Raw genomic sequence first — 112,723 nt, 5'->3', positions numbered from 1 at the left:
ATCGTCGAGCTCGTGCTCGTTCTCGCTCAGCTCCTCGAGCAGGCGCGCCACATCAGCGGTGAGCGTCTTCACGATGTCGCGCACCTCGGCGACCTTCCAGGCCTCCTCGTTGTCGCGCACCGGCATGGTCTTCACGTCCGACGCCTTGACGTCGGCCGGGTCGACCTCGATCAGCGTCACGTCCGTGCTCGTCATGGCACACCTCTTCTCGGTAGTGACGCGAGACTAGTCCGTATTCGCATCTGCGGCAAAGTGCGACGCGCGGGCTCAGCCGAGGGCGTACAGCGCGCGACGAGCCCACGCCGGACATGCCACGGGGGCGGGCGGACCGTCAGGCCCGACCGCCCCCGTGGGCGATGTCTCAGCGATCCGTGTCGCGGGGATTGACCTCGCCGAAGATCGCGCGGATGTCGTAGATGTCCGGGCTCGCCTGACCCTCCGACTCCTCAGCCTTCTCCTCCGGCTCCTCGACCGCCGGCTGGGCAGCCGTGGGCGTCACACCCGTGGTCGGGGCCCACGACGGGGTCACGGGCGTCGGGGCGGTGTACGTGGGCGGCTCCGCCGGTGCGGCGGGCTCCTGTGCGGCCGGCGCGCCGAACCCCTGCAGGCTCTGGCGCACAGGCGCCTGAGGAGCCTGGGGCGCCTGCGGAGCCTCGAAGGACTGCGGCTGGTACCCGCCCGACGCCGGGGTCTCCGGCGCAGCCTCCTGCTGCGGCTCCGGCTCGGGCTCGGCGGCCATGGGCTGCGGCGTGAAGCCCGCGAAGGGCTGCGGCGCGGGCGCTGGCTGCTCCTCGGCCGGGGCCTCGGGCTCGGACTCCTCCGCGACCGGGGCGAACGCGCGCGGCTGATAGCCCTGCCATGCGGGCTGCTCGGGCGCGGCGGACTCCTCGACGGCCTCGCCCTCAGCTCCGGCCTCGGCACTCTCGTCGAACGACGGCTCCTCGTCCGCGGGAACGGCCGGCACCGCGGTCGCCCACGGGGTCGAGGGCGTGGCGGGAGCGGGCTCGTCGACAGCCTCCTCGGTCGCCTCCTGGGTTGCCTCCTCGGACGGGGCGTCCCACGACGCGGCGGGCGCGTCGTAGCCCTCGCCGACGGGCTCGTCGACCGACTCGTCCTCGGCCTCGTCCGTCACGGGCTCCGAAGCAGCCACCGCGTCATCGCCGGACTCGACGACGGCTGCGGCGAAGGCGGGCCCTGACGCCGCGACGCCCGTGGGCACCGTGCCGTGATCGAGGTCGCCCAGGAGGTTCTCAAGGTACGTCTTCAGGCGCGCACGGTAGTCACGCTCGAAGCGGCGCAGGTCGTCGATCTTGCGCTCCACCTCGGACCGCTCCGACGCGAGCGCATCGATGCGAGCCTGCGCATCGCCCTCGGCGCGCGCGACGATCTCGTCGGCCTTGGCGCGCGCCTGCTCGAGGATGCGCTCCTTCTCCTCCTCGCCCGCGGTGACGTACTCCGCCTGGAGCTTCTGCGCCATGGCGATCATGTCCGTCGCGGCCGGCGGGTTCGGGTCCGTCGCGGCCTCGAGCAGCGACGACGCCTCGGTGCCCGCGGGGGCGGGAGCCGCAGCAGCGACAGGCGCTGCGGCGGCGGGCCCGGCGGCCTGCGCCGCAGCAAGTCGCTGCGCGAGGTCGTCGCGCTCCGCGGTCAGCACGGAGATCGTGTGCGCGACCTCATCGAGGAAGTCGTCCACCTCGTCCTGGTCGAAGCCCTCGCGGTACTTCGTCTTGGAGAAAGCCTTGTTCAGGACATCCTCGGCGGTCAGCAGTGCCATGGGTTACCCCCTTGCGGTGCCCGGTGATGCCGGACGAGTCATATCGGTCACTCTACTCACTTACGTATCGGCCTGCACTTGAGTTCCGTGCGGGCCAGGCGAGGCGCGGGCGCCCCGCCGAGGCGGCTCACACCTGGATGAGCGCCAGCGCGATGTTCACGAAGTAGCAGGCGAAGAACAGCACGATGATCGCGACGTCGAAGCGGATCTGCCCGATCGTGAGCGGCGGGATGATCCTGCGCACGAACTTCACGGGCGGGTCGGTCACGGTGTAGATCGCCTCCACGACGAAGAGAGACGCGCCCGAGGGCCGCCAGTCGCGCGCGAGCATCGTCACCCAGCTGAGCACCACGCGCCCCAAAAGGAACAGGACGAACAGGAACACCAGGGTCTGCAGGACTTGGACGATCACATTCACGCGATGAGCCTAACTGACGCACGACGACGCCCCCGCCGCGGGCGGGGGCGTCGTGACGTGTGCGTCAGGCCTGGTTGTAGAACGCCTGGTCGTTCTGGTGCGACTCAGTGTCGTAGCCGATCTCCACGTGCGCCGGCGACAGCAGGAACACCGACGTGGTGACGCGCTCGATCGAGCCGTGCAGGCCGAAGGACAGACCCGCAGAGAAGTCGACGAGGCGCTTGGCATCCGCGTCGGACATCTCGGTGAGGTTCATGATCACCGGCACGCCCTCGCGGAAGGCCTCGCCGATGAGTCGCGCGTCGTTGTAGGTGCGCGGCTTGATGGTCTGGATGCGGCGCAGGTCCGTCGGCGCGACGGGTGCGACGTGCTGACGCTCGGCGCGATGCGCCTTGACGGCGCTGGTCGCGCCGGTGCGGGCGTGCTGCTCGCGGGCGGCGGAGACGTCGTGAAGGTTGGTGACCGGCGCGAGCTCGTCCTCGGCGTAGTCGTAGTCCTCGTGGTCGGAGACGTCGAAGCCGAGGTACTGAATCGCCTTGCGCATTGCGCCCATGGCCATCCCCTTCTCCTTAGATAGTGCAGGGCCTGTGTGCTTCACGGTAGTTCGCGCATCGGGCGCGCACCGGGACCGACACGCCGCTAGCGAGCCTCGCAGACGATGACGCCTGCATGCCTTCCCGTCACGCCGTCGCGGCGGTGCGAGAACAGGTCCGGCGTCTCGAGCGTGCACGCCCGCTGGCGCGCGATCTGCGCCGCTCCCAGCTCGGCGAGTCGCGTCTCTGTCGCGCGCGGGAGGTCGAGCGACGGGGTGCCTGCGCGCGTGCTCGCGCGCGCCGCCGGGTGCCGCTCCGCCACGCGCTCGCGCATCTCGAGCGGGACCTCGTAGCAGGCACCACAGATCGCGGGGCCGATGGCGGCCGAGATCTCGCCGCTCACGCCTGCCGCACGCAGGTCGAGCAGCGCGGCCACGGCCGAGTCGACAGCCCCGAGGTACAGTCCCTCGCGGCCCACGTGCGCCGCGGCGACGGCGCCCGTCGCGGAGTCGTGAAGCAGCAGCGGCACGCAGTCCGCGGCGATGGCTGCGAGCGCCACCCCCGGCGTGTCAGTGACGAGCACGTCCGCTGCGGGTGCGCGGTCGAGGGGCTCGGTGAGGCGCGCGACCGCGATGCCGTGCTCCGCGGTCAGGAACGTGATCGGGGCTCCGGCCCGCTCCGCGACGAGGTCACGGTTGCGGGCCACCGCATCGGGCGTGTCGCCCACGTGGGTCGCGAGATTCAGCGCGCCATACGGGCCCACGGAGACGCCGCCGTGGCGCGTCGTGAAGAACGCCGTGACGGGCAGTCCGGCGTCGATTGTCTCGCCGGAGCCCATCGCGCTGCCTCGCGGCGTGTGCGCTATCGGAGGAACTCCGGCACGTCGAGCTCGTCCGAGGATGCGACGGTGGGGCGCACGTGGATGGTGTCGGTGACGGGAGCGGGCTCGTCGTCATCGGCCTCGATGGGCGTGGGGATCGCCGACTTCTCGACGGGCGCATCGACTGGCTCGAGCGCCTCGGCGGCGGGCGCGGGGGCCACGCCGTCGACTGCGCCGAGCGCGCCCTCGTGCGCACGGTACGGCGGCGCGCCGCCGTCGAAGCCCGCCGCGATCACGGTGATGCGCAGCTCGTCGCCGAGCGAGTCATCGATGACGGTGCCGAAGATGATGTTCGCCTCGGGGTGTGCCGCCTCGCGCACGAGCCGCGCGGCGGACTCGACCTCGCGGATGCCGAGGTTCGATCCGCCCGAGATCGACAGCAGCACGCCATGCGCGCCCTCGATCGAGGCCTCGAGCAGCGGCGACGAGATCGCGCCCTCGGCGGCCTCGAGCGCGCGCGCCTCGCCGCGTGCCGAGCTGACTCCCATGAGCGCGGTGCCCGCGCCCTGCATGACGGACTTGACGTCGTTGAAGTCGACGTTGATGAGACCGGGTGTGGTGATCAGGTCGGTGATGCCCTGCACGCCGCCCTGCAGCACCTGGTCGGCGGCGGCGAACGCGCCGAGCACCGACAGCTGCGAGTCGTTGATGTCCAGCAGGCGGTCGTTCGGGATGACGATGAGAGTGTCGACCTCGTTGCGCAGGGACGTGATGCCCGTCTCGGCCTGGTCCGCGCGGCGTCGGCCCTCGAAGCCGAAGGGTCGCGTCACGACGCCGACGGTGAGGGCGCCGAGCGAGCGCGCGACGCGAGCGACGACGGGCGCGCCGCCCGTGCCGGTGCCGCCACCCTCGCCTGCGGTGACGAAGACCATGTCGGCGCCGCGCAGGGCCTCAGCGATCTCGTCCTCGTGGTCCTCGGCGGCCTTGCGACCCACCTCGGGGTCGGCGCCCGCGCCGAGTCCGCGCGTGAGCTCGCGGCCGATGTCGAGCTTCACGTCCGCGTCGGACATGAGCAGCGCCTGGGCGTCGGTGTTGATCGCGATGAACTCGGCGCCCTTGAGGCCGACGTCGATCATGCGGTTGACCGCATTGACGCCACCGCCGCCGACGCCGACGACCTTGATATTGGTGATGTAGTTCTGCGGTGCGGCCATGGTCGCCTCCCCTAGAGCCCTGAACCTTAACCTTCAACATGAGGGTTATAGTTATGTCAACTTCTTCCACCACGACGGTAAGGGCGCATCGGCCCGATGCGCGTCAGGCGCGCGCGTGTCGCCGAATAATCTCGGATCGGCGCGGCAGCGCCCGCCTCACGACGTGGTGATCGGCAGCGTCGGAGCGGACACATCGATCACCTTCGCGCCCGCGGCAGCCTCCGACGCGAGCAGGATCTCGAGCACCTGCGCCTTGGTGGCCGACTCGTCCACCCCGCCCCACTCGACCTGGGGTCCATCGCGCAGCGTGAAGCGCACCGAGTCCTCGGTCGGCGCCTCGATGTTCTCCACCCGCGCGCGCAGATCCACAGGCAGCTCGTCGATCACGCCGAGCACCGCCGCGAGCACGCGGGCGCCGTCAGCCACGGGCACCTGCACCACCGGCAGGTCCGCCGGGGGTGCCTCCTCTCGGAACACCGTCTCAGCCTCGTCGTCCACCAACAGGAACGTGCCGTCCTCCTGCGGGATCGCCGCCACCGGCTCGCGCGCCGTGAGCGTCACGAGCAGGCCCTTGGGCCACACCTTCTCCACCTGCGCGTCGGCGACCGCAGGCACCTCGCGCAGCTGGTCCTCGAGATGCCCGCCGTCGAGCAGCACGAGCGACTCGCCGTCGTGGGCCGCGATGGCCGCGTCGACGATCGTCATGTCCACGAACGTTCCCGCGCCCGTCACCTCGGCCGCGCGCTGCTCGAACCGGAACACCGGCGAGAGCGCCACCACCCACGCGACCGCCACCACTGCCGCGACGATTGCGAGGCGCTTGCCCCACACCTGCGCGAGCCGGCGGCGGTCCGCCTTCGTGCGCTCCTTCAGCCGCTCCTGCAGCCTCAGCGTCACCGCACCCGCGGGCTGCACGACGCGCTGCCATGGCGACGGCTCGTCCCGGATCACGGGCCGCCCTGCCGACGCGGTCGTCACCGTCGTGGACCTGCCCGACGCGGGGGCGCGGCCCGAGGACTCACGGCTGGAACTGGGTGCGGTTCGCCGCTGCGGGGCCACGGCCGGCGGTCGCGCGCCTGCACGCCCCACCGTCCCGCGGGGAGCGGGCGGCGGCGTGGGACGGTCAGTCATCCGCGCGCATCCTCAGGGCGTCGAGGATCCAGTCGGCGGCCTGCGTGACGGTGCCCGAGCCCACGGTTAGGACCGTATCGCCTGGCTTCGCGAGCCGTGCCGCCTCCTGAGCCGCGTCCTCGAGGGCGGGGACAAGCGCGATCGTAGAACCCTCCGGCATGGCCGCGGCATCCACGATGAGATGCGAATCGACGCCAGGAATGGGATCCTCGCGGTCGCCGTGCACGGCCGAGACCACCACGTCCGCGTCGCCGATCGACAGCGCCTCGGCGAACGCGCCGGCATGCAGCTGCGTGCGGCTGAACAGCGCCGGCTGGAACAGCACCACGAGGTGACCGGTCCCCGCCTCGCGCGCGCCCGCCAGCAACGCCGCCACCTCGGTGGGGTGATGCGCGTAGTCGTCGATCACGCGGATCCCGTCGACCTCGCCGCGCAGCTGGTACCGCCGCCCGGTGCCCCCGAAGGTGCCCACCGCGTCGGCCGCTTCCCCGGGGTCGGCGCCCAGGTGCACCGCGGCCGCCCACGCGGCGGCGGCGTTGAGGCGCTGATGCGTACCGGGCAGCGCAGGCGTCATCGGCACGGCGACGCCCGAGACGAGCACACCCGTCTTGGTGACGCGCACGTCGGCGTCCTTGCTCTTGCCGTACGTGACCACTCGATGGCCCGCAGCGCTGAGCCGCTCCCCCATCGCGCGCACCACAGGGTCGTCGAGGCACGCCACCACGAGCTCTGCGGCCGACGCGAACTCCTCGAAGGCCGCGTGCAGCGCCTCGACCGTGCCGTGGTGGTCCAGGTGATCGGGCTCGATGTTGAGCAGGATCGCGACCTCGCGGTCATAGCGCAGGAACGAGCCGTCGGACTCGTCGGCCTCGACCACGCCGATGCCAGCCGTGCCCGCGTAGCCGCCCGCGACAGCGCCCTCGATGCCGAGCACACGCGCGCCCACCGCGTAGCTCGCGTCGATGCCGCACGCGTGCAGCAGGTGCGCGGTGAGCGCCGAGGTGGTGGTCTTGCCGTGAGACCCGGCGACAGCGATCAGCCGTTGGCCAGCGAGCGCGTTCGCGAGGGCGACGGAGCGATGCAGCACCGGGATGCCGAGCTCTCGCGCGCGGGCGAGTTCCGGGTTGGTCTCGCGCACCGCGGTCGAGATGACCACGGCGGAGGCGCCGTCGACGAGCGCGGGATCGTGGCCCACCCGCACGTCCATGCCGGCGTCCTTGAGGGCGAGGAAGTACGCACTCTCGCGCGCGTCGGAGCCCGAGACGTCCACGCCCGTCGCTGCCGTGAGGCGCGCCACGGCGGACATGCCGGACCCCCCGACGCCGATGAAGTGGATGCGGTCGGTCACAGCTGCTCCTCGATCAGATCCGCCAGGCGCGCCGCGCCATCCGCGATGCCGATGCGCGCGGCGGCGCTGCGCATGCGTGCGGGCGCCTCGCGGTCCAGCAGCATGCGCTCGGCGGCCATCTCGATCGCCGCAGGCGTGAGGTCCGCGTCCTGGATGAGCGTCGCCGCTCCCGCCTCCACGGCGGGGAGCGCGTTGAGGCCCTGCTCGCCGTTGCCGTGCGGCAGCGGCACGTACAGCGCAGGGATGCCGAGTGCACTGAGCTCGCACACCATGCCCGCGCCTGCTCGCGCGACGACGGCGCCGGCGGCGGACAGCACGGTGGACATGTCGTGCGCATACTCTTCGACGCGGTACATCTCGCGATGCGCGGCGCTCAGGTCGCCCCGCGCACGCAGCGCCTCGTCCGACTTGCCGCGCCCCGTGAGGTGGATGATATGCACGCCGTGCGCCACAAGGCGCGCCGCGGCCTGGGCCGTGGCTGTATTGAGGCTCGCCGCGCCGAGCGAGCCGCCCGTGACCACGAGCACCGGCGCATCGGCCGACCATCCCAGGGACATGCGGGCGAGCGCCTGGATCTCGCCGCGTGCACCCGCGTCGGTGAGCGACAACGCGAGATCGCGCAGCTCCGCGCGCAGCGGCAGGCCCGTCACCACGGCTCCCTTCAGCGGCGTTCCGGGGAACGTCGCTGCGACGGCGGCGGCCCAGCGGGCGCCAAGTCGGTTCGCGAGCCCAGGCTTCGCGTTGCCCTCGTGCACGATCACCGGGAGCCGTCGCCTGCGGGCCGCCAGGTATGCGGGTGTGGAGACATAGCCTCCGAAACCGACGACAGCCTTCGCGTCGATCGCGTCGATCGCGTCGCCCGCGGCGCGGATGGCAGCGCGCAGACGCCCCGGCAAGCGCAGCAGATCGCCGGAGGGGCGGCGAGGCATCGGCACCTTGGGAACCGTGAACAGCTCGACGCCAGCGCGCGGCACCAGATCGGTCTCGAGGCCTTCGGCGGTGCCGAGGGCGGCGACCCTGTGCCCGCGCTCGGACAGCTCGGCCGCGGTGGACAGCAGCGGATTCACGTGGCCGGCGGTGCCACCGCCCGCCAACAGGATGGGCTCAGCCACGGCGGCTCCTGGACACGACGGCGATCGAGCGACGGATGACGGACGGGCGCGCGGCGAACGCCTCCTGGGCGCCTGGCTCGCGTCTCGCGAAGGCCATGAGCACGCCGATCGCCGCGAGCGAGGCGATCATGGACGACCCCCCCGAGGACAGCAGCGGCAGAGGCACGCCGAGCACGGGGAGCAGCTCCAGCACCACCGCGATGTTGACGAACGCCTGGCCGACGATCCACACGCCGATGGCGCCGGCGGTGATCTGAACGAACGGGTCGCGGTGGCGGTGCACCAGGCGCATCACCGCGACGATGATCATGACGAACGCGACGATGACCAGCAGCGCGCCGATGAGCCCGTACTCCTCGCCGATGATCGCGAAGATGAAGTCGTTGTCCGCTGCGGGCAGGTAGCCCCACTTCTCGCGGCTCATGCCCGGTCCGAGACCCCACAGTCCGCCCGACGCGAGCGCCCACGTGCCGTGCGTCTGCTGGTAGCACGCGTCGTTGGCGTCGCACTCGGTGCTCGCCCAGTCCAGGATGCGCTTGGTGCGCGAATCGGCCGCGAACACGAGGAACGTGACCAGGATGCCGCCCGCGACCGCGCCGAGGCCGAAGAAGCGCGCGGGAAGGCCCGCCACCCAGTACGCCGCGGCAGTGATGGCCATGAGCACCATCGCGGTTCCCATGTCCTTGCCTGACAGCACGAGCCCGATGACGACGGCGGCGGCGATGCCGCCCGGCACCGCGATCGCCTTGAGCGACGTCAGCTCGTGGCGCATCCGCGACAGCACGAGGCCCAGGTACAGCGCGAGTCCCAGCTTCGCGAACTCGGAGGGCTGCACCGAGAAGCCCGCGATGCGGATCCAGTTCTGGTTTCCGCCGAACGCCTCACCTGCGACAGCGACCACGACGAGCAGGCCGATCGACCCGTAGAACACGAGCGGTGTCATGCCCTTCCACCACTTGATCGGCATGCGCGACCCGAGGATGAGCGCTGCCAGGCCGAGCGCGAGCGCCGCGAGCTGGACGAGGAACAGCGAGAAGGGGCTCCCCTCCGTGTCCTTTCCCGACGCGAGGGACGCGATCGAGGAGCTCGACAGGACCACGGCGAGGCCGATCAGGACCAGGATGCTCGTCGCCGCGGCCAGCAGGTAGTAGGTCGCCACAGGCGAGCCGCTCGGGGGCGCGCCGCGGTCGGTGCGGCGGTTCGCCGTCGTCGTCATGGCACCACCCCCGGCGCCGCCGACGCCTAGTCCAGGGCCTGCGCCGCCGTGGCGAAGGCCGTTCCTCGATCCGCGTAGCTGCGGAACTGGTCGAACGACGCGCAGGCCGGAGACAGCAGCACCGTGTCGCCTGACTGCGCGAGCACGCGGGCCGCATGCACGGCCCTCGCCATCACATCCTCCCCCGGCTCGACGCGCGTCACGGGGATATCCGGCGCGTGTCCCGCGAGCGCGGCGGCGAGCGGTGCCGGGTCCGCGCCGATCAGCACGACTGCGCGCACACGGTCGGCGACGGCCTCGACGAGGTCGTCGAACACCTGCCCCTTGGGCTGACCTCCTGCGATCCACACGACCGAGCCGGGCGCCATCCCGCCGAACGCGGCGATCGCGGCGTGCGCGTTCGTGGCCTTCGAGTCGTCCACGTAGTCCACGCCGTCGAGCGAGCGCACGAATGCCGTCCGATGCGCGTCGAGGCTGAAGCCGCGCAGTCCCTCGCCCACCGCGTCGGGCGCGACCCCTACGGCGCGCGCGAGCGCGGCGGCCGCGAGCGCGTTGGTGACGAGGTACGGCGGCACGGCACCCGCGACGAGGTGTGCCAGGTCTTCGACGTGGCCCAGTTCGAGCGCGGCACGGCGCCGATCATCGCCGAACGCGCGATCCACGAGAATGCCCTCGACGACGCCCAGCTGGCTGAGCCCTGGGGACCCGAGCGTGATGCCGATCGCGCGGCAGCCGTCCACCACGTCAGCGTCGGCGACCATCGACTCGACGAGCGCGTCGGCGGCGGGATACACGCACGCGACCTGCGTGTGCCGGTACACGCGAGCCTTCGCCGCGCGGTAGGCCTCGAGTGAGCCGTGCCAGTCGGTGTGATCATCGTCCGCGTTGAGGCACACGGCCGCGTGCGGCGAGACGGTCTCGGTGAAGTGCAGCTGCAGGCTCGCGATCTCGACCGCCACGAGGTCATGGTTCTCACGCGCGGCGGTGATCACGGGGATGCCCATGTTGCCGCACACGGCAACATCGAGGCCGCCGGCCGCAGCGATCGCGCCGACCATCTGCGTCGTGGTGGTCTTGCCGTTGGTGCCGGTGACGAGCACCCACGGCACGCCCTCGCGGCGCACGCGCCACGCGAACTCCATCTCCGACCAGATCGGCAGCCCTGCCTCCTGACACGCCCGGATCGCCGGGGAGTGCGGCGCGAAGGCCGCCGACGCCATCACGACGTCGAAGGACGCGAGGTCCACCTCGCTCACGTCGCGATGGTCAGCCTCGCCGTTCGCGTCGACCGTCACCGCGACGGCGCCGTCCTCGCGGCATGCGCGCAGGGCCGACGTGCCCGCGACGCCGACGCCGAGGATCAGCACCCTCAGGCCGGCGATGCTCACAGGTTCGCCACCCACTCGGCGTAGAAGATGCCCACGCCGATGGCGCCGCACAGGCCTGCGATGATCCAGAAGCGGACCACGATCGTGACCTCGTTCCAGCCGAGCAGCTCGAAGTGGTGATGCAGCGGCGCCATCTTGAACAGGCGCTTGCCACCCGAGAGCTTGAACCAGCCGATCTGCAGCACCGACGAGGCGACCACGAGAACGAAGAGCCCGCCGATGACGAGGCCGAGGAACTCGGTGCGGGTCACGATGGTGAGTCCCGCGATCGCGCCGCCCAGCGCGAGCGAGCCCGTATCGCCCATGAAGATGCGTGCGGGCGAGGTGTTCCACCACAGGAAGCCGAAGCACGCGCCCGCGATCGCCGCGGCGAGCACGGCCAGATCCAGCGGGTCGCGCACCTCGTAGCAGAGCGCGTCATTGCTCGATCCGAGCTGGCAGTTCTGGTTGAGCTGCCAGATCGCGATGATCGTGTACGCGCCGAAGAAGATGAGCGAGGCGCCCGTGGCGAGTCCGTCCAGGCCGTCGGTGAGGTTGACGGCGTTCGACCACGCGGTGATGAGGAAGTTCGCCCACAGGACGAACAGCACGATGCCCACGGCGGGCCCCAGGATCGCGAGGTCCAGTCGTGTATCCCTCAGGAACGAGATCGCGGTGGAGGCGGGCGTGATGCCGTCGCCGTTGGGGAACTGCAGCACCAGCACCGCGAACGTGATGCCCACGACCGCCTGGCCCAGGATCTTCCAGCGCGCCTTCAACCCGAGCGAGCGCTCGCGCGAGATCTTGATCGCGTCGTCGAGGAAGCCCACGAAGCCCAGCCCGACGAAAAGGAACACCACGAGCATCGACGACGCGCTGGGCGTGCGGCCGATGAACAGGTTGCCGCCGATCCAGCCGATCACCGCGGCGAGGATGATGACGACGCCACCCATGGTGGGAGTACCGCGCTTGACGTGGTGCGAGGCGGGGCCGTCCTGACGGATGAACTGCCCGAACTGCCTGCGCGTGAGGTACCGGATCAGGAGCGGGGTCCCCAGCAGGGACACCAGCAGCGCGAATCCGCCCGCGGCGACTACCGCCTTCATGCACCGTCCCCCACGAGGTCGTCGGCCAGCTTCCACAGCCCCGACCCGTGGGACGCCTTGATCAGGATGGTGTCCCCGGGCGCTGCGCGTGCCTCAAGCACCTCGCGGGCCTCGCCTATCGTATCGACGTATGCGGCCTCGTCGCCCCATGAGCCCTCGCGGACGGCGGCGACGTAGGCGGGCCGGGCGCCCTCGCCGACGACGAGCAGCAGGTCGAGTCGCAGCCTCACGGCATCGAGCCCGATCTCCTCGTGCCCGGCCAGCGAGGCGTCGCCCATCTCGAGCATCTCCCCCACGACGGCGATCGACCTGCCACCTTGAGCGACGTCCTTGAGCGCGCGGAGCGCGGCCCGCATCGACTCGGGCGAGGCGTTGTAGCTGTCGTCGAGGATCCGGATGCCGTCGGCGCGCTCGGTCAGTGCCATGCGGTGCGCCGATAGCGGCCGGGCGGCGGCGAGCGCGTCCCAGGCCGACGCCGGCTCGAGCCCGCACTGCAGCGCGACGGAGTACGCGGCGAGCGCGTTCGTCACGTGGTGCTCCCCGACCAGGGAGAGCGTGCGCCTGCCGAGGCCCTCGAGCTCGAACGACGCACGGCCGCGGTCCGTCCTGAGCCCCAGCGCGCGCGTGTCGCCGCCGGTGACGCCGAAGGTGAGGACCGCGTCGGCGCGGCCCGACATGGCCGCGACCCGCGGGTCGTCGGCGTTGAGGATCGCGGTGCCACCTGGCGCGAGGCCGCCCAGCAGCGAGGCCTTCTCCTCCGCGAGCGCCTCGGGAGAGCCGTAGCCGCCCAGGTGCGCGGTGCCGACGGTCAGCACCACCGCGATGTCCAGCGGCGCGATGCGCGTCAGGTACGCGATGTCGCCGGGCGCGCTCGCGCCCATCTCGAGCACCAGGTGCCGCGTCGAGGAGTCGGCGCGCAGCACCGTCAGCGGCAGGCCGATCTCGTTGTTGTAGCTGCCGACCGGCGCGACCGCATCGGGCAGGAGCTGCGCGAGCAGGTCCTTGGTGGTGGTCTTGCCGTTCGAGCCCGTGATGCCGATGACGGTGATCTCGCCTTCGGTGCGCAACACCGCCAGGTAGGCCTGCGCGAGGGCGCCGAGAGCGACCGCGACGTCGTCCACCAGGATGTGCGGAGCGTCGACCGGCTGCGACACGAGGCACAGTGCGGCACCCGCCTCGAGCGCGTCTGGGACTAGGTCGTGGCCGTCCACACGCTCGCCGATGAACGCCGCGTACAGCGCCCCCGGAGCGATCTCGCGCGTGTCCTTCTCGACCGAGGTCACGGTGATGTCGACGGGAGCGACGAGCTCCCCGCCGACGGCGTTGGCCACCCACTGGGCGGCGAGCGGCCTCACGCCCTTCCGCCGTCCGACGCGTCGGCCGCGTCCCGCTCGGCCACAAGGGCAGCGTGCGCGGCGAGGTAGGCGTCGCGATCGTTGTAGCGATGGAACACGCCTGCGATCTCCTGAGTCGGCTCGTGGCCCTTGCCGGTGACGATGACGGTGTCTCCAGGGCGTCCGAGGCGCAGGCCGTACGCCACGGCCTCGACGCGCGGCTCAACCTCGTGGACGTCGGTCAGGTCGGGACGCACCCTCTCGATCCCCTCGCGAATGGCCGCGCGGATCGCGGCGGGCTCCTCCGAGCGGGGATTCTCGTCGGTCAGCACGATGACGTCCGCGAGACGAGCCGCGATCTCACCCATCACCGGGCGCTTGCCCTGGTCGCGGTCCCCGTCCGAGCCGAAGATGAGGATGAGCCTGCCAGGGGTGATGGGACGCACGCCCTCGAGCGCCAGCGTCAGCGCGTCGGGCGTATGCGCATAGTCGACGATCGCGAGCGGATCCACGTCGCTGCGCTCGATCACGCGCTCCATGCGGCCGGGCACCTCGTGACCGCCCGCGACTCCCGCGATCGCCTCGTCGAGCGGCACACCTGCGGCATGCGCGGCGACGATCGCGACCATGGCGTTGCTCACGTTGACCAGCCCCGGCAGCGGGCTCTCGGCGCGGTGCTCCGTGCCGTCGGGCCCCGTGAACACGAAATGCGAGCCGACGCCGTCAAGGCCGATGTCCGCCTCGGTGACCGTCCATTCCGCCTCGTGCACGGACTCGGGTCGCGTGGAGACCCGCTCGACGGGGATGGTCACGTGCTCGACGAGCCTGCGCCCCCACTCGTCGTCCACGTTGATCACGCCCCGACGCGCACGACCGGGCTCGAACAGACGCGCCTTCGCCGCGAGGTAGTTCTCCATGGTCCCGTGGAAGTCCAGGTGGTCCCACTGCAGATTCGTGAAGACGGCGACAGAGAAGTCGACGCCCGCGATGCGGTCGAGCGCCGCCGCGTGCGAGCTGACCTCGGTCACCGCAGCGGTCACGCCTTCCTCGCGCATGCGTGCGAGGAGTCCGTGCAGCACGGGCGACTCGACGGTGGTGCGCGGGCTCTCGATCGTCTCGTCGCCCAGCCGCAGCTCGACCGTGCCCATGATGCCCGTGTGCTCATGCACGCGCGCCAGCGCGGACTCGATGAAGTAGCTCGTCGTGGTCTTGCCGTTGGTGCCGGTCACGCCCACGAAGGCCAGCTCGCGCGACGGGTCGCCGTAGATCAGCGCGGCCGCCTCCCCCATCGCGGCGCGCGGCGCGCCGGTGACGAGCACGGGCACCGCAACCCCGGCGTCGGCCATCTGCGACGCGCCTTCCGCGTCGGTGAGGACCGCGACCGCACCCGCCGCCACCGCGTCGGCCGCGAACGTCGCGCCGTGCACCGTGAACCCTGGGAAGGCGCCAAACAGGTCGCCAGGACGCACCCCGCGCGAGTCCACCGTCGCTCCCGTGACCTCGAGCGCCGCCGCGGCGGCGTCCTCGATCTCCACGCCGATGCGCTCGGCCACGCGGCCCAGCGCTGCCGGCCGCGCATGCGCGGGCCGGAGCTCCATCTCCTGCAACGTCACTCCCAGCTGGTCGGGTACGGGTTCGCCTCGCCGGTCGATGGCGGGACACCCAGCGACTGCAGGGTGAATGTTGCCACGTCGCGGAACACCGGCGCCGCCACCGTGCCGCCCCAGATGGACGTGCTGGGGTTGAGCATGATGACCGATACGACGATACGCGGGTCGTCGGCAGGAGCCACGCCCACGAAGGACGCGACCACGCCGTTCTGGGTGCCGTCGTGCGCGAACGACTGCGCGGTTCCCGTCTTGCCTGCGACGCGGTAGCCCTCGATCCGGGCGAGCGTTCCCGTGCCGTCCTCGGTCACGTCCTCAAGCATGCGCATGAGCGAGTCCGCCGTGTCCTCAGAGATGACGCGCACGGGCTCCGCGGTCTCGCGCGGCGTGTAGGTGCCGTCGGGGCTCTCGTAACCGGCCACGACCGTGGGCTGCACCCGCACGCCACCGTTGGCGACAGTCTGGTAGACCTGCGCGGTCTGGAGCGCCGTCACGGAGACCGCCTGGCCGAACAGCACGGCGTACTTGGAGCGGCCGTCCCAGTCCTCCCACCACCGCAGGATGCCTGACGACTCGGAGGGCAGGCCGACGTCGGTGCTGGTCCCGAGCCCGAACCTCTGGAGGTACTCGTAGCGCGTCTCCTGAGGGATCTCCTGGCCGACCATCACGGTGCCGGTGTTGGACGACGCGACGAGGATCCCCGCCAGCGTCATCTTCTGGTCCGCGTGCTCGTGCGAGTCCTTGAAGGTCTGGTTGTTCTCCGTCGTGTACTCGTAGGGCACCGTGTACCGCGAGGTGGGCACGGCGATGCCCTCCTCGAGCGCGGCCGCCATGGTGATGATCTTGGCGGTCGAGCCGGGCTCGAACACGTTGGAGACCGCCTTGGAGCCGCGGTCGGCCGCAGGGGTCGCGCCGGGGTCGGACGAGTCGACGGAGTTCGAGTCGGCGAGCGCGTAGATCTCGCCCGTCTTCGCGTCCTCGACGATCACGATGCCGCTCGCCGATCCGGTGTTCGCCACCGCGGTGTCGAGCAGCTGCTGCGTCATGTATTGGATGTCGCGGTCGATCGTGAGCACGACGGTGTCGCCGTCCTTCGCGGCCTGCTCGTCGAGGATGCCCGTGGGGATGACGGTGCCGCCCGCGCTGTTGATGCCGCGCTCGTAGGTGATCGAGCCGTCCTCGCCCTCGAGCGTGTCCTCGAGCGCGAGCTCGATGCCCGCGAGGCCGAACACGCCGGGCTCGTCGGCGCGCCCGCCCATGAAGCCGATCACGTTGCCCGCGACCGCGCCGTTGGGGTAGATCCGCTGGGACACCGGCTCCCGGTCGATGCCCGAGATCCCCTCATCGTCGATGAGGGCCCACACCTCTGGAGTCACGTACTTCGCGATGTACTGGAAGGTCTTGTCCCCCACCAGGTCTGCGGCGAGCTCCGACTCGCTCATGCCGAGCAGCGGGGCCAGGATGCGCGCCGCATCGATCGGGCCCTCGGCCACCAGTGTGCCCTCGTCGTAGCGCTTCCACTCGGCGAGCGTCTGCTGGTTGACGAACACGTGATAGCGCTGCACCGACTGCGCGAGCACCACTCCGTTGCGGTCCACGATGTCCGCGCGCTCGGAGTCGACGGTCGCGGTCGTGAGACGCGTGTCGAGCGCCAGTTCGGACAGCTCCGCCGCGTTGACGGCCTGAACCGACACGAGGCGCACCACGAACACGACCACCACGGCGAGCAGCGCGAGGGAGACCAGCCGCTGCCGGCGCAGCGGACTCGCGACGACCGGCGCGAGAGAACGAGCCATCAGCCGAGCCTCGACTCGAGGACCCGGGAATCCCTCAGCGACACGACGCCGAGCGTATCCGCGGGCACCATGCCCAGCTCGGAGGCGCGCGCAGTCAGCGCACTGGGCGCGGCGTTCGCCTCGAGCTGCGTCACGAGCGTCGAGCGCTCCTTCGCGAGCTGATCGATCTCGATCTTCAGGTCGCGCCGCTCGTAGGCACCCTCGGTCATCGCGATGTTGATCATCAGCACCGTGCCGAGCGCGGCGACGATGATCGCGAGGCACAGCGCGACGAACGGCACGAGCGAGCGCGCCTGCTCGGGCGCGGACACGGCGCGCAGGTGCTCGCCGCGGCGGGGCGCCTGCTCGCGGCGCGGCGCCTCCTGCGCACGCCCGACGCCGTGGCGGGCCGGCGCGGCAGCCGTCGCCGCACGCGCGGTGGCGGCACGGCCCGTGGCGGTCCGCGTGCCGGGAGCGGCGGGGCGTGCAGGGGTGGCGGGCTGACGGCGGAGCGGTGCGGCGCTCATGCGGCTCTCCTTGCGCGAGACGCGGGGGTGGGGCGCACGCGCTCGGCGGCGCGCAGGCGTACGGGCTTGGACCTGGGGTTGGCGAGAGCCTCGTCCTCCGAGGCCTTCTCCGCCCCGCGGGTGAGCAGGCGCAGGTAGGGCTGCGCGTCGTCGGGGATCACGGGCAGGCCAGGAGGCGCGTCGACCTCGGCGCCCTCGGCGAACGCGTGCTTGACGAGACGGTCCTCGAGCGAGTGGTAGCTCATGACGACGATGCGTCCGCCCACCGCGGTCGCGTCGATCGCCGCGGGGATCGCGCGCTCGAGCACCTCGAGCTCACGGTTGACGGCGATGCGCAGCGCCTGGAATGTCCTCTTGGCCGGGTGACCGCCGGGCGCGTGACGCGCGGCTGCGGGCATGGCCTCGAGCACCAGCTCGGCGAGCTCGGTGGAGCGGCTGAGCGGCTCACTATCGCGCCGGCGCACGATCGCGCGGGCGATGCGCGGCGCGAACCGCTCCTCGCCGTACACGCGCAGGATGCGCGCGAGCTCGCGCTCGTCGGCGTCACGCAGCAGGTCGGCGGCCGTGACGGGCTCGGACCGGTCCATGCGCATGTCGAGCGGGGCGTCCTGCGCGTACGAGAAGCCGCGCTCCGCCTCGTCGATCTGAAGCGAGCTGACGCCCAGGTCCAGGAGGATGCCGTCGGCAGCCTCCGCGTCGACCTCGGCGAGCGCGCCCGCGATGTCGTCGTAGGTGGCGTGGTGCGCGACGAACCTGTCCCCGAAGCGCGCGAGGCGCTCCGAGGCGAGAGCGATCGCCTGCGCATCCCGATCGATGCCGACCACGCGCGCCTCAGGGCAACGCTCGAGGAGGGCCTCGGTGTGCCCTCCCATGCCGAGCGTGCCGTCGATTGCGACCGCGCCAGGGCGGGTGAGGGCGGGCGCGAGGAGGTCCACGCAGCGGTCCAGCATCACCGGCCGGTGGCGGCTCGCTGTGTCCTTCTCCATTGTCCCTCCCTTCTTCTTTCGGCTCTCGCCCTGTCTCGTGCCGTGCCCCCTGGTCTCCCTCCGGGCCCTCTGGCGGGGGGAAGTCCGTCAGAGCTGCGCGGGAGGAGGCCACGGGGCGCGGCTGGCCTGCTACATGTCGTCGAACACCTCGGCCGCCGTCTGCGCGTACGCCTCCTCGCCCGCCTCCAGGTAGGCCTCCCAGGCCTCGACGTCCCAGATCTCGACGCGCGAGCCCATGCCGACGACCGCGACCTCGCGGTCGATGCCCGCGTACTTGCGCAGGGGCTGCGACAGCAGCACGCGGCCCTGCTTGTCAGGGATGTCGTCCTGCGCGTACGCGAGGAAGCTGCGCAGATAGTCGCGCGCGCCCTTGTTCTCGAGCGGCGCCTTGCGCAGACGGTTGTGCACCTCGGTGAACTCGTCGATGGGGAACACGAAGATGCAGCGGTCCAGGCCGCGCGTGGCGACGAGGCCGGACGCGAGACGCCCGCGGAACTTCGCCGGGAGGATCAGCCGCCCCTTGTCGTCGAGGCGCGGCATGAACGTGCCCAGGAGCACCCCCGTGGGGCCCAGGCCATGCGCCGCAGCCTCAGTCACGTCCGTCACCTCCCCCGTGCCACGAATCGAGCGTTGGCCCCACTTTACTCCACTTCCCTCCACGAAGAGGGAGATTCTGGCGAAATTCGTCCCGAATCAAGCCATCAATCCTGGTAAGACGCGTGAAATGAAGTGGAGGGACCTGCGATGCACCACAGCATCGTCTAGGCTCGGACGCGGAAGTCATGAGGAGGAGTCCATGGGTCACGCCATCCCCACGGGGGCAGAGCTCGACGAAGTCGCCGAGACGACATCCCAGGTGCGCGAGTCCGTCGGCACTGCACTGTCTGGCCTCGGCGCCGCAGTCGACGCCGCTCTCGCGACCGTGCTGGCGCGGGGACACCTGCTCATGGAGGACGTGCCCGGAGTCGGCAAGACCACCCTCGCGCGTGCGCTGGCAGCCTCCATCGACTCGACCGTGGGCCGGATCCAGTTCACGCCAGACCTGCTGCCCTCGGACGTCACCGGGGTCAGCGTCTACCGCACGGACGAGCACCGCTTCGACTTCCGGCCGGGCCCGATCTTCGCCCAGGTGGTCATCGCCGACGAGATCAACCGCGCCTCCCCCAAGACGCAGGCCGCGCTGCTCGAGTCGATGCAGGAGCGCCGCGTCACCGTCGACGGCACCACGCACCGCCTGCCGGAGCCGTTCATCGTCGTCGCGACCCAGAACCCCGTGGAGATGGAAGGCACCTACCCTCTCCCCGAGGCGCAGCGCGATCGCTTCATGACGCAGCTGTCAGTCGGGTATCCGGCCCCTCACGACGAGATCGCGATGCTCGACACGCACGACGGCGCCGACCCGCTCGAGGACGTGCGCCCCGTCACCGACACTGCGACACTCCTGCGCCACGTGAATGTGGCCCGCCGCGTCTACGCGGCGCCTGCGATCAAGCAGTACATCGTCGACCTCGCGAACGCCACGCGCACCGACCCGGGGCTGCGCCTGGGCGCCTCGCCGCGCGCCTCGCTGCAGCTGCTCGAGGCGACCAAGGCACGTGCCGCCATGGCCGGACGCAACCACGTGCTGCCCGACGACGTGAAGGCGCTCGCACTTCCCGTCCTCGCGCACCGGCTCGTGTCCTCGGCAGAGGCGCGGCTCGCGGGCCAGGACTCCTCGCGGATCCTGAACGCGATCGTCGCCCGCACCGCAGTGCCGACCGAGGCCAGGAACGCGGCCCCCAGCCGCGCGGAGGGCCGCCGCTGAGCATGACCCGCACCCACGCGGCCCCCACCGCGCCGCAGGCTTCGCGCCCAGGCAGGACCGAGACCGTGCTCACCGCGCGCGGCATCGGCATGATCGCCGGCGGGCTCGTCATCACGGCGCTCGGCATCGGGATGGCGTCGCTCACGGTCGTAGTCGTCGGGCTCGTGCTGGTCGTCGGCGTCGCCGCAGGCGCCCTGTGGCTGCAGGCGAGCATCGCAGTGATGCGTCGCCGCTACCGCTCCGCCTCGCGCACGATCTCGCCCCACCCGCTCACAGCAGGTGCCGACGGCCGGGTCGAGGTGGTCGTGATGTCGCGACGCTCGCAGCGCCACGTACCCCGTCTCGATGTGCGCGAGCAGGCGGCCTCCGAGCTCACCGGCGACGGCTCGACGAGCGCGACCGTGCTGCGCGAGCCCGGCAGGGTCACCCTGACCTACTCGCTCTCCCCCGTCGCGCGCGGCACGTGGCCGCTCGGGCCCGCCGTCGCCAGGGTCGCGGATCCGCTCGGCACGCTGTGGGCCGACACCCCGATCGGCGCCGAGCAGGACGCAGTCGTATGGCCACGCATCGTGGATCTGTCGCGCGACCGCGGCGCGGCTCTCGCGGGCTCCGACCGATCGCTGCGCGGCGCCACCAGCCCCGCGACCGATGACGCGGCGCTCCGCGAGTACCGCCACGGCGACGACCCCCGCCGCGTGCATTGGAAGTCGTCCGCGCGACGCGGCGAGCTCGTGGTGCGCGCAGACGAGCACGCGTCGCGCCCCTCCGTCACTGTCATCCTGGACGCCGCCGGCGAGCCCGATGCCGCCGAGGACGCGATCGGGATCGCCGGATCCGTGGCCCTCGCGTCGCTCGCCTCCGGGCACGCCGTTCGCCTGCTCGGCGCAGGCCTGGACGAGTCACGCGAGTACGGCGCGCGGGCGCCGGAGTCGCGCAGCGCGCTGCTCACGGCGCTCGCGCTGGTCACGGCGAGCACGCCTGACGGACCTGCGCGCCTCGCCGACGCCGCCCGCACCGCCGCTCACGAGGTCTCGCGCGGCGGCATCGCGATCGCCGTCGTGAACCCGCGCACCCTGGACGATTCCGACGCGTCCGACGCGATGGCCGGCCTGGGCGGAGCGGGCACCACGACCGCCCTGCTCGTGGGCGAGGACGCCGCGCTCGTCTCGCGTCTCGCACGGGCCGGATGGCGCGTCGGCGTCACGCCCACGCTCGCCGACCTCCCCGCAGCCTGGTCGGCCGCGCTGAGAGGAATCGCGTCGTGAGCGAGCGTCGCAGGCCCTCCTGGCAGGCCACGCCCGCGGTCGCGCTCGCGAGCGCCGGACCGCTCGCCGCGTACTCGACTCCGATCGACATGACGGACGTGTGGCTGGGCGCCGCGCTCGCGCTCGCCGCCGTCGCGGCCGCGGTCACCGTCGCGCGCGCCATGACCCGGTCTCGCGTGATCCCGACGCTCGTCGGACTCGTCGTGGCCGTACTGCTCGTCGTCTCGACCTATGCGCAGACGAGCGGTCTCGGGAGCGTCCTGCCCACGCCCGCCGCGTTGCGCTCCGTGTGGCGCGTGCTCGACAACGGCATCCAGGATGTGCTGTTCGCCCCGGTGCCCCTCGACGCGACCGACGGCGTGCGCGCCGTGGTCACCGTGCTGGTACTGATCGTGTTCCTCGTCGCGGAGCATCTCGCCGTGGCGTGGCGCGCTGCAGGCATGGCGGGCGCGCCCTTGCTGCTCCCGTGGCTCCCTGCGGCGCTCATCCCGTTCGACGCGCCCGTCGCCGCGTTGCTCGGCGTGCTGGCGATCTGGCTGGCGATCATGGCGCTGACCTCGGATCATGCCGACGTGTCGCGAGTCCCGCCCGCCACCGCATGGTTGCCGGCCGCGGCGGCGATCGTCGGCCTGGCCGCCCTCGTCGCGCCGCTCGCCCCGCACATGCCGGGATGGGGCGCCCTGCCCCGCGCCCAAGGGCCGTCGGACGGCAGCGCGACGAGGCTCAACCTCAACTTGGACCTGCGTGACGCGCTGACCTCGCAGTCGTCCTCGCGCGTGCTCACTTACACGACCACCGGCGAGCACGTCGACGTGCTGCGGCTCTACACCGCCACCGAGTTCACCGGCGCCGAGTGGAACCGCGACCGCGGCGATGTCGCCGGCGGACCGGCGGACCTCGGCGTGCTGTGGCCCTCGGTCGCCGAAGGGTGGGACACCGCGACGCTCGACTCGGTCGAGATCTCGATCGACACCCTCGCGGAGACCGCGCTTCCGATCACGACCGTGCCACGCACGGTCGACGTCGACGACACGTGGCGCTACGACGGCACGTACGACGAGGTGCGCAGCGCGAACTCGAGCACCGCAGGGCTGTCCTACTCGCTCGTCTACGCCGCCGACTGGATCTCCGCCGAGCGCCTCGCCGCCGCGTCGGGCGAGGACCCGGGCGACGAGTACCTCCGGGTGCCCGACGCGCTCGATTCCGACCGCGTCGGAGCCCTCGCACGCCAGATCGCTGCGGACGCGTCTGCGACGTCGCGGTATGAGATCGCCGTGGCGCTGCAGCAGTACCTGCGCGACCCGACCGAGTTCGTGTACGACACCTCCGCGGTCCTCACCGGAGGCGACGCAGTCAGCGCCTTCCTCGACAGCCGGCGCGGCTACTGCCAGCAGTTCGCGACCACCATGGTCATGATGGCGCGCCTCATGGACATCCCGGCGCGCATCGGCGTCGGCTTCCTGGGCGGCTCGCGCGACCCCGACGGCCTGTACACCGTGGTTGGCGGCAACGCCCACGCGTGGCCCGAGCTGTACTTCCCCGGCACCGGCTGGGTGCGCTTCGAACCGACGCCCGCCGTGCAGACCGGCGCGCCGCCGGAGTACTCCGCCGGCAGCGGCGACGACGGCTCCGAGCCGTCCCCCACCGCGACGGCCGAGCCATCCTCCGAGCCCAGTGCGAGCGCGACCCCCTCCGCGACCGTGAGCGCACCGGCGACGCCCACCCCCACCGCGACCACGCCGACGGGTGAGGCAGGGGGCGCATCGGGAGGCTCGCCGTTCGTCTGGGTCCTCCTGCTCGGCGGGCTCGCCGGCGCTGCCGCGCTCGTCGTGTGGCTCACCGTGCGGCGCGACCGACGCGCTGGGACTGCCCACGTCACGCCGGTCGAGGGCGCCTGGTCACGCCTGCGAGCGGGACTGCCAGAGCCGTGGCGATGGCCCGACGCGATGACGCCGTACGAAGCGGCGACGCACGTGCGCATGAGCGCTGCGGAGGCGGGGTCGCCCCTCACTGACGGAGCGGATGCGAGCCTCATGGCGCTCGTCACGGCGATCGTCGAGGAGCGCTACCTGCCCGAGGGGTTCCGTGGAGACGTCACAGCGCTCGAGGGCGATGTGGATGCGGTGCTCAGCGACGTGCGCCAGCGCCCGCAGCGTTGAGTCGCGCGCTCAGCGAAGCGCAGTGGAGTGAAGTGACGTGAAAGGGTCCGCGCGACGCGGAAGGGTCAGAGATCGCCCTGCTCGCGGCGGCGCTCGTAGCGCTCCTCGAGCCTCTGCATGAAGGACCGCTCGTCCTTGCGGCGCGCGGACTTGCCTCCGCGCGGGCCGTCGCCCTTCGAGGAGCCCTTCGCGGCTCCCTGGGTGGGCGCGGGAGCGAGGAGCGCCCACAGCGCCACGCCGATCATGACGGCGAAGCCGAGCACACCGAGCCACAGCATCTGCGAGACGGCGCCGATGACCACCACGCCCAGACCAACCAGCACGCCCAGGGCGCCGACGGCGATGCGCGCCCGCGGACGCGGACCGCGCTTCATCGCACGGCCGAGCTGAGGGTCGCTGCCGAGATCGCGCTCGAGCTGCTCGAGAACGCGCTGCTCGTACTCCGACAGCGGCATGTCGCCACCTCCTTCGACCTCGACCGGTTGGTCGTAGTGTCAGTCTAGTTCCTCGCCTGGTTCTGTACCAGCCCTTTACCCTGGGGCCATGGCACGTGCGCAGCGACCCCGAGGAGGCGTCGCTCCCCACGTCCCCCGCGGTGTTCCTTTCACCATCTCGACCGGGTCGGCCGAGCTCCGTGACGAGTCTGATGGAACAACGACTCTGTGGGTCAACAATGTTCCCAGCTCTCCCCTGCGCGAGGATCCCGCGACACTCGACTTCGAGTACATGAGGCATGCGGCCGCCGCGATCGCGGCCTGGCGTCCGCCCGCGCGCATGCTCGCGCTGCACGTTGGCGCCGCTGCCTGCGCGCTGCCGCGCCACCTGGCGCACGTGTACCCCGACTCCGGGCACATCGCCGTCGACGTCGACACGACGCTGCCCGAACTCGTGCGGACGTGGTGGGACCTGCCGCGGGCTCCGCGCCTGCGCATCCGCGCCCAGGATGGCCTGGAGGCCCTGGCGGGGCGCACTGATGACAGCCTGGACCTGGTAGTGCGGGACGCGTTCGCGGGAGCCTGGACGCCAGAGCATCTCGCCGGCGACGCATGGTGGAGCGAAGCCCGCCGGACCCTGCGGCCTCGCGGGCTCGTCGTCGCGAATGTGGGGGCACGTCCAGGGTCGCCGTCCGCAGCCTCGCGCGAAGACGTCGCCTCCGCGAGGCGCGCGTTCGGGGACGTGATCGCGATCGCCGAGCACGCCGTGCTCAAGGGCCGCCGGCGCGGGAACGTGATCCTCGTCGCGGGGCCGGTCGACGCCCCGTCGCTGCGTCGCTACGCGGCGTCGGCACCGTTGCCGACGGGCGTCCAGGAGGACTGGAACGGCTGAGGGGCGGGGCCTCACGGCCCCGCCCCTCAGCGAAGTTCCAGCGTTGCGTCCCTAGGGACGCACGTCATCCGATCAGAGCGGACGAACGTTCGACGCCTGCGGGCCCTTGGGGCCCTGCGTCACCTCGAACTCGACGCGCTGCTGCTCGTCGAGCGAGCGGTAGCCATCGGTCTCGATCGCGGAGTAGTGGACGAAGACGTCGGCACCGCCGCCGTCCTGGGCGATGAACCCAAAGCCCTTCTCTGCGTTGAACCACTTCACGGAACCCTGCGCCATGCGGGTGTCTCCCTTTGTTTGTCGTGCCCTGGGAGGGAAGCGCGACACCGTGCCGCGCTTGTCGCCGCAATGACTTCTCCCACTCATCGGAGCGGGTTCCTGCACACTACGTTCTTGCAACCAGGATCAAGTGTGTCATGCATGCGCCCCGAAAAGCGACGTGCGACCGCGATTCCCTCGGCGTGTCGCGCGCGACACGCCGAGAATGGCTGCTCAGTCGCGGCGCTGCTGGCGCAGGTACTTCTCGAACTCCTCGCCCAGTTCGTCCGCCGACGGAAGCATCCCGTCACGCAGCATCTGGTCGTCGCGCGACTCCTGGTACTCGTCATACTGCTCCTCGAGCGCCTTCACGACGGCGACGACCTCCTCCGACTCACCGAGCTGTCGCTCGATCTCGTCGTCGGCCTCCGCCGCCACGGCGTCCAGACCATGCGGCTGCAGCGCGAGCCCCGAGAGGTCCTCGAGGGACAACAGGGCGCGCTGGGCGGCCTGCGGGTAAGACGACTGGCCGAGGTAGTGCGGGACGTGCACCGCGACGTTCACCACGTCCCGGTCCCACTGGCCGAACCTGTACTCGAGCAGGTTCTGCGCGCTCGCAGGCACCGTGATGGTGCCGAAGGGGCTCGGCTGGTCGGGCAGCAGCTCCTGCCGCGTGCCGTGCACGGTCACTCCGAGCGGCCGCGTGTGAGGCGCGGCCATGGGGATCCCGTGGGTGCCCAGCGTGAGCCCCACCCGCAGCCGGTCGGCGATGTCGCGCACGGCACGGATGTAGCCCTCCCACTGGATGTCCGGCTCGAAGCCGTGCAGCAGCAGGTAGGGCGAGCCCTCCGCGTCGTGCACCATGTCGAGCACCAGATGCGGCTCGTCATACGACGTCCACTCGTTGACGGAGAACGTCATCTCGGGGCGCCGAGAGCGGTAGTCGAGCAGCTGGTCGATGTCGAACGTCGCCAGCCGCACGGGCTCGCCGATCTCCAGCAGATGCTCGGCGACCAGCAGCCCGGTCTTGCCCGCGTCGATGAAGCCGCGCAGCGAATGCACCATCACAGCACTGTCGGAGGGCGCCTCGCGCGCCCACCGCTCGACCCCGTCCGGGTCCCAGGTCACCATCGGTCGTTCCATGATCCCTCCATCATTCCACGCAGCTCCGACGCGACCGGCTGCGTTCGCGACCGGCGAGATGCCCCCGCCGTCCGACATCGCGCACATGGTCGTGCGCGGGCGTCGCGCCTGCGATAATGGATGACTGCCTTCGCCGGACAACGCACAGCACCCGAGGTGTATGCCATGCAGGATGACGCCACCGCCACCACGCACGGACTCGAGATCGAGCAGCGCGTGGTCGACACGCTGTATGGGCGCCTCGACGCGCTCCGCGCCGAAGCGGAGGCGCGCCTGGGCGAGGTCAGGCGCGAGGGCCCCTCGGGCTCGCCACAGAACCGCTCCGAGCGCGACGCGTTCGCCACGCTCTACGAGGACCGCATCGCGCAGCTCGACGCCGTCGAGGATCGGCTGTGCTTCGGACGCCTGGACATGACCGCGGGCGACACGCTCTATGTGGGCCGCATCGGACTGTCGGACGAAGAGCATGTGCCGCTCCTGACCGACTGGCGCGCGCCAGCGGCGCGGGCTTTCTACTCCGCGACCGCCGCGAACCCCGGCGGCGTCATGAACCGCCGCCACCTCACCACGCGCGGGCGCACCGTCACGGCAGTCGAGGACGACGTGCTGGACGTCGAGGCCCTGCGCGCCTCCGGCCGCGAGGGCACCCTCGCGGGCGAAGGAGCGCTGCTCGCCGCGCTCGACGCCCGACGCACGGGCCGCATGGGCGACATCGTCGCCACGATCCAGGCCGAGCAGGACGCCGTCATCCGCGCACCCATCGAGGGCGCGCTCGTGGTCCAGGGCGGCCCCGGCACCGGCAAGACCGCCGTGGCCCTGCACCGTGCCGCCTACCTGCTGTACCACCACCGCGAACAGCTCGAGCGACGCGGCGTGCTCCTCATCGGACCGTCGCGCCAGTTCCTGCGGTACATCGACCACGTGCTCCCGTCGCTCGGTGAGACGGGGGCCGTCTCGACTACCCTCGCCGGGCTCGTCAAGGGAGTCGCGATCACCGCCGTCGAGTCCGACGAGGTCGCCTCGATCAAGGGCCGCACCGACATGGCCACCGTCATCAAGAAAGCCGTGCGCGAGCGGCAGCGAGTGCCGCGAGGCGACCAGAAGGTGCGGATCGACGGGCGCACCGTCGTCATCCGTCGATCAGACATCCGCGATGCGCAGGCTCGCGCCCGACGCGACGGCCGGCCTCACAACGAGGCGCGCGCGACGTTCGCGAAGGACATGATCTCGCGGCTCACCACGCAGCTCGTCGAGCAGCTCGAGCAGACCCTCGACGCCGAGGACAGGGTCGAGGTCGAGCGCGAGATCCGCGACAACAAGAACATCCGCATCGCGATCAACCTGTGCTGGCTGCCCCTCACTCCCGCGCAGCTGCTGCGGGATCTCTTCTCCAAGGCTCACCTGCTCGACAACGCCGCGCCCGGCCTGTCCGAGGCCGAGCGCGCACTGCTGCTCAGGCCCGCATCGGCGCCGTTCACGGACGCCGACGTGCCGCTGCTCGACGAAGCTGCGGAGCTGCTCGGCGACATGCCGGGCGGCGGGCCGCGCGCCGATCAGTCGGACCTCACCGCGGAGGAGCTGCAGTACGCGAAGGACGTGATCGAGAGCTTCGGCGCCCACACCATGATCAAGGTGGACGCCGAGACGCTCGCGTCACGCATGCGCGGCACCGAGTCGAGGCTCAGCGTCGCGGAGCGCGCCGCCGCTGACCGCTCGTGGACGTACGGACACGTGGTCGTGGACGAGGCGCAGGAGCTGAGCCCCATGGCCTGGCGCATGCTCGTGCGCCGCTGCCCCACCCGCTCGTTCACGATCGTCGGCGATGTCGCACAGACTGCGTCCGCCGCTGGCGCACGCTGGTGGCCCGAGGCGATGGACCCTGTCTTCGGGGCGCATTGGAACCTGCGCGAGCTCACCGTCTCGTATCGCATCCCCTCCGCAGTGGCAGAGGCCGCGCAGTCCTTCGCACGCGCCGCAGGCCTGCCCGTGAGCGACATGAGCGCGGCGCGCGACGTGGACGACGCGGTCGCCTACCACCGAGCCGACGACGCGGTGAGCCGCGCGACGGCGCAGGCGCTCGAGCGCCAGGCCTGGCTCGACCAGGGCGACGGCGGACTCGTCGCGGTGATCGCGCCCGAGAGCCTCGCACCCCAGGTGCGCGAGCGGCTCGGCGACGGCTCCCCCATCGAGGTCATCGGCGCGGTCGCCGCCAAGGGCCTCGAGTTCGACGTCGCCGTGGTCCTCGAGCCAACCCTCATCGCCACCCGCCCAGGCGACCTGTACGTGTCGCTCACGCGACCCACGCGCCACCTCGACGTCGTGCACACAGGAGCGCTGCCCGTCGGACTCGGCTGACAGCAGCAGAGAGCGCCTGCACGAGTCCTCTCCACGCTCCCCGGCGCACCGAGTTGGGAAATCTCCTGATTGTGCGAGACGATAACGCCCGTGCGAGCACTACTACTTGAGTCCCTCCACCCCCGCGCCCACGAGATCCTCCACGGCGCAGGCATCGAGGTCGAAGCCCACGACGGCGCCATGGACGAGGACGAGCTGATCGAGGCCCTGAAGGGCGTCGAACTGCTCGGCATCCGCTCCAAGACGCATCTGACCGAGCGCGTCATCGAGGCCTCGCCCTCGCTGCTCGCGGTCGGCGCCTACTCGATCGGCACCAACCAGATCGACCTGTCGGCCGCAGCGCGCCACGGCATCGCCGCGTTCAACGCGCCGTACTCGAACACGCGCTCCGTAGTCGAGATGGCTGTGGCCGAGATGGTCTCGCTGACGCGTCGCCTCGCCGAGCACAACCGCGCGATGCACGACGGCGTCTGGTCCAAGAGCGCCATCGGCGCGCACGAGATCCGCGGGCGCACGCTTGGCATCGTCGGCTACGGCAACATCGGATCGCAGCTGTCAGTCATCGCCGAGGCGCTGGGCATGAACGTCATCTTCTTCGACATGGCCGAGAAGCTTGCGCTCGGCAACGCCACTCCCATGCCGTCGCTCCACGCCCTGCTCGCCGAGGCCGATATCGTCACGCTGCACGTGGACGGACGCCAGGGGAACTCGGGGTTCTTCGGCCGCGAGCAGTTCGAGGCCATGAAGCCAGGCGCGATGTTCCTCAACCTCTCGCGCGGCTTCATCGTGGACGTCGAGGCGCTCAAGGACGGACTCGAGTCCGGCCACATCGGCGGCGCGGCGATCGACGTGTTCCCGGTCGAGCCCAAGAAGAAGGGCGACCCGTTCGTCTCCGAGCTGCAGCACGTGCCGAACGTGATCCTCACGCCACACATCGGCGGCTCGACCGAAGAGGCGCAGCGCGACATCGGCCAGTTCGTGTCCTCGCGCCTGCGGGACTACGTCGCGCACGGCTCCACTTCGCTGTCGGTCAACCTGCCGAACCTGTCGCTCGATCAGGTGCAGGGCTCGCACCGCGTCGCTCACCTGCACGAGAACGTGCCCGGTGTGCTCGCGGCGGTCAACCAGGTGTTCGCGGAGCACGGCGTCAACATCGATGCGCAGCTGCTCGCCACGCGCGGCGAGCTCGGATACGTGGTGACGGACGTCGCCTCTGGGCTGAGCCGCGAGGCCGTCGAGGTCCTGCGGAACATGACTGGAACGGTCCAGGTGCGAGTGCTGTCCTAGCAGTGAGCACTCGGCCCACCTGGGCCACGCGGTGACACGAGCCGCTCAGGGTCTCAGCCCTGGGCGGCTCGTCTCATGTCAGCCGTCCGCGCGGGCGGCGTCCTCTTCGCGGAGCCGATCGATCGCCGCCTGGAAGTCGTCGAGGCTGTTGAAGTCCTGGTACACGCTCGCGAACCTCAGGTAGGCGATCTCATCGAGCTCCCGCAGAGGGGGCAGAATGGCGCGCCCGACCTGGAGTGCGTCCACCTCAGCCTGGCCTCCTTCGCGGAGCGTGTCCTCGACCCGGTAGGCGAGTTTCGCGAGGTCGTCGTCACTCACTGGCCTGCCCTGGCATGCCTTGCGTACGCCCGTCACCACCTTGTCGCGGCTGAATGGCTCGGCAACGCCGGACCGCTTGACGACCATCAGCGTGGCGGTCTCCACGGTAGAGAAGCGCTTCCCGCAATGGGGGCACTCGCGCCTGCGGCGAATCGACGTGCCGTCATCGGCGACACGCGAGTCGACCACGCGGGAGTCGGAGTGCCTGCAGAAGGGGCAGTACATGCCCCTACTCTCCCACGAATCACACGCGTCACGCACGCCACACCTGGTGCGACGCGCATCCACGTGCCACCCGACCGGCGGCGCGCCCGCGCGCGACCCGCCCTCCGCCGAGACTCAGCCCCGGACCGGCACCAGGATCTGCTCCCCCGCGATCAGGCCGGAGCCCTCCATGCGGTTCAGCTGGATGATGTCAGCAACCGTCACCGACACATCGCCACCGGCGGGCGTGAGCGAGGAGGCAATGTCCCACAGCGTGTCACCTGACGACACGGTGTAGGTCGACACCGAGGACTGCACGGGCTCATCCGTGCCGGCGAAGGCCTGCGGCGCGACGAGCAGCCCGACGGCGAGCAGCACGACCACCACGAGCGCGCGGCGCAGGCGCGCCACCGGGGTACGGGGTGCAGTCACGGTCACGGTTCCGATGGTCATCTCTCGCTCCTTCGAACGTATGTTCTATCGAACGTATGTTCTAGTTGTAGCACGCCGGACGCTCCGGCACAAGACACGCTCGAACATGTGTTTGATTTCGTGGTCCTGCTGCTCTACGGTCGAGACAAGACCACCACCGGGGTCTGACATCGCGAGGAGGAGCGGCCATGGCGCAGGAGCCGAACGAGCAGGGAGCGACCGTCCACGAGTTCCCGGACGTCGAGGCGAACGGCGCGCTCACGGAGCGCCAGCGCCGCATCCTCGAGCACATCCGTGACTCGGTCGCGAGCCGCGGCTACCCGCCGTCGATGCGCGAGATCGGCGAGGCGGTAGGCCTCACGTCGACGTCGTCCGTCAAGCACCAGCTCAGCGCTCTCGAGTCCAAGGGCATGCTCCGGCGCGACCCTCACCGTCCCCGCGCCATCGAGGTGGTCCTTCCCGAGGAGGTCGAGTCCACCCCCCAGACGACGGCGGCCGTGTACGCCGTGGCGGACGAAGGCGCCGGCGCGAGCGTCTCGGTTCCCCTCGTGGGCCGCATCGCGGCAGGTGGCCCGATCCTGGCGGATCAGGCGGTGGAGGACGTCTTCGCGCTCCCGCGTCAGCTGACCGGCGAGGGTGAGCTGTTCATGCTCAAGGTCTCCGGCGACTCGATGGTGGACGCCGCGATCTGCGACGGCGACTGGGTCGTCGTGCGCCGGCAGGCCTCGTGCGACAACGGGGACATCGTCGCGGCACTCCTCGACGACGAGGCGACGGTGAAGACCTTCCGACGCAAGGACGGCCAGGTGTGGCTCGTGCCGCACAACCCCGCGTACACGCCCATCGACGGCACGCACGCGCAGATCATGGGCAAGGTCGTCTCTGTGATGCGAAGGCTCTGACGAGCCGGGCGATCAGCGCCCGTCAGCGGCGGCGGTGGCATCCAGGCGGCGCAGCGCCGCCAGTACCGCGTCCCGGTCCTTCGTGGGCCATAGCGGAGGCATGGAGCGCGCGAGGAACCCGCCGTAGCGCGCGGTCGCCAGGCGCGAGTCCAGCACCGCGACGACTCCCCTGTCCTCGCGCGAGCGGATGAGCCGCCCCGCGCCCTGCGCCATGAGCAGCGCCGCATGCGTCGCACTGACCGCCATGAAGCCGTTACCTCCTCGCTGAGCCACCGCCTCGGTCCGCGCCTGTGCCACGGGATCGTCGGGTCGCGGGAACGGGATGCGGTCGATGACGACCAGTGACGCCGTCGCGCCCGGCACATCGATGCCCTGCCACAGCGAGGTCGACCCGAGCAAGCACGCGCGCGGCTCAGCCTTGAACGTCTCTACGAGGGTCGAGACCTGGTCGTCCAACTGGTTGAGCACGGGCACGTCGAGTCGCTCGCGCAGCGCCTCAGTCGCCGCCTGCGCGGCTCGATGCGAGCTGAACAGACCCAGCGTGCGACCTCCTGCGGCCTCTACGAGAGCGACGAGTTCGTCGAGTGCCTCGTCGGAGATGCCGCCGGCGGTCGGTCGCGGCAGATGCGAGGCGACGTACAGGATTCCCTGCTTCGCGTAGTCGAACGGGCTCCCCGCGTCCAGCGTCACGGGATCCTCGATGCCAAGGTGGCGGGCGATCGCCTCGAACCCGCCTCCCAGCGCGAGCGTCGCTGAGGTCATGACGGTGGCCTTCTCGGAGGCGAGCCTGCCTCCGATCAGCCCGGCGACGTCGAGCGGCGCGGCGAGAATGCGCGACGGTCGCGTCGCGTCGTAGTCGCCGTCGGGAGGCGCGAGCCAGATGACATAGCGTCCGTGCTCACCCTGGAGCTCCTCGCACACGTCGACGATCTCCGTCAGCTGCGCTGTCGCAACCTTGGCCGCGGCTCCCGCCTTCTCGGCGACCTTGGACACCTCGCTCACCAGCGTGCGGGCCGCCGCCCTCGCGAGCTCTACCGAGGCGGCGAGCGCCTCGGGCAGTCCGAGGCGCAGCCGCCCGACGTTCTCGTCACCGAGCGCCGAGTCGACGGCTCGCGCCGCACGGTCCAGGTCGTCGGTGGTGAGGCCGCAGCGCCGGGCTGCGGTCGCGGCACGGTCGAGTCCGCGGACCGTGAGCTCATGCGTCGCTGACGACGTGATTCGCTGCACGAGCTCGTGCGCCTCGTCGATGATCAGGGCATCGTGATCGCCCAGCAGGTCGTGACTCGTGGCCTGCACTCCGAGCACGGCGTGGTTCGTCACGACGATGCTCGCGCGTGCGGCATCGGCACGCGCCTTCATCGAGAAGCACTCCTGCGCCAGCGGGCACTTCGACTCGAGACACTCGCGGCCCGAGACGGAGACCTGCGCCCAGGCCCGGTGCGGCACACCCGGGACCAGGTCGTCTCGATCGCCCGTGTCGGTTTCCTCGGCCCACTCGTGCAGACGTGCGACCTGGCGGCCCAGCTCGCTCGTGGGCCCTACCTCGAACAGCTGCTCATCCTCGGGCTCGGGATAACCGCCGGCCATCTTGTGCTTGCACAGGTAGTTGGAGCGCCCCTTGAACAGCGCGACCTCGGGCCGCGAGCCGATCAGCGGCTCGAGCGCGTCGAGGACCAGCGGCAGGTCCTTCGCGTACACCTGACGCTGCAGTGCGAGCGTCGCGGTCGACACCACGACGCGCTCGTGCGCGGCGACGGCGTGAGCGACCGCAGGGACCAGGTAGCCGAGCGACTTTCCCGTGCCCGTGCCTGCCTGGACCAGCGCATGCTCGCCGCCCTGCAGAGCGTCCGCGACGACGCGCGCCATGCGCGCCTGGCCCTCACGTGGATGGCCTCCGAGGCTCTCGACCGCGCGTGCGAGGAGCGCATCGACCTCGTGGCTCGTCGCTGCGTCGGGCGCATTCAAGGCATCGTCGACCGACTCGTGCGTGGTCACCTCGCCGCACCGCGCATCCGCGGCCCACGGCGGGCCCGTCGCTCATCGCTCAACGGACGGCAGCCTCCTCGAGCCGCGCGGCGAGAGGTGCATCGACGAGCGCGACGAGGTGGGTGCCGTCGGCTTCGTGCGCTTCGTCGAGGACCTCCCCGTGCGTGTGCGCCTCGCTGACGAGGTCGCCGCGCGTGTAGGGCACGACGAGCTCGACGCGCACGGCGGGCCGCGGCAGCAGCTCGCCGATGCGCTCCAGCAGCTCGGGGATGCCCTCGCCCGTCAGGGCTGACACCTCGATGGTGGGTTCGCGCCGAGACCGCAGTTGCAGCACGGTCGCGTGGTCTGCGACATCGCACTTGTTGAGCACGAGCAGCTCGGTGACGTCGCTCGCGCCGGGCACATCGGCGAGCACCTCGTGGACCGCACGGATCTGACCCTCGGGGTCGGGATGCGAGGCGTCCACCACGTGCAGGATGAGGTCGGCGTTCGCCGCCTCCTCGAGCGTCGAGGCGAAGGCCGCCACCAGCTGGTGGGGCAGGTCCTTCACAAAGCCGACCGTGTCGGAGACGGTGAAGGCGCGCCCGTCGGGGGTCTGCGAGCGGCGCACGGTGGGGTCGAGCGTCGCGAACAGCGCGTTCTCCACGAGCACGCCCGCACCCGTGACGCGGTTGAGGATCGAGGACTTGCCCGCGTTCGTGTAGCCGACGATCGCGACGTTCGCCATGCCAAGACGACGCTCTCGCCGCACGGCGCGCGCAGGTTCCATCGCCTTGATCTGGCGGCGCAGCTGAGCCATCCGCGTGCGGATGCGGCGGCGGTCGAGCTCGATCTTCGTCTCGCCGGGTCCGCGCGAGCCGATGCCCTCACCGCCTGCGACGCGTCCGCCGGCCTGGCGGGACATCGACTCGCCCCAGCCGCGCAGTCGCGGCAGGAGGTACTCGAGCTGCGCGAGCTCGACCTGGGCCTTGCCCTCCTTGGACTTCGCATGCTGCGCGAAGATGTCCAGGATGAGCGCCGTGCGGTCGATGACCTTGATCTTGATGACATCCTCGAGCGCGCGCCGCTGGCTGGGCGCGAGGTCGTCGTTGACGATGACGGTGTCGGCTCCGAGGGCTTTGACGAGCTCGCCCACCTCGGCGGCCTTGCCCGAGCCGATGTAGGTCGCCGGGTCAGGGTTCGGGCGCCTCTGAAGCACGCCGTCGAGCACCTCGGAGCCCGCGGTCTCGGCGAGCGCGGCGAGCTCGCGCAGCGACACCTCGGCGTCCTCGAGAGTGCCGCGCGACCACTGGCCCACGAGCACGACCTTCTCGAGGCGCAGCTGGCGGTACTCGACCTCGGTGATGTCCTCAAGCTCGGTCGACAGTCCGGACACACGGCGCAGTGCGGCACGTTCCTCGCGATCGAGTTGGTCACCGTCGTAGTCGGTGGCGGCGGTCGAGCCCTGCGCGACGGCGGTGCCGGCGCGCGACAGGACCCGCTCTAGCATCGCATCGGCGCGGGAGCGGGCGGTTGGGTCGGCGGCCGCGTCGAGATCGGTGTCGATCTCGTCGGCCTCGTCGACAGGGTGCAGTCGGTCAGTCATAGATCGTCCATTGTCTCACCCCGGTGCGCCGCCGACGAGGGTCTGGGGACAGTTACGCTTCAGGCGTGAGCGAGGACCATTACTTCAGCGCGCAGCCCGCGTCGGCAGACGAGCGACGCACGATCTCCGTCTCTCTGGCGGGCCGCGAGCTCGAGCTCGAGACCGCCGGGGGCGTGTTCTCCCCTGGCCACGTGGATCTCGGCACCCAGGTGCTGCTGCGGACCGTACCCGAGCCGCGTGGCCGCGTGCTCGACCTGGGCTGCGGCTGGGGTCCCCTCGCGCTCACCGCCGCGCTGCGCGCGCCTGATGCCGTGGTCACCGCCGTGGACGTCAACCAGCGCGCGCTCGACCTCCTGCGGCGCAACGTCGCGCGCGTCGGTGCACGCCATCCGCTCGCGCCGATCGAGGCTGTCGCCGCCGACGAGGTGGATCCGCATGCGCGCTACGACACGATCTGGTCCAACCCGCCCATCCGCGTCGGGAAGGATGCGCTGCACGCGCTGCTGCGGACCTGGCTCCCCCGGCTCGCCCCTGGAGGAGAGGCCTACCTCGTGATCCAGAAGAACCTCGGCGCGGACTCCCTCGCGAAGTGGCTCTCAGCCCAGGCGCCCGACGCAGGGTGGGGGGCCGTGGAGAAGATCGCCTCGGCCAAGGGGTTCCGGGTGCTGAGGGTCGACGCCGCGTAGCGCTCGCCCGCTCCACCCAGCGAAGGGCCCCGCCGCGCGTCCGGTGATGGCGCGCGGCGAGGCCGATTCGGGTCAGACGCGCCGTCGCGAGCCGATGACCGCGGCCACGCCAAGGGAGGCAAGGATCGCCGCGGCGGTGAAGGACACCGACGCCTCCACCCCGGTCGCGGCGAGCTCGTCGCCGTCGGCACCGGCGTCGGCGCCCGCACCGTCATCGCCGGACTGCGGGTCGGTCGGCGCCGCTCCCGCGACGTTGACGGGGATCTCCCACAGGCCGGGTAGGGACGGACCTTCGACCTCCATCCGCTCGCTGCCTCCGCTCGTCTCGAGGTAGCCGATCTCGCTCGTGTCGAGATCGAAGAACGTGCCGAACCGCAGCGTCGTCGCCCCGGGGTTCGCGATCACGCCACTCAGGTGCAGGGTCCACTCGCCCGTGTTCAGGTCATGGAGCGCCTCGGCCGAGACACCCTCGGGAACGTCGAGCGGGACCACCACGACGGGCGCATCGACGACGGCAAGGCTGTCAGAGAGCATCGCGACGATCTCGTCGGAGAAGGTCAATGGCAACTCGACGTCGAAGGGCTCGCCCGCGCTCACCTGCGGCATCGTGCCGGGGATCCAGCAGTTTGGCGTGAGGATCGTCTCGAGGTTCTCGCCGAAGGTGGCGTCCAGCGTGGGGGCGGCTGCGCGCTGAGCGGCGACGGCCTCGTCGATCGAGCACGCGTCATAGCTCTGGAGAGAGAGCATGAACGTCACCTCACCCGCCTCGCCGAGAGTGGCGAAGAAGGCCGCGACGTCGTCACCGTCCTCGACATCGGCGACGGCGGCCTCGCCCAGCATCTTCCACGCGATGACGTGGTCGAAAGAGTTATCGCTGGCGAACTCGAACTCATCGTGCGAGATGAACGAGTCGGGACCGGTCTGCTCCCACACGGTGCCGCCGTCGGAACCGAGGTTGCCCTCCACGTCCACCACGATGTCGCTCACCATCGCCGCCGCGACGTCGTCCTCGGTGACGCTGGGCTCCACCTCGACGTTCCAGGCGGCGTAGCTTCCCTCGATGGTGAGCGTCACAGTGACGGTGAAGTCGTGATCAGCGGGCTCGACGGGGTCCTCGTCTGACAACGAGACCTGCGCCGTCCCGCTCAGCACCGTGGTGCCGAAGTCGACGTAGTCCGTGCTCACCGGGGTCAGGTCCCCGTCGAGGCCGAGCCTGACACTGTCCGAGCCATAGGAGACAGTCGCGATGTCGAACAACGCGTCGAACGCGTCCGTGTTGAACCAGCCGTACACGTCCACGCCGGAGCCCCACAGGTCGTGACTCAGCGCGATCGCGTCGGTGATCTCGCCGGTGTCGTCGTCGACGCCGTCCCACAGGACGGTGTCCGTCTGCACGTCGTCGGACGCCGCAAATGCCGGCGCCGCCACGAGGGCGCCTACCGCCGCCAGCGCCGACGCCGCGCCGGCGCGCGCGATCCAGGTGTATCGCATTCTCTGCTCCCCTTGCCGCGACAGCCGGGGAACGACTCTCGGTCCCGCGCGCGGCTCGACGGCCAGTCAACCGTCCCGGAAGGGCAGATACGAGGCCCGACGCGGCATCGTCAGGGCTTCCTCAGGAACTGCTCAGAAGTGTCAGCGGACGCTCTCCACCGTGCCGTCGGCGACCAGCACCGCCGGGCCCTCGAGGGTGGTCGTGTCGTCGTCAACACGCACCGTCACGACGCCGCCGGGCACCTCGACATCCCACACGTCCGGAGCCCCGGGACCTGCCCACGCACGCACCGCCAGGGCTGCGGCGCACGCGCCCGTGCCGCACGAGCGCGTCTCCCCCACTCCACGCTCGTGCACGCGCATCCGCACGCGTCCGCGCTCGACCCCGTCCACCTCGGACGTGCCCAGTGCGACCACGAACTCGACGTTGGTGCCTTCGGTCGGCACCGGCTCCACTGCGGGCGCCACGTGGAGGTCAAGAGCTGCGAGCTCCTCGACGGAGGCGAGGGCGACGACGTGGTGCGGATTGCCCATGTCCACCTGCTGGGCCGGACGAGGCGGCGTCATCCCATGCGCGGCGACCACCGCGTCGTCCGTGCCCAGGCGCCACACGCCCATTCCGACGCGGTAGCGGCCGTCTCCCAGGGACGTCACCGTACGCTCGCCTGCGCGGGTGCCGATGGCAAGGCCCTCGCTCAAGTCCACACCGGCCTCGCGCTCCAGGAAGCGTGCGAACACGCGCACGCCGTTGCCACACATCTGCGCGGTGGTGCCATCGGCGTTCCAGTAGTCCATGAACCAGGCGTCCGCCGGGAATCCTGCCCCAGCGTCGTCGCTTCCCGCGCGGACCGCGCGGATGAGCCCGTCGCCGCCCAGCCCGGCGCGCCTGTCGCACAGGAACCGCACCATCGCGGGCGTCGGCGCTGCCTCGCCGTGCTCGTCGAAGAGCAGCACGAAGTCGTTCTCAGTGCCGTGACCCTTGGTGAAACGCAGCGAGGTGGGGGCTGTCATGACGCCCAGCCTAGGTCGGCGGCGTGCACCTGGGCCACCGCGTCGTCCGTCGCGCGGTCGATATCCGCCGTGTCCAGCGGCGCCTGCACCCAGCGCACGCGCGGGTCGGGACCGAACCACTTGCGCTGCTTGCGGGCGAGCCGGCGCGTGTGCTGCGCAATCAGCGCGCGCGTCTCGGCGGCATCCAGCGCGCCGTCCAGGTGGCGCAGCGTCTCCGCGTAGCCCACCGCGCGGCGCGCCGTGACGCCTTCACGCAGTCCGCGCGACTCGAGCGCGCGCACCTCGTCCACCAGGCCCTGCTCCCACATCGCGTCCACCCGCGCGTCGATCCGCGGGTCCAGCACGTCGTACGCGAGCTCCAGGCCCACCTGCACGGCCGGCAACGCGTACGCGTGCCGGGGAAGCGAGCTGTCCATGGGCGCGCCGGTGATCTCGTTGATCTCCAGCGCACGGACGATGCGCTTGGCGTTGGCGGCATCGATCTTCGCCGCCGCGGCCGGGTCCACCGCCGCGAGCTCCCGATGCAGCATGCCCGGCCCCTCCGCTTCCGCGCGCGCCTCGAGGCGCGCACGCACCTCGGGATCCGTCGGGGGGAACTCGAACACGTCGAGCAGGGCACGCAGGTACAGGCCGGAACCGCCGACGACGATGGCGCGGCGGCCCCGCGCGTGGATCGCGTCGATGTCGGCTCGCGCGCGCTCCTGGAAGGCGGCCACGGAGGCGTCCTCGTGCACGTCGAGCCAGTCCAGCTCGTGGTGCGGGATGCCCCGCCGCCCATCGATCGGCAGCTTGGCGGTGCCGATGTCCATGCCCCGGTAGAACTGCATGGAGTCGCCGTTGATGATCTCCGCATCGAGGGCTTCGGCTAGGCCGAGACTCACCGCGGACTTGCCCGTGGCCGTCGCACCGACGACGGCGATGACCGGAGGCGCCTCCCGGCCCGCGGGCGCGGCGCCAGCCACGTCAGACACCGACGCGAAGCGTCGGCAGGCCCAGACTCACGGGGCCGGCGGGCGCGCCGGGCGTCCCGCAGGCATCCGCGTGGCTGTGCTCTCCGCGCTGGACCGCTGCCCACACGTCGCCTGCACGCGTGCGGCGCACCGCGTACGTCCCGCCGTCGGCCGCCGAGTCCGCGATGAGGTGATAGCCGGCGCCGCGGGTGATCTGCACCGTCACCATGTCGCCGGGACGGGGAGCGTCGTCACCGTCGGCGCGCATCCCGTCGGGGAGCGAGAAGTGCACGAGTCGGTTTCCCGGCTCGCGCCCGGACAGGCGCGCAGTCGCCCCGTCCTTGCGTCCGGCACCGTCGAGCACCATGAGCTCGACGGTGCGCCCCACGAGCGCCTGCGAGTCCTCGAGCGCGATGCGATCCTGCAGCGCCACCAGCCGTTCGAACCGCTCCTGCACGACTTCCTTGGGAAGCGGTGCCAGGTCGAACGCGGGGGTGCCAGGACGCGGGCTGTACTGGAAGGTGAACGCCGACGTGAAGCGCGACTGCTCGACGACCCGCAGCGTCTCGGCGAAGTTCTCTTCGGTCTCTCCCGGGAACCCGACGATGATGTCCGTGGTGATCGCGGCGTCGGGCATCGCGGCACGCACCTTGTCAAGGATCCCCAGGAACCTCTCTGAGCGGTACGAGCGACGCATCGCACGCAGGATGCGGTCCGAGCCCGATTGCAGCGGCATGTGCAGGCTCGGCATCACGTTCGGGGTGGCGGCCATCGCCTCGATCACATCATCGGTAAACGCGGCAGGGTGGGGCGAGGTGAAGCGCACACGCTCAAGGCCCTCGATCTCCCCGCAGGCTCGCAGAAGCTTGGCGAACGCGCCGCGGTCGCCGAACTCGACGCCGTACGAGTTCACGTTCTGGCCGAGCAGCGTCACCTCGACGGCGCCCTGCGCCACGAGCGCCTCGACCTCCGCGAGGATCTCGCCGGGCCTGCGATCGCGCTCCTTGCCGCGCAGCGACGGCACGATGCAGAACGTGCACGTGTTGTTGCAGCCGACCGAGATCGACACCCACCCGGAGGCGATCGCGTCGCGGTGGCTGGGAAGCGTCGAGGGGAAGACCTTCAGCGACTCCTCGATCTCGACTTGCGCCTGCGCGTTGTGACGCGCGCGCTCGAGCATCGCGGGCAGCACGTCGATGTTGTGCGTGCCGAACACGACGTCCACCCACGGAGCCTTCTCGACGATCTCGCCGCGATCCTTCTGCGCAAGGCAGCCTCCCACGGCGATCTGCATGCCAGGGCGCTGCCGCTTCACTGAGGCGAGCTGACCGAGGTTGCCGTACAGGCGCGTAGCCGCGTTCTCGCGGACGGCGCACGTGTTGATGACGACCACATCGGCCTCGTCGGCCCCGTCGGGTGCGGGGGCGTAGCCAGCGCCTTCCAGCAGTCCCGCCATGTGCTCGGAGTCGTGGACGTTCATCTGGCACCCGAGGGTACGGACGAGGTAGGTGGGGGCGAGGGTCGTCTGGGTCATGCCTATCCTGCGACGGCGTCCGCGCGAAGCTCGCGGATCACCGTCACCTTGATCTCTCCGGGGAACGTGAAGTCCTGGCTGATGTGCTCAGCAATTGTACGCGCCAGGGACCGGACGCCCTCGTCGTCCACCTCGTCGGGCTCCACCACCACGCGCAGCTCGCGGCCTGCGGACATCGCCACCGCACGCGCGACGCCCGCGTGCTCGCCGACGAGCTTCTCGAGGCTCTCCATGCGCTGCACGTACGCATCCAGGTCGTCGCGGCGCGCACCGGGACGTCCAGCGGACATGGCATCCGCGATCTGCACCAGCACGGCCTCGATGCTCTCGAGCGGCACCTCGTCGTGATGCGCAGCGACCGCGTTGACGACCACCGCGTCCTCCCCCTGCTCCGCGACGAAGGCGGCGCCGATCTGCGCGTGCGTGCCCGGGCGTTCGTGCGTGAAGGCCTTGCCGATGTCGTGCAGGAACGCGGCACGGCGCGCGCGCTCGACGTCGGCGCCGATCGCCTGCGCCAGATCCGCCGCGAGGCCCGCACACTCGACCAGATGTGCGAGCACTGTCTGCCCGAACGAGGTGCGCAGCCGCAGCCGGCCGAGTGTGTCGACGACGGCCATGGGGAGGCCGCGGACGCCCGCCTCGTCGATCGCGTCGAGCCCTGCCTGACGATGGCGCTCGTCGGCGCCGACGAGCGCCCGCGTGTACGCCGCCTCGATCCGCTGGGGCTGGATGCGGCCGTCCTCGATAAGGGCGCGCAGCGTCACCTCCGCGATCTCGCGGCGCTGCACGTCGAACGACGAGAGCTGAACTGCATCCACGGTCTCCTCGACGATGACGTTGACTCCCGTGAGCGCTTCGAACGCGCGGATGTTGCGTCCCTCGCGTCCGATGATCCGGCCCTTCATCTCCTCGGAGGGCAGCTCGATCCACGTCGTGGTCGCGTGCGTGGTGGTCTCGCCGACCTGACGCTGCATCGCGTCGACCATGATCTGACGCACCCGCTGCTTCGCGTCAGCCGCGGTGCGCTTCTCGAGGCGCCTCAGCTCGGCGCGTGCGTCGAGCCTCGCCTCCTCGAGCAACGCGGTGCGCAGGTCCGCGCGGACTTGATCGGGGTCGAGCTGGGCGACTGCCGCGAGCTCGCGGGCGTGATCCGCACGCAGCTGTGCACGATCGCGCGCGAGCGCGGCACGCTCGTCGTCGATCTTGCGCTCGTCGCGCGCGATCGCCTCGACTCGCGCGTCGAGCGTGCGCGCGTACTCGCGCGAGTGACGGTGGTCTGCCGCCTGCTCCTTCTCGCGCTCGATCACTCGCTCCTCGCGACGCTGGGCCTCGGCCATGAGCTCGCGCGCCTCTGCGCGCAGGAGGTCAGACTCTCGGCGGCCCGACTCGCGCTCCGCGGCGGCCTCGCGCCGTGCGAACTGCACGAGGAGCAGTGCGACGAGAGACGCCCCGAGCAGGAGGACGATCAACACGGACGTGGGCAAGAGCTCCTCCTCATCCGCTCGCCGTCAGGTGTCCCCTTCAGTATCGGCACGTTGAAGGGACTTCACGATATCGAATGCCAGAGACGGCGGATATCCCCGTCGCCCGAGCATCCCGACCACGCGGCGCACCCGCGCGTCGTGAGGCACCGATCCGAGCTGGTCCCACCGACGGCGGGCGAGCTCTGTCGCGGCCTCCCGCTCGTCATCCGCCGTGATCTGCTCGAGCGCGGCCTCGATGTGCTCATGCGAGAAGCCCTTGCGGCGGAGCTCCTCACCGACCGCGCGGCGCGAACGACCGCGCTCTCGGTGGCGGGTGCGCGCGATCGCGCTAGCCAGGGCCGCGTCGTCGAGCAGGCCGACCTCGCGGTAGCGCTCGATGATCTCGTCGGCGAGCGCCGGCTCGACCTCGCGCGACACGAGCCCCTCGCGGAGCTGCGCCTCGGATCGCTGCGAGTGCGTCAGCAGCCGCAGCGCGATCTCCCTCGCCCGCTCCCCTGGGCCCTCGGGCAGGCCCGCGCCGCCGGAACGCCGCGGCGACGCTCCGTCGCGATCGGCGCCGGCGCGCGGCGCGCGCCGGGGACTCAGAAGTCCGCCTTCTCCAGCTCCTCGGCGTCCGCGCCTCCCTCAGGCATGACGCCGACTCCGAGCTTGGCCTTGACCTTCTGCTCGATCTCGACGGCCAGCTCCGGGTTGTCCTTGAGGAAGTGGCGGGCGTTCTCCTTGCCCTGGCCGAGCTGATCGCCCTCGTACGTGTACCAGGCTCCCGACTTCTTGACGAAGCCGTGCTCGACGCCGAGGTCGATGATGCCGCCCTCCTTCGAGATGCCCTGGCCGTAGAGGATGTCGAACTCGGCCTGCTTGAACGGCGGGGCGACCTTGTTCTTGACGACCTTCACACGGGTGCGGTTACCCACGGGCTCGGTGCCCTCCTTGAGGGTCTCGATGCGGCGCACGTCGAGGCGGACCGACGCATAGAACTTGAGCGCCTTTCCGCCCGTCGTCGTCTCGGGCGAGCCGAAGAACACGCCGATCTTCTCGCGCAGCTGGTTGATGAAGATGGCGGTGGTGCCGGTCGTGTTCAACGCACCGGTGATCTTGCGCAGCGCCTGGGACATGAGGCGCGCCTGGAGACCCACGTGCGAGTCACCCATCTCGCCCTCGATCTCGGCCTTAGGCACGAGCGCTGCGACCGAGTCGATGACGAGGATGTCCACGCCGCCCGAGCGGATCAGGATGTCCGCGATCTCGAGCGCCTGCTCGCCGGTGTCCGGCTGGGAGACGATGAGGTTGTCGGTGTCCACCCCGAGCTTCTTGGCGTATTCGGGGTCGAGCGCGTGCTCGGCGTCCACGAACGCGGCGGTGCCGCCAGCCTTCTGGACGTTCGCGACCGCGTGCAGGGCGACAGTCGTCTTACCCGACGACTCGGGTCCGTAGATCTCGACGACGCGTCCGCGCGGGAGTCCGCCGATGCCGAGCGCGATGTCGAGCGAGAGCGATCCCGTGGGGATGGCCTCGACGGGCACGCGCTGCTGGTCGCCCAGGCGCATCGCCGAGCCCTTGCCGAACTGGCGGTCGATCTGTCCGAGCGCTGCCTCGAGCGCCTTCGAGCGGTCTGCTGCCTGTGCCATGGTGGAACTCCCTGTCTCACGTGTCGTCGTCGGTTCCCCGACGTCCATGACGACGCTATGCGGCGCCTCTGACATCGGCGGATCTAGGGCCCCCGCTGGGGAGACCGGAGAGACCGCCGCGCCCTGTGGACGATTATCGAACGAATGTTCGAACGGGCGCAAGCGACACGCCGGGCGCGTCGTGCCTCAGCGGCGAGGCGGCACGGTGCGGGTGCGGTCCCCGCCGTCGCGCTTGTCCAGCGGCACGTCCATCTCGTCGCACAGCGCGTGCCACACGTCGCGTGGCGCCTCGCCCTCGGCGAGCGCTACCGCCGCAGTGCGCGAGCCAAGCCTGGTGATGACGAGCTCGCGCGCGAGCGTGGGCGCGTACGCCTCGCCGAAGACGGCGTCCATCAGCGTCCAGAACTGACTGTGCCTCATGATCGATGACGTCTCACGACAGTGCGACCGGGCATCGGTCGGCACGCATGGCGGTAGACGTGGGCCCCGATGCGGCTCAGCGGCCGTGCATCGAGTCGAGGAGCTCCTCGGCCGTGTCAGGGATGATCGGCATGACGGAGACGACGTCGAGCGACTCGGCGGAGGCGAAGCGGTCGGAGACCTCGCGCAGCAGCTCCGACATCGGGACGTCGAGAGCGTCGGAGATCGACGCCAGCAACTCGGATGAGGCTTCCTTCTGGCCGCGCTCGACCTCGGACAAATACCCGAGCGAGACGCGTGCCGCTGACGAGATGTCGCGCAGCGTGCGCCCCTGCGTCAGGCGTGCCTCACGGAGGACGTCGCCCAGCTCATTGCGTAGAATCGGCATGCGTCCTCCCTTCACCGGCATCAGTCCACGATCCATGACTGACACAACGCACACTACCGGAGTGTTGTTCCCGCAGGCTACGCGCCTGTTACGGCGCGGTGAACACTCGCGCGATCTCGTTCCTGAGAGCCGCCAGGGCGGCCTCGACGGCCGCGTGCCTCACTGACTCACGGGCGCCGGGCGCGTGGATCTCGCTCGCATGCTCGCCGTGCGCCGAGGAGACCCCGATCCAGACGGTGCCGACGGGCGCGCCCCCATGGGGCTCGGGACCCGCGACACCCGTGGTCGACACGGCGATGTCGACGCCGAGCGCGCGGCGCGCGCCCGCAGCCATCGCCTCGGCCGTCTCGCGCGAGACGGGACCGGGCCCGGCGAGCAGATCTTCGCCCACGCCGAGCAGATCGTGCTTGGCGTCCATCGCATACGCGACGATCCCCCCACGCACCGCGGCAGAGGCGCCCGGCACCCCCACAAGCGCGGCAGACACCGCGCCTCCGGTCAGAGACTCGGCGCAGCCGAGGGTGAGCCCGTGGGCCACTGCGGCCTCGACTACTTCGCTCGCGAGCCCCGAGGTCACGGCTGGAATCCCCCCGCGCCCGCCTCAGGCACGCGCCGCTCGCCCTTCTGCGGAGGGTCGGCACGGCGCGCGCGGGCGATCCGGACGGCGTAGTCGACTCCGGTGGCCACCGCGATCAGCGTCGAGACGACGAGGGTCCACCAGCCGACGGCGAGCAGCCATCCTGGCGCTCCGGGCCACATGAGAAGCCCGATCGCGACGACCTGGAGGAAGGTCTTGAGCTTGCCGCCCGGCGATGCGGGAATGACGACGTCGCCCGCAACCATGAGGCGGCCCACCGTGACGTAGACCTCCCTGAAGGCGACGAGGGCGAGCGGCCACCACGGCAGCCCGTCGACCACGCTCAGCATCGCCAGCGCGGCCAGCACGAGGGCTTTGTCGGCGATCGGGTCGGCGAGCTTGCCGAAGTCGCTCACAACCTCCCAGCGACGTGCCAGGTAGCCGTCGAGGAAGTCGGTCGCCGCGGCACCGGCGAACAGGGCGAGAGCAGCCCACCGGTACGCGCCGTGCGCGCCGTCGTCCGCGATCAGCATCGCCACCATCACCGGCACGGCGACGAGCCGCAGCACGGTGAGGACGTTCGGCAGCGCTGAGGTCACGCACTCACCCTAGCGGCGCTCGGGGCTTCCCTCGGCAGGCGATAATGCACGCATGTCCCGCCGACACTCGCGCCGCACCGCTGCCCTCGGGCCCGGTGTGGCGCGCGCCGCGCTGGCGGGGCTTGCGGGCCTGGCGCTCGCTCTCGCGCTCGTCGGCATGTCCGGCCTGACCATGCCCGACGCGGCGGCCAGGTCGGCCTCCCCCGCGCCCGAGCGCGTGGCGGCCACAGCGACGCCGGCGCCCACCGCGTCGGACGTTTCCACGCCGGAGCCCGAGCCCCCGAACGTCGAGTTCACGCTGGTGGCGGCCGGCGACGTGCTGCCGCACAGTCCCGTCAACACGTCGGCCGCCACGGGCGACGGCTACGACTACACGCCCCTGATGGCGGGGGTGCGCGACTACATCGCGGGCGCGGACCTTGCGCTGTGCCACATGGAGGTGCCCGTGGCGCCCGACCAGGGCCGGATCACGAGCTATCCGGTGTTCGGCGCGCCCGTGCAGCTCGTGCGCGACCTCGCGCGCACCGGGTGGGACGGCTGCTCCACCGCGTCGAACCACTCGGTGGACCGCGGCTTCGACGGGGTCGTCGCGACCATCGACGCGTTCGAGGCGCAGGGCCTCGGGTACGCCGGCACTGCCCGCACCGCTGACGAGGCAGCCTCGGTGCAGATGTACGAGGTCGGCGAGGCCGGGGCGCACGTGACGGTGGCCCATATCTCGTACGCGTACGGCACCAACGGTTTGCCGGTGAGCGAGCCGTACTCGGTCAACCTGTTCGACGCGAACGCCGCCGACGCGTCGCCCATCATCGAGGCCGCCCAGGAGGCGCGCGACCAGGGCGCGGACGTGGTCATCGCCTCGACGCACTGCTGCGTCGAGTACCGCACGCTGCCGACCGCTGCCCAGGAGTCGATCGCGAAGCAGATCGCGCAGTCGGGCGTCGTGGACCTCTACATCGGCCACCACGCGCACGTGCCTCAGCCGATCGTGAAGCTCGACGGTGGACCGGGCGGCGATGGCATGTGGGTCGCGTACGGTCTGGGCAACTTCCTGTCGAACCAGTCCTCGAGCTGCTGCGTCCCGGAGACCAGCAACGGAGTCCTGCTGACGACGACCTTCGCCGTCACCCCCGCGGGCGACGTGGACGTCGGCGTCGAATGGACAGCGACCACGGTCGACCGATCAGGCGGGCACGCGGTCTACGCCTTGAGCGGCACAGACGGGGGGCTCGGCACGCTCAGCGCTGCCGAGGTGCAGGCCCGTCACGCGCGCGTCGTCGCCGCCGTCGGAACCGAGGCTCCCGAACGGTCGACGCCCGCCGAGCACCTCGCGACGTACATGTACCGCGTGGACCGCAGCGGCGCCTGACCTACTCGGCGCCCAACTCCTGCGACTCTTGGGGGCGCGGGTCGATGAGGCCGACCGTCGTGGCTGGCGCGAGGTCGAGCAGAGCCTGACCCGACTGCGCGACTCCGAACAGCCATCCCTGACCCAGACGCCAACCGCAGCTCTCGAGGAAGTCGGCCTGGGCCTCGGTCTCGATGCCCTCAGCGATGGTCGCGAGCCCCAGTTCGCGCGCCAGCGCCCCCAGCGCACGCGAGACGCGCGCGCCCGCAGGATCCTCAGGGATGCCAGCGACGAACGACATGTCCAGCTTGACGCCGGAGACCGGCAGATCCCGCAGATAGCTGAGCGGCGACACTCCGGTGCCGAAGTCGTCGAGCAGGATCGGCACGCCCGCGTTGCGCAGCTCAGTGAGCTCGTGACGCACGCGCGTGTTCGGCGCGACCAGCGACGCCTCGGTCAGTTCCACGACCATGCGCTGCGGGCTCAGGTGGTAGCGGCCGATCGAGCTGAGCACGCGATCCGCGAACTCGGAGTTGCCCAGCTGATCCGCGGACACGTTGAGCGACACCCACGTCGTGTCCTCCGGCAGGCGCGAGAGGAACTCCGCCGCCTGCTCCACGAGGGCCGTGCCGAGCGCCACCGAGAGGTTCCGGTCCTCGAGCAGCGGGAGGAACGCGCCTGGCAGCAGCAGTCCTCGCGTGGGGTGCTGCCAGCGCACGAGAGCCTCATAGCCCACCACGAGCCGGCTCGAGAGGTCGTAGACAGGCTGATAGTGCAGGACCAGGTCGCCGCGCCGGATCGCGCCGTCGAGCTCGAGCGCGAGCGCGCTCTGCGAGTCCGTGGCACTGCGCATCGAGTGGTGATAGATCTCTGTGCGGGACTTGCCCGAGGCCTTGGCGCGGTACATCGCCGCATCGGCGGCCGTCAGCAGCGCCGACGCGCCTCCCGCGACGAGCTCGGCGTCGGCCCGCGCCACGCCGATCGATGCGTGGAGATTGATCTGGTGACGCTTGACCTGCAGCGGGCGCTTGAGCCCGTCGTGGATGGCCGTGGCGACGTCGCTCATCGCCTGGCCGCAGTCCGGGGCCTGCACCACGATGATGAACTCGTCGCCCCCGATGCGGGACACGGTGCCGAGCCCTGCGGTCGCCGCGCGCAGCACTCCTGCGACGTGCACCAGAGCGTTGTCGCCGGTCGCGTGGCCGAAGCGGTCGTTCAGGCCCTTGAAGCCGTCCAGGTCCACCGCGATGACGCCGACCGTGTCGACCGCGTCGGCCTTGGTGAGAAGCTGCTGGAGGACGTCCTGCAGGAGGGTGCGGTTCGCGAGCCCCGTCAGCGGATCGTGCATCGCCCGATGCGCCATCAGCTCCGAGTTCATGCGGTCGTCCGTGCTGTCTCGCACCTGCACCACATAGTGGTCGGGCGAGCCGCCGGCGTAGCGCACGAGCCCAACGTCGAGCACGGCCCACACGACGTTCCCGTCGGCTCGCACGTAGCGTTTCTCGCAGGTGAAGCGCGTCTGGTGGCCGTCGTAGAGCCGCTGCAGCTGGTCGTTCTCCGCACCGAGATCCTGCGGGTGCGACAGCGCCGAGAACGGCGTGCCCCGCAGCGCCGCGACGGTCGAGCCCATCATCTCCGCGAACGCGCGATTGACCTCCATGAGGCGCCACTCGAGGTCAACGAGGGCGAGCCCCACCGGAGCGTTCTCCATCGCCTTGCGGAACTGCGCATCGGAGCGATGCAGGGCCTCGGCGGCCTCGCGCAGGCCAGAGGTGTCCATGATGGTCGTGACGACGAGCGGCTCCCCCGCGTCGTCATCCACAGTGCGCGAACGCACCTGGACCCACCGGATGTCCTCGGCGCCACGTCGGCCCGGCACGCCCACGATCCGGGGCGTCTCGTCGTCGTGCGCAGGCAGGAACACCTCCTGCGCGAGCACGGGTCGCATGCGCTCGTCCACGACCCGCAACGGCAGTCGCGCGATCGACCGGCCCAGGGCCTCGTCCCGGGGGGTGCCGAGGATATGCGTGGCCGTGTCCGACATGAGCACGACCTCGCCCTGGCGCGTCGTGATGAGGACGCCGTCCCGCGCCGACTGCATCACGGCGTCGAACTGCCGCCTGAGGGACTGCTCGCGGGTCAGAGCCCTGTCCCGCGCGACGCGCGTGCGCCCTCCGCGCCACAGCGAGATGAATCCCGCGACCGCGACGACCACGAGGGTCGCGAGCACGCCGAGCGCGAACGCCGGCGTACTGGCCGCGTCTAGGAGTCCTCCCATGGCACTTCCTCAGTGGTATCCGGGCCCGGTCCAGGGGCGACGCCGGGGCTCTCCCCCCTGAGGATAGCCAGAGTCCCGGCCAGGTCGTCGGGCCTGACGAGAACATCACGCGCCTTCGACCCCTGAGAGGGGCCGACGATCTCGCGGCTCTCGAGCAGATCCATGAGGCGGCCCGCCTTCGCGAATCCCATCTTGAGCTTGCGCTGCAGCATCGAGGTGGAGCCGAGCTGGGTCGTGATGACGAGCTCCGCGGCCGCGACCAGGTCCTCCAGGTCGTCGCCGATGTCCTCAGCGACCACGGCGGAGGACTGCGCCTGCACCACATCGTCCCTGAACTGCGGCTCGGCCTGCGTCTTCACGTGCTCCACGGCGGCGTGGATCTCCGTCTCCGAGACCCACGCGCCCTGTACGCGCATCGGCTTCGAGGACCCCATGGGCAGGAACAGGGCATCTCCCTGGCCGATCAGCTTCTCCGCGCCCGGCATGTCCAGCACGACGCGCGAGTCAGCGAGCGAGGACGTGGCGAAGGCGAGTCGCGAGGGCACGTTCGCCTTGATCGTTCCCGTGATGATGTCCACCGACGGGCGCTGCGTCGCGAGCACCAGGTGGATGCCGGCGGCGCGCGCGAGCTGCGTGATGCGCTGGATCGACTCGTCCACGTCGCGCGGCGCGACCATCATGAGGTCCGCCAGCTCGTCGACGATCACCAGCAGGTAGGGGTACGTCGTGATGCGCCGCTCGGACCCCGGTAGCGGCTTGACCTTGCCCGCACGCACCGCCTTGTTGAAGTCGTCGATGTGCTTGTACCCGTACAGCGCGAGGTCGTCGTAGCGGGTGTCCATCTCCTTGACGACCCATTCGAGCGCCTGCGCGGCCTTCTTGGGGTCGGTGATGATGGGCGTGATGAGGTGCGGGATGCCTTCGTAGATCGTCAGCTCGACGCGCTTGGGGTCCACGAGCACCATGCGGACCTCCTTGGGGGTCGCGCGCATGAGGATCGAGGTGATCATCGAGTTGACGAACGACGACTTTCCGGCGCCGGTGGCTCCCGCCACGAGCAGGTGAGGCATCTTCGCGAGGTTCGCGAGCACATAGCCGCCTTCGACGTCCTTGCCGATGCCGATCGCCATGGGGTGGTCGTTCTTACGCGCCGCAGGCGAGCGCAGCACGTCGCCCAGCGCAACGGTCTCGCGGTCCACGTTGGGGATCTCGATGCCAATCGCCATCTTGCCTGGGATCGGCGAGAGGATGCGGATGTCTGGGCTCGCGACCGCGTAGGCGATGTTCTTGCTCAGCTGCGTGATCTTCTCGACCTTGACACCCGTGCCGAGCTCGACCTCGTAGCGCGTCACCGTGGGTCCGCGCGTGAAGCCGGTGACCTCGGCGTCCACGTTGAACTGCTCGAAGACGGCCTGCAGGGACTCGACCACACGATCGTTGGCGGCGGAGCGGGTCTTGTGGGGTGCGCCCTGCGCGAGGACGTTCATCTCGGGCAGCACGTACGGCCCGGTGTCCTCGAGCTCGCCCTGCTCACCCGAGGGCACGAGGCGCGTGGTGGTGGGCGCCACGGGCGGCGCCGGGATCGACGGCACCTCCTCGCTCGCCCCGCTCACGTAGTCGTCGTCGGCAGCGTCCTCCACGGGCGCGTAGGGCGAGATCGGCACGCCCGACGCTGGGGTCGCGTGTCGAGTCCCGCCCAACACGGCCGTCGGCTCGGCGTCGACACGCCCCGCGCTCGCGGGCCGGACCAGATCGTCGAACTCGGTGCGCTCGACACTCGCGGAGGACTGGAACGCCTCGTCGGCCTCGTACGAGTCGAGCTCGGGCTCCACGTCCTTGCGCCTGCCGAGGAACGAACGCCGTTTGCGGGGCGCTTCGTCGCCCTCGAGCGAGCCGTGGTCGGGAAGATCGAGGTCGTCGCCGTCGCGATCGATCGTGACGCGGGGCCTGCCGACGCGCGAGCCCAGTTCACGCGCATGCGCCCACGCCTCGCGCAGCGGCATGCCGATGACGACCAGTACGGACAGCCCGAGCAACATCACCAGAATGATGGCCGCAATGGGCACGGTCACGAGGGCCGCGAGCGGCGTGCCGATGAGGAAGCCGAGGATGCCCCCCGCCTCCTGCACGGGCACGAGCCCCTCGGTCGGAGACGGCAGCCCGCTTCCGAGGTGGATCAACCCGCCCAGCGTGATCGCGACGAGCAGCCCGCCGAGCATGATGCGCTGATTGGTCGCGCCCTCCTGGGGCGCACGGAAGAGCCTGATGGCGAAGGCCAGCAGCACGACCGGCATCGCGTACGCCAGGATGCCGAACGTGCCCGCGAACACGCGGTGCACGAACCCGCCCGCGACCGAGTCCACCTGCCACCACTCCCGTGCCGCCACGATGACGGCGAGGATGATGAGCAGCACGGCGGCGCCGTCCCGGCGCACCTCAGGCCGCACGTCGCGCGCGCCGTCGCCGATCGAGCGCACCGCTCCCCCGATGCCGTGCGAGACGCCGCGTCCCACGGCGCGGATGCCGCGCAGGATCGCGGGCGGCTGCTTCTTCTGGGGCGCGCGCGACCGCGAGGACTGGGACTTCCCCCTCGTCCCCGACGACCGCGATCCATTCGAACGTGTCTGGGCCATGATGCGCCCAAACTACCTCGCCGCCGGGGCCGCTCCCGGGAGACTCCCCGCGACGTGCGCAACGCCGCGCGTCGGGCCTGGTGCCGCGTCGGGCAGCGCCCGTGCCGCTACGCCTCGATGACGATCGGCACGATCATCGGCCGGCGACGCAGCTTGGTGCCGACGTAACGTCCGAGCACACGGCGCATGATCTGCTGGAGCTGATGCGTGTCCGTCGAGCCGCCCTTGGCGGCGTCCTCGAGCGCGTCCTTGATCTGCGGCAGGACGCCATCGAAGACCGAGTCGTCCTCGGCAAGACCGCGCGCGTGCACCTCGGGTCCGCTCACGACCTTGCCGTTGCTCGCGTCGATCACGGCGAAGACGGACACGAAGCCCTCCTCGCTGAGGATGCGGCGATCCTTGAGCTCGGTCTCCGTGATCTCGCCCACCGACGAGCCGTCCACGTACACGTTGTGGTGCTCGATCGCGCCCACGACGCGCGCCCTGCCGTCCTTGAGATCGACGACGACGCCGTTCTCGGCGAACACCACGTTGTCCTCGGGGATGCCGGTCTTCATCGCGAGCTTCCCGTTCGCGAGCAGATGCCGCACCTCTCCGTGGATGGGCATCACGTTCTTGGGTCGCAGGATGTTGTAGCAGTACAGCAGCTCGCCCGCGCTGGCGTGGCCCGAGACGTGTACGCGGGCGTTCGCCTGGTGCACCACGGTGGCGCCGATGCGCATGAGCAGGTTGATGACGCGGTACACGGCGTTCTCGTTGCCGGGGATCAGGGACGACGCGAAGATCACCAGATCGTCCTTGCCCACCTCGACCTTGTGGTCGCCGGTCGCCATCCGGCTCAGCGCCGCCATCGGCTCGCCCTGCGAGCCGGTTGACATGTAGACGACCTGATCGTGAGGCATCTTGTCCGCCTGCTTCGGATCCACGAGGATGCCGTCGGGGACGTTGAGGTAGCCCATCTCGGCCGCGATGCCCATGTTGCGCACCATCGACCGTCCGACGAACGCGACCTTGCGTCGATGCGCCTGCGCGGCGTCGATGACCTGCTGCACCCGGTGCACATGGCTCGCGAACGATGCGACGACGATGCGCCCCTTGGCCTGGGCGAACAGCCCGTCGAGCGTCGGGCCGATCTCCGCCTCTGCGGTGGTGAAGCCCGGCACTTCGGCATTGGTCGAGTCGACCATGAACAGGTCCACGCCCTCCTCGCCCATCCGGGCGAAGGCGCGCAGATCCGTGATGCGGCCGTCGAGCGGCAGCTGGTCCATCTTGAAGTCGCCTGTGTTGAGCACAGTGCCGGCGCTGGTGCGGACGAAGACCGCGAGCGCGTCGGGGATCGAATGGTTGACCGCGACGAACTCGAGACCGAAGGCTCCGATCTGCTCGCGCCCGCCCTCCTTCACGGCGAGCGTGATCGGCGTGATGCGGTGCTCCTTGAGCTTCGCCTCGATGAAGGCGAGCGTCAGCTGGGACCCGATCAGCGGGATGTCCTGACGCTTGCGCAGCAGATACGGCACGGCGCCGATGTGGTCCTCGTGTCCGTGCGTGAGGACGATCGCCTCGATGTCCTCCAGCCGGTCCTCGAGGTAGGTGAGGTCAGGCAGGATCAAGTCGACGCCGGGCTGATGCTCCTCCGGGAAGAGCACGCCGCAGTCGATGATCAGCAGGCGCCCGTCGAGTTCGAGGACGTGCATGTTGCGCCCGACCTCGCCGAGCCCGCCGAGCGGGACGAGGCGGAGGGTGCCGGGCTTGAGAGCGGGCGGTGCGGTCAGTTCAGGGTGAAAGTTCATCGGGTCATTCCTGCGGCCTCCAGGGCCGCTGTCAGTGCCTCGTACTCGGCCTGCGTGGCGGGCAGCAGCGGCAGCCGCATGGCGCGGTTGTCGATGACGCCTGCCCACTGCATCGAGGCCTTCGCGCTGACGGCGCCAGGGATGGCGAACATCGCGTCGACGACGGGCAGGAGGGATTCGTGAATGTGCTGGGCGGTGGCCTCATCGCCGGCGTTGAACGCGTCGATCATGGCCTTGGTCTCACGCGACGCGACGTGCGCGATCACGGAGACGGTGCCGACGCCCCCGGCACGCAGGAAGTCGAGGGTCAGCGCGTCGTCGCCGGAGTACCACGCGAGGCCCGTGCGCTCGTGCCGAGCCTTGCCGGTGGCGACGTCGCCGGTCGCGTCCTTGACCGCGAGCACGCGCGGGTGGGCCGCCAACTGGTCGTACGCCCAGTCGGAGATCGCGAGCGACGTGCGACCCGGGATGTCGTACAGCATCGCGGGCAGGCCCGTCGCGCCGAGGATCGCGCGGAAGTGCGCCACGATGCCCGCCTGCGACGGCTTCGAGTAGTACGGCGTGAGCGCGAGGATGCCGTCGGCCCCGGCCTCCTCGCCCTGCTCCGCCATGCGCACCGCGTGCGCCGTGTCGTTCGAGCCCGCGCCGGTGAGGATCGTGACCTCGGGCCCCACGGCCTCGCGCACCGCGCGGATCAGGTCCACCTTCTCCGGAGCGTGCGTGGTGGGCGCCTCCCCCGTGGTGCCTGACAGCACGAGGCCGTCGCAGCCGCGCGAGACGAGGTACGAGGCCAGGCGCTGCGCGGCCTCGAGGTCGATCGCGCCTCCCTCGTGCATCGGCGTGACCATCGCGGTCAATACTGTGCCGAAGGGCCGTGCGGGATCGTTCATACGGCTAAACCTACCGCGCTGGCTGCGGCGGCCGTCCCGTGGTGACGCATCGGCGCGGCCCGACCACCGCGTCGGGCATGCGTCGTAGGCTGTCGCCGTGAGCGCCATTCCCACGCCGTACGAGGACCTGCTGCGCGACGTGCTCGCGACCGGCACCGTCAAGAGCGACAGGACCGGGACGGGCACCCGCTCCGTCTTCGGCCGCCAGCTCCGCTTCGACCTGAGCCAGGGCTTCCCGCTGATCACCACCAAGCGTGTGCACACGCGATCGATCGTGGGCGAGCTGCTGTGGTTCCTGCGCGGCGACACGAACGTGCGCTGGCTTCAGGAGCGCGGCATCACCATCTGGGACGAGTGGGCGGACGAGAACGGCGAACTGGGTCCCGTCTACGGCTACCAGTGGCGCTCGTGGCCCACGCCAGACGGCAGGCACATCGACCAGATCGCTGAAGTCGTGCAGCAGATCCGCGACAACCCGGACTCGCGTCGCCTGCTGGTCTCCGCGTGGAACCCCGCCGACATCCCCGACATGGCGCTCGCGCCGTGCCACGCGATGTTCCAGTTCTACGTGGCCGACGGCAAGCTCAGCTGCCAGCTGTACCAGCGTTCGGCAGACCTCTTCCTGGGCGTGCCGTTCAACATCGCCTCGTACGCGTTGCTCACGCACATGATCGCGGCGCAGACCGGCCTCGAGGTAGGCGACTTCGTGTGGACGGGCGGCGACTGCCACATCTACGCCAACCACGTCGATCAGGTGGAGCTGCAGCTCAGCCGCGAGCCGTACCCCTACCCCACGCTGCGGCTCGCCCCGCGCGACAGCCTGTTCGACTACGACATCGACGATGTGGTGATCGAGAACTACCAGCACCACCCGGGCATCAAGGCGCCCGTGGCCGTCTGAGCGCACCCATGGCTCTCAAGGCGATCTGGGCGCAGGCGCGCGACGCGGCGGGCAGGCCCGTCATCGGGCTCGACGGCGACATGCCGTGGGAGCTTCCCGAGGACCTCGCGAGGTTCCAGCGGCTCACTCGCGGCGGCGTGGTCGTGATGGGCCGCCGCACCTGGGAGTCGCTGCCGCCGCGCTACCGGCCCCTCCCGGGCCGCACCAACATCGTGGTCACCTCGCGCGACGCCATCGACGGCGTCCCCGTGGCGCCCTCGCTCGACTATGCGCTGCAGATGGCCTCCGCCCTCGAGCCCGACGCGGACGTCTGGGTCATCGGCGGGGCATCCCTGTTCGCGGAGGCCATGGGCCGCGCCGAAGCGCTCGAGGTCACCGAGATCGACCTCGAGGTCGAGGGCGACACGTATGCGCCGTCGGTCGACCCCGAGGCCTGGGCGATCGCCGACGCGTCGGAGCCTGCGATCTCGGAGGCAGGGCTGGGCTACCGCTTCGTGACGTACACGCCCGCATGAGCGCCCCTTACCGCATTCCCGCACGCATCGAGACCGAGCGCCTCGTGATCCGTCGGTACCGCGAGGACGATGCCGAGGCTCTGTCCGAGGTCGCGAGCAGGAACCGCGAGCACCTGCTGCGGTACATGGTCTGGGCCCAGTACGAGCCGCAGACCCCCGCGCAGCGTCGCCTCTTCATCGCGACAGTGAACGCGGACTTCGACGCCGGCACGGACTACACGATGGGCATGTTCGCGCGCCCGGACGGCGCTTACCTCGGAGGCACCGGATTCCACGTCCGCACTGCGCCCGAGCGGCTTGAGATCGGCTACTGGCTCGATGCCGCGCGCGAGGGCGAGGGTCTCGTCACGGAGGCGGCCGCCGCGCTGACCCGGGTGGGGCTCGAGTTCGCTGGCGCCACCCTCGTGTCGATCGCGCACGCGCCCACGAACACCCGCTCGGGTGCCGTGCCGGCACGGCTCGGCTTCGTGCGGCAGGATGCGCCCGCCGAATACACCTGTCATGACAGCGGGCAGCCTGTCTCGCCAGTGGACTGGCAGGCCGACGCCGCAGTCCTCGCCTCTGACCCGCTCTCGTCGTTCCCCCGCCCCTCGCTGTTCGACGCTGACGGCACCCCGCTCGCATGGCCCGACCGGTCCTGAGCGCGGCGAGACGGCAGGCGGTCGCCGTCTCGATCGCGACCGGCGCGTACGGGCTCAGCTTCGGCGCGCTGTCCGTCGCCGCCGGGCTGGACTTGTGGCAGACGATGGCGCTGAGCCTGCTCGTGTTCTCCGGCGGCTCGCAGTTCGCCTTCGTGGGCGTGCTGGGCGCGGGTGGCACGGCCGCAGCCGCCGTCGCAACCTCGACGTTCCTCGGCATCCGCAACGGGTTCTACGGCGTCGCGCTCGCCGAGGTGCTCCGTCCGCTTCGCGGCGCTCGCCTCGCGTGGGGCGCGCAGGTGACGATCGACGAGTCGACTGCGGTCTCGCTCGCGCAGCCGCACGACGACCTGGCCGAGCGTCGCGCCGGCTTCTGGTGGGCCGGGGTCGGCGTGTTCGCGCTGTGGAACGCGATCACCATCGTGGGAGCGCTGCTGGGCCAGAGCCTGGGCGATCCCGCGACGTGGGGGCTCGACGCCGCCGCCGGTGCCGCCTTCCTCGGGCTCGTATGGCCGCGCCTCGGTTCGCGGCGTGCACAGGCCGTGGCGGGCATTGCCGCCGTGGTCGCGCTCGCCCTCACTCCCCTGCTCCCCGCGGGCGTGCCAATCCTCGTCGCCGCGCTCGTGGGCGTCGCGGCGGGCTGGCGGGCTCCGGCGCATGCCGAAGAGGTGCCCGAGTGACGCCATACGCGTGGACGTGGATCGCGATCGTCGCCGCGGGCCTGCTCGCGTGGCTGATCAAGCTCGCGGGCCACGTGGTCCCCGAGCGAGTCGTCGAGAACCCGCGCGTGCACCGCATCGCGGCATACGTCACCGTCGCGCTGCTGATCTCGCTCGCAGCGGTACAGACATTCACGTCCGATGCCGCGCTCGTGGTGGATGCGCGCGTCGTGGCGATCGCCGTCGCGGCCATCCTGCTGTGGAGACGCGCTCCGTTCATCGTGGTGGTCGCAGCCTCAGCCGCGGTGGCTGCCGGGCTGCGCGCGCTTGGCTGGGGCTGACCGTCCGCTGTCCCTACGTCAGTTCGCCAAGCACGAAGGCGACGAGGAAGCCCGCCGTCACGATCAGTCCCGTGGCCCAGTGATCCTCCTCGTAGGCCTCGGGGATCATCGCGTTGGCGACCATCGCGAGCAGCGCGCCGGCTGCGGTCGAGATGACGACAGCGATGACGGCGGGCGATGCCGCGAGCAGCACCGATGCTCCCAGGGTCGCGGCGAGCGCGCCCAGGAGAGTGATCCCTCCCCACAGCGCGAGCACGAACCGCAAGGGCCGGCCCGCACGCTTGAGTGGCACCGTGCCGGCGAGCCCCTCCGGCACATTCGAGAGCCCGATGGCGACGACGAGGCCCACGGGGAACCCACCGGTGAGCGCGCTGAGCCCGATCACGATGGCCTCAGGGATGCCGTCGAGCAGCGCGCCGACCGCGATCGACAGGCCGCCGCCCTCGCTGTCCCCGCCGCGCTGAGCCGTCGCGTTCCTGCTGGAGGATCGCGCGCCCTGGCGCTTGGCGAGTCGATCCACGAGTCCATCGAGCACGACGTAGCCGACAGCGCCGCAGGTGAATCCCAGCACCACCGGCCAGACGCCCGCGCCGTCCTTCGCCTCCGTCACGAGCTCGAGCGTCAGCGTCGCGATGAGAACGCCCGCACCGAAGGCCATCACTCCTGCGACGGCGCGGCGCGGCAGCGCCCAACGCCACGCGATCCCCGCGCCGATGAGCAGCGCGCCGATGCCGACGGCAGCGGCGACCGCGGCGATCAGGATGCTCATCCGCCCACCCTAGCGAGCGTCGATCGGACCGCCGGCGGTGCGGATGCTCGCGCGCACACGGCCCACGCAATACGCTCGGAGCCATGAGCGCATCTGCATCCCCCGCCGACAGTGTCCGCACCGCACGCCCCGGGGACGAGGGCGCGATCGCGCGCATCCAGGTCGAGTCCTGGGTCTCCGCGCTCGGGGAGCGGCTCGGACCGCGCCGTCACAGCGCGTTCGACGTGGACGCGGTCGCGCAGGGCTGGGCAGCCGCGATCGCCGAACCCCCGAGCGAGGGCCATCAGGTGTTCGTCGCGATGGGCGAGAATGGCGAGATCTGCGGCTTCGTCGCCTGCGCGCCGCCCAAGGACCTGATCGCGCTCGAGGTCGCGCCCGACCGTCGCCGCCGCGGCCACGGCTCACGGCTGCTCGCCGCTGCGGCCGACCACATGCGCGCCCAGGGCGCCACGACCATGCGCCTCTGGGCCCTCGAGAAGGACCGCGTGCGAGCGGACTACCTCAGCTCCGCCGGATTCGCGGAGGCCGGAATGCGACGCGAGCTCGAGGGCCCAGGGATCACGATCCCCGAGCAGCTCTGGCAGACGGACCTCACGCCCGACGCGGCGTAGCGGCCCCGCGCGGCCCCACGTCGGAGCGAACGCCTCACGCCCGACGCGCGGCTCGCCACAGGCTCGCGGCATGCGCGAGCGAGCGTCGGGCCATGCGCCGGTCGCCGCTCGCGTCGTACGCGAACCCCACCTGGAACCACGCGTCCCAGTCCTCCGGACGCGCCTCGGCCTCGAGCCGCGCAGTCTCGAACGCTGCCTCGAGCTCCTCGGATCCCATCGCACGCCGCCCGACGCGCCCGTCGGCCCCGCGCGCCTCATCCGGAACCGGAAGCCGGCCCGTCGCGACGAGCTCGTCGCCCATGCGCTGCACCGCGGCGCTCAGCCTCCACTCGAGCGCAAGCCACCACAGTCCGATGATGGGCATCACGAGCAGACCGATGCCCATCGCGACGCCGACCGGCTCGCCCGTGGCCATGAACGCGAACGCCCGCTGCCCCACATAGGCGGCATACAGCCCGAGCAGCGCGGTCATCGCGACCGCGGCGAGGAATCCCTTGCGGCGCAGCAGCGTCACAGCGCCATGTACCCGTCGAGCCCCACCGTGAGGCCGGGGTGGTTCGCGACCTCACGTACGCCCAGCAGCACGCCGGGCATGAAGCTCACCCTGTCGAAGCTGTCGGTGCGGATCGTGAACTGCTCGCCAGGGTTGCCCATGAGGATCTCCTCGTGGGCGACGAGGCCACGCAGGCGGACGGCGTGCACGTGCACGCCGTCGATCACGGCGCCACGCGCGCCGTCGGGGTCGTCGGTGGTCGCGTCCGGTGACGGAGCCAGGCCGGCCTCCGCGCGCGCCGCGGCGATGCCTGCTGCCGTGTGGCGTGCAGTTCCCGAGGGCGCATCGACCTTGTCCGGGTGGTGCAGCTCGACGATCTCCACCGACTCGAAGTAGCGCGCCGCCGCGGCAGAGAGCTTCATCGCGAGGACGGCGCCCAGGGCGAAGTTCGGCGCGATCAGCACGCCCAGCTCGGGGCGCTCGGTGAGGTGCTCCTCGACCCTGGCAAGCGCGTCGGTCGTCCAGCCGGTGGTGCCCACCACCGCATGCAGGCCCGCGTCGATCGCCGCGTGCACATTCGCCTCGGTCGCGGAGGGCACGGTGAAGTCGATCACGACCTCCGCGCCCGCGCGCGCCGCCGCCGCCACCTCGTCGCCTGCCTCGAGCGAGGCGACGAGGTTGACGCCCTCCGCAGCCTGAACGGCAGCGATCGTCGTGGATCCCATACGCCCCGAGGCGCCCAGCACTGCGACATCGATCATGGGGTCAGCCTACGGATGCGCGGGGCCCACCCGCACCGTGGCGCGCTCGCGCGACGCTAGGTCGGTGGCAAGGCCCACCACGTCGTCGGCCGTGACCGCATGCACCTGATCGAGCATCTCGCCGATGCTCCACAGCTCCCCGAACGCCATCTCCGCCTTGCCCAGGCGCGACATGCGCGAGTACGAGTCCTCGAGCCGCAGCACCATGGAGCCGGCGATCTGTCCCTTGGCACGCTCGAGCTCGGCCTCGGTCACGCCCTCCGCCATGCGCTCCAGCTCGGCGGCCATGAGCCTCTCGACCTCGCGCGCCTTCGCGGGCGTGCAGGCCGCGTAGATGCCGAACAGCCCCGTCTCCGCACTGGGGGCACCGAACGAGTACACCGTGTACGTCAGCCCCCGCTTCTCGCGGATCTCCTGGAACAGACGCGAGCTCATGCCGCCGCCCAGGATCGCGTTGTACACCGCGAGCGTGTTGCGCCGCTCATCCGTCGCCGCGAAGCCGCGGGTGCCCACCAGCAGGTGGGACTGCTCGAGCTCCGAGCGCGTCACCGTCACCTCGGGCGTGAACGTCGCCTGCACCGGGCGGGTCGCGTCGCGCCTGCCCGACGGTGCGGTCGGGCCATCGAGGTCCCATCCCCCGGTCTCGAGCGCCTGGGCGACGAGCGCGCATACGACGTCGTGGTCCACGCCGCCCGCGGCGGTCACGATCAGCGTCGAGGGCGCATAGTGCTGGCGGTAGTGCTCCCACACGCTCTCGCGCGTCACCGACTCGATGATCTGCGGCGTGCCGCCGATGGGCCGTCCGAGCGGGTGGCCACCGAGGACCGCCTCCGCGAAGCGCTCGTGGATCACGTCGCCCGGGTCGTCCTCGTTCATGGCGATCTCCTCGAGGATCACGCCGCGCTCCATGTCGAAGTCCGCCTGGTCCAGCCGCGCGGACGTCACCATGTCGAGGATCACGTCCACCGCCATCGGCAGATCCTGGTCGATCACCCGCGCGTAGTAGCAGGTGTACTCCTTGCCCGTGAGCGCGTTGGACTCGCCGCCGACGCGGTCGAACGCCTCGGCGATGTCGAGCGCGCTGCGGCGCGATGTGCCCTTGAACAGCAGGTGCTCGAGGAAGTGGGTCGAGCCCGCGTGCACATCCGTCTCGTCGCGCGAGCCGACGCCGAACCACGCGCCGATCGTCGCGGACCGCATGCCGGGGATGGTCTCCGTGAAGACCCTGACTCCGCCGGGGAGGATCGACCTCCGGATCACGGCTCCGTGATCCTGCTCGATGGTGACGGTGCTGCCGATCGACGAGGACGCGACCAGGGGGAGGACGTGAGGCATGAGGGTGAGCCTAACCCCGCGAGGCTCCGCCCCACGAACCGGAGCATCGCGCGACGCCCCGCCCCAGCGTCGGGCATGTGCAGGCTCACAGACGCGTCAGGGGCGGCCCCGGCGAACCGGGACCGCCCCTGACGGACGTGCGGTGCGGATTACTCCGCGGCGGCCTCCTCCGAGGCCTCCTCGACCACGCCGAGCGACAGCTTGCCGCGCGGGTCGATCTCGGTGATCTCCACCTGGATCTTCTGGCCGATGGACAGGACGTCCTCGACGTTCTCGACGCGCTTGCCGCCCACGAGCTTGCGGATCTGCGAGATGTGCAGCAGACCGTCCTTGCCCGGCGAGAGCGAGACGAAGGCGCCGAAGGCGACCGTCTTGACGACGGTGCCGACGAAGCGCTCGCCGACCTCAGGCATGTGCGGGTTGGCGATCGCGTTGATCGCGTCGCGCGCCGCCTCCGCCGAGGGCCCGTCGACCGCGCCGATGAACACGGTGCCGTCGTCCTCGATCGAGATGTCCGCGCCCGTGTCGTCCTGGATCTGGTTGATCATCTTGCCCTTGGGGCCGATGACCTCGCCGATCTTGTCGACGGGCACGCGCACCGTGATGATGCGCGGTGCGAAGGGGCTCATCTCGTCGGGCTCGGTGATGGCCTGAGCCATCACGTCCAGGATGTGGAGGCGGGCCTCCTTGGCCTGGGTGAGCGCGCCGCCGAGCACCGAGGCGGGGATGCCGTCGAGCTTGGTGTCGAGCTGGATCGCGGTCACGAACTCGGAGGTTCCGGCGACCTTGAAGTCCATGTCGCCGAACGCGTCCTCGGCGCCCAGGATGTCGGTGAGCGCCGCGTAACGGGTCTCGCCGTCCACCGTGTCGGACACGAGGCCCATCGCGATGCCCGCGACCGGAGCGCGCAGCGGCACGCCCGCGTTGAGCATCGACAGCGTGGACGCGCAGACCGAGCCCATCGAGGTCGAGCCGTTCGAGCCCAGCGCCTCGGAGACCTGGCGGATCGCGTACGGGAAGTCCTCACGCGACGGCAGCACCGGCACCAGGGCACGCTCGGCGAGCGCTCCGTGGCCGATCTCGCGGCGCTTGGGGCTGCCCACACGACCGGTCTCGCCCGTGGAGAAGGGCGGGAAGTTGTAGTGGTGCATGTAGCGCTTGCGCGTCTCGGGGTTGTACGAGTCGATCTGCTGCTCCATCTTGAGCATGTTCAGCGTGGTGACACCCATGATCTGGGTCTCGCCGCGCTCGAAGATCGCGGAGCCGTGCACGCGCGGGATCGGGCCGACCTCGGCGGACAGCGGACGGATGTCGCGCAGACCGCGACCGTCGATGCGGACGCCGTCCTTGAGGATGCGCTGACGCACCGACTGCTTGGTGACGGAGCGGATCGCCGCCGACACCTCCTTCTCGCGGCCCTCGAAGGTCTCCGCGAACTGCTCGAGCGTCTCGGCCTTGATCTCGTCGAGGCGGTTCTCGCGCGTCTGCTTGTCGGCGATCGTGAGCGCCTCGGCAAGCTTGCCGCCGGCGAACTCGGTCACGGCCGCGAGCACGTCGTCCTGGTAGTCCAGGAAGCGCGGGAACTCGACGGTCTCCTTCGCTGCCTTGTTCGCGAGCTCGATCTGAGCCTCGCACAGCGCACGCAGGAACGGCTTCGCGGCCTCGAGGCCCTCGGCCACGACCTCCTCGGTCGGCGCCTTGGCGCCCTCCGAGACGAGGTTGAAGGCGTCATCGGTGGCCTCGGCCTCGACCATCATGATCGCGACGTCGTCACCCGCGATGCGACCGGCCACGACCATGTCGAAGACCGCGCGCTCCTTCTGCGAGTACTTGGGGAACGCGACCCACTGGCCGTCGACCAGCGCGATGCGCACACCGGCGATCGGGCCGGTGAAGGGCAGGCCGGACAGCTGCGTCGACGCCGAGGCGGCGTTGATCGCGAGCGTGTCGTACGCGTCGTCGGGGTTGATCGCGAGGACCGTGATGACGACCTGGACCTCGTTGCGCAGACCCGAGACGAACGTCGGGCGCAGCGGGCGGTCGATCAGGCGGCACGTGAGGATCGCGTCCGTCGAGGGGCGGCCCTCGCGGCGGAAGAACGAGCCGGGGATCTTGCCGGCGGCGTATGAGCGCTCCTCGACGTCCACCGTCAGCGGGAAGAAGTCGAAGCCGTCGCGCGGGTGCTTGCCGGCGGTGGTGGCGGACAGCAGCATCGTGTCGCCGTCCAGGTAGGCGGCGACGGAGCCGGCGGCCTGCTGAGCGAGGCGGCCGGTCTCGAAGCGCACGGTGCGCTTGCCGAACGAGCCGTTGTCGATGACGGCCTCGGCGAACTGGATCTCGGGACCCTCCATGGGTCACCCTCCTTGTCGTGAAGGGCGTCCAGGTGTCGGTCGTCGATCGAGGCCCACTCGTCTCCCGTGAGGAAGGACGAGGAGGCCACTACCGAGGACCAGGCAACCGGACGCGGTGTGTTGAGTTGTGGGGTGGCGGCGAACCGCCGGTCACTAGCGTGACACAGAAATCGCCCCGGGGCCGTGAGGCCCCGGGGCGGAAGTTCTAGCGGCGCAGGCCCAGACGCTCGATCAGCTTGCGGTACCGCTCGATGTCGGTCTTGGCAAGGTAGTTGAGCAGGTTGCGGCGGCGACCGACCATGAGGAGCAGGCCACGACGCGAGTGGTGGTCGTGCTTGTGCTCCTTGAGGTGCTCGGTGAGCTCCGTGATGCGGTGCGAGAGCAGCGCGATCTGGACCTCGGGCGAACCGGTGTCGCCCTCAGCGGTGGCGTACTCGGCCATGATGGACTTCTTGGTGGCTGCGTCGAGCGGCACTGTTCTCTCCTTCAAGGATCGTTGCGCGGCGCACCCGGGCTTGTTCACCGGGGCACTGGGAACCGCGGCCGTTTTACGGCGACGACGATTCTACCCCACTCGGGCGCAATCCCCCAGCCACGGCGTCGGGCATCTCCCCCCGCCCGCCATCGCTCCACCCTCCGACGCTCCTGCCCGCCGGCGCTCCATGGACAGTCTGAACCACTCTGGAACCGACACACCGGCGCGATGCACGGATCCCGAGGCATGAGCCGTGTGTCGTACGAGATGTCGGTTCGTGCTGTCAGAGGAGAAGCTGGGAGGTGGGCGGGAGCGAGTGGTTCTGTGCGCGCGACGATGCCGACGCGGTCAGATCTGTGAGTCGCCGGTGCGCGTGTTCGCCTCGATGCTCGCGCGGCGCCAGTCCACCTCGCCCACGCGATGGCGGTAGTCGTCATCCGTCTCGCCCGGCCGACGCTGCGGCACCGCGTGCGACGACGGTCGCCTGCCTGCGCCGAACACGGGGTCGCCCGCGTGAGCGCCTTCCTCGCGCGCGGGCCCGCCGATGCCCGACTGCGGGATGGGCCCCGCAGGACCGATCTCGGGCGGCTCCGTACCGCGACCACGCTCGCGCAGGCGCCGCTCGATGTACGTCGCCAGCCGCGAGATGGAGAGGTTGATGAGGATGTAGATCGTGGCGCCCACCACGAACAGCGGGATCGTGTACTGGTCGCCGAAGTAGTCGCGGTTGGTCTTGATGGTCCGCAGCAGTTCGGGGTAGGACACGATGAAGCCCAGCGCGGTGTCCTTGAGCAGCACGACGAGCTGGCTCACGAGCGCAGGCAGCATGATGCGCACTGCCTGGGGCAGTTCGATCATGAGCGTGGTGCGCATGGGAGACAGCCCGATGCTGAGGCCTGCCTCGCGCTGACCCTTGGGCAACGCGGCGAGCCCCGCGCGCAGGATCTCGGCGACCACCGCAGCGTTGTACACGACGAGGCCGAACACGACGGACCACAGCGGGGACCAGCCGAACGCGAGCTTCGCGAGGAACATCAGCATCAGCACAGGAAGCCCACGTGCGAACTCCGTGACGACGGTGGCCGACCCTGTGACGAGCCTCCGCGTGACGCCTCGCCGCACGATCGCGATGAGCGTGCCGAACGCGATGGCGATCGGCGCGGCGATCGCGGCCGCCGTCAGCGTGGCGCCCAGCCCGCGGACGAGCAGCGAGTACCAGACGTCGGCCGCCTCCTGCCCCTTGGGCGGGTCCCACAGGATGGCCCAGCGGTCATCGAAGATGCCGCGCTGATAGAACGAGTAGCCGGCCCACACCAGGCCACCCACGAGCATCGCCGAGAAGACGACGTTGAGGATCCTGTCGAGCCGTTGCGCGCGAGGGCCGGGCGTGTCGTAGAGAACGGAGGAGCTCATCGCGCGAACGCCACCTTCTTCTCGATCCGCCCGGCAGCGAAGCCGAGCGGGATGGTGATCACGAGATAGAGAAGAGCGATACCGAAGAAGATGAAGAGCCCATCGCTGGGATTCGAGGTCATCAGCGTGCGCTGCACCGTCACCAGTTCCGCGTACGCGAAGCCCGCACCGACGGACGTATTCTTCGTGAGCGCGATGAGTACCGAGATCAGCGGCGGCACGGACGTGCGCCACGCCTGCGGCAGCACCACCTGCGTCAGCGTCTGGCCGAACGTGAGCCCGATGCTGCGGGCGGCCTCGGCCTGTCCCACTCCCACCGAGTTGACTCCCGAACGCAGTGCCTCGCATACGAACGCGCTCGTGTACAGCGTGAGTGCAGCGAGCGACCACTGGAATCCGAGCCCGACTGTCAGCCCCAGCGATGGCGCGACGAAGGCGAAGAAGAAGAACATGAGCGTCAACGGCGTGTTGCGGATGATCTCCACGTACGCGGTGCCGAAGGTCCGCAGCGGCCCGACGGGCGACACGCGCATGGTCGCGAGCACCGTTCCCCACACGAGCGACAGCACTGCCGACGCGGCGGTCAGCGACAGGGTGGCGAGGAAGCCGCCCCAGATGGCGCCGAACTCGTTGACGAAGGTCTCCATGGTCTCCTCTTGGCTGGCGGCTGCGGCCCCTCCGCACGGAGGAGCCGCAGCCGGATCAGTTCAACCGATCAGTAGCGGTCCACCGTGGGGACGGCGGGCTCGGGCAGCACGGTGCCGGCAGTCTCGTTCCACGCCTCGAGCCAGCGGCCGTCCTCGAAGATCTCCTCGAGCACGTCGTTGATCCACATGCGGAACTCGGTGTCCTCGAGCGCGACGCCGATGCCGTAGGGCTCCTCGGTGAAGGGCTCGCCGACGACCTTGAACTCGCCGTCGGACTCGGCCACGTAGCCCGCGAGGATCACGTTGTCGGTCGTGACGACGTCCACCTGGCCGTTGCGAAGCGGCTCGAGGCAGTCGGTGTACGCGTCGAACAGCGCGAGCTCAGCCTCGGGGTAGTTGGTCGCGATGTTCTCAGCCGGGGTCGAGCCGGTGACGGAGCACACCGTCTTGCCCGCGAGGTCGTCGGGCGAGGTGATGTCGTCGGTCGTCGACAGCGTCATGAGCGCCTGGCCGGCGTTGTAGTACGGCCCGGCGAAGCCGACGAGCTCCTTGCGCTTGTCGTTGATCGTGTAGGTCGCGACGACGAGGTCCACGGAGCCGTCCTGGATGAAGGGCTCACGGTTGGCGGACACGGTCTCGACCCACTCAATGCCGCTCTCGTCGATTCCGAGCTCGCTCGCGATGATCTTGCCGATCTCCACGTCGAAGCCCTCGGGGGTGCCGCTCGGTGCGAGCAGACCGAACAGCGGCTGGTCGAACTTGGTGCCGATGGTGATGGCGCCGGCGTCGGCGAGGGCGGCCATGGTGGTGCCCTCCTCGAACTCCATCATCTCGCCGCCGGTGTCGTCTCCGGTCGCGCTGTCGGTGGGCTCGGCGTCGCCGCTCGAGCACGCCGTGAGCGCGACGAGCGCCACCGCGCTGGCGGCGATCCAGGTGCTGGTCCTGGTCTTCATGGTCTCTCTCCCTTGCTCTCATGCCCCCGTGGGGGCTGGGACGCCCTGACACGCCCCGCCCTGTCGTCGCTCCTCAGTGCGTGAGAATCTTCGACAGGAAGTCCTTGGCTCGATCCGACTGCGGGTTCGTGAAGAACGCCTCGGGCTCGGCCTCCTCGACGATGCGCCCGTCGGCCATGAAGACGACGCGGTCGGCGGCCTTGCGCGCGAAGCCCATCTCGTGGGTGACGACGATCATCGTCATCCCGTCCTCGGCGAGCGAGGTCATGACGTCGAGCACCTCGTTGATCATCTCGGGGTCGAGCGCCGACGTGGGCTCGTCGAAGAGCATGACCTTCGGCTCCATCGCGAGCGACCGGGCGATCGCGACGCGCTGCTGCTGTCCGCCCGAGAGCTGCGCGGGGTACTTGTTCCGCTGCGACTCCACACCGACCCGCTCGAGGAGTGCGATCGCCTTCGCCTCCGCCTCCTTCTTGGGCACCTTGTTGACCTTGATCGGGCCGAGCGTGACGTTCTCGAGGATCGTCTTGTGCGCGAAGAGGTTGAAGGACTGGAAGACCATGCCGACGTCGGCGCGCAGTCGCGCGAGCGCCTTGCCCTCCTGAGGCAGCGGCACGCCGTCGAGCGAGATCTCGCCATCGTCGATGGTCTCGAGGCGGTTGATCGCGCGGCACAGCGTGGACTTCCCGGAGCCCGAGGGGCCGATGACGACCACCACTTCGCCCTCGCCGACGGTCAGGTTGATGTTCTGCAGCACATGCAGGTCGCCGAAGTGCTTGTTGACCTTGTCGAGCACCACGAGCGGCCGGTGGCCGGCGGAAGAAGCCTGCGTCTGGTCCATTTCTGCACCCTAGACCCCCCGGCGGCCGGGTGTCCTGGGAGGAGACCGAAACGGTATGGAAGGTTAACGTCCCGGTAACAGGGCATTCGTGGACATATCACCTGGTTCGCAGGCGCTTCCCGACAGCGTCGACACGCGCGCACCGATCAGGCCCGGGCTGGGATCCCCAGCGCCTCGCGACACCACGCGACGTCCTCCGCCAGCGCCTCCGTGAGGGCCTCGACCGAGCCGAAGTCGAGCATCGGGCGTCGCCAGTCGACGAGGTCGAGAGCGACCCGCGCGTCGTATAGGTCGAGGCCCGCGCCGTCGATGACGAACGCCTCGACGCGCAGCGAGTCCCCGCCCACGGTGTAGTTGATGCCGAGGCTGATCGCAGCGGGCATCCGCTCCCCCACGAGCGCCGCAGCACGCGCGTTGCCGCCGCCGTCCAGCACCGTGAGCCATCCGGCGTACACGCCGTGCCGCGGGATCATGCCTGCATCCACGTCGATGTTCGCGGTCGGGAAGCCGATCGTGCGGCCCAGCTTGTCGCCATGCACCACAGTGCCGCGCAGCCGATGCTCGCACCCGAGCACCTCGGCGGCCTCGCGGACCTTGCCGCCGTCGAGCAGCTCGCGCACCCACGTCGACGACCAGCGGCGGCCGCGCGCGTCGGTGTCGCCCGCGTCGTCGATCACATGAACCTCGAAGCCGAGCCTCTCGCCGAGCTCACGCATCGTGACGACATCGCCCGCGTTGCCGCGCCCAAACTTCGTGTCGCGCCCCACCACGACAGTGCGCGCGCCGAGGCCCTCGACGAGCCACGTGCGCACGAAGTCCTCGGGGGTCTGCTGCGCGAACGCGAGCGTGTAGTCGACGAGAAGGACGCCGTCGAGGCCCGTCTCGCCGAGGCGTGCGAGCCGGTCCTCGATGCCCGTGATGAGCTCGGGCGGGTGCGCGGGATCGTGGACCGCGCGCGGATGAGGGTCGAACGTGATCGCGGCGGCCTTCAGTCCCCGCTCGCGCGCGTCAGCCACCATGCGGGTGAGCACTGCGCGATGACCCAGGTGGACACCGTCGAAGTTGCCGATCGTCACCACCGTGGGGCCGAGTTCGCGAGGAACGTCCTCGAGCGCGCGCCAGACCTGCATGCGGGTCATTGTGCCCCAGCGGGGCGCATCACGACGACAGGCTTCACCTTGGTCCCCCGCCGTTCGCCGATCGCGACCAGCTCGCCCGCCGCGTCGAGCAGCGCCAGATGCTCGCCCTCGGCGCCTGCCGTCGCCGCGACCCACTGGCCGTACCCGAGGGCCCTGGCATCCGCGTCGGGCACGCTCACGGGGGTGAGCGTCGCCGCCGCCGCAGGCCCGAGCGGCAGCAGCGGGACGGGCTCCCCCGCCTCGTGGCGCGCGGCGAGGTCGTCGAGCGTCGCGGCCTCGTCCACGGGGATGCGCCCGACGCGGGTGCGCCGTAGCGCGGTGAGGTGGCCCCCGACGCCGAGCGCGGCTCCCAGATCGCGTGCGAGCGCGCGCACGTACGTGCCCGAGGACACTTCGACCTCGACGTCGATGTCCATGACCTCGCCGAGACGGCGCACCGCGAGCACGTCGAAGCGGCTCACTGTCACGGGACGCGCGGGCAGCTCGACGTCCTCGCCGCCGCGCACGCGCGCGTACGACCTCTTGCCGTCGACCTTGATGGCGCTGACCGCGCTCGGGCGCTGAAGGATGTCTCCCGTGAGGTCCTCGATCGCGGCAGCGATCGCCTCGTCCGTCGCCCCAGACGCGTCCGACGCGGCGGTCACCTCGCCCTCGGCGTCATCGGTGACCGTGGACTGGCCCAGGCGAATGGTCGCCTCGTACGCCTTGTCGTGACCGGTGATGTAGGTCAGGAGCTTGGTGGCCCGCCCGATGCCGAGCACGAGCAGGCCCGTCGCCATGGGGTCGAGCGTGCCGGCGTGGCCCACCTTGCGGGTGCCCGCGAACCGACGGCAGCGGGCGACGACGTCGTGCGACGTCCAGCCCTGCGGCTTGTCGACGAGCAGCAGGCCCGGAACGGGCTCGTCCTGGGCCCGAGCCATCGGGTCAGGCCTCGTCGTCCTCGTCGTGGTGACGGTAGGGGTCCTCGTCGCCGGCGTAGTGCGCGTTCTCGCGCAGACGCTTGAGTTCCTCGTCCCGCTGGTGCGCCTCGTGGAGGGCACGGTCCAGCGACGCCGCCGTCTCCGGCACGGCGTCCAGGTGGAACTCGAGGCTCGGCGTGAGCCGGATGCCCAGCTCGTGCCCTACCTTGGAACGCAGCACGCCCTTAGCCGACCTGAGCGCGGCGGCGGTGCCCTCGCGGTCCTCGTCTGTGCCGAGAACCGTGTAGAACACCGACGCCTGCTGCAGGTCGCCCGTCACACGCACATCCGTGACCGTCACGAAGCCCAGTCGCGGATCCTTGATCTCGCTCTCCAGCGCGCGGGCCACGATCTTCTTGATCGTGCCCGCGAGCCGGAGTGCACGGGGGTTGTCGCTCATCAGTCCCTCGGGATCTCCACCATCTCGAACGTCTCGATGATGTCGCCGACCTGGATGTCGTTGAACTTGCCCAGGCCGATACCGCACTCGAAGCCGTCCTTGACCTCGGTGGCGTCGTCCTTGAAACGACGCAGCGTGTCGATCGTCGGCTCGCCGATGACGACCCCGCCACGCACGACCTTGGCCTTCGCGTTGCGCTTGATGACACCTTCGCGAACGAGGGAGCCTGCAATGTTGCCGAACTTGGAGCTGCGGAAGATCTCCATGATCTCGGCGGCGCCGACCTGCTTCTCCTCGAACTCGGGCTTGAGCATGCCCTTGAGCGACGCCTCGACGTCCTCGAGCGCACGGTAGATGACCGAGTAGAAGCGCATATCCACGCCCTCGCGGTCCGCGAGCTCCTGGACGCGCTCCGCAGGACGGACGTTGAACCCCAGGATGATCGCGTTGTCGACCGTCGCCAGGTTCACGTCGTTCTGCGTCACGGCGCCCACGCCGCGGTGGATGATGCGCAGGTCGACCTGGTCGCCCACATCGATCTGGAGCAGCGCGTCCTCGAGCGCCTCGACGGCACCCGAGACGTCACCCTTGATGATGAGGTTGAGCGTGTCGATCTTGCCGTCCTCGATGGCCTTCGTGAGGTCCTCGAGCGAGATGCGCTTGCGGCGCTTCGCGAGCTGCGCGGCGCGCTCGGCGGCCTCACGCTTCTCGGCGATTTGACGCGCGGTGCGGTCGTCCTCGGCGACCAGGAACGTGTCGCCTGCTCCTGGGACGGACGTCAGACCGATGACAAGCACCGGGCGGGCAGGACCCGCCTCGTCGACGGGCTTGTCGTGCTCGTCGAACATCGCACGCACACGACCGTAGGCCGTGCCTGCGACGATCGCGTCGCCGACGCGGAGCGTTCCGGAGTTGACCAGCACGGTCGCGACCGGGCCGCGGCCCTTGTCGAGGTGCGCCTCGACGGCCACACCGCGAGCGTCCTTGTCCGGGTTCGCGCGCAGGTCGAGACCGGCGTCGGCCGTGAGAAGCACAGCCTCCAGCAGGTCCTCGATGCCCTGGCCCTTGAGAGCCGAGACGTTGACGAACATCGTGTCGCCGCCCCAGTCCTCCGCGACGAGGTTGTACTCGGTGAGCTGCTGACGGATCTTGTCGGGGTTCGCCCCCTCCTTGTCCACCTTGTTGATCGCGACCACGATCGGGACGTTCGCTGCCTGAGCATGGTTGAGCGCCTCGATCGTCTGCGGCATCACGCCGTCGTCCGCCGCGACCACGAGGATCGCGATGTCCGTCACCTGCGCACCGCGGGCACGCATGGCGGTGAACGCCTCGTGACCCGGGGTGTCGATGAAGGTGATGGCGCGTTCGACGCCCTCGTGGGTCGTGTGAACCTGGTAGGCACCGATGTGCTGGGTGATACCGCCGGCCTCGCCGGAGATGACGTCCGCCTTGCGGATCGAGTCCAGCAGACGCGTCTTTCCGTGGTCGACGTGACCCATGACGGTGACGACCGGCGGGCGCGCCTCGAGCTGCTCGTCGGTCTCCGCCGCGAGCTCGGCCTCGAGGTCGAGTCCGAAGTCCTCGAGGAGCTCCTTGTCCTCGTCCTCGGGCGACACGATCTGGATCTTGTAGCCCAGCTCGGCGCCGAGGGTCTCGAACGTGCCCTCGTCGAGCGACTGCGTCGCCGTGGCCATCTCGCCCAGGTGGAAGAGCACGGTCACGAGCGACGCGGGGTTGACGTCGATCTTCTCGGCGAAGTCGGACAGCGTCGCACCGCGGCGCAGGCGGATAAGGGTCGAGCCGTCACCGCGAGGGATCTGCACGCCGCCGATCGCCGGAGCCTGCTGCTGCTCGAACTCCTGCCGCTTGGCGCGCTTGCTCTTGCGACCGCGCGCGGGCTTGCCGCCCTGACGACCGAACGCACCGGCGGTGCCTCCACGACCGCGGCCACCGGGACCCGGACGGCCACCAGGGCCACCGGGACCGCCGGGGCCTCCGCCGCCGGGACGTCCCGCAGGACCTCCGGCGGGCGAGCCCGGGCGCGGGCCGAAGCCCTGGCCGGGACGCGGAGCGCCGGCGCCGCCGGGGCGCGGCGCGCCGCCGGGACGGGGAGCCCCGCCGGGACGCGGAGCGCCTCCACGCGGAGCCTGGAACGGGTTGTTGCCGCCCGGACGCGGACGGGGACGCGGACCGGCGGAGCGGTCCGAGAACGGGTTGTTGCCGCCCGGACGCGGACGCGGCTTGGGCATGTCCGCGGGCGTGGGCGCCTTGGGGCCCGGCTTCGCCGCGGGCGCGGCGGCGGACTTCGCCTCCGGCTGCGCGGCGGGTGCCTCAGCGACCGGGGCCTCCGGCGCCTCGGCCTCGGGGGCCTTCGGAGCAGGCTTCGGCCCGGGCTTGGGGCCCGGCTTCGCGGCCGACGCGGGGGCGTCGGACGCAGGCGCGGCCGCAGGCTTCGCGGCGGGCTTTGCAGGTGCCTTCGCCGCGGGCTTGGCGGCGGGCTTGCTCTCGGCGGCGCCGGCGGGGAAGGCCTCGCGGGCCTTGCGCACGACGGGCGCCTCCAGGGTCGACGACGGACCCTTGACGTACTCTCCGAGCTCGTTGAGCTTGGCGATCAGATCCTTGCTCGGAACTCCGAGCTCCTTCGCGATCTCATGGACGCGGGGCTTTGCCACAATTCTCCTGTCTCGGCTCGACCGAGACAGGGTCGAGCCATTTTACGGCTGGGCACTCATTTCGAGGCACTCATCGGTTGACCATGGGCTTTCATCCCGTTCTGTCAGGCCGGATGGCTGGGTGGACGCGGTCCACGCTACCGCACCGCGAGTCCGCTCAGGTCGACGTCCGGATCGCGCAACGCACGTCCGAGCGAGCGACGCTTGAGAGCGAGCTCGAGGCAGTCTTCCCCGGGGTGGAGCCAGGCCCCACGGCCGGGGAGGGTCTTCGCGGTGTCGAGCACCGCGCGGCCGTCGACGACGGCGACCCTCACGAGAACCGACCGAGATGCCCGTCCCCTGCATCCGACGCACGTCCGCACCGGTCCGGTGACTGGTGACTGAGCGTCGGCGGCACGAGACGGGTCTCTCGGCCCCACCATTCTACCCGCTTCCCGCGCCGTCAGGACCGCGCCGCGTCGGGCGCGCCCTCGGCCTCGTCGGAGCGGATATCGATGCGCCAGCCAGTGAGCCGCGCGGCGAGGCGCGCGTTCTGGCCCTCCTTGCCGATCGCGAGCGACAGGTGGTAGTCGGGCACGACGACGCGCGCCGCGCGCGCCTCCTCGTCCACGACCGTCACCGACACCACGCGCGACGGCGACAGCGCGTTGCCGACGAACGTCGCCGGGTCCTCGTCCCAGTCCACGATGTCGATCTTCTCGCCCCGCAGCTCGCTCATGACGGCGCGCACTCGCGCACCCATGGGCCCGATGCACGCGCCCTTCGCGTTCACGCCCGGCACGGTCGCGCGCACGGCCATCTTGGAGCGGTGGCCCGCTTCGCGCGCGAGGCTCATGATCTCAACGGTGCCGTCGGCGATCTCCGGCACCTCCATCTCGAAGAGCCTGCGCACCAGGCCCGGGTGCGTACGGGACAGCGTGATCGACGGGCCCTTCTGCCCGCGCGCGACGTCCAGCACGTAGGCGCGCAGACGCTCGCCGTGCGCATACACCTCGGTGGGCACCTGCTCGTGAGCCGGCAGCAGCGCCTCGACCTCGCCGATGTCCACGTGGATGTTGCGCGGGTCCTGGCTCTGCTGGATGACGCCGGAGACCAGGTGCCCCGCCTTGTCCGCATACTCGCCGATCACCGCGTCGTCGCCCGCCTGGCGCAGGCGCTGCACGATGACCTGCCGCGCCGTCGCGGTCGCGATGCGGCCGAAGTCGGCGGGAGTGTCGTCGAACTCCGGCATCTGCTCGACCAGAGTCTCCGACTCGGCGTCAGGCTCCTCGCGCGCGAGGATGCTCACGCGGCCCGTGTCACGGTCCACGTGCGCGCGGGCGTGCCGGTAGGCGCCGGGCGTCTTGTGATACGCGGAGACGAGCGCCTGCTCGATCGCGTCGACGAGCACGTCGAGCTTGATGTCACGCTCGCGCTCGAGCCCCTTGAGCGCCATCATGTCGATGTCCATCGTCACGCCTCCTCGTCGGCAAGTCGCTTCATCTCGAGCTGGACGCGCCCGGTGGCGACGTTGGCGAGCGGCACGGTGATCTCACCCGCATCGCTCTCCAGCAGCACCGAATCGTCCGTCACGTCCACGACGCGACCGCGCGCGACGTCGCCGCTCACCAGGTCGATCTCCGCGAGGCGCGTACGCGCGCGCAGGAAGTGGCGGCGCTCGGTGAGGGGCCGCGAGGTGCCGGGGGTCGACACCTCGAGCGTGTACTCGCCCGGCATGACGTCCGCGTCGTCGAGCGCGGCGCCGATGGCGCGCGAGGCGTCGGCGATCGCGTCGAGGCTCGCCGAGCCGATCTCGGTGTCCGGCAGGTCGACGGTGATGAGGACGCGCGAGCGCTTGCCCGCCGCGACCACGTCGACCCCGTCGATCACGAGGCCCGCCTCGGCCGCCGCGGGCGCTGCTAGGTCGGCGATCCGGTCGGTGTTGTCCATCGCATGGCCTCCCCGCGCGCCTGCCGCGCGTTCCGTTGCTTCAATTCGGTCGGAGGACAGTCTATGCCCGCCGAGGGGGCGTGTCATGATGTCCGCCATGAGGATCAGGAGGCTGCTCGCGGCATGCGCGGCGGCCATCGCTGCGGTCGCGCTGACCGGGTGCGTCAGGCTCGAGACCCCCGAGCCCGAGTGGCCCTCCCCCTCCCCCGCCGTGCTCGAGCGCGACGCGCTCGCGGCCCCACACGCGCAGGTGCAGGCGGCTCTCGGCGAGGCCGGAACGACCCCCCTGGCCGCACTCGAATCCGCCGCGCTCCCGGATCTGCTCGCCGGCATCGGGCCTGAGTACGTCGCCTACCCGGATGCGGACGCAGGCGAGGACGACTCGGCACCGGCCGCGCTGGACGAGGCCGTGGCGGAGGCGCTGGACGCCGCGCTGGCAGCCGCCTCCACCGCGTCGGATCCGGACGTGCGCGCATGGGGCGCCTCCGCCGCACTCGTGCACGCGCTGGGGCTGTGGCTCGACGGCCGACCCACGGGTGTGGCCGCACGCGCGTTCCCTGGTCTGGGCGAGGACGCCATCGCGGTGCCCGCGGCGACGTCGGTCGCTGCCGAGGACGTGCGGGCCCTCGCCGCGCGCCACGACGACGCACGCTGCCTGCTGGATCAGATCGCGATGCGCACCTCGGAGGCGGAGCGAGCAGATGCGCTCGCACGTCGCGAGATCGAGGCGGCTCGCTCCGACGCGCTGCAGGCGCTGGCCGGCGGAACGGACGACCGCACTGCGATCTGCTCCGTGCCGCTCGAAGCGATCGCCGACGCCGACGCCCGGGCGCGAACCGTGCGCGAGGCCCAGCTCGCGCTCGGTGACGCATATGCGGCGCTCGCCGTCACCGCGTCTGCGGACGACCTGGAATGGCTGCTCGACGGAGCGTTCGACGCCTATGCCTCCGCGGCGACCACCGCAGGGTGGACCACCGCGGACATGCCGACGACGCCCGGCCTCTCACCTGCGCCCTAGTGCCTCTCCGAGCGCCGCGTGCCGCACGCTCAGGCGGCGGTGCCGAGCGCTGAGTCGCGCACCGCGACCGCAGCTGCCGGATCGTCGGTGATCACAGCATCCACGCCCGCGGCGTACAGCGTCGCGAGCGTGGCGGGGTCGTTGACGGTCCACGGGCGCACCGCGATGCCCGCGCGCCCGAACCCCTCGAGCACGCCGGGAAGCGCGAGCGTCGCCGCGTGGGGATGCATGGCTGCGACGCCCAGGCGCCGCGCGTACTCCCAGGGCTCGACGAGCGCCTCGACGTACAGCGGTGCGATCTGCGCACCGGGAGCGAGCGTGCGGAGCTCCATGAGGCTCAGGTGGTTGAACGACGAGTGCACGACCCGATCCGCCAGCCCCGCCGCGTCCACAAGGTCCAGCACGGCTCGCTCGAGCCCGCGGTAGGGCGCGTCGCCGTGCTTGAGCTCGATGTTGAGCACCGTGTCCGTGGCAGAGACGAGATCGAGAACCTCGCCGAGCAGCGGCACACGGTGCGTGCCGTGCGCGAGCGTTCCCACGTCCAGCCGAGCGACCTCGTCGCGCGTGCCGTCGCCGAGCACCACTCGCGCGCCGTCGGCTCCCGTGAGCACCGCGTCGTGCGCGCACACCACCTGGCCGTCGGCGGTCAGGTGCACGTCGAGCTCGATGCCGTCAGCGCCGCTGTCGATCGCCGCCGCGTACGCTGCCATGGTGTTCTCGGGCGCGATGAGACGCGCTCCGCGGTGGGCCCAGATCTGCGTCACGCGGGCACTCTCGCACGCCGGCGTGTCCGGAATCTGGCCGCCCGATGGACGACCGGTGAACATCCCCGCGTCGGCTAGGCGAGCGCGTCCTTCACGCGCTGCGAGACGACCGCCACGGCGTCGGCGACCGCAATCTGCTCGGATTCGCCGGTGGCGCGCGTCTTGAGCTCGACCACGCCCTCTGCGAGCCCGCGCCCCACGACGAGGATGTACGGGGCGCCGATGAGCTCGGCGTCCTTGAACTTCACCCCAGGCGAGACCTTGGGACGGTCGTCGTACAGCACCTCGGCACCCTCGACCTCGAGCGACGCGGCGAGCACCTCGGCCGCCTCGAACACCGAGTCGTCCTTGCCGGTCGCAACCACGTGCACGTGATACGGCGCCACGCCGATGGGCCAGCGAAGCCCGAGCTCGTCATGGTTGTTCTCGGCGAGCAGCGCGACCGCGCGGGTCACTCCGATGCCGTACGAGCCCATCGTGACGACCTGCTGCTTGCCGTTGACGTCGAGCACCTTGAGGTCGAGCGCCTCGGCGTACTTGCGCCCGAGCTGGAAGATGTGGCCGATCTCGACGCCGCGCGCGAGCTCGAGCGGGCCCGAGCCGTCGGGGGCCTCGTCGCCGGCGCGGACCTCTGCCGCCTCGATGGTGCCGTCGCCCACGAAGTCGCGGCCCATGACCAGGTCGAATACGTGCTTGCCGTGCTCGTTCGCACCAGTGATCCAGCGCGTGCCGGGCACGATGCGGGGATCGAGCATGTAGGGAATGGTCGCGTCGTCCTCGGACAGGAACTCCACGCCCTCGGGGCGCGCCTGCGGGCCGAGCACGGCCGGGCCGATGTAGCCCTTCACCAGCTCCGGGTGGGCCTTGAGGTCGTCGTCGTTCGCCGGCTCGACCGTCGCGGGCGAGAGCGCCGCCTCGAGACGTGTCATGTCCACCTCGCGGTCGCCGGGCACTCCCACGACGAGCAGGCCGCGCTCCCCTGCGGGATTCGTCGCGGCGATCACGACGTTCTTGAGCGTGTCCGCCGCCGTCCACGGGCGGTCGGCGCGCGGCTGGTTTGCGTTGGCCGCGGCGACGAGCGTCTCGATGGTCGGCGTGTCAGGCGTGTCCTCGACATGCGCGGCGGGCGCGTCGGAGTAGTCGAGGGCCTCCGGCACGGGTGTGGTGACTGCCTCGACATTCGCGGCATAGCCGCCAGGCGAGCGCACGAACGTGTCCTCGCCCACCTCCGTGGGCGAGAGGAACTCCTCGGACTTCGAACCACCCATCGCGCCCGACTGCGCCTGCACGATCACGTACTCGATGCCGAGCCGCTCGAAGATGCGGATGTACGCGGCGCGCTGGTTGGCGTAGCTCGCGTCCAAGCCCTCATCCGTGACGTCGAACGAGTACGAGTCCTTCATGATGAACTCGCGGCCGCGCAGCAGACCCGCGCGGGGCCGCGCCTCGTCGCGGTACTTGGTCTGGATCTGATAGATCGTCAGCGGCAGATCCTTGTACGACGAGTACAGGTCCTTCACCAGCAGCGTGAACATCTCCTCGTGCGTGGGAGCGAGGAGGTAGTCGGATCCCTTGCGGTCCTGGAGACGGAACAGGTTCGGCCCGTACTCGGTCCACCGGTGCGTCGCCTCGTACGGCTCGCGCGGCAGCAGCGCCGGGAAATGCACCTCCTGGCCACCGGCGGCGTCCATCTCCTCGCGCACTACGGCCTCGACCTTGGCGAGCACCTTGAGGCCCAGCGGCAGCCAGGTGTAGATGCCGGGGGCGGCGCGGCGGATGTAGCCGGCGCGGACCAGGAGCTTGTGGGAGGCGACCTCGGCGTCGGCCGGGTCCTCGCGCAGCGTGCGCAGGAAGAGCGTGGACATGCGAAGCATGGGCCCAAGCCTAGCCGCGCGCGGGGTCAAAACATCACGGTGGCGAACGTGCCCACCTCACGGAAGCCCACGTCGCGGTAGACCGCCAACGCGGGAGCGTTGAAGTCGTTCACGTACAGGGACACCGTGGGCGCGAGCTGGGCGCGCACCTGGCGCACGAGTTCCGCCATGCCCGCGCGCGCGAGCCCACGGCCCCGCAGGTCGGGGTGGGTCCACACGCCCTGGATCTGGGCGACGCCTCCCCCGAGCACGCCGACCTCGGCCTTGAACACCACCTCAGGTCGCCTGCCCCGGATGGATCCGAGCTGCACGAACGCGCGGCCGGCCCTCACGAGGTAGTGCAGGCGGTCCTCGTAGGCCGCCCTGCCGTGCCTCATCGGGTCGTAGCCGACCTCCCCGATGAACATGTGCACGCACGCGGGCAGCAGGATCTCGTAGTCGTCGTCGGTCGCGGTGCGCAGGTCCCGCAGCTCGAGGTCGCCGTCCAGGCGCGGGGCGGGTTGGGCGTGGGGTGCGGCGTCGATCGCCATGGACGCCTGGCGGGGCCGCAGCTCTCGCGCGGGGCCCCACCACGGTGCGACCCTGCCCCAGAGGTCCAGTGTCATGTCGGCCTCGCCGACCATGGCGGCGGGACGCGATAGACGCGACACGCATGCCGAGGCCACATCGGAGCGCAAGGCATCGCCCGTCGGGTCGTCGACGGTACGCGGCAGCACGGCGCTCAGGTTCGCGCCGTTCCACACGAGCCCCGCGAGGTCGCGCTGCAGGCCCGCCCGCCGCCGCACCGCCCACATCCCGCGCGGGATCGAGCCCGACGCGCGCGCCGTCTCGAGGTGCATCGCCGGCAGGACGCTCGCGACCGGATCGGCCGCGCACATCTCGAGCGCGGCCTGGACGTCACGCCGCTGCAGGGGCCCCAGCGCGTGCTGGGCCCTCCGCAGCAGCGAATCGGTCATGCGGTCGTGATCACCTGCGGCTCGGCGCCCTCCTCGGGCTCCATCGTCTCGGCGATCTTCATCGCCTCCTCGATCAGCGTCTCGACGATGTCCTTCTCCGGCACCGTCTTGATGACCTCGCCCTTGACGAAGATCTGCCCCTTGCCGTTGCCGGAGGCGACGCCGAGGTCCGCCTCGCGCGCCTCGCCTGGGCCGTTGACGACGCAGCCCATGACTGCGACGCGCAGCGGCACCTCCATGCCCTCGAGCCCGGCGGTGACCTTCTCCGCGAGCTCGTACACGTCCACCTGCGCGCGCCCACACGAGGGGCACGACACGATCTCGAGCTTGCGGGGCCGCAGGTTGAGCGCCTGGAGGATCTGGATGCCGACCTTGACCTCCTCGACGGGAGGCGCCGAGAGGGACACACGGATCGTGTCGCCGATTCCCTTGGACAGGAGCGCGCCGAACGCGGTAGCAGACTTGATGGTGCCCTGGAATGCGGGGCCGGCCTCGGTGACGCCGAGGTGCAGCGGCCAGTCGCCGCGCTCGCTCAGCATCTCGTACGCCCGCACCATGACCACGGGGTCGTTGTGCTTGACGGAGATCTTGAAGTCGTGGAAGTCGTGCTCCTCGAACAGGCTCGCCTCCCAGATCGCGGACTCGACGAGCGCCTCCGGGGTGGCCTTGCCGTACTTCTGCAGCAGGCGCGGGTCCAGCGAGCCGGCGTTGACGCCGATGCGGATCGACGTGCCGTGGTCCTTCGCGGCCTGCGCGATCTCCTTGACCTGGTCGTCGAACTTGCGGATGTTGCCGGGGTTCACGCGCACCGCCGCGCAGCCCGCCTCGATCGCCGCGTAGACGTACTTCGGCTGGAAGTGGATGTCCGCGATCACGGGGATGTTCGACTTCTTCGCGATCGCGGGCAGCGCGTCCGCGTCGTCCTGCGTGGGGCACGCCACGCGCACGATGTCGCAGCCCGCCGCGGTCAGCTCCGCGATCTGCTGCAGCGTCGCGTTGATGTCGTGGGTCTTGGTGGTGGTCATGGTCTGCACCGAGACGGGCGCGTCGCCTCCGACGAGCACGTCTCCGACCCGGATCTGACGGGTCTTCTTGCGGGGTGCGAGCACAGGCGCCGGCATCGCCGGCATTCCGAGTCCGATCGCTGTCATGGCTCCAGTATTCCTCACTGTCATGGCGCCGCCGGCGGCCTCGCCGCCGCGCGTCCTCGACGGTTCAACTTCCGGGGGCGGGGCGCGTATTCCAGGCCCGACGCCGTAGCCCCGTCCGCGCCCGACGCTACGGCGGGTCGGGTGCGGGAGCCAGCCGACGCGTCGGGCGGGCGGATGTCAGGCCACGGTGACGGGGGCGACGATGTCCGCGTAGATGAGCACCGCACCCATGATCAGCAGCACCGCGAACACGCCGTACGCCACGGGCATCATGCGCGCCACATCCACCGGACGCGGGGCCGCGAGGCCGCGCACGCGCGCCCATCCGTTCTTGATCCCCTGCCACAGCGCCGAGGCGATGTGGCCGCCGTCGAGCGGCACGAGCGGGATCATGTTGAACACGAACAGCGCCAGGTTGAGCCCCCCGAGAAGCATCAGCATGTCCGCCAGGCGCGCACCGAGCGTATAGCCCTCGACATCCGCGGAGGCGATCTCGCCGGAGATCCGGCCCACTCCCACGACGCCGATCACCGAGTCGAGCGAGCGCTCCTCGAGACCCAGCGCCGCGCGGCCGGCGTGGTAGACCTGCGCCGGCAGGTCCGCGACCACCTGGACCGTCTGGACGAGGTAGTCGCCCGTGAGGGCTGCGCCGGCCCACAGCGGCTGGCGTGCGTTCACGACCTCGGACCACACGCCCATGTACCCGATCTCCTCGGTGAGCGGCTCACCGTCGGCGCCGATGACCACGTCGCCCGCCTCGTCGTACACGTAGGCGGTGCGCGTCGCGGGTGTGAGGCTGAGGTCGACGCGCTCGCCATCGCGCTCGACCACGAGAGCGAGCGGCTCACCCGGGCGCTCCGAGACGTAGCCCGTGAGGTCGCTCCAGGACTCGAGCGCAACACCGTCCGCGGAGACGAAGGTGTCGCCCTCCTCCAGGCCAGCGGCCGCGGCGGGCGCGACGGGATCCTCGTCAGTGCACTCGGTGGAGCCCGCAGCCGGCACGCACTCGAGCACCCCGCTGACGGTGAGCGTCTGCGTGGGCGTGCCGTACAGCGACAGCACGCCCGTGAAGATCACGATCGCGATGATGAGATTCACGACGGGACCGCCCGCCATGACGATGACCTTGCGCCACCACGTGAGGCGATAGAACGCGCGGTGGTCCTCGCCCTCGTGGATCTCCTCCGAGGCCTGCGCGCGCACGTCCTCGATGAGTCGCGAGGCCCAGCCTCGCCCTGTCACGGGCCTGACCGCGTCAGCGGGCGGGACCATGCCCACCAGGCGCACGTAGCCGCCCAGCGGGATCGCCTTCACGCCGTACTCGGTCTCCTTGCCGCGGCGCGACCACACCTTGGGGCCGAAGCCCACGAAGTACTCGCTCACGCGCACGCCGAAGCGCTTGGCGGGGATCATGTGGCCCAGTTCGTGCAACCCGATCGAGGCCAGCAGGCCCACGACCAGCACGACGACACCGATCACGTACTCCATGAGGTCACCTTACGTCGGTCGGCCGACACGCTCAGCGTGCGGCGATGGCGTCGCGCGCGGCCGTCCTCGCCCACGCCTCAGCCCGGTCAACGGCCTCCAGCGTCACCTCGTCGGGGGCCTCGTACGCCTCCACAACGCTCCGCACCGTGTCGACGATCCCGAGGAACGGCAACCGCCCGCCCGCGAACGCCTCGACGCACTCCTCGTTGGCGGCATTGAACACCGCGGGGTGCAGCGGCGAGGCGGCGACCGCAGCGCGCGCGACGCGGATCGCAGGGAATGCCTCCTCGTCGAGCGGGTGGAACTCCCACGACTGGGCGAGCGTCCAGTCCATCCCAGGCGCCGCGTCGGGCACGCGATCCGGCCACCCGAGCCCCAACGCGATCGGCAGCCGCATGTCCGGCGGCGAGACCTGCGCGAGCGTCGAGCCGTCCACGAACTCCACCATCGAGTGCACGATCGACTGCGGGTGCACCACCACGTCGACGCGCTCCATCGGCACGTCGAACAGTAAGTGCGCCTCGATCACCTCGAGCGCCTTGTTCACCATGGACGCCGAGTTCATGGTCACCACGGGGCCCATGTCCCAGTTCGGGTGCTTGAGCGCCTGCTCGGGCGTGACGCCCTCGAGCATCTCGCGACTCCAGCCGCGGAAGGCACCGCCCGACGCGGTGAGGACCAGTCGCCTGACCTCCTTCGCCGCCCCGCCCCTGAGCGCCTGCGCGAGCGCAGAATGCTCCGAGTCGACGGGAACGATCTGCCCCTCGCGCCTCACTGCGGCCTTCACGAGCGCGCCGCCCGCCACGAGCGACTCCTTGTTCGCGAGCGCCAGGGTGGAACCGGCCTCGAGGGCCGCCAGCGTCGGTCGCAGGCCCACCGAGCCCGTGACGCCGTTGAGGACGGTGTCCGCCCCCACGCCGGCCGCACGCGTCACCGCATCGCCGCCCGCGATCACCTCGGCCTCCACGCCGCGCTCCTTCAGGAGCTCCGCGACGATCGGCCCCGCCTCCTCGCGCGCCACCGCCACGAGCGCGGGACGCAGCAGTGCCGCCTGCTCCGCGACGGCGGCAGGATCGGCACCGCCCGCGGCGATCGCGACCACGTCGAACGCGTCCGCGTTGCGGACGATCACGTCGATCGCCTGCGTGCCGATCGAGCCTGTCGAGCCCAGCAGCGAGACGGTGCGGGCCATCACGCCACGCCGAGCAGGATGTCCACCGTCCGCGCCAGGAACGCATCGACCACACGCTCGTCATACGCCGACCACTTGGGACGACGCGCGAACGCGACGCCACGGATGTCCGCCGCCGTCAACGGCTCTCCCCTGTCGAAGAACCCGGTGATGCGGTCGAGCACGTCGTCGACTGCCTTCGCGTCATAGCCTGCGGACACGCCCGACGGGCGCGCGAACCTCTCGCCCCGCGGCCGCCGCAGGCGCGGGTACAGCACCTGGGCTCGGGCGGCGAGATCCTGCAGCCAGGCCTCCTGACCGTGCGCCCGCACGTACTGGTCACGCGCACGGGTCGCGAACGCCTGCTCCAGACGGTCCAGTGCAGCGTCGACGGCCGACGTGGTGTAGCCGCCGCGCTTGAGGTCGAAGGCGGCGCGACGCACGTCGAGCGCAGTCATCGTGGCGCCCGACGGGTGCTCGTAGGACTCGCGCGCGGACGAGAAGAAGCCATCCACCTGATCGCGGCGGTAGCCCGACTTCACGCGCCCTGCGCGCGGGAACAGGTCCGACATCAGTCCTCCTCCTTGATGGCCAACTGCCCGCACGCGCCGTCGATGTCGCTGCCGCGCGTGTCGCGGATCGTGGTCGGCACGCCATGCGCGCGCAGGCGTCGCACGAACTCCTTCTCGACCTCAGGGTCCGACGCGGTCCACTTGGAGCCCGGCGTGGGGTTGAGCGGGATCGGGTTCACGTGCACCCAGCCGGAGCCGCGCGCCGCGAGCTTCTCGCCCAGCAGGTCCGCGCGGTGCGCGTGGTCGTTGATGTCGCGGATCAGCGCGTACTCGATGCTCACGCGCCGGCCCGTCGCGTCGAAGTAGCGCTTGGCCGCGTCGAGGGCCTCGTCCACCTTCCAGCGCGTGTTGATAGGCACCAGCTCGTCCCGAAGCTCATCGTCCGGGGCGTGCAGCGACAGCGCGAGCGTCACCGGGATGCCCTCCTTGGCGAGCTTGTCGATCGCCGGCACGAGTCCCACGGTGGACACCGTCACGTGGCGCGCCGAGAGCCCGAAGCCCTCGGGAGCGGGCGCGACGAGCGTGCGCACCGCGCCCATCACGGCCTTGTAGTTCGCGAGCGGCTCCCCCATGCCCATGAACACGACGTTCGAGAGCCTCACATCGCCGCCGAGATCGCCGTCGCGGGCCGAGCGCGCGGCCAGGCGCACCTGCTCGATGATCTCTGCGGCCGAGAGGTTGCGCGTCAGCCCCATCTGCCCCGTCGCGCAGAACGGGCACGCCATGCCGCAACCGGCCTGACTCGTCACGCACAGCGTCGCGCGCTCCGGATACTTCATGAGCACCGACTCGACCTTGACGCCGTCGTGCAGGCTCCACAGCGTCTTGCGCGTCGCACCACCGTCTGCCTCGAGCGAGCGCACCGGGGACATGAGCGACGGGAACAGGGCCCCCACGAGCCCGTCGCGCGCACCCGCGGGCAGGTCCGTCATGTCCTCGGGATCCGCCGTGAGGTGGTCGAAGTAGTGCGTCGACAGCTGCTTCGCGCGGAAGGAGGGCTGACCGAGCTCACGCACGGCGTCCTTGCGTTCGTCCGCGCTGAGGTCGGCGAAGTGCACGGGCGGCTTGCCGCGTCGCGGAGCCGCGAACTGAAGGGTGACGGGATTGCTCATGACCTGCCGATCGTGCCGAAGAAGATGGCGAAGACGACGTACGCCGCGGGCGCGGCGAGAAGAAGGGAGTCGAGGCGGTCCATGACGCCTCCGTGGCCGGGGATTGCGGAGCTCATGTCCTTGACGTCCACGTCTCGCTTGATAGCGGACTCCGCCAAGTCGCCGACGACGGCAGCAGCGGTGCACACGAGGCCCACAAGCGTCCCGATCCACCACGTATCCATGAGCAGCCACGCCGCGACCGTGGCCGCGACCGTGCCCAGCACCACGCCTCCTGCGAGGCCCTCCCACGTCTTCTTGGGACTCACGCGAGGCAACAGAGGCGTACGGCCCCACAGCATGCCCGCGAACAGGCCGCCGGTATCGTTTCCGACCACCGCGACCACGAAGATGATGACGCGCATCCAGCCGTCATCGGCCTGCTCCATCAAGAGCAGGAACGAGGCAAGGAAGGGGATCCACAGCACCGTCAGAGCCGAGGCGAGCGAGTCTGCGAGCGTGTTCTCCACGCGCTCGTCCACGACGCGCCATGCGACGATTCCCGCGAGGCCCACCAGCGCGGCGACGATGAGCCCCTCCGAGAGGCCGAACCAGGTCGCCGAGCCCATGCCGATGGTCGCGAGCACGATCGGGAGCAGTGGAATCCTGCGGTCCTGCCTGCGCAGGACGCGCCGCCACTCGACGACTCCCGCGAGGCTGAACCCGTACAGCACGATCGCGAACGCGCGCGCGTCGAACCACGCGGCGGCGAGCGCGCCGATCAGCAACAGCAGGCCCACCGCGGTCGCGACGGGCAGGTTGCGCCCGCCCTTCAGCGCCGCAGGAGGTGCCGCGTCGTCGTCGCCCTCGTCCGACGAGGACGGGTCGGAACCGCCGAGCCCGTCCCAGTCGTCGTCGGATCCCTCGTTGCCTACGGGCTCCAGCACCGGGACGGCGACCGCGCGGGGGCGCGTCTCGAGCGCGGCCGCGTCCGCGACCGCCTCGCGCATCGTCGGATCCAGGGTCGGCTCCGCGACCCACGGCGGGGGTGGCGTCTCGGCAGTGTGGATGCCCGCGGGCACGACCGCGACCGCCTCACCCGCGTCCTCGCGCGTCGGGAGACCCTCCCCGTGAGGCTCGGCCTGACCTCCGACGTCGTCGCGACGCCGGCCCCACCTCATCGGCCGCCTCCGCGCTTGCTGGCCCTGCGCATCAGACCTCGAGCAGCTCGCTCTCCTTGTGAGCGAGCAGCGCGTCGATCGCGTCGACGTGCTTCTTGGTGAGCGCGTCCAGGTCCTTCTCGCCGCGCGTGCCCTCGTCCTCGCCGACCTCGCCATCCTTGACGGCGGCGTCGATCTGATCCTTCGCCTTGCGGCGCATGTTGCGGACCGTCACGCGGGCCTCCTCGGCCCTCGTCTTCGCGAGCTTGACGTAGTCCCGGCGGCGCTCCTCCGTGAGCTGCGGCATGTTGATGCGCAACACCTTGCCGTCGTCGCTCGGGTTGATGCCCAGGTCCGAGTTGCGCAGCGCGGTCTCGATCTCCTTCTTCGCGGAGACGTCGTACGGGGAGATCACGACGGTGCGAGCCTCCGGCACGGTGATCGAGGCGAGCTGCTGCAGCGGCGTGGGGGCGCCGTAGTAGTCCACGGCGATGTTCGCAAACATCGCGGCCGAGGCCTGGCCCGAACGGATCGACGCGAAGTTGTCCTTCGCGACCTCCACGGCCTTGTCCATGTTGTCCTCTGCGTCGAGGAGGATCTCGTCAATCACGTGTGTCTCCTTGTCATGGCTGACGGCTCAGGCCGTCACCAGCGTGCCGATTCTCTCACCGAGCAGTGCTCGGGTCACGTTTCCGGTCTCCTCGAGTCCGAACACCACCATCGGCACGCGGTTGTCCATCGCGAGCGAGAACGCCGAGGCGTCCATCACGTTGAGGCGCTGCTCGAGCGCCTGCCGGTAGGTGACGTGCTCCAGACGCTCGGCCTGCGGATCCTTGCGCGGGTCCGCGGTGTAGACGGCGTCCACGCCGTTCTTGCCCATGATGACCTCGTCGCACCGCACCTCGAGCGCGCGCTGCACCGACACGGTGTCAGTCGAGAAGTACGGCATGCCCGCACCTGCGGCAAAGATCACCACGCGCCCCTTCTCGAGGTGGCGGATCGCACGCAATGGAATGTACGGCTCGGCGACCTGACCCATCGTGATGGCGGTCTGCACGCGCGTGGCCACGCCTGCCTGCTCGAGGAAGTCCTGCAGGGCGAGGGCGTTCATCACGGTGCCCAGCATGCCCATGTAGTCCGCGCGCGCACGCTCCATGCCTCGCTGGCTGAGCTCGGCGCCGCGGAAGAAGTTGCCGCCACCCACGACGATCGCGACCTGCACGCCCTCGCGGACGGCCGCGGCGATCTCCTGGGCGACGCGCGCGATCACATCGGGATCAACGCCGATGCCCCCGCCGCCGAACATCTCGCCCGACAGCTTCAACAGCACGCGCCGCGCCGTGGGAGGCGCCGTGTCCGGGATCGTGACGGTCTCGGACATGGCTGACCTCCTGACGGCGCGGCGCGGATGCTGCTGTACGGCTCTGGGCTAGAGCCTAGGCTCCCACACGGAAGCGAGCGAAGGCGGACACCTCGCCGCCGGTGTTCTCGATGACCTTGCCGACCGTGGTCTTGGGGTCCTTCGCGAACGCCTGGTCGACCAGGGTGTTCTCCTTGAAGAAGCCGTTGAGACGGCCCTCGATGATCTTCGGGAGCGCGCCCTCGGGCTTGCCCTCGGCACGCGCGGTCTCCTCGGCGACGCGACGCTCGTTGGCGACGGTCTCCTCAGGAGCGTCCTCGCGCACCAGGTAGATCGGCGAGTACGCGGCGATGTGCATCGCGACGTCGCGCGCGACCTCGCCCGCCTTCGCATCCGAGCCCACGAGAACGCCGACCTGAGCCGGGAGGTCCTTGTTGGTGCGGTGCAGGTACTCGGTGACGACCGGAGCCTCGACGCGGGCCACGCGGCGCAGGACGATCTTCTCGCCCAGGGTGCCGGCAGCGGCGTCGATGTACGCGCCCACGGTGGTGTCAGCGATCGGCGCGGCCAGCGCGGCCTCGGCGTCCGCGGCACCCGCGGCCGCGGCGGCCTCGAGGACCTCGTTCGCGAGCGTGATGAACTTGTCGTTCTTCGCGACGAAGTCGGTCTCGGAGTTGAGCTCGAGCAGGGTGCCGACCTGGCCGCCGTCCACGTCCGCGATGGACGCGATCACGAGGCCCTCGGAGGCCGAGCGGCCCTCGCGCTTCGCGACACCCTTGAGGCCCTTGACGCGGAGGATGTCCACGGCCTTGTCGATGTCGCCCTCGGCCTCGTCCAGAGCCTTCTTGACGTCGAGCATGCCGGCACCGGTGCGCTCACGGAGCGCCTGGATGTCGGCAACGGTGTAGTTCGCCATGTCTGGTCCTTACTTCTCGTCGGCCGCGGCGGTCGCCTCAGCCTTGTCCTCGGCGGGGGCCTCCTCGGCCTTCTCCTCGGCAGGGGCCTCCTCAGCCTTCTCCTCGGCAGGGGCCTCCTCGGCCTTCGCCTCGTCGGCCTTGCCCTCGGCGCCGTCGAGCAGCTCCTGCTCCCACTCGGCAAGGGGCTCGGCGTCGGCGGAGGTCTCGGCCTCAGTGCCCGTCTTCACGGCGTGACGCTGCTTGATGCCGTCGGCGACCGCATCGGCGATCACACGGGTGAGCAGACCGACGGAGCGGATCGCGTCGTCGTTGCCCGGGATGCCGTAGGCGATGTCGTCGGGGTCGCAGTTCGAGTCAAGGATGCCCACGACCGGGATGCCCAGCTTCTTGGCCTCGTCGATCGCGAGGTGCTCCTTGTTGGAGTCCACGACCCACAGGACCGAGGGAACCTTGCCCATGTCGCGGATGCCGCCGAGGACCTTCTCGAGCTTCTCCTTCTCGCGACGGAGGCCGAGCAGCTCCTTCTTGGTACGGCCAGAGCCGGCGACGTCGTCGAAGTCGATCTCCTCGAGCTCCTTGAGGCGCGCGACGCGCTTGCTCACGGTCGAGAAGTTGGTGAGCATGCCGCCCAGCCAGCGCTCGTTCACGTAGGGCATGCCCACGCGCGCGGCCTGCTCGGCGATGGTCTCCTGCGCCTGACGCTTGGTGCCGACGAACAGCACGGTGCCGCCGTGGGCGACGGTCTCGCGCACGAACTCGTAGGCGGCGTCGATCTTCGACAGCGACTTCTGCAGGTCGATGATGTAGATGCCGTTGCGCTCGGTGAAGATGAAGCGCTTCATCTTGGGGTTCCAGCGGCTGGTCTGGTGCCCGAAGTGGACGCCCGAGTCGAGCAGCTGGCGCATGGTCACGACGGCCATGGCACTTCCTTGTCCGCACGCGCGCACGCGTGCTGGGTGAGGGCGGTGGTGTCCCACCGCGATGTTCGGTTGATGGTCTCTCCGGAGGGATCGACCCCTGGCGCCTGCGCGGATCGGCACCGAGCGAACTCGGACCTTGCCTCACCGGCACGTCCGTCGGTCGCGGGTTGACCGCTTCCGGCGGCCGTTTCAGGCGCGCGATGTCATCCGGGCATGCCGGATGCAGGCTCCATCGTACCCGACCGGGGCCATCCGCGAAGACGTGCCCGTCGTCCACAGCTCGCGCACGCGTCGGCGTCGTCCCCGGCCGCCGCCAGAGTGGGCTCGCCGCGCCTCCCCACGCCCGACGCTGGGGTCATGCCATGCGCTCACGCCGGGCCGACGCTCCGCTCGCCTCACGGTCCGACGCGGCGCACGGTCCCGGCGCGCCTCGTCGTAGCGCTGCTCGCGGTCGTCGCGGTCCTGCTCCTCTCGGGGGCCCACCCGCTGGACGCTGCTGCGGCGGGCGCGAAGAGCGCTCGCGAGGAACCATGGGCCATGCTCGTGCCACCCGTGACGTTCAGGCCGGTGCACGGCTTCGATGCGCCCGCCTCACCGTGGGGTGCCGGACATCGCGGCGTCGATCTCGAGGTCCGCGCCGGCGACGCGGTCGTGGCGACGGCGGACGGCGTGGTGCTGTACGCCGGCACGGTCGTCGACCGCGGAGTGGTCTCGCTCCTGCACGAAAACGGACTCCGCACGACCTTGCAGCCGGTCGAACCCAGAGTCGCGGCGGGCGACGCGGTCGCACAAGGCGCCGTCGTGGGAACGGTGCAGGACCTTCCAGCCGCCTCGCACTGCACACCCCGCATGTGCCTGCACTGGGGGCTGCGGAACGCGGACGACTACCTTGACCCGCTCGACTGGACGGTCGGCCAGGGGCCCATCCGGCTCAAGCCAGTTCCCGCCCCACGAAGTCGAAGGATCAGGCGAACGCGCCGGTGCTCACCAGGGTCTCGCGCAGCTTCTTGACCGCCGCCGAGTGGATCTGGGAGACGCGCGACTCGGTCACCCCGAGAATCTTGCCGATCTGCGCGAGCGTGAGGTTCTCGTAGTAGTAGAGGCGCAGCACCTCCTGCTCGCGTTCACGCACCTGCTGGATCGCGCCCGCGAGCAGGCTGCGAGTCTCGCGGTGCTCGATCGTGCGGGATGCCCCCGGCACTGCGAGTGCGGCGACGGTGTCGAGCGCGGCCGTGTCGTCTCCGATGCCGCCGAGGCTGTCGAGAGCCGCCACGTGGCTCAGCGCCACCTGCGCGCGGACGGTGCGGACCTCTGCCGTGGCCCAGCCGAGCACCTCCGCGACGTCCTCGTCCGTCACCGGCCGCATCAAGGTCTGCTCGAGCTGGCGCGTCGCCTGCTCCACGGTGCGCGCCTTCGCCCGCACCGAGCGCGGCACCCAGTCAGCCGCTCGCAGCTCATCGATGATGGCGCCGCGCACGCGCTGCGCCGCGTAGGTCTCGAACTTGAATCCGCGAGCGGGCTCGAACTTCTCGACCGCGTCGATGAGCCCGAACATCCCGTACGAGACGAGATCGCCCAGCTCGACCGTGTCGGGGAGCCTGCCGATCATGCGCGTCGCGACCTGTGTGACGAGCGGCGCGAAGTGCGTGATGAGGGCGTCGCGTGACTCGCGGCGGCTGTCCTGCTCGCCCGCGTGCAGCTGGTCCCACCACGCGGCGACGTCGTCTCCGGCGTGCGGTGTGGAGCGCAGCGCGGGCTCGGGGCGCGAGTGCAGTTCGGACAGCACGGCATTGAGCTCGGACATGGTTCCCCCTCAGGCCCGCGGGTGCGCGAGCTGGTAGGCGGACCGCAAGCGATCCGCAGAGACATGGGTGTAGCGCTGGGTGGTCGTGAGGCTGGCGTGGCCGAGCACCTCCTGCACCGAGCGCAGGTCGGAGCCTCCGCTGAGCAGGTGGGTGGCGGCCGTGTGGCGCAGCGCGTGCGGCGCGACGTCCGGCACGCGCGCGAGCCGGCACAGCATGTGGATGGCCTCGCGGACCTGGCGCTGGTTCGCGCGGGATCCGCGGCGGCCGAGGAACAGCGCGCCGTCGGTGTCGCCGCTCACGAGTGCGGGGCGGGCCTCGTTGAGCCACAGGGTGAGCGCGCGCCCTGCGGGCACTCCGAACGGGACGACGCGCTCCTTGGAGCCCTTGCCCATGACACGCACGAGGCGCTCGGCGAGGTCGACGTCGCCCACATCGATGCCGACGAGCTCTCCCACGCGCATCCCGGTCGCATAGAGCAGCTCTGCCATCGCCCAGTCGCGCACATGCAGCGGGTCGCCGTCGTCGCATCGGGTCCGGGCGGTGTCGAGCAGCAGGACGATGTCATCGAGCGAGATGACCTCGGGCACCGTGGTGGCGGGCCTCGCGGAGGCGAGCCGTAGCGCAGGGTTGGAGTCGAGGCGGCCTGCCGCGTAGGCCCACGAGTAGAACGCACGCGCCGCCGCTCCCCTGCGCGCGAGCGTCGTGCGTGAGAGTCCGCTGCGCGCCATCGCCGCGAGCCAGCCGCGCAGATCTGCGAGCCGCACGCCGCCCAGACGCGAGTCGACGTCGCACTCGTCGTCGTCCGACGCGGCGACGGCGAGGTGGTGAAGATCGCCGAGGTACGCGCGCACCGTGTTGTCCGAGAGCCCGCGCTCGTGGCGCAGGTGGCTCTCGAACTCAGCGAGCAGGGTGCTCGCGGCGTCGCGCTCCGTTATCGGCATGACGACACTGTGACATCGTCACACTCGTCAAATCAACCCCTTGAGTCACATTTGTCACATCATTCCCACCTTCAATCCCCTTTTGTCCGCATTTGCGGCTTTTCTAGGACGTTCGTCGCCCCTTTCTGACCCGGGTCCAGCGCCCGTCGACACTCGCGACCTGCCCCTGGGCCTGCAATCGCGCCAGCGCGCGGCGCGCCTCGACGGGCGACAGTCCCGCCGCGATGCGCACCTCGTCCGTGGTCGCGCCGCGCACCCCCACGGCGTCGAATGCCGCACGCTCCCCCGGCGAGCCGAAGCCACCCGTGGCCTCGCCCTCGAGTCCCTCCTCACGCGCTGCCTCTAGAGGCGCGCACAGCTCGTCGACCTCCGCATAGCGCGTGGCGATCACGGCCACGCCGTCGCGGATCAGCCGGTGGCATCCGCCGGACGCCGCCGAGGTGACGGGCCCCGGCACCGCGGCGACTGGCCGCGAGAGCTGCGCCGCGTGACGGGCGGTGGACAGTGCGCCCGACCGGTGCGCGGCTTCGACGACGACTGTCGCGGCCGCCGTCGCGATCAGGCGGTTGCGCGTGAGGAACCTGCTGCGGTGAGGCGCCCACCCAGGCGGAACCTCACTCACGACGGCTCCTGAGGCGCACACTCGCTCCAGCAACGGGGCGTTGCCTGCGGGGTACCACCGATCGACTCCGCCCGCCATGACAGCGAGCGTCGCGCCGCCTGCGGCGAGCGCGGCGCGGTGGGCGACGACGTCGATCCCGTACGCGCCGCCGGAGACGATCGCACGCCCGCGGTCGACAGCAGCGGCCGAGAGCTCCGCCGCGACGTGACTGCCGTACGACGTGCATGCACGCGATCCGACGACCGCGATGCCGTCCGCGAGCATCGCTGCGACGTCAGCATCGCCCCGTACGTACAGCGCGTGCGGAGTCGCCGGTCCGAGGTCGCGGAGCGCTCCGGGGAACTCATCGTCCTCTGGGGTCAGGATCCGCGCGCCGATGCGGGCCGCGTGGTCGCGATGCGGGTGCGCCTCGGCGCGATCGAGCCGCGACGCCCAGCGAGGAGCGGCCTCTACCAGTCTCGCCAGCGTGCTCGACTCGAGCCCAGCACCTACGCGCTCCATCAGCGCTCCCGCGGCCCCGCGCGGGCAGGCGACGGCGCTCCGGAGCCACGCCAGCGCCTCTTCGGGCCCGAGCGTTGCGACCAGCGCGCACGCCAGCCCGTCGGCCGGCTCCGCGAGCGCGCTCCACGAGATCCACGCGTCGGCGCGCTTGTCGTTCACGAGACTCCGCCGTGGCGGAGCATCAGGGCCTGCTCCACGTGCTCGCGCTCCGGCTGGGCGACTCCTTCGAGGTCAGCGAGCGTCCACGCGACCCGCAGGGCCCGGTCTGCGCCTCGCGCGGTCACGCGACCTTCGTCGAGTGCTCGCCACACCGGCCGGCACGCCGCTTGCGAGGTGTGGCGCCGCAGCCACGCGCCTCCCACCTGCGCGTTGGTGGTCCACCCGTGCGGTTCAAGGCGAGCCGCGGCGCGGGCTCGCGCGGCGGCCACGCGCACGGCCACTGCTGCGCTCGACTCTCCCTCGTCGTCGAGACCGCGGCGCACCGGGAGCACGTGCACTTGGAGGTCCACCCGGTCGAGCAGCGGGCCCGAAAGCCGCGCAAAGTAGCGGCGGCGCGCCAAGGGGCTGCACTCGCACCTCTCTCCGGAGCCGGCGAACAGTCCGCACGGACACGGGTTCGCGGCGAGCACGAGCTGGAAGCGCGCGGGGTACCGCGTGGCGCCGTGCGCGCGGTGCAGCACGATCTCCCCTGTCTCGAGCGGCTGACGGAGGGTCTGCAGCACGCGGGCGGGGAACTCGGGAGCCTCGTCCAGGAAGAGGACGCCCCCGTGCGCCCGCGAGATCGCACCCGGGCGCGCGAGCATCGAGCCGCCACCCACGATCGCGGCCGCCGACGCGGAGTGATGCGGCGCCTCGAACGGAGGCCGCCTGAGCAGTCCGGCGCCAGCGTCGAGCGTGCCGGCCAGAGAGTGCACCGAGGTGGCTGCGATGGCGTCCGCGCGGCTCAGGTCGGGAAGAATCCCCGGCAGACGTGCGGCGAGCATGGTCTTCCCGGCGCCCGGCGGTCCCGTCATGAGCAGGTGGTGCCCGCCTGCGGCGGCGACCTCGAGCGCCCACCGCGCATCGTCCTGGCCCCTGACATCGGCGAGGTCCATCGGGGCTCCCTCGTGGGCCTCGATGACCGGCCGCGCCACCGGATCCGTCGCGATCGGCCGCGCCTCGTCACTTCCGTACCAGGCGAGGAGCTCCGCGAGCGTGCTCACGGCGCGGACCTGGACTCCGTCGACGAGCGCAGCCTCCTCGGCGTCGGCGCGCGCCACCACGACTTCGGACACCCCCGCCGCGCGCGCTGCGGCGACCGCGGGGAGCACTCCCCTGACGGGCCGCACCCGGCCATCGAGCCCCAGCTCGCCCAAGTGCACGGCCCGCGCCGCCTGGCCAGGCGAGATCAGCTGAGCCGCCGCGAGCGCCGCCACCGCGATGGCGAGATCCGTCACGGAGCCCGACTTCGGCAGCGAGGCAGGTGAGAGATTCACCGTGAGGCGTCGTGCGGGCCACGTGAGGCCCGAGGACGCGACCGCGGCCCGCACGCGATCGCGGGCCTCCCCGAGCGACGCGTCGGGCAGGCCCACGAGAGTGAATGCGGGAAGGCCCGACGCGAGATGCGCCTCGACCTCGATGACGTGGCCTGTGAGCCCCGTGAGCACGACGGATCGCGCCCGTCCGATCACGCGACGCCCCGCAGGTGCTCGATGCGCGCCGCGCCCGCATCCGGGAGCAGGACGCCGATCACATCGATCCGCACTCCGGGCCACGAACGATCCTGTGCCGCAAGCCACGCACCGGTCAGGCGGCGCACGCGCGCGAGCTTCGCGCTCGTCACCGCCTCTTGCGGCAAGCCGAGGTTCGTCGACCTGCGCGACTTGACCTCGACCGCGACGAGCACGTCATAGTCGACCGCGATCAGATCGAGTTCGCCCTCGCGACACCTCCAGTTGCGCGCGAGCACCTTCCAGCCCAGCTCACGCAGATATCGCTCCGCCACGTCCTCGCCGTAGCGTCCGACCTCGTCCTTCGCGGCCATCGCCCACCTCCTGGTGAGCATCGTGGGCCGAGTCCGACGCGCCGCACGGGCCCCGGTGCGCGATCTGTGGACGGACCGCTCAGCTGGCGGGGCTGGGGACGACGCGCTCCTCGGCGACTGCGCCGTCCTCGGAGTCCTCTCCGAGCTCCTCGTCGTCGTAGTCCGCCGGCTCCTGCCGGTCCACGTCGAGGATCAGGCGAGCCCCCAGCACGCCCATGACCGTCACCGCAGCACCGCCCACCACGAGCGGCAGGGTGAGCGATGTCCGCGCCACGAGGCCGCCGATCAGAGACGCCACGGGGATCAGACCCCAGCCGATCGTGCGGCCCAGGCCGAGCACGCGGCCGAGCAGGTGCGGCGGGATCAGCGCCTGGCGCGCCGCACCCCACGGTACGTTCCACGTGCCGACGCCGAACGCGCCCACGGCGTATGCGGCGATCGCGACCGCCACATGCGGCGCGAGTCCCGTCGCGAGCAGTCCCACGCCCCCCAGCAGCGTGCCGAGCAGCATCGTGCGCCCACGTCCCAGGCGCGCGACGAGCGCTGGCGCGAACAGGGCGCCGCCAAGGCCGCCGAGCCCGATGCCCGCGGTCACGACGCCGATCGCCGCCTCCGGGACGCCGAACGTGTCGAGGAACAGCAGGATCGTGCTCGCCTGTGCGAACGTGAGCAGCGCCGCGATGATCGACGTGAACAGCACCATGGAGCGCAGCCACCGGTGCCGCCACAGGAACACGAAGCCCTCCTTCGCGCCCACCCGAGGCTCGGCGAGGTCGACGCCTCCCCCGGCCACCGCGTCGGCCGGGTCCGCCGACGGCACCACCACGAGCGGCGTCGGAGCGTCGAGCCCCTCGGGTTCAACAGGCACCGACCGACGCTGGGCGCGCGCCGCCGCGGCGGGCAGCGAGAGCGCAAGCACCACCACCGCGGCGAACGAGCCGCCCGCCGCGAGCAGCGGCACCACGGCCGCGATCGCGAACAGGACTCCCGCGAGCGGGGTGGCCACGAACATGTCCACGCCCACCTGTGCCGCCTGGATGCGACCATTTGCGCGGTCGAGCTGATCCCTGCGCACCACCGCCGGCATGATCGCGTTCGTCGCGTTGTCCGCGAGCACCTCGCCCACCCCGAAGAGCAGGGTCGCGACCGCGAGCAGCCACAGGCTCACCCACCCGGTCGCGAGCGCGACCACCACCACGGCGACCGTCGCGAAGCGGAGCACGTTCGCGAACGCGAGCACGCGTCGGCGGTCGCTGCGATCGACGATCACGCCCGCATAGATGCCGAACAGGAGCCACGGAAGGACGGCGAGCCCTCCCAGGACTGCGACCGCGAGCGGGTCACGGGTAAGGGAGACCGCGACGAGCGGCACAGCGACACGCGCCAGCCCGTCGCCGAGGTTCGTGGCGATCGCGGCGCCCCACAGGCGCGCGAAGGCAGGTCCGAGGCTGTCGCGCCCGGGGCGCGCGGCGGCATCTGTCATGGGGTGGGCTCCGCATCCATCAGAGGGAAGGCATGGAACTGGATCTGGACGCGGCGCGCGCCAGGGATTCCACGGGGGCCACCGTCCGCCTGGCGCCTCGCGGCAATGCGCGCCGAGACCTCGTCGACGAGCTCGGCGAGTTCCTCGACGGTGAGCTCCATCGACGCGGACGAGATGGACGACGCCTCCATCCACTCGCGCGGCAGCTCGTCCTCGGCGCGGTCGACGAACTCCTGCACGTGGTGGGCCGCGCGCGAGTTGATCTCGCGCATGAGCGAGTGGGTGATGCTGCGCATCGCCGGCGAAGGATCGTCCTCCGCGGGTCCGATGGCGAGCGCGCCAGGGGCACGTCGCCAGTAGCGCTCGCGCGCCGTGCCCTCGTCCTCGACGTCGACGATGAACCCGTGCCGGGCGAGTTGCCGGAGGTGGTAGCTCATCGACCCGGTCGACTCCCCCAGCCGATGGGCGAGCATCGCGGAGGTCGCGGGGCCATACGTCGTGAGCGCATCGAAGATGGCGATGCGCAGGGGATGCGCGAGGCCCTTGAGCTGCGCGGAGTCCGCCTGGCGGGCGTCCTTCCAGCGGTGGCTCTTGCCCTCGGCAGGCTTCTCAGCGGCGGTCATGCCTCACAGCGTATGTGTGCAAAGGTTTCTTTGCAACAGTTTCTTTGCAACTTCTATCGAGCGCGGAGGCGTGAGGGCCCTGGGTGCGGGTCGAGGGCCCCACAGAGGGGGCCTGACGCGCCTGGCCGCGTGGCGCCGTCCGGCTCCGGCGCCGCGCTGGCCACCTCTCCCGAAGTGACGGTCAGGCGCACCAATAAAGGCGTGTCCCACCACATGGTCGGCCCTGAGCCGTCACTTCGGGAGACGGAGCGCGCGAGTGGGGTCGAGCGCGCCGGGCGAGACGGAGCGCGCGGGGTGAGGTGAGCGCGCGAGTGGGGTCGAGCGTGCGGCTCAGTCCTGCGCGATCCCAGGACGGCCCGGCGCGGCGGGCGCCTGGTCCTCGTAGTAGTCGGGGCCGTCCATGTGGGACGGCTCGAGGGCGGGCTCGCGGTCGAGCGTGGTGCGCAGCGGAACCTCGCGCACGAACATCAGCAGCACGAGCGAGAGCAACGACAGCGGCACGATGTACAGGAAGACGGGCGTGAGCGCATCGTTGTACGAGCTCACGATGACGTCCTGGATCTCCTGCGGCAGCTCGAGCACGGCACCCGGCGTGATCGAGTTCGCGTCGCCGAGCGCTCCCGCGCCGCCGGGCAGCCGCTCGGTCAGCAGCTCGATGAGGTTGCTCGTGAAGATCGACCCTACGACGGCCGCGCCGAGCGAGGCCCCGATCTGCCGGAAGTAGTTGTTCGCGGCCGTCGCCGTGCCGACCATGCTGAGCGGGAATGTGTTCTGGACGATCAGCACGAGCACCTGCATCTGCAGGCCCAGGCCAGCGCCGAACACGGCGAGGTACAGGCACGTCTGCCAGATGGGCTGGTCGAAGGTCATGGACGACAGCAGGAACATCGCCATGCCGATCACGACGGCGCCGATGGCCGGGTACAGCTTGTAGCGACCGGTCGCGGACACGCGGCGGCCCACGATGATCGACGTCGGGAGCATCGTGCCCATCATCGGGATCATGAGCAGCCCCGCCGAGGTCGCATCCACCTGGGCGACCATCTGCAGGTAGGTGGGCATGTAGGCGAGGGTGCCGAACATGGCAATGCCCATGAGCAGTCCCGCAGACGTGGTGAGCACGAAGTTGCGACGGCGGAACAGCATGAGAGGCATGATCGGCTCGGCGGCACGGCGCTCGACGAGCACGAACGCGACGCCCGAGACGATCGTGAGAGCGATGAGCGACAGGATCATGGGCGAGCCCCATTCGTACTGACCACCGCCCCACGACGTGAACAGCACCAGCGAGGCCGACGCGATAGCGATGAGCATCATGCCCGCGACGTCGAGCCGGGGACGTGCACGATTCTGGTGAGGCGGGTGAAGGAACACGACCGCGGACACGATTGCGAGCGCGCCGAGCGGGATGTTGATCCACATGCACCACCGCCAGCTCACCGACTCCGTGAACCATCCGCCGAGCAGCGGTCCGACCACGGAGGCGAGCGCGAAGACGCCACCCATGACGCCCATGTAGCGCCCGCGCTCACGTGCGGGGACGATGTCCGCAATGATCGCCTGCGCGAGGATCATGAGCCCGCCGCCGCCGAGGCCCTGGATCGCGCGTCCGACGATGAGCTCCGTCATCCCCTGCGACAGACCTCCCACGATCGAGCCGATCATGAACAGCACGATCGCGGCGATGAACAGCGGCTTGCGCCCCACGAGGTCGCCGACCTTGCCGTAGACGGGCATCATGATCGTCGCAGCGAGGATGTACGCCGTGGTGACCCACAGCATGTGGTCCACGCCGTCGAGCTCGCCCACGATGGTCGGCAGCGCCGTGGAGAAGATCGTCTGATCGAGCGCTGACAGCAGCATCGCTGTCATGAGCCCGACGAAGACCAGCAGTATCGAACGGCGGTCGGGGGTGTCGGTCGCTTCGGCGCGTGCGGCGCCTGGTGCCTCGCTCATGGGGACTCCTCGGGCTCGGAGTCCGCCCGGGGTGCTCACGCATACGCGAGCGCGGACTCTTGCAGCATTGTGGCCGCCGCGACGGCGGCCCGTCAAAGTTGACAGGTACCGAAGTATTCGGCGCCCCTGGTGCTACCGCCCGCGCAGCTGGCGGATGTCTGGGATCGTCTGATCGTCGTCGTGCGCGAGCTCTTCGATGTTGACGTCCTTGAAGGTCACGACGCGGACGTTCTTCACCAGGCGCGCCGAGCGGTAGACGTCCCACACCCACGCATCGGTCATGGAGACCTCGAAGTAGACGTCGCCGCCGGAGGCCCGCACTTGCAGGTCCACCTTGTTGGCAAGGTAGAAGCGCCTCTCGGTCTCGACGACGTAGCGGAACAGGCCCACGACGTCGCGGTACTCGCGGTAGAGCGCCAGCTCCGCCTCGGTCTCGTAGTTCTCAAGGTCCTCGCTGCTCACCCGACCATTGTGTCCGATGACCGGACGACGTGGGCGCAGCCGACGCCGCCCACGTCGAGCGGGGCATCGTGGTTGACATCGTTCGCGACTTAGTTCTACAGTACCTTTACTTGTAAACAAAGGAGTGAACAAGTGAGCTCGATCTCACCCCGCAGCGATGTGAACCGGTCGGCGATCCTGTCGCGCATCGGCGCGCAAGGCCCCGCCTCTCGCGCCGACCTCGCCCGCGCGCTGAGCATCTCCCCCGCACTCGTCACGCGACTCACCCGCGAGCTCATCGCCGACGGGCTCCTGATCGAGCTCGAGCATGGCCCCTCGAGCGGAGGCCGTCCCGCGCAACGGCTTGGCTTGGCGACCCGGTCTGGCGGCGCGATCGGCGTCAAGATCGCTCCTGACCACCTGACGCTCGTCGAGGTCTCCATCGACGGCCGCGTCGTGCGCGCCCACACCGACCCCTTCGAGGCATCCGCGCCCGTCGCCGTGGGCCGCCTCGCCGACGCGGTCGCCACCTTCATCGCGGGAGCGGAGCACAGTGCGCTCGTCGGCATCGGCGTAGGCCTCCCAGGAAACGTGCTCGCCCAGTCTGAGGGCATCGTCGACTCCACCCAGCTCGGATGGTCACAGGCTCCCGTGGGATCCGCGTTGCGAGCCGCGACGAACCTTCCCGTCCTCATCGACAACAATGTCAACGCGCTCGCGCTCGCAGAATCACTGTTCGGCGCTGGCCGCGGGCACTCGGACTTCCTCGTGGTCACGATCGGAACAGGAATCGGCGCAGGAATCGTCGCGTCCGATGCGATTATTCGCGGCAGCTCAGGCAACGCAGGCGAGATCGGGCATATCCCCGTGGCTGAGGACGGTCCGCTTTGCCAGTGCGGCGCCCACGGGTGCCTTGAGGCAGTCATCGGCGAGCAGGCACTCGTCGCCACGGCCGTGGCAGAGGGCGTGATCCCCGCAGACTCCGGAATCGAAGCTCTCCAGGGCGCCGCCGACGACGGCGATACACGAGCGCTCGCTCTGTTCTCCACGGCCGGACGGCTCCTCGGACGCGTCGTCGCGGGTCTGACGAACACGCTCGATCCCGAGCTGATCGTCGTTCTCGGCGAGGGCGCGAAGGCGTGGGAGCACTGGTCTTCCTCCTTCGAGCCGGCCCTGAGGGCGGGCGTGATCCCCCGCAAGCGCGGGGTCAGCGTCGTGGTCGAGCGGTGGCAGGACGATCGGTGGGCCCAGGGCGCCGCCGCGCTCGTCCTCTCGACGCCCTTCGACGCCGAGGGAGTCTCGGGTGAGCAGGGCCAGCTCGTGCGCGAGCGCCTCATCAGCTCGATGGCAGGCGAACACGCATGACCGCGACCGCCGCCCGCACTCGGCTCCTGCCGACCGCCACCGCGCGTGGCCGTCAGCGCCGCGCGACCGCGACCGCCTATCTCTTCCTGGCACCGTCTGCCATTCCGCTGCTGCTGTTCGTCGTGTATCCGATGTTCCGCGCGGCGTGGACGAGTCTGCATGAATGGAATCTGCTGTCCGAGAAGTCATGGGTCGGCTTGGACAACTATGCGGATCTCGTCTCGGATCCTGAGACCGCCGCCGCGTTCTTGCACACGCTCTACTACGTGCTGGGAGTGCTGCCGCTCACCCTCGTCGGAGGCCTCGCGCTGGCGCTCGGGCTGCACCGCGCGTTCCGTGGCCGCAACCTGCTGCGCGGCGTCTACTTCCTTCCCGTCGTCACCTCGTGGATCGCGGTCGCGATCGTCTGGCGCTGGCTGCTCAACCCTTCGGTCGGCATCGTGAACGAGGCGCTGTCGTGGATCGGCATCGACGGCCCCGGCTGGTGGACGGACCCCGCCTGGTCGATGCCGTCGATCATCCTCGCGTCTGCGTGGAAGGACCTCGGCTACGTCATGGTGCTGCTCCTCGCAGGTCTGCAGGCGCTGCCGACCGACGTGCAGGAGGCGGCCATGATCGACGGCGCAGGCTGGTGGCGGCGCCTGCGAAGCATCACGCTCCCGCTGCTCACCCCTGCACTGTTCTTTGTGGTCGTCATCACCCTGATCAACGGATTCCAGGTGTTCGACCAGGTCTATGCAATGACCGGCGGAGGACCGAACGGGTCGTCCGAGGTGGTCGTCATGCGCATCTACGACATGACGTTCCGCTACGGAGAGGCGGGCCTCGCCTCCGCCCTGTCGATGGTGCTGTTCCTGGTGATCCTGCTCATCACGCTCGGCCAGATGCGCGGCGAGCGGAAGTGGGTGAACTATGTCTAGACGCTGGACCGGCACACTCGTCAACGCCCTGCTGGTGGCGGGCGCGCTGACCATGGTGTTCCCCTTCCTGTGGACGCTGAGCACCTCTCTCACCTCAGGCGCCGGGCTCTCCGCGACGCCGAGCCTCATCCCGGCCGAGCCTTCGCTCGAGGCGTACCGCACACTGTTCACCTCCACGCCGTTCGCGCGAGTGATCCTGAACTCCGTCGGACTCGCTGTGGCGGTCACGGTGATCCAGGTGACGACCTCCGCGACTGCCGCCTACGCCTTCGCCCGGTTCGAGTTCCCCGGCCGTCGGGTGATCTTCGCGCTGTACCTCGCGACGATGATGATCCCGATGCAGGTGCTGCTGGTGCCGCTGTTCGAACAGATGCGGGACTACGGACTGATCGACAGCTACCTCGGCGTCATTCTTCCGACGATGGCGTCCGCGTTCGGGGTGTTCCTGCTCCGTCAGGCGATGGTGACGGTGCCTCGCGAGCTGGATGAGGCCGCGACCATCGACGGCGCCGGCCACGTCAGGGTCTTCGCGCGAATCATCCTGCCGAACGTGCGCCCTGCGCTCGCCACCTTCTCCATCTTCGCGTTCATGAGCTCGTGGAACGCGTTCCTGTGGCCGCTCGTCATCCTCCGCTCCGAGGAGATGAAGACGCTCCCGCTCGCCCTGGCTTCGCTCCAGGGGCAGTTCACGACCGAGTGGGACGTGATGATGGCCGGCTCCATCGTGAGCATCCTCCCGATGCTCGCGATCTACATCTTCGCCCAGAAGTACATCATCCAGGGCGTTGCAGGCTCGGGGATCAAGTGACCCGGGTCGACATCCACTACGAAGGACACGAAATGCGGAAGCGAATTCTCAGTGGGATCGGCAGCGTCGCCGCCTTGAGTCTGGCCCTTGCAGCGTGCTCATCCTCCACGGATGGCACCGAGGTCAGCGAGAGCGCGACGTCCGACGCCATGGAGCCGGTGACCATCACCTACTCCAACTTCATCTCGAACGGAGGCAACGAGGAGAACCTCCAGACCATTGTCGACGCCTTCGAGGCGGAGTACCCGTACATCACCGTCGATGTCACCACACTCCCCTACGCCGACTACTTCACGGTGCTCCAGACGGACCTCGCCGCCGGCACGACGGCCGATGTCTTCGACATCGAGTACGCGACATACCCCGCGTATCAGCCGTCTGGCGTGTTCGCGCCGCTCGACGGCGTCGACACCTCTGCGTACCGAGGCGACGTCGCAGCGGCCTACGCGACGGACGGCGTGCAGTACGCCCTGCCCACCTCGTTCTCGACCGTGGTGCTGTTCTACAACAAGGATCTGTTCGACGCCGCGGGGCTCGACTACCCGACGTCTGACTGGACCTGGGACGACGAGCGCGCCGCGGCCGAGGCTCTCACCGACGCCGATGCGGGCGTGTGGGGCGACTACCAGCCGATCTCGTACTACGAGTACTACAAGGCTCTCGTCCAGGCCGGTGGTCAGTTCCTCACCGACGATGGCAGCGCGGTGGCCTTCAACTCGCCCGAGGGACTCGCGGCGGCCGAGTGGCTCGTCGAGAAGAGCGGAACCGTGATGCCGACCGCCGAGCAGGGCGCCGGTACCGCCGACTTCGATACCTCGCTGTGGGCGGATGGAAAGCTCGGCATGTGGCACACGGGCATCTGGATGTTCGGCGCGGCAGACGGCTCGGACTTCGCGTGGGACATCGCAGTCGAGCCCGGCGACGTGCAGAACGCCTCTGCAGTGTTCTCCAACGCGGTCGCGGTCTCCGCCACCTCGGAGCACCAGGATGCTGCGGCGCTGTTCGCCGAGTTCCTGTCGGCATCGGACACCATGGTCGACGTTCGCCTGGAGACCGGCTGGGAGCTCCCCGCGATCTCCGACACCGCCACGCTGTCGACCTACCTCGACCAGGGAGACCCTGACAACAGGCAGGCCGTGTTCGACTCGCTCGATGGGATCGCGCTGCCGCCTATCATCGGCGACAACCAGGCCCAGATGCAGGACATCATCGGCAACGAGCTCACCGAAGCCGCAGCGGGCCGCATCACCGCCGAGGAGGCGCTCGCCAACGCCGAGTCGAAGATCAACGATCTTCTCGGCTGACACCCCCTGACAGGTCCGGCGGCGGCCCAGCCGCCGCCGGACCGTCCCAGACCCACCGAAACGAGCTCCTCATGACCGCGGCCATCGGCACGCCATCGGAAGCGCTGATCACGCACTCGCGCGCCCTCATCCGGGCGCTTCAGACGTCCGAGGGCGCGTATCCCGCAAGCCCCACCTTCTCCGCGTATCGCGGCTACTCCTGGTTCCGAGACGGCGCCTTCATCGCCGACGGCATGTCGGCGGTCGGCGATGACGACTCTGCCGCGGAGTTCCTCACCTGGTGCGCGTCGGTAGTGCGCCGCTACGCCGGCACCATCGGCAGCGCGGTTGCGCGCGCCGCTGCCGACGATCCCTTGCCGGACGACGAGATGCTGCCTGCACGCTTCACCTTCGACGGCGGCCGCGGGGCTGACGAGTGGTGGGACTTCCAGCTCGATGGCTTCGGCACGTGGCTGTGGGCGCTCGGCGAGCATGTCACGCGTCACGGCACGGACCCTCAGCCCTACGCCGACGCAGTGACGCTCACGGTCGACTACCTGGTCGCCTCGTGGCGCAGACCGTGCTTCGACTGGTGGGAGGAGCACGACGAGCACGTCCATGTCTCCACGCTCGGGTGCATCGCAGCGGGGCTCACTGCCGCGGCACGTCTCGGCGTGCTCGATGACCGGCGCTCTCGCGACGCGACGAACACCGCCGCGCGGGTCGTGGAGTACATCCTGGAACATGGCGTGCGCGAGGGACATCTCGTCAAGTGGATCGGGTCGTCAGCCGTCGACGGTTCGCTCGCAGCGCTCATCTCTCCGTTGCGTGTCATACCCCCCGAGCATCCGGTGGCGACGGCGACCCTCGCCGCCATCGAACGCGACCTCGCCGTCGACCATGGTGTGCACCGCTTCGCAGCGGACGTGTTCTACGGAGGGGGTCAATGGCCGCTGCTGAGCTGTTTCGCCGGCCTCGCGCACGCCGCGCTCGGAGAGCGTGACACCGCCGCGAAGTACCTTGCCTGGGCCGCCGCCCAGGCAACCTCCGAACTCGACCTGCCGGAGCAGGTCCCCCACCACCTTCTCGCGCCCGAGCACCGTCAGGAATGGATCGACCGCTGGGGGCCCGTCGCCACCCCGCTCCTGTGGTCTCACGCGATGGTGCTGCGACTGAACCAGGAGATCCACGCATGAGAATCCGCCACGTCCCGCTCGGCTCCGGCCATCCGTACACCGATGACACCGAGCAGCGCTCCCCCACACTTCCCGTCGCCGGCGAGCCGCTGCGGCTCGGCGCCCGCGCCACGACCGACGCCACGACTGTCGTGCTCCACCTCACCGTGACTCGCGTGGACGGGGCCCGCGAGGACCTCGAGGTCCCGTGCTCCCGCGTCTCGCGAAGCTCGCGAGGCCAGGTAGTGGACGGTGGGCATCTCGCGTCCGCACAGGCGCGCCAGCAGCGCGGCGCGGGCGGCTGGGAGGCCGAGCTGGACGTTCCCGACGATGCCGCGAGCATCACGTACCGCTTCTCGGCGTCAGGCGACGCGGGCTCGGCGCGCACGCGCGAGTTCCGCTCGGAGGTGGCGGCGTGGCGCACTGCGGACGACTCGCTGGTGGACGTGACGGGAGCGGCTGTGGCTGTCGTCCCGGGTTCGGTGCGCGCGCTGTGCACCCCGACCCGGATCGCACGCGTCTCGTTCGCTCTGCCGCTCGCACGCGGCGAGCATGTCGCGGGCTTCGGCGAGCGCTTCGACGCGATCGATCAGCGAGGCGCCGCGCTGGACTCGCAGCTGTTCGAGCAGTACAAGAGCCAGGGAGCGATGCGACGGACGTACATGCCGATGCCGTTCGCACACGTGGTGGGCGGCTCCGGGTGGGGCTTCCATGTGGAGACCTCGCGTCGCGTGTGGTTCGACGTGGGCGCCGCAGACAGCGACCTCATGGCCGTCGAGGCCGTCGTCGACGCGCCTGTAGAAGCGCTCACCGCGCTCTCGGTGCGCACCTTCACCGGCACTCCCGCAGAGGTGCTGGACGCGTTCCTCTCCCGAGTCGGTCGGTCGCGGGAGCTGCCGGGCTGGGTGTTCGGGCTGTGGGCCTCCGGCAACGAGTGGAACACCCAGGCTGAGGTCGAGCGCCAGGTCGCTCTTCACCGAGAGCACGGCATCCCGATCGGGAGTGTCGTCATCGAGGCGTGGAGCGACGAGTCGACGTTCACCGCATGGCGTGATGCCGAGTACACGCCTCGGGCCGACGGTGGTCCGCTGAGCCTCGCGGACTTCACCTTCCCCGAGGACGGCGCCTGGCCCGACCCGAAGGGAATGGTCGACTCGCTTCACGACGAGGACGTGCGGCTGCTGCTGTGGCAGATCCCGCTGATCAAGATGCGTCCGCATCCGACCGCGCAGGCGGCCGCGGACGCCGCCGCGGCAGTGCGCGACGGACGGGTCATCCAGGAGCCGGCGCCAGACGGCAGCCTGCGGCCGTACCGCAACCGCGGATGGTGGTTCCCACTGTCGCTCATGCCCGATCTCACCGATGACGCCGCGGCACGGTGGTGGACGGACAAGCGCCGGTACCTCGTCGACGAGATCGGAATCGATGGCTTCAAGACCGACGGTGGCGAGCACGCATGGGGCGACGAGCTCGTGTACCTCGACGGTGGACGCGGCGATGAGCGCAACAACGAGTTCCCCGTGGCGTATGCGAAGGCCTACGGCGACTTGCTCGAGCGTGCGGGCAAGGCTCCCGTCACTTTCTCTCGCGCAGGCTTCACCGGTTCGCAGGCGCACGGGGCCTTCTGGGCGGGCGATGAGAACTCGACCTGGGATGCCTTCCGGTGGTCCATGTGGGCTGGCCTCAATGCGGCGACCTGCGGCATCGTGTATTGGGGCTGGGACATCGCGGGTTTCTCCGGTCCTGTGCCCGATGCAGAGCTGTATGTGCGCGCTTTCGCTGCGAGCGCATTCGTGCCGATCATGCAGTACCACTCGGAGTTCAATCACCACCGGACGCCCTCGCGCGACCGCACCCCTTGGAACATCGCCGAGCAGTCCGGCGATGCTGCCGTCATCGCGGAGATCCGCGAGATCGTGGCGCTGCGGGAACGCCTGCGTCCTTACCTCGAGGCGCAGGCGCGTCTCTCGATCGAGACCTCTCGCCCGCTCATGAGGCCGCTGTTCTTCGACCACCCGCACGACCCGGCAGTCTGGGAAGCCTCACCGCAGTGGACGCTGGGCGACGACATCCTCGTGGCACCTGTGCTCGCCCCCGGCGAGGACTGGAACGTGTACTTGCCCGACGGCGAGTGGCGCGATGCCTGGACGGGCGAGGCGCAGCGCGGGGGCGCGACGGTGCGGACGACAACCCCGCGCCATAGGGTCCCGGTCTTCGTGCGGGAGCGCGCATGGAGCTCCCTGCGCCCCGTCTTCCACCCGTAGCTGACGCATGCGCCGAGTCGCCCAAGGGCGTCGTCGCGCGGTGTGGCACGCACGAGGACGTGGCTGGCGCGGTCGGATGAGGATCGACCGCCTCGGCCGGCGCTGGGCGAGTGTGCTCAGCGTTCGCGCGCGGGCAACGACCAGCTGAGGCGGTGGAGCGGCGTCGGGCCGAGCCGCCTCAGCGCGTCGAGGTGCGCGGCGGCGCCGTAGCCCTTGTTGCCGGCCCACCCATAGTCGGGGTGCTCGGCGGCGGCGGCGACCATGAGCGCGTCGCGTTCGACTTTGGCCAGCACGGAGCCTGCAGCGATCGACGCGCACAGCGAGTCGCCCTTGATGACCATCGTGACGGGCACAGGTTCGGGCGCCGTGGGCACCAGCCCGACGATGGGGTCGCCCTCGGCGGCGGCGAACAGGTCGGCCGCGGGCGGCGTAAGCCAGTCGTGCTTGCCGTCGAGCAGGATCGCGTCCGCCACGGTGCCGGCCTCGGCGAGCGCCGCGAGCGCGCGCAGCGCCGCAAGCCTCAGTGCGCGCACGATGCCAAACGCGTCGATCTCGGCCGGTGCGGCGTGTGCCACCGCCCGCCCGACGCCGTACTCGGCCAGCGCGTCGATGAGGGCTTCTCGCCTGGCCGGGGTGAGCTCCTTGGAGTCCGCCAGCCCGGCGGGCCAGTCGTCGCGGCGCTCGACCGCGCAGGCGCCGACGCTCACGGGTCCGGCGAGGGCGCCGCGGCCCACCTCGTCGATGCCGACGACCACACGGGCGCCCGCATCCCACAGCGCGCTCTCGTGCGCGAGCGAGACGGGCACGGCTCAGGCCTGGCCGGTGTCCACGAGCGGATTGCCGATGCCGCCCCAGTGGTCGACGGGCCAGACGGTCACGAAAGCGGTGCCCACGACGGAGTCGAGCGGGATGGTGCCGCCGCCTGGAAGGCCCTGGTGGTAGCGCGAGTCGGCGGAGTTGTCGCGGTTGTCGCCCATGACCCACAGCGAGTTCGCGGGCACCTCCACGGTGAACTCCATGCCGCACGGCTGCGAGCCTTCGGCGAGGTAGTCCTCCTCGAGGGGCACGTCGTTGACGTACACAGGGCCGTCCGCGTCGGGACAGCTCACCACGTCGCCCTCGACGCCGATGACCCGCTTGACGAGGTGCTCGCCCGCGTCCTCTGGCAGCAGGCCGACGAACACCAGCAGGTCGTTCACCGGTACGGGCAGGCCGGTGGCGTTCGCCGCCGAGCCGCCGGTGAGCCAGCCGCCGGGATCCTTGAAGACGACGACGTCACCGCGACGCAGCTCGAGCGGGCCCGGGCGCCACTTGGTGACGAGGATGCGGTCGTCCTCGACCAGGGTCGGGTGCATGGACCCCGAGGGGATCCAGAAGGACTGGACCAGGAACGTCTTGATCAGCAGTGAGAGGACGAGCGCGGCGACCACGATGATCGCCAGCTCGCGCACCCATAGCCACACACGACGGCCGGCGGACGGGGCAGTGCCCCGGTCCGCCGGCCGGTCGGTGGATGCGCTGATGCTCAGCTCTCGCGCTTCTCGCGAATGCGCGCAGCCTTGCCGCGGAGACCGCGGAGGTAGTAGAGCTTGGCGCGGCGCACGTCGCCGCGCGAGACGAGCTCGATCTGCTCGATCGTGGGGGCGTTGAGCGGGAACTTGCGCTCCACGCCCACGCCGAACGAGATCTTGCGGACCGTGAAGGTCTCGCCGATGCCCTTGCCGTGACGCGCGATCACGACGCCCTTGAAGACCTGGATGCGCGAGCGGTTGCCCTCGACGACCTTCACGTGGACGTTGATGGTGTCACCGGCACGGAAGTCCGGGATGTCGTCGCGGATCTGGCCCGCGACCACAGAGTCAAGCTTCTGCATGACGTGTCTCTCCTCGCACATGCCACAGGTCACCATGCGGTTCTGCCCGAAGGCTACGGTGATGAGTGCCACGCTCCGGCGGATGCTCCACCCCCTGTGGCAGGTGTGAGCGCCGGGCGCGCCGACGCACTATTCTGCCACACCCGTCGGGCTTCGCCCAGCCCACGCCCGACGCGGTGGCAGGCTACGCGTCCAGGCCGCCCCCCGCGTCGGGCGGGAGAAGGTCAGGGCGCCTCTCGCGCGTGCGTGAGAGCTGCTGCTCGGCGCGCCACTGCGCGACCTTGCCGTGATGGCCGCTCAGGAGCACGTCGGGCACGTCAAGACCTCTCCACGAGGCGGGCCGCGTGTACGAGGGGTACTCGAGGAGCCCGTCGGAGTGGGACTCCTCGACGATCGACTCCGCGTTGCCCATGAAGCCTGGGATGAGACGCGTGACGGCTTCGATCATCGCGAACGCGGCGACCTCTCCCCCGTTGAGCACGTAGTCGCCCAGGCTCACCTCGAGCACGCGCACGCCCTGCTGCGCGTAGTGCTCGGCGACGCGCGCGTCGATGCCCTCGTAGCGTCCGCACGCGAACACGAGCTGCGGCGCGCTCGAGAGCTCGGCGGCGAGAGCCTGCGTGAAGCGCACTCCCGCGGGGCTCGGAATGACGAGCACTCCCCCGTCCTGGAGCACGTCGTCGAGGGCCTTGCCCCAGACGTCGGGCTTCATGACCATGCCGGCTCCGCCGCCGAAAGGCGCGTCGTCGACGGTGCGGTGCGGGTCGGGCGTGCCGTCCGCCTTGGTCGCGGCCCACTCGCGCAGCTGATGCACGTGGGTCTGCACCAGGGCGGCCTGCCGAGCCTTGCCCAGCAGCGAGACGTCGAGCACCTGGAAGAACTCGGGGAAGATCGTGATGACGTCGATGCGCACGGGCTCAGTCCTCCCCACGGGTCTCGCCGGTGGCCTCGGGCTCCTCACCCGCGAGCAGCCCGTACGGAGGCGTGAGCACGATGCGTCCCTCGTCGAGGTCCACGTCGGCGACGAACTCGTCCACGAACGGGATCATCGCGCGGTGACCACCCGCCTGCTTCACGACGAGCAGGTCCTGAGCGGGCATGGACATGAGGTCGACGACCTCGCCGAGCCGCTCGCCATCGGGCCGCACTGCGGTGAGCCCCACGAGATCCTGGACGAACCAGGCCTCGTCCTCCTCGTCGGGATCGACATCGGCGACGAGTTCGACGCCACGCGCCGCCTCGGCGGCGGTCCGATCGGTGATCTCCTCGAACCTCACATACCAGCGGCCCGCCTGCACGCGGGTTCCGGCGACCGTGAGCGGACCCGCGTCCGCGGGCTCCGTGGCGAGCACGGCGCCGCGGGCGAGCCGCTCCTCGGGCAGATCGGTGCGCAGCTCGACCGAGAGCTCCCCCTTGAGGCCGTGGGCGCGTCCGATGCGGGCGACGGTGACGTTCATCCCACCAGCGTAGGGCCCCGCCACGATGGCGGATCGCGCTATGCGGCGCCGCCTTCGCCCTTGGGGCGGCCGAAGCGGTCGACCTCGACCTCGCCAGTGGTGAGGGAGCCGCCGGCGCGCTCGACCGCGGCACCGAATGCCGCGAGCGAGTCAGCCGACACGGGGACCGAGGACACGAGCGCAACGCCGGGACCCTCGGAGTTGAGGCGATACGTGTGGGTGCCGCCGAAGATGCCGCGGCGGCTGCGCACGTCCAGGTGCAGCGGCGCGGAGAGCGGCTGCGGGACACGCGTGAAGGTTGTGCCGAGCACGGGGGTGCGCAGCTGCGCGTGGCCCTCGGAGAGGTCGACGATGGCGATCGGCACCAGGCCCACGATCTTGAAGAGGTCCCACAGGCGCCACAGCGCGAGCAGGGTGAGCGCGATCCCCAGCACAGGGAATGCGGCGGGCTCTGAGCTCAGCGCGATCTCGAAGGCCACGCCGGCGAGCACGAGGACCAGCGCGAGGACCGCGCCGGCGGAGATGAGACGAAAGGGCCCCGGGCGCTCAGCGCGCCACGGGGCCCTCTCGAGTGCCGACATCAGGCGACGTCGACGATGTTCACTCGCACGTCGTCACGCGAGATCGCGTCGACGACGGTGCGGATCGCCTGCGCGGTGCGACCGCGACGGCCGATCACGCGAGGCAGGTCGTCCGGGTGGACGACCACGTTCAGCGTGGTGCCGCGACGCCCGGTGCGCTCAGTGACGCGCACGTCATCCGGGTTGCGGACGATGCTGCGAACCAGGAACTCCAGTGCGTCGAGGACCATGCTGACTAGTTCTCCTCGTCGAGGGTGCCCTCGACCTTGTCGTCGGCGTCGCTCGGGTCGCCCTCGGCGATCTCGATCTTGTCGTCGGCGTCCTCGTCACCGGGGACCTCGGACGACTCGTCGGCGACGGCC

At 70.6% G+C, this 112,723-nt stretch carries 110 protein-coding genes (2 of these 110 only partly in view); 23 read left to right on the top strand and 87 right to left on the bottom strand.

Annotated features, from left to right (window positions below):
* From B7K21_RS11935 to mraZ, 18 genes are all read right to left on the bottom strand, one after another.
* Positions 1-195, bottom strand: the 5' end (the start) of a protein-coding gene (locus B7K21_RS11935) for a TraR/DksA family transcriptional regulator (RefSeq protein ID WP_084075883.1). It extends 258 nt beyond the left edge of the window; 195 of the gene's 453 nt are visible here — the first part of the coding sequence; its start codon is at positions 193-195; its stop codon lies beyond the left edge, outside the window.
* A 166-nt stretch (positions 196-361) separates the two neighbouring features.
* On the bottom strand, positions 362-1,774 hold the full coding sequence (locus B7K21_RS11930) for a DivIVA domain-containing protein (RefSeq protein ID WP_084075880.1): 1,413 nt from the start codon (positions 1,772-1,774) through the stop codon (positions 362-364).
* Positions 1,775-1,901: 127 nt separating this feature from the next.
* Positions 1,902-2,192, bottom strand: a complete 291-nt coding sequence (locus B7K21_RS11925; protein WP_084075877.1) for a YggT family protein — start codon at positions 2,190-2,192, stop codon at positions 1,902-1,904.
* Positions 2,193-2,256: 64 nt separating this feature from the next.
* Complete coding sequence (locus B7K21_RS11920) at positions 2,257-2,751, bottom strand: cell division protein SepF (RefSeq protein WP_373994287.1); 495 nt, start codon at positions 2,749-2,751, stop codon at positions 2,257-2,259.
* An 80-nt stretch (positions 2,752-2,831) separates the two neighbouring features.
* Positions 2,832-3,563, bottom strand: coding sequence for a polyphenol oxidase family protein (locus B7K21_RS11915; protein WP_084075874.1), 732 nt, complete (start codon positions 3,561-3,563; stop codon positions 2,832-2,834).
* A 23-nt stretch (positions 3,564-3,586) separates the two neighbouring features.
* Positions 3,587-4,759, bottom strand: coding sequence for a cell division protein FtsZ (gene ftsZ / locus B7K21_RS11910; RefSeq protein WP_084075871.1), 1,173 nt, complete (start codon positions 4,757-4,759; stop codon positions 3,587-3,589).
* 156 nt (positions 4,760-4,915) lie between these two features.
* The gene (locus B7K21_RS11905) at positions 4,916-5,890 is read right to left on the bottom strand and encodes a cell division protein FtsQ/DivIB (RefSeq protein ID WP_084075868.1); all 975 of its coding nucleotides are present in this window, start codon (positions 5,888-5,890) and stop codon (positions 4,916-4,918) included.
* Positions 5,883-7,238, bottom strand: coding sequence for a UDP-N-acetylmuramate--L-alanine ligase (gene murC / locus B7K21_RS11900; RefSeq protein ID WP_234989305.1), 1,356 nt, complete (start codon positions 7,236-7,238; stop codon positions 5,883-5,885). The genes B7K21_RS11905 and murC overlap by 8 nt, the downstream gene beginning before the upstream one ends.
* Positions 7,235-8,350, bottom strand: a complete 1,116-nt coding sequence (locus tag B7K21_RS11895) for a glycosyltransferase (RefSeq protein WP_234989304.1) — start codon at positions 8,348-8,350, stop codon at positions 7,235-7,237. The genes murC and B7K21_RS11895 overlap by 4 nt, the downstream gene beginning before the upstream one ends.
* Complete coding sequence (locus tag B7K21_RS11890) at positions 8,343-9,566, bottom strand: FtsW/RodA/SpoVE family cell cycle protein (protein WP_084075865.1); 1,224 nt, start codon at positions 9,564-9,566, stop codon at positions 8,343-8,345. Before B7K21_RS11890 ends, B7K21_RS11895 begins: the two co-directional genes overlap by 8 nt.
* Before the next feature lie 26 nt (positions 9,567-9,592).
* A complete protein-coding gene (gene murD, locus B7K21_RS11885) occupies positions 9,593-10,954 on the bottom strand; it encodes a UDP-N-acetylmuramoyl-L-alanine--D-glutamate ligase (protein ID WP_234989303.1) in 1,362 nt (453 codons plus the stop codon).
* A complete protein-coding gene (gene mraY, locus B7K21_RS11880) occupies positions 10,951-12,039 on the bottom strand; it encodes a phospho-N-acetylmuramoyl-pentapeptide-transferase (protein WP_084075859.1) in 1,089 nt (362 codons plus the stop codon). The genes murD and mraY overlap by 4 nt, the downstream gene beginning before the upstream one ends.
* Positions 12,036-13,394 carry a UDP-N-acetylmuramoyl-tripeptide--D-alanyl-D-alanine ligase gene (gene murF / locus B7K21_RS11875; protein ID WP_084075856.1) on the bottom strand — a complete coding sequence of 453 codons (1,359 nt, stop codon included), beginning with the start codon at positions 13,392-13,394 and terminating at the stop codon, positions 12,036-12,038. The genes mraY and murF overlap by 4 nt, the downstream gene beginning before the upstream one ends.
* Positions 13,391-14,986, bottom strand: a complete 1,596-nt coding sequence (locus B7K21_RS11870) for a UDP-N-acetylmuramoyl-L-alanyl-D-glutamate--2,6-diaminopimelate ligase (protein WP_234989302.1) — start codon at positions 14,984-14,986, stop codon at positions 13,391-13,393. Before B7K21_RS11870 ends, murF begins: the two co-directional genes overlap by 4 nt.
* Positions 14,983-16,776, bottom strand: a complete 1,794-nt coding sequence (locus tag B7K21_RS11865; protein WP_234989301.1) for a penicillin-binding protein 2 — start codon at positions 16,774-16,776, stop codon at positions 14,983-14,985. Before B7K21_RS11865 ends, B7K21_RS11870 begins: the two co-directional genes overlap by 4 nt.
* A complete protein-coding gene (locus tag B7K21_RS11860; RefSeq protein ID WP_084075853.1) occupies positions 16,776-17,282 on the bottom strand; it encodes a hypothetical protein in 507 nt (168 codons plus the stop codon). The genes B7K21_RS11865 and B7K21_RS11860 overlap by 1 nt, the downstream gene beginning before the upstream one ends.
* Entirely contained in the window at positions 17,279-18,268 is a 990-nt protein-coding gene (rsmH, locus tag B7K21_RS11855; protein WP_084075850.1) for a 16S rRNA (cytosine(1402)-N(4))-methyltransferase RsmH, read from the bottom strand. The genes B7K21_RS11860 and rsmH overlap by 4 nt, the downstream gene beginning before the upstream one ends.
* 129 nt (positions 18,269-18,397) lie before the next feature.
* Complete coding sequence (gene mraZ / locus B7K21_RS11850; protein ID WP_255373781.1) at positions 18,398-18,865, bottom strand: division/cell wall cluster transcriptional repressor MraZ; 468 nt, start codon at positions 18,863-18,865, stop codon at positions 18,398-18,400.
* 199 nt (positions 18,866-19,064) lie between these two features.
* Between mraZ and B7K21_RS11845 the strand changes: the two genes are divergently transcribed.
* The 3 genes from B7K21_RS11845 to B7K21_RS11835 are packed head-to-tail and all read left to right on the top strand — an operon-like array spanning position 19,065 to position 23,496.
* Positions 19,065-20,072, top strand: coding sequence for a MoxR family ATPase (locus B7K21_RS11845; protein WP_084075848.1), 1,008 nt, complete (start codon positions 19,065-19,067; stop codon positions 20,070-20,072).
* A 2-nt stretch (positions 20,073-20,074) separates the two neighbouring features.
* The gene (locus B7K21_RS11840; protein WP_084075845.1) at positions 20,075-21,337 is read left to right on the top strand and encodes a DUF58 domain-containing protein; all 1,263 of its coding nucleotides are present in this window, start codon (positions 20,075-20,077) and stop codon (positions 21,335-21,337) included.
* Positions 21,334-23,496 carry a transglutaminaseTgpA domain-containing protein gene (locus B7K21_RS11835; RefSeq protein ID WP_084075843.1) on the top strand — a complete coding sequence of 721 codons (2,163 nt, stop codon included), beginning with the start codon at positions 21,334-21,336 and terminating at the stop codon, positions 23,494-23,496. Before B7K21_RS11840 ends, B7K21_RS11835 begins: the two co-directional genes overlap by 4 nt.
* A 65-nt stretch (positions 23,497-23,561) precedes the next feature.
* Here B7K21_RS11835 and B7K21_RS11830 read toward each other — a convergent pair whose 3' ends face one another.
* Positions 23,562-23,951, bottom strand: a complete 390-nt coding sequence (locus B7K21_RS11830; protein ID WP_084075840.1) for a DUF3040 domain-containing protein — start codon at positions 23,949-23,951, stop codon at positions 23,562-23,564.
* 88 nt (positions 23,952-24,039) lie between these two features.
* Between B7K21_RS11830 and B7K21_RS11825 the strand changes: the two genes are divergently transcribed.
* A complete protein-coding gene (locus B7K21_RS11825) occupies positions 24,040-24,822 on the top strand; it encodes a spermidine synthase (protein WP_144016212.1) in 783 nt (260 codons plus the stop codon).
* A 72-nt stretch (positions 24,823-24,894) separates the two neighbouring features.
* Here B7K21_RS11825 and B7K21_RS11820 read toward each other — a convergent pair whose 3' ends face one another.
* Positions 24,895-25,098, bottom strand: a complete 204-nt coding sequence (locus tag B7K21_RS11820) for a cold-shock protein (RefSeq protein ID WP_084075834.1) — start codon at positions 25,096-25,098, stop codon at positions 24,895-24,897.
* Positions 25,099-25,311: 213 nt separating this feature from the next.
* Positions 25,312-26,220: a PAC2 family protein gene (locus B7K21_RS11815; protein WP_084076134.1), complete on the bottom strand. Its 909-nt coding sequence runs from the start codon at positions 26,218-26,220 to the stop codon at positions 25,312-25,314.
* A 165-nt stretch (positions 26,221-26,385) separates the two neighbouring features.
* Between B7K21_RS11815 and B7K21_RS11810 the strand changes: the two genes are divergently transcribed.
* A complete protein-coding gene (locus tag B7K21_RS11810) occupies positions 26,386-28,575 on the top strand; it encodes an AAA family ATPase (RefSeq protein ID WP_084075832.1) in 2,190 nt (729 codons plus the stop codon).
* Between the two features lie 90 nt (positions 28,576-28,665).
* Positions 28,666-29,862 carry a phosphoglycerate dehydrogenase gene (gene serA / locus B7K21_RS11805; protein ID WP_200806313.1) on the top strand — a complete coding sequence of 399 codons (1,197 nt, stop codon included), beginning with the start codon at positions 28,666-28,668 and terminating at the stop codon, positions 29,860-29,862.
* Between the two features lie 78 nt (positions 29,863-29,940).
* Here serA and nrdR read toward each other — a convergent pair whose 3' ends face one another.
* On the bottom strand, positions 29,941-30,405 hold the full coding sequence (nrdR, locus tag B7K21_RS11800) for a transcriptional regulator NrdR (RefSeq protein ID WP_084075829.1): 465 nt from the start codon (positions 30,403-30,405) through the stop codon (positions 29,941-29,943).
* 114 nt (positions 30,406-30,519) lie between these two features.
* On the bottom strand, positions 30,520-30,837 hold the full coding sequence (locus B7K21_RS11795; protein WP_084075826.1) for a LysM peptidoglycan-binding domain-containing protein: 318 nt from the start codon (positions 30,835-30,837) through the stop codon (positions 30,520-30,522).
* A 167-nt stretch (positions 30,838-31,004) separates the two neighbouring features.
* On the opposite strand from B7K21_RS11795, the gene lexA reads away from it, so the two are divergent.
* Positions 31,005-31,718, top strand: coding sequence for a transcriptional repressor LexA (gene lexA, locus B7K21_RS11790; protein WP_084075824.1), 714 nt, complete (start codon positions 31,005-31,007; stop codon positions 31,716-31,718).
* Positions 31,719-31,730: 12 nt separating this feature from the next.
* Here lexA and B7K21_RS11785 read toward each other — a convergent pair whose 3' ends face one another.
* Together B7K21_RS11785 and hflX are read right to left on the bottom strand one after the other, a co-directional pair.
* Positions 31,731-33,713: an ATP-dependent DNA helicase gene (locus B7K21_RS11785; protein ID WP_084075821.1), complete on the bottom strand. Its 1,983-nt coding sequence runs from the start codon at positions 33,711-33,713 to the stop codon at positions 31,731-31,733.
* Between the two features lie 49 nt (positions 33,714-33,762).
* On the bottom strand, positions 33,763-35,289 hold the full coding sequence (hflX, locus tag B7K21_RS11780; protein ID WP_084075819.1) for a GTPase HflX: 1,527 nt from the start codon (positions 35,287-35,289) through the stop codon (positions 33,763-33,765).
* Positions 35,290-35,354: 65 nt separating this feature from the next.
* Between hflX and B7K21_RS11775 the strand changes: the two genes are divergently transcribed.
* A complete protein-coding gene (locus tag B7K21_RS11775) occupies positions 35,355-35,975 on the top strand; it encodes a class I SAM-dependent methyltransferase (protein WP_084075816.1) in 621 nt (206 codons plus the stop codon).
* Between the two features lie 72 nt (positions 35,976-36,047).
* Here the strand turns inward: B7K21_RS11775 and B7K21_RS11770 are convergent, their stop codons facing one another.
* From B7K21_RS11770 to pgsA, 11 genes are all read right to left on the bottom strand, one after another.
* Positions 36,048-37,466 (bottom strand): LPXTG cell wall anchor domain-containing protein, encoded by a 1,419-nt coding sequence (locus B7K21_RS11770; RefSeq protein ID WP_084075813.1) that lies wholly within the window; start codon positions 37,464-37,466, stop codon positions 36,048-36,050.
* Positions 37,467-37,607: 141 nt separating this feature from the next.
* Positions 37,608-38,477 carry a diaminopimelate epimerase gene (gene dapF / locus B7K21_RS11765; protein ID WP_084075810.1) on the bottom strand — a complete coding sequence of 290 codons (870 nt, stop codon included), beginning with the start codon at positions 38,475-38,477 and terminating at the stop codon, positions 37,608-37,610.
* Complete coding sequence (miaA, locus tag B7K21_RS11760; RefSeq protein WP_234989300.1) at positions 38,474-39,448, bottom strand: tRNA (adenosine(37)-N6)-dimethylallyltransferase MiaA; 975 nt, start codon at positions 39,446-39,448, stop codon at positions 38,474-38,476. Before miaA ends, dapF begins: the two co-directional genes overlap by 4 nt.
* Positions 39,441-40,961: a tRNA (N6-isopentenyl adenosine(37)-C2)-methylthiotransferase MiaB gene (gene miaB / locus B7K21_RS11755; protein WP_084075808.1), complete on the bottom strand. Its 1,521-nt coding sequence runs from the start codon at positions 40,959-40,961 to the stop codon at positions 39,441-39,443. Before miaB ends, miaA begins: the two co-directional genes overlap by 8 nt.
* Before the next feature lie 2 nt (positions 40,962-40,963).
* Positions 40,964-42,445: an HDIG domain-containing metalloprotein gene (locus B7K21_RS11750; RefSeq protein ID WP_084075806.1), complete on the bottom strand. Its 1,482-nt coding sequence runs from the start codon at positions 42,443-42,445 to the stop codon at positions 40,964-40,966.
* Positions 42,446-42,469: 24 nt separating this feature from the next.
* The gene (locus B7K21_RS11745) at positions 42,470-42,922 is read right to left on the bottom strand and encodes a regulatory protein RecX (protein WP_373994289.1); all 453 of its coding nucleotides are present in this window, start codon (positions 42,920-42,922) and stop codon (positions 42,470-42,472) included.
* 104 nt (positions 42,923-43,026) lie between these two features.
* Positions 43,027-44,073, bottom strand: coding sequence for a recombinase RecA (recA, locus tag B7K21_RS11740; protein ID WP_084075802.1), 1,047 nt, complete (start codon positions 44,071-44,073; stop codon positions 43,027-43,029).
* Between the two features lie 186 nt (positions 44,074-44,259).
* A complete protein-coding gene (locus B7K21_RS11735) occupies positions 44,260-44,493 on the bottom strand; it encodes a DUF3046 domain-containing protein (protein WP_084075798.1) in 234 nt (77 codons plus the stop codon).
* A gap of 76 nt (positions 44,494-44,569) precedes the next feature.
* Positions 44,570-44,881 (bottom strand): helix-turn-helix domain-containing protein, encoded by a 312-nt coding sequence (locus B7K21_RS11730; protein ID WP_084076125.1) that lies wholly within the window; start codon positions 44,879-44,881, stop codon positions 44,570-44,572.
* Positions 44,882-44,969: 88 nt separating this feature from the next.
* Positions 44,970-45,458 carry a CinA family protein gene (locus B7K21_RS11725; RefSeq protein ID WP_084075795.1) on the bottom strand — a complete coding sequence of 163 codons (489 nt, stop codon included), beginning with the start codon at positions 45,456-45,458 and terminating at the stop codon, positions 44,970-44,972.
* Positions 45,455-46,057: a CDP-diacylglycerol--glycerol-3-phosphate 3-phosphatidyltransferase gene (gene pgsA / locus B7K21_RS11720; RefSeq protein WP_084075792.1), complete on the bottom strand. Its 603-nt coding sequence runs from the start codon at positions 46,055-46,057 to the stop codon at positions 45,455-45,457. Before pgsA ends, B7K21_RS11725 begins: the two co-directional genes overlap by 4 nt.
* 52 nt (positions 46,058-46,109) lie before the next feature.
* On the opposite strand from pgsA, the gene B7K21_RS11715 reads away from it, so the two are divergent.
* A complete protein-coding gene (locus tag B7K21_RS11715; protein ID WP_084075789.1) occupies positions 46,110-47,426 on the top strand; it encodes a CapA family protein in 1,317 nt (438 codons plus the stop codon).
* Position 47,427: 1 nt separating this feature from the next.
* Here the strand turns inward: B7K21_RS11715 and B7K21_RS11710 are convergent, their stop codons facing one another.
* The 4 genes from B7K21_RS11710 to dapA all read right to left on the bottom strand — a co-directional run bounded on the left by B7K21_RS11710 (position 47,428) and on the right by dapA (position 54,996).
* Positions 47,428-49,683, bottom strand: coding sequence for a bifunctional diguanylate cyclase/phosphodiesterase (locus tag B7K21_RS11710; RefSeq protein ID WP_084075786.1), 2,256 nt, complete (start codon positions 49,681-49,683; stop codon positions 47,428-47,430).
* Positions 49,668-52,316 (bottom strand): DNA translocase FtsK, encoded by a 2,649-nt coding sequence (locus B7K21_RS11705; protein WP_084075783.1) that lies wholly within the window; start codon positions 52,314-52,316, stop codon positions 49,668-49,670. The genes B7K21_RS11710 and B7K21_RS11705 overlap by 16 nt, the downstream gene beginning before the upstream one ends.
* Before the next feature lie 107 nt (positions 52,317-52,423).
* Positions 52,424-54,106 carry a ribonuclease J gene (locus B7K21_RS11700; RefSeq protein WP_084075780.1) on the bottom strand — a complete coding sequence of 561 codons (1,683 nt, stop codon included), beginning with the start codon at positions 54,104-54,106 and terminating at the stop codon, positions 52,424-52,426.
* Positions 54,103-54,996, bottom strand: a complete 894-nt coding sequence (gene dapA / locus B7K21_RS11695; RefSeq protein WP_084075778.1) for a 4-hydroxy-tetrahydrodipicolinate synthase — start codon at positions 54,994-54,996, stop codon at positions 54,103-54,105. The genes B7K21_RS11700 and dapA overlap by 4 nt, the downstream gene beginning before the upstream one ends.
* 97 nt (positions 54,997-55,093) lie before the next feature.
* Here dapA and B7K21_RS11690 point away from each other — a divergent pair, with 97 nt between their 5' ends.
* From B7K21_RS11690 to B7K21_RS11670, 5 genes are read left to right on the top strand one after another with little or no spacing between them, the layout of a single operon-like run.
* Positions 55,094-55,897 carry a thymidylate synthase gene (locus tag B7K21_RS11690; protein ID WP_084075776.1) on the top strand — a complete coding sequence of 268 codons (804 nt, stop codon included), beginning with the start codon at positions 55,094-55,096 and terminating at the stop codon, positions 55,895-55,897.
* A gap of 8 nt (positions 55,898-55,905) precedes the next feature.
* On the top strand, positions 55,906-56,412 hold the full coding sequence (locus B7K21_RS11685) for a dihydrofolate reductase (protein ID WP_084075774.1): 507 nt from the start codon (positions 55,906-55,908) through the stop codon (positions 56,410-56,412).
* Positions 56,409-57,053: a GNAT family N-acetyltransferase gene (locus B7K21_RS11680; RefSeq protein WP_084075772.1), complete on the top strand. Its 645-nt coding sequence runs from the start codon at positions 56,409-56,411 to the stop codon at positions 57,051-57,053. Before B7K21_RS11685 ends, B7K21_RS11680 begins: the two co-directional genes overlap by 4 nt.
* Positions 57,035-57,730, top strand: a complete 696-nt coding sequence (locus tag B7K21_RS11675) for an AzlC family ABC transporter permease (protein WP_084075770.1) — start codon at positions 57,035-57,037, stop codon at positions 57,728-57,730. The genes B7K21_RS11680 and B7K21_RS11675 overlap by 19 nt, the downstream gene beginning before the upstream one ends.
* Entirely contained in the window at positions 57,727-58,050 is a 324-nt protein-coding gene (locus B7K21_RS11670) for an AzlD domain-containing protein (protein ID WP_200806312.1), read from the top strand. Before B7K21_RS11675 ends, B7K21_RS11670 begins: the two co-directional genes overlap by 4 nt.
* A gap of 13 nt (positions 58,051-58,063) precedes the next feature.
* On the opposite strand, the gene B7K21_RS11665 is transcribed toward B7K21_RS11670, so the two are convergent.
* A complete protein-coding gene (locus B7K21_RS11665; RefSeq protein ID WP_084075766.1) occupies positions 58,064-58,819 on the bottom strand; it encodes a ZIP family metal transporter in 756 nt (251 codons plus the stop codon).
* A gap of 83 nt (positions 58,820-58,902) precedes the next feature.
* On the opposite strand from B7K21_RS11665, the gene B7K21_RS11660 reads away from it, so the two are divergent.
* On the top strand, positions 58,903-59,430 hold the full coding sequence (locus B7K21_RS11660) for a GNAT family N-acetyltransferase (RefSeq protein WP_084075764.1): 528 nt from the start codon (positions 58,903-58,905) through the stop codon (positions 59,428-59,430).
* A 34-nt stretch (positions 59,431-59,464) separates the two neighbouring features.
* Here B7K21_RS11660 and B7K21_RS11655 read toward each other — a convergent pair whose 3' ends face one another.
* From B7K21_RS11655 to rimP, 16 genes are all read right to left on the bottom strand, one after another.
* Complete coding sequence (locus B7K21_RS11655) at positions 59,465-59,944, bottom strand: hypothetical protein (RefSeq protein ID WP_234989299.1); 480 nt, start codon at positions 59,942-59,944, stop codon at positions 59,465-59,467.
* Positions 59,941-60,684, bottom strand: coding sequence for a 4-hydroxy-tetrahydrodipicolinate reductase (gene dapB, locus B7K21_RS11650; RefSeq protein ID WP_084075762.1), 744 nt, complete (start codon positions 60,682-60,684; stop codon positions 59,941-59,943). Before dapB ends, B7K21_RS11655 begins: the two co-directional genes overlap by 4 nt.
* 9 nt (positions 60,685-60,693) lie before the next feature.
* A complete protein-coding gene (locus B7K21_RS11645) occupies positions 60,694-62,019 on the bottom strand; it encodes a pitrilysin family protein (protein WP_084075760.1) in 1,326 nt (441 codons plus the stop codon).
* A 149-nt stretch (positions 62,020-62,168) separates the two neighbouring features.
* Complete coding sequence (locus B7K21_RS11640; protein WP_084075758.1) at positions 62,169-64,370, bottom strand: polyribonucleotide nucleotidyltransferase; 2,202 nt, start codon at positions 64,368-64,370, stop codon at positions 62,169-62,171.
* A gap of 205 nt (positions 64,371-64,575) precedes the next feature.
* The gene (gene rpsO / locus B7K21_RS11635; RefSeq protein ID WP_084075755.1) at positions 64,576-64,845 is read right to left on the bottom strand and encodes a 30S ribosomal protein S15; all 270 of its coding nucleotides are present in this window, start codon (positions 64,843-64,845) and stop codon (positions 64,576-64,578) included.
* 348 nt (positions 64,846-65,193) lie between these two features.
* Entirely contained in the window at positions 65,194-66,258 is a 1,065-nt protein-coding gene (locus tag B7K21_RS11630) for an amino acid ABC transporter permease (RefSeq protein ID WP_084075752.1), read from the bottom strand.
* Positions 66,255-66,905, bottom strand: a complete 651-nt coding sequence (locus B7K21_RS11625; protein WP_084075749.1) for an amino acid ABC transporter permease — start codon at positions 66,903-66,905, stop codon at positions 66,255-66,257. The genes B7K21_RS11630 and B7K21_RS11625 overlap by 4 nt, the downstream gene beginning before the upstream one ends.
* A gap of 68 nt (positions 66,906-66,973) precedes the next feature.
* Positions 66,974-67,858 carry a glutamate ABC transporter substrate-binding protein gene (locus tag B7K21_RS11620; protein WP_084075746.1) on the bottom strand — a complete coding sequence of 295 codons (885 nt, stop codon included), beginning with the start codon at positions 67,856-67,858 and terminating at the stop codon, positions 66,974-66,976.
* Positions 67,859-67,931: 73 nt separating this feature from the next.
* Positions 67,932-68,699, bottom strand: a complete 768-nt coding sequence (locus B7K21_RS11615) for an amino acid ABC transporter ATP-binding protein (RefSeq protein ID WP_084075743.1) — start codon at positions 68,697-68,699, stop codon at positions 67,932-67,934.
* A 146-nt stretch (positions 68,700-68,845) separates the two neighbouring features.
* Positions 68,846-69,829: a bifunctional riboflavin kinase/FAD synthetase gene (locus tag B7K21_RS11610; RefSeq protein WP_084075741.1), complete on the bottom strand. Its 984-nt coding sequence runs from the start codon at positions 69,827-69,829 to the stop codon at positions 68,846-68,848.
* 5 nt (positions 69,830-69,834) lie between these two features.
* Positions 69,835-70,758 carry a tRNA pseudouridine(55) synthase TruB gene (gene truB / locus B7K21_RS11605; RefSeq protein WP_084075740.1) on the bottom strand — a complete coding sequence of 308 codons (924 nt, stop codon included), beginning with the start codon at positions 70,756-70,758 and terminating at the stop codon, positions 69,835-69,837.
* A gap of 4 nt (positions 70,759-70,762) precedes the next feature.
* Entirely contained in the window at positions 70,763-71,197 is a 435-nt protein-coding gene (gene rbfA, locus B7K21_RS11600) for a 30S ribosome-binding factor RbfA (protein ID WP_084075738.1), read from the bottom strand.
* Complete coding sequence (infB, locus tag B7K21_RS11595; RefSeq protein ID WP_084075736.1) at positions 71,197-73,869, bottom strand: translation initiation factor IF-2; 2,673 nt, start codon at positions 73,867-73,869, stop codon at positions 71,197-71,199. Before infB ends, rbfA begins: the two co-directional genes overlap by 1 nt.
* A 137-nt stretch (positions 73,870-74,006) precedes the next feature.
* Positions 74,007-74,291, bottom strand: coding sequence for a YlxR family protein (locus B7K21_RS12880; protein WP_084075735.1), 285 nt, complete (start codon positions 74,289-74,291; stop codon positions 74,007-74,009).
* Between the two features lie 20 nt (positions 74,292-74,311).
* Positions 74,312-75,319, bottom strand: coding sequence for a transcription termination factor NusA (gene nusA, locus B7K21_RS11585; protein WP_084075733.1), 1,008 nt, complete (start codon positions 75,317-75,319; stop codon positions 74,312-74,314).
* A gap of 2 nt (positions 75,320-75,321) precedes the next feature.
* A complete protein-coding gene (gene rimP, locus B7K21_RS12695; protein WP_159448526.1) occupies positions 75,322-75,798 on the bottom strand; it encodes a ribosome maturation factor RimP in 477 nt (158 codons plus the stop codon).
* Between the two features lie 97 nt (positions 75,799-75,895).
* On the opposite strand from rimP, the gene B7K21_RS11575 reads away from it, so the two are divergent.
* Positions 75,896-76,816 carry a hypothetical protein gene (locus B7K21_RS11575; protein WP_159448525.1) on the top strand — a complete coding sequence of 307 codons (921 nt, stop codon included), beginning with the start codon at positions 75,896-75,898 and terminating at the stop codon, positions 76,814-76,816.
* Positions 76,817-76,845: 29 nt separating this feature from the next.
* Here the strand turns inward: B7K21_RS11575 and B7K21_RS11570 are convergent, their stop codons facing one another.
* The 13 genes from B7K21_RS11570 to rpsB all read right to left on the bottom strand — a co-directional run bounded on the left by B7K21_RS11570 (position 76,846) and on the right by rpsB (position 90,240).
* On the bottom strand, positions 76,846-77,580 hold the full coding sequence (locus B7K21_RS11570) for a glycerophosphodiester phosphodiesterase family protein (RefSeq protein WP_159448524.1): 735 nt from the start codon (positions 77,578-77,580) through the stop codon (positions 76,846-76,848).
* Positions 77,581-77,654: 74 nt separating this feature from the next.
* Positions 77,655-79,445, bottom strand: coding sequence for a proline--tRNA ligase (locus tag B7K21_RS11565; protein WP_084076119.1), 1,791 nt, complete (start codon positions 79,443-79,445; stop codon positions 77,655-77,657).
* Between the two features lie 35 nt (positions 79,446-79,480).
* Positions 79,481-80,410, bottom strand: coding sequence for a GNAT family N-acetyltransferase (locus B7K21_RS11560; RefSeq protein ID WP_084075719.1), 930 nt, complete (start codon positions 80,408-80,410; stop codon positions 79,481-79,483).
* Complete coding sequence (ispG, locus tag B7K21_RS11555) at positions 80,407-81,561, bottom strand: flavodoxin-dependent (E)-4-hydroxy-3-methylbut-2-enyl-diphosphate synthase (RefSeq protein ID WP_084075717.1); 1,155 nt, start codon at positions 81,559-81,561, stop codon at positions 80,407-80,409. The genes B7K21_RS11560 and ispG overlap by 4 nt, the downstream gene beginning before the upstream one ends.
* A gap of 177 nt (positions 81,562-81,738) precedes the next feature.
* The gene (locus B7K21_RS11550; protein WP_084075715.1) at positions 81,739-83,049 is read right to left on the bottom strand and encodes an RIP metalloprotease; all 1,311 of its coding nucleotides are present in this window, start codon (positions 83,047-83,049) and stop codon (positions 81,739-81,741) included.
* A 31-nt stretch (positions 83,050-83,080) separates the two neighbouring features.
* Positions 83,081-84,241, bottom strand: coding sequence for a 1-deoxy-D-xylulose-5-phosphate reductoisomerase (dxr, locus tag B7K21_RS11545; protein WP_084075713.1), 1,161 nt, complete (start codon positions 84,239-84,241; stop codon positions 83,081-83,083).
* Positions 84,241-84,792: a DivIVA domain-containing protein gene (locus B7K21_RS11540; protein WP_084075711.1), complete on the bottom strand. Its 552-nt coding sequence runs from the start codon at positions 84,790-84,792 to the stop codon at positions 84,241-84,243. The genes dxr and B7K21_RS11540 overlap by 1 nt, the downstream gene beginning before the upstream one ends.
* Entirely contained in the window at positions 84,792-85,904 is a 1,113-nt protein-coding gene (gene rlmN / locus B7K21_RS11535) for a 23S rRNA (adenine(2503)-C(2))-methyltransferase RlmN (protein ID WP_084075709.1), read from the bottom strand. The genes B7K21_RS11540 and rlmN overlap by 1 nt, the downstream gene beginning before the upstream one ends.
* Complete coding sequence (locus B7K21_RS11530) at positions 85,901-87,064, bottom strand: phosphatidate cytidylyltransferase (RefSeq protein WP_084075707.1); 1,164 nt, start codon at positions 87,062-87,064, stop codon at positions 85,901-85,903. Before B7K21_RS11530 ends, rlmN begins: the two co-directional genes overlap by 4 nt.
* A gap of 31 nt (positions 87,065-87,095) precedes the next feature.
* Entirely contained in the window at positions 87,096-87,653 is a 558-nt protein-coding gene (gene frr / locus B7K21_RS11525) for a ribosome recycling factor (protein WP_084075706.1), read from the bottom strand.
* A gap of 27 nt (positions 87,654-87,680) precedes the next feature.
* Positions 87,681-88,424, bottom strand: coding sequence for a UMP kinase (gene pyrH, locus B7K21_RS11520; RefSeq protein ID WP_084075704.1), 744 nt, complete (start codon positions 88,422-88,424; stop codon positions 87,681-87,683).
* Positions 88,425-88,479: 55 nt separating this feature from the next.
* A complete protein-coding gene (tsf, locus tag B7K21_RS11515; protein WP_084075702.1) occupies positions 88,480-89,319 on the bottom strand; it encodes a translation elongation factor Ts in 840 nt (279 codons plus the stop codon).
* Positions 89,320-89,328: 9 nt separating this feature from the next.
* Complete coding sequence (gene rpsB / locus B7K21_RS11510) at positions 89,329-90,240, bottom strand: 30S ribosomal protein S2 (protein WP_084075700.1); 912 nt, start codon at positions 90,238-90,240, stop codon at positions 89,329-89,331.
* Positions 90,241-90,453: 213 nt separating this feature from the next.
* Between rpsB and B7K21_RS12900 the strand changes: the two genes are divergently transcribed.
* A complete protein-coding gene (locus B7K21_RS12900; RefSeq protein ID WP_307155824.1) occupies positions 90,454-91,251 on the top strand; it encodes a M23 family metallopeptidase in 798 nt (265 codons plus the stop codon).
* Here B7K21_RS12900 and B7K21_RS11500 read toward each other — a convergent pair.
* The 9 genes from B7K21_RS11500 to B7K21_RS11460 all read right to left on the bottom strand — a co-directional run bounded on the left by B7K21_RS11500 (position 91,205) and on the right by B7K21_RS11460 (position 100,656).
* Positions 91,205-92,044, bottom strand: a complete 840-nt coding sequence (locus B7K21_RS11500) for a FliA/WhiG family RNA polymerase sigma factor (RefSeq protein ID WP_084075696.1) — start codon at positions 92,042-92,044, stop codon at positions 91,205-91,207. The two genes, B7K21_RS12900 and B7K21_RS11500, sit on opposite strands and share 47 nt — an antisense overlap.
* Positions 92,045-92,053: 9 nt before the next feature.
* Positions 92,054-92,986, bottom strand: a complete 933-nt coding sequence (locus tag B7K21_RS11495; RefSeq protein WP_084075694.1) for a tyrosine recombinase XerC — start codon at positions 92,984-92,986, stop codon at positions 92,054-92,056.
* A 103-nt stretch (positions 92,987-93,089) separates the two neighbouring features.
* The gene (gene dprA / locus B7K21_RS11490) at positions 93,090-94,268 is read right to left on the bottom strand and encodes a DNA-processing protein DprA (RefSeq protein WP_084075692.1); all 1,179 of its coding nucleotides are present in this window, start codon (positions 94,266-94,268) and stop codon (positions 93,090-93,092) included.
* Complete coding sequence (locus tag B7K21_RS11485) at positions 94,265-95,779, bottom strand: YifB family Mg chelatase-like AAA ATPase (protein WP_084075690.1); 1,515 nt, start codon at positions 95,777-95,779, stop codon at positions 94,265-94,267. Before B7K21_RS11485 ends, dprA begins: the two co-directional genes overlap by 4 nt.
* Complete coding sequence (locus B7K21_RS11480; protein WP_084075688.1) at positions 95,776-96,132, bottom strand: YraN family protein; 357 nt, start codon at positions 96,130-96,132, stop codon at positions 95,776-95,778. The genes B7K21_RS11485 and B7K21_RS11480 overlap by 4 nt, the downstream gene beginning before the upstream one ends.
* A 79-nt stretch (positions 96,133-96,211) precedes the next feature.
* On the bottom strand, positions 96,212-97,615 hold the full coding sequence (locus tag B7K21_RS11475) for an MFS transporter (RefSeq protein WP_084075686.1): 1,404 nt from the start codon (positions 97,613-97,615) through the stop codon (positions 96,212-96,214).
* Positions 97,612-98,238: a helix-turn-helix transcriptional regulator gene (locus tag B7K21_RS11470; RefSeq protein WP_084075684.1), complete on the bottom strand. Its 627-nt coding sequence runs from the start codon at positions 98,236-98,238 to the stop codon at positions 97,612-97,614. Before B7K21_RS11470 ends, B7K21_RS11475 begins: the two co-directional genes overlap by 4 nt.
* Before the next feature lie 330 nt (positions 98,239-98,568).
* A complete protein-coding gene (locus tag B7K21_RS11465; protein WP_084075682.1) occupies positions 98,569-100,194 on the bottom strand; it encodes an MDR family MFS transporter in 1,626 nt (541 codons plus the stop codon).
* A 132-nt stretch (positions 100,195-100,326) separates the two neighbouring features.
* A complete protein-coding gene (locus B7K21_RS11460) occupies positions 100,327-100,656 on the bottom strand; it encodes a DUF2469 domain-containing protein (RefSeq protein ID WP_084075680.1) in 330 nt (109 codons plus the stop codon).
* Positions 100,657-100,788: 132 nt separating this feature from the next.
* Here B7K21_RS11460 and B7K21_RS11455 point away from each other — a divergent pair, with 132 nt between their 5' ends.
* The 6 genes from B7K21_RS11455 to B7K21_RS11430 all read left to right on the top strand — a co-directional run bounded on the left by B7K21_RS11455 (position 100,789) and on the right by B7K21_RS11430 (position 108,450).
* The gene (locus tag B7K21_RS11455) at positions 100,789-102,000 is read left to right on the top strand and encodes an ROK family transcriptional regulator (RefSeq protein ID WP_200806311.1); all 1,212 of its coding nucleotides are present in this window, start codon (positions 100,789-100,791) and stop codon (positions 101,998-102,000) included.
* On the top strand, positions 101,997-102,920 hold the full coding sequence (locus B7K21_RS11450; RefSeq protein ID WP_084075678.1) for a carbohydrate ABC transporter permease: 924 nt from the start codon (positions 101,997-101,999) through the stop codon (positions 102,918-102,920). Before B7K21_RS11455 ends, B7K21_RS11450 begins: the two co-directional genes overlap by 4 nt.
* The gene (locus B7K21_RS11445; RefSeq protein WP_084075676.1) at positions 102,913-103,728 is read left to right on the top strand and encodes a carbohydrate ABC transporter permease; all 816 of its coding nucleotides are present in this window, start codon (positions 102,913-102,915) and stop codon (positions 103,726-103,728) included. Before B7K21_RS11450 ends, B7K21_RS11445 begins: the two co-directional genes overlap by 8 nt.
* 32 nt (positions 103,729-103,760) lie before the next feature.
* Positions 103,761-105,032 (top strand): sugar ABC transporter substrate-binding protein, encoded by a 1,272-nt coding sequence (locus B7K21_RS11440; RefSeq protein WP_084075674.1) that lies wholly within the window; start codon positions 103,761-103,763, stop codon positions 105,030-105,032.
* 71 nt (positions 105,033-105,103) lie between these two features.
* Positions 105,104-106,207: a glycoside hydrolase family 15 protein gene (locus tag B7K21_RS11435; RefSeq protein WP_084075672.1), complete on the top strand. Its 1,104-nt coding sequence runs from the start codon at positions 105,104-105,106 to the stop codon at positions 106,205-106,207.
* Entirely contained in the window at positions 106,204-108,450 is a 2,247-nt protein-coding gene (locus B7K21_RS11430) for a TIM-barrel domain-containing protein (RefSeq protein ID WP_084075670.1), read from the top strand. The genes B7K21_RS11435 and B7K21_RS11430 overlap by 4 nt, the downstream gene beginning before the upstream one ends.
* Before the next feature lie 116 nt (positions 108,451-108,566).
* Here B7K21_RS11430 and B7K21_RS11425 read toward each other — a convergent pair whose 3' ends face one another.
* The 8 genes from B7K21_RS11425 to rpsP form a co-directional block, all read right to left on the bottom strand.
* Positions 108,567-109,256, bottom strand: coding sequence for a ribonuclease HII (locus B7K21_RS11425; protein ID WP_084075668.1), 690 nt, complete (start codon positions 109,254-109,256; stop codon positions 108,567-108,569).
* Positions 109,257-109,259: 3 nt separating this feature from the next.
* Complete coding sequence (gene lepB / locus B7K21_RS11420; RefSeq protein ID WP_234989297.1) at positions 109,260-109,901, bottom strand: signal peptidase I; 642 nt, start codon at positions 109,899-109,901, stop codon at positions 109,260-109,262.
* A gap of 74 nt (positions 109,902-109,975) precedes the next feature.
* On the bottom strand, positions 109,976-110,323 hold the full coding sequence (gene rplS, locus B7K21_RS11415; RefSeq protein WP_084075664.1) for a 50S ribosomal protein L19: 348 nt from the start codon (positions 110,321-110,323) through the stop codon (positions 109,976-109,978).
* Between the two features lie 184 nt (positions 110,324-110,507).
* Positions 110,508-111,236: a tRNA (guanosine(37)-N1)-methyltransferase TrmD gene (gene trmD / locus B7K21_RS11410; RefSeq protein WP_084075663.1), complete on the bottom strand. Its 729-nt coding sequence runs from the start codon at positions 111,234-111,236 to the stop codon at positions 110,508-110,510.
* A gap of 4 nt (positions 111,237-111,240) precedes the next feature.
* Complete coding sequence (rimM, locus tag B7K21_RS11405; RefSeq protein ID WP_084075662.1) at positions 111,241-111,780, bottom strand: ribosome maturation factor RimM; 540 nt, start codon at positions 111,778-111,780, stop codon at positions 111,241-111,243.
* A gap of 38 nt (positions 111,781-111,818) precedes the next feature.
* The gene (locus B7K21_RS11400) at positions 111,819-112,361 is read right to left on the bottom strand and encodes a hypothetical protein (protein ID WP_084075661.1); all 543 of its coding nucleotides are present in this window, start codon (positions 112,359-112,361) and stop codon (positions 111,819-111,821) included.
* The gene (locus tag B7K21_RS11395) at positions 112,361-112,591 is read right to left on the bottom strand and encodes a KH domain-containing protein (protein ID WP_084075659.1); all 231 of its coding nucleotides are present in this window, start codon (positions 112,589-112,591) and stop codon (positions 112,361-112,363) included. Before B7K21_RS11395 ends, B7K21_RS11400 begins: the two co-directional genes overlap by 1 nt.
* Before the next feature lie 5 nt (positions 112,592-112,596).
* Positions 112,597-112,723, bottom strand: the final stretch of a protein-coding gene (gene rpsP / locus B7K21_RS11390) for a 30S ribosomal protein S16 (protein WP_084075657.1). 380 nt of this gene lie beyond the right edge of the window; only the last 127 of its 507 coding nucleotides appear in the window; the start codon falls outside the window, past its right edge — the gene reads right to left on this strand; it ends in the stop codon at positions 112,597-112,599.

Origin of the sequence: Demequina sp. NBRC 110052 (assembly GCF_002090075.1) — a bacterium.
In the GTDB taxonomy this organism is placed as follows: domain Bacteria; phylum Actinomycetota; class Actinomycetes; order Actinomycetales; family Demequinaceae; genus Demequina.
The sequence above is the reverse complement of the archived record's forward strand: the minus strand, read 5'-3'. Positions and strand labels throughout refer to the sequence as shown.

What these genes read in the sequence shown, in the direction of transcription:
- B7K21_RS11620 (WP_084075746.1), bottom strand. Translation starts at nt 67,858, where the DNA reads ATGAAGACCAGGACCAGCACCTGGATCGCCGCCAGCGCGGTGGCGCTC.
- B7K21_RS11615 (WP_084075743.1), bottom strand. Translation starts at nt 68,699, where the DNA reads ATGGACCAGACGCAGGCTTCTTCCGCCGGCCACCGGCCGCTCGTGGTG.
- B7K21_RS11715 (WP_084075789.1), top strand. Translation starts at nt 46,110, where the DNA reads ATGTCCCGCCGACACTCGCGCCGCACCGCTGCCCTCGGGCCCGGTGTG.
- B7K21_RS11930 (WP_084075880.1), bottom strand. Translation starts at nt 1,774, where the DNA reads ATGGCACTGCTGACCGCCGAGGATGTCCTGAACAAGGCTTTCTCCAAG.
- B7K21_RS11400 (WP_084075661.1), bottom strand. Translation starts at nt 112,361, where the DNA reads ATGTCGGCACTCGAGAGGGCCCCGTGGCGCGCTGAGCGCCCGGGGCCC.
- B7K21_RS11735 (WP_084075798.1), bottom strand. Translation starts at nt 44,493, where the DNA reads ATGAGGCACAGTCAGTTCTGGACGCTGATGGACGCCGTCTTCGGCGAG.
- rlmN (WP_084075709.1), bottom strand. Translation starts at nt 85,904, where the DNA reads ATGAGCAATCCCGTCACCCTTCAGTTCGCGGCTCCGCGACGCGGCAAG.
- nusA (WP_084075733.1), bottom strand. Translation starts at nt 75,319, where the DNA reads ATGGACATCGACATGATGGCGCTCAAGGGGCTCGAGCGCGAGCGTGAC.
- B7K21_RS11575 (WP_159448525.1), top strand. Translation starts at nt 75,896, where the DNA reads ATGAGGATCAGGAGGCTGCTCGCGGCATGCGCGGCGGCCATCGCTGCG.
- dapF (WP_084075810.1), bottom strand. Translation starts at nt 38,477, where the DNA reads ATGACAGCCCCCACCTCGCTGCGTTTCACCAAGGGTCACGGCACTGAG.
- B7K21_RS11470 (WP_084075684.1), bottom strand. Translation starts at nt 98,238, where the DNA reads ATGACCGCCGCTGAGAAGCCTGCCGAGGGCAAGAGCCACCGCTGGAAG.
- B7K21_RS11710 (WP_084075786.1), bottom strand. Translation starts at nt 49,683, where the DNA reads ATGGGAGGACTCCTAGACGCGGCCAGTACGCCGGCGTTCGCGCTCGGC.
- mraY (WP_084075859.1), bottom strand. Translation starts at nt 12,039, where the DNA reads ATGAAGGCGGTAGTCGCCGCGGGCGGATTCGCGCTGCTGGTGTCCCTG.
- B7K21_RS11680 (WP_084075772.1), top strand. Translation starts at nt 56,409, where the DNA reads ATGAGCGCCCCTTACCGCATTCCCGCACGCATCGAGACCGAGCGCCTC.
- B7K21_RS11915 (WP_084075874.1), bottom strand. Translation starts at nt 3,563, where the DNA reads ATGGGCTCCGGCGAGACAATCGACGCCGGACTGCCCGTCACGGCGTTC.
- B7K21_RS11610 (WP_084075741.1), bottom strand. Translation starts at nt 69,829, where the DNA reads ATGCAGGTCTGGCGCGCGCTCGAGGACGTTCCTCGCGAACTCGGCCCC.
- B7K21_RS11865 (WP_234989301.1), bottom strand. Translation starts at nt 16,776, where the DNA reads ATGGCTCGTTCTCTCGCGCCGGTCGTCGCGAGTCCGCTGCGCCGGCAG.
- B7K21_RS11530 (WP_084075707.1), bottom strand. Translation starts at nt 87,064, where the DNA reads ATGAGGTGGGGCCGGCGTCGCGACGACGTCGGAGGTCAGGCCGAGCCT.
- B7K21_RS11465 (WP_084075682.1), bottom strand. Translation starts at nt 100,194, where the DNA reads ATGAGCGAGGCACCAGGCGCCGCACGCGCCGAAGCGACCGACACCCCC.
- B7K21_RS11700 (WP_084075780.1), bottom strand. Translation starts at nt 54,106, where the DNA reads ATGAACTTTCACCCTGAACTGACCGCACCGCCCGCTCTCAAGCCCGGC.
- B7K21_RS11430 (WP_084075670.1), top strand. Translation starts at nt 106,204, where the DNA reads ATGAGAATCCGCCACGTCCCGCTCGGCTCCGGCCATCCGTACACCGAT.
- B7K21_RS11640 (WP_084075758.1), bottom strand. Translation starts at nt 64,370, where the DNA reads ATGGAGGGTCCCGAGATCCAGTTCGCCGAGGCCGTCATCGACAACGGC.
- B7K21_RS11625 (WP_084075749.1), bottom strand. Translation starts at nt 66,905, where the DNA reads ATGGAGACCTTCGTCAACGAGTTCGGCGCCATCTGGGGCGGCTTCCTC.
- B7K21_RS11815 (WP_084076134.1), bottom strand. Translation starts at nt 26,220, where the DNA reads ATGGAACGACCGATGGTGACCTGGGACCCGGACGGGGTCGAGCGGTGG.
- B7K21_RS11810 (WP_084075832.1), top strand. Translation starts at nt 26,386, where the DNA reads ATGCAGGATGACGCCACCGCCACCACGCACGGACTCGAGATCGAGCAG.
- B7K21_RS12900 (WP_307155824.1), top strand. Translation starts at nt 90,454, where the DNA reads ATGCCGGATGCAGGCTCCATCGTACCCGACCGGGGCCATCCGCGAAGA.
- tsf (WP_084075702.1), bottom strand. Translation starts at nt 89,319, where the DNA reads ATGGCGAACTACACCGTTGCCGACATCCAGGCGCTCCGTGAGCGCACC.
- B7K21_RS11540 (WP_084075711.1), bottom strand. Translation starts at nt 84,792, where the DNA reads ATGTCGGACCTGTTCCCGCGCGCAGGGCGCGTGAAGTCGGGCTACCGC.
- B7K21_RS12880 (WP_084075735.1), bottom strand. Translation starts at nt 74,291, where the DNA reads ATGGTGGGGCCGAGAGACCCGTCTCGTGCCGCCGACGCTCAGTCACCA.
- B7K21_RS11905 (WP_084075868.1), bottom strand. Translation starts at nt 5,890, where the DNA reads ATGACTGACCGTCCCACGCCGCCGCCCGCTCCCCGCGGGACGGTGGGG.
- ispG (WP_084075717.1), bottom strand. Translation starts at nt 81,561, where the DNA reads ATGACAGCGATCGGACTCGGAATGCCGGCGATGCCGGCGCCTGTGCTC.
- B7K21_RS11495 (WP_084075694.1), bottom strand. Translation starts at nt 92,986, where the DNA reads ATGCCGATAACGGAGCGCGACGCCGCGAGCACCCTGCTCGCTGAGTTC.
- B7K21_RS11630 (WP_084075752.1), bottom strand. Translation starts at nt 66,258, where the DNA reads ATGAGCTCCTCCGTTCTCTACGACACGCCCGGCCCTCGCGCGCAACGG.
- B7K21_RS11645 (WP_084075760.1), bottom strand. Translation starts at nt 62,019, where the DNA reads ATGCCTCACGTCCTCCCCCTGGTCGCGTCCTCGTCGATCGGCAGCACC.
- truB (WP_084075740.1), bottom strand. Translation starts at nt 70,758, where the DNA reads ATGGCTCGGGCCCAGGACGAGCCCGTTCCGGGCCTGCTGCTCGTCGAC.
- B7K21_RS11840 (WP_084075845.1), top strand. Translation starts at nt 20,075, where the DNA reads ATGACCCGCACCCACGCGGCCCCCACCGCGCCGCAGGCTTCGCGCCCA.
- B7K21_RS11730 (WP_084076125.1), bottom strand. Translation starts at nt 44,881, where the DNA reads ATGCCGATTCTACGCAATGAGCTGGGCGACGTCCTCCGTGAGGCACGC.
- B7K21_RS11830 (WP_084075840.1), bottom strand. Translation starts at nt 23,951, where the DNA reads ATGCCGCTGTCGGAGTACGAGCAGCGCGTTCTCGAGCAGCTCGAGCGC.
- B7K21_RS11500 (WP_084075696.1), bottom strand. Translation starts at nt 92,044, where the DNA reads ATGTCCGAGCTCAATGCCGTGCTGTCCGAACTGCACTCGCGCCCCGAG.
- rimP (WP_159448526.1), bottom strand. Translation starts at nt 75,798, where the DNA reads ATGGACAACACCGACCGGATCGCCGACCTAGCAGCGCCCGCGGCGGCC.
- rbfA (WP_084075738.1), bottom strand. Translation starts at nt 71,197, where the DNA reads ATGAGCGACAACCCCCGTGCACTCCGGCTCGCGGGCACGATCAAGAAG.
- B7K21_RS11395 (WP_084075659.1), bottom strand. Translation starts at nt 112,591, where the DNA reads ATGGTCCTCGACGCACTGGAGTTCCTGGTTCGCAGCATCGTCCGCAAC.
- B7K21_RS11435 (WP_084075672.1), top strand. Translation starts at nt 105,104, where the DNA reads ATGACCGCGGCCATCGGCACGCCATCGGAAGCGCTGATCACGCACTCG.
- B7K21_RS11665 (WP_084075766.1), bottom strand. Translation starts at nt 58,819, where the DNA reads ATGAGCATCCTGATCGCCGCGGTCGCCGCTGCCGTCGGCATCGGCGCG.
- B7K21_RS11480 (WP_084075688.1), bottom strand. Translation starts at nt 96,132, where the DNA reads ATGGCCGCGAAGGACGAGGTCGGACGCTACGGCGAGGACGTGGCGGAG.
- B7K21_RS11860 (WP_084075853.1), bottom strand. Translation starts at nt 17,282, where the DNA reads ATGAGCGCCGCACCGCTCCGCCGTCAGCCCGCCACCCCTGCACGCCCC.
- hflX (WP_084075819.1), bottom strand. Translation starts at nt 35,289, where the DNA reads ATGACTGACCGACTGCACCCTGTCGACGAGGCCGACGAGATCGACACC.
- dapB (WP_084075762.1), bottom strand. Translation starts at nt 60,684, where the DNA reads ATGATCGATGTCGCAGTGCTGGGCGCCTCGGGGCGTATGGGATCCACG.
- miaB (WP_084075808.1), bottom strand. Translation starts at nt 40,961, where the DNA reads ATGACCCAGACGACCCTCGCCCCCACCTACCTCGTCCGTACCCTCGGG.
- B7K21_RS11560 (WP_084075719.1), bottom strand. Translation starts at nt 80,410, where the DNA reads ATGACCGATTCGCTGCTGCGGAGGGCCCAGCACGCGCTGGGGCCCCTG.
- B7K21_RS11565 (WP_084076119.1), bottom strand. Translation starts at nt 79,445, where the DNA reads ATGTCCACGCTCTTCCTGCGCACGCTGCGCGAGGACCCGGCCGACGCC.
- ftsZ (WP_084075871.1), bottom strand. Translation starts at nt 4,759, where the DNA reads ATGGCCGCACCGCAGAACTACATCACCAATATCAAGGTCGTCGGCGTC.
- B7K21_RS11770 (WP_084075813.1), bottom strand. Translation starts at nt 37,466, where the DNA reads ATGCGATACACCTGGATCGCGCGCGCCGGCGCGGCGTCGGCGCTGGCG.
- B7K21_RS11440 (WP_084075674.1), top strand. Translation starts at nt 103,761, where the DNA reads ATGCGGAAGCGAATTCTCAGTGGGATCGGCAGCGTCGCCGCCTTGAGT.
- B7K21_RS11675 (WP_084075770.1), top strand. Translation starts at nt 57,035, where the DNA reads ATGGCCCGACCGGTCCTGAGCGCGGCGAGACGGCAGGCGGTCGCCGTC.
- rplS (WP_084075664.1), bottom strand. Translation starts at nt 110,323, where the DNA reads ATGCAGAAGCTTGACTCTGTGGTCGCGGGCCAGATCCGCGACGACATC.
- B7K21_RS11660 (WP_084075764.1), top strand. Translation starts at nt 58,903, where the DNA reads ATGAGCGCATCTGCATCCCCCGCCGACAGTGTCCGCACCGCACGCCCC.
- rpsB (WP_084075700.1), bottom strand. Translation starts at nt 90,240, where the DNA reads ATGGCCGTCGTGACCATGCGCCAGCTGCTCGACTCGGGCGTCCACTTC.
- B7K21_RS11845 (WP_084075848.1), top strand. Translation starts at nt 19,065, where the DNA reads ATGGGTCACGCCATCCCCACGGGGGCAGAGCTCGACGAAGTCGCCGAG.
- recA (WP_084075802.1), bottom strand. Translation starts at nt 44,073, where the DNA reads ATGGCACAGGCAGCAGACCGCTCGAAGGCGCTCGAGGCAGCGCTCGGA.
- B7K21_RS11795 (WP_084075826.1), bottom strand. Translation starts at nt 30,837, where the DNA reads ATGACCATCGGAACCGTGACCGTGACTGCACCCCGTACCCCGGTGGCG.
- B7K21_RS11475 (WP_084075686.1), bottom strand. Translation starts at nt 97,615, where the DNA reads ATGACAGATGCCGCCGCGCGCCCCGGGCGCGACAGCCTCGGACCTGCC.
- rimM (WP_084075662.1), bottom strand. Translation starts at nt 111,780, where the DNA reads ATGAACGTCACCGTCGCCCGCATCGGACGCGCCCACGGCCTCAAGGGG.
- B7K21_RS11450 (WP_084075678.1), top strand. Translation starts at nt 101,997, where the DNA reads ATGACCGCGACCGCCGCCCGCACTCGGCTCCTGCCGACCGCCACCGCG.
- pyrH (WP_084075704.1), bottom strand. Translation starts at nt 88,424, where the DNA reads ATGTCCGAGACCGTCACGATCCCGGACACGGCGCCTCCCACGGCGCGG.
- B7K21_RS11825 (WP_144016212.1), top strand. Translation starts at nt 24,040, where the DNA reads ATGGCACGTGCGCAGCGACCCCGAGGAGGCGTCGCTCCCCACGTCCCC.
- dapA (WP_084075778.1), bottom strand. Translation starts at nt 54,996, where the DNA reads ATGAACGATCCCGCACGGCCCTTCGGCACAGTATTGACCGCGATGGTC.
- B7K21_RS11890 (WP_084075865.1), bottom strand. Translation starts at nt 9,566, where the DNA reads ATGACGACGACGGCGAACCGCCGCACCGACCGCGGCGCGCCCCCGAGC.
- lexA (WP_084075824.1), top strand. Translation starts at nt 31,005, where the DNA reads ATGGCGCAGGAGCCGAACGAGCAGGGAGCGACCGTCCACGAGTTCCCG.
- rsmH (WP_084075850.1), bottom strand. Translation starts at nt 18,268, where the DNA reads ATGGAGAAGGACACAGCGAGCCGCCACCGGCCGGTGATGCTGGACCGC.
- dxr (WP_084075713.1), bottom strand. Translation starts at nt 84,241, where the DNA reads ATGGCCCGCACCGTCTCGCTGCTGGGCTCGACAGGCTCGATCGGCACG.
- B7K21_RS11705 (WP_084075783.1), bottom strand. Translation starts at nt 52,316, where the DNA reads ATGGCCCAGACACGTTCGAATGGATCGCGGTCGTCGGGGACGAGGGGG.
- B7K21_RS11445 (WP_084075676.1), top strand. Translation starts at nt 102,913, where the DNA reads ATGTCTAGACGCTGGACCGGCACACTCGTCAACGCCCTGCTGGTGGCG.
- B7K21_RS11920 (WP_373994287.1), bottom strand. Translation starts at nt 2,751, where the DNA reads ATGGCCATGGGCGCAATGCGCAAGGCGATTCAGTACCTCGGCTTCGAC.
- B7K21_RS11685 (WP_084075774.1), top strand. Translation starts at nt 55,906, where the DNA reads ATGGCTCTCAAGGCGATCTGGGCGCAGGCGCGCGACGCGGCGGGCAGG.
- B7K21_RS11550 (WP_084075715.1), bottom strand. Translation starts at nt 83,049, where the DNA reads ATGGAGTACGTGATCGGTGTCGTCGTGCTGGTCGTGGGCCTGCTGGCC.
- B7K21_RS11820 (WP_084075834.1), bottom strand. Translation starts at nt 25,098, where the DNA reads ATGGCGCAGGGTTCCGTGAAGTGGTTCAACGCAGAGAAGGGCTTTGGG.
- nrdR (WP_084075829.1), bottom strand. Translation starts at nt 30,405, where the DNA reads ATGTACTGCCCCTTCTGCAGGCACTCCGACTCCCGCGTGGTCGACTCG.